This is a genomic window from Marinibacterium sp. SX1, assembly GCF_050389775.1.
Classification (GTDB): Bacteria; Pseudomonadota; Alphaproteobacteria; order Rhodobacterales; family Rhodobacteraceae; genus Marinibacterium.
Map to the genome: position 1 here is coordinate 732784 of NZ_CP177144.1, position 112015 is coordinate 844798.

At 66.4% G+C, this 112015-nt stretch carries 109 protein-coding genes and 1 tRNA gene (2 of these 110 running past the window's edge); 68 read left to right on the forward strand and 42 right to left on the reverse strand.

Features of this window, described 5'->3' with window-relative positions:
* The 9 genes from ACK3BB_RS03370 to ACK3BB_RS03410 form a co-directional block, all read left to right on the forward strand.
* Positions 1–255: the 3' end of an Hsp33 family molecular chaperone HslO gene (locus tag ACK3BB_RS03370; protein ID WP_428927320.1), read on the forward strand. The gene continues 729 nt to the left of window position 1, outside the view; 255 of the gene's 984 nt are visible here — the last part of the coding sequence; the start codon falls outside the window, past its left edge; it ends in the stop codon at positions 253–255.
* Complete coding sequence (locus tag ACK3BB_RS03375; protein WP_428927321.1) at positions 252–851, forward strand: CoA pyrophosphatase; 600 nt, start codon at positions 252–254, stop codon at positions 849–851. Before ACK3BB_RS03370 ends, ACK3BB_RS03375 begins: the two co-directional genes overlap by 4 nt.
* The gene (locus tag ACK3BB_RS03380) at positions 848–2020 is read left to right on the forward strand and encodes a CCA tRNA nucleotidyltransferase (RefSeq protein WP_428927322.1); all 1173 of its coding nucleotides are present in this window, start codon (positions 848–850) and stop codon (positions 2018–2020) included. The genes ACK3BB_RS03375 and ACK3BB_RS03380 overlap by 4 nt, the downstream gene beginning before the upstream one ends.
* Positions 2021–2213: 193 nt before the next feature.
* Positions 2214–4058 carry an ABC transporter ATP-binding protein gene (locus tag ACK3BB_RS03385; RefSeq protein ID WP_428927323.1) on the forward strand — a complete coding sequence of 615 codons (1845 nt, stop codon included), beginning with the start codon at positions 2214–2216 and terminating at the stop codon, positions 4056–4058.
* Complete coding sequence (locus tag ACK3BB_RS03390; protein ID WP_428927324.1) at positions 4055–5938, forward strand: ABC transporter ATP-binding protein; 1884 nt, start codon at positions 4055–4057, stop codon at positions 5936–5938. The genes ACK3BB_RS03385 and ACK3BB_RS03390 overlap by 4 nt, the downstream gene beginning before the upstream one ends.
* A 24-nt stretch (positions 5939–5962) precedes the next feature.
* A complete protein-coding gene (locus ACK3BB_RS03395; RefSeq protein WP_428927325.1) occupies positions 5963–7849 on the forward strand; it encodes an ABC transporter ATP-binding protein in 1887 nt (628 codons plus the stop codon).
* A gap of 69 nt (positions 7850–7918) precedes the next feature.
* Complete coding sequence (locus ACK3BB_RS03400) at positions 7919–9184, forward strand: class I SAM-dependent RNA methyltransferase (protein WP_428927326.1); 1266 nt, start codon at positions 7919–7921, stop codon at positions 9182–9184.
* Complete coding sequence (locus ACK3BB_RS03405; RefSeq protein WP_428927327.1) at positions 9181–9963, forward strand: ion transporter; 783 nt, start codon at positions 9181–9183, stop codon at positions 9961–9963. Before ACK3BB_RS03400 ends, ACK3BB_RS03405 begins: the two co-directional genes overlap by 4 nt.
* Before the next feature lie 64 nt (positions 9964–10027).
* The gene (locus ACK3BB_RS03410) at positions 10028–10522 is read left to right on the forward strand and encodes a L,D-transpeptidase family protein (RefSeq protein ID WP_428927328.1); all 495 of its coding nucleotides are present in this window, start codon (positions 10028–10030) and stop codon (positions 10520–10522) included.
* A 27-nt stretch (positions 10523–10549) separates the two neighbouring features.
* Here ACK3BB_RS03410 and ACK3BB_RS03415 read toward each other — a convergent pair whose 3' ends face one another.
* Positions 10550–11059 carry a CAP domain-containing protein gene (locus tag ACK3BB_RS03415; RefSeq protein WP_428927329.1) on the reverse strand — a complete coding sequence of 170 codons (510 nt, stop codon included), beginning with the start codon at positions 11057–11059 and terminating at the stop codon, positions 10550–10552.
* A 166-nt stretch (positions 11060–11225) separates the two neighbouring features.
* Here ACK3BB_RS03415 and ACK3BB_RS03420 point away from each other — a divergent pair, with 166 nt between their 5' ends.
* The 3 genes from ACK3BB_RS03420 to ACK3BB_RS03430 all read left to right on the forward strand — a co-directional run bounded on the left by ACK3BB_RS03420 (position 11226) and on the right by ACK3BB_RS03430 (position 12652).
* A complete protein-coding gene (locus ACK3BB_RS03420; RefSeq protein WP_428927330.1) occupies positions 11226–11852 on the forward strand; it encodes a L,D-transpeptidase in 627 nt (208 codons plus the stop codon).
* A gap of 140 nt (positions 11853–11992) precedes the next feature.
* Positions 11993–12175 carry a hypothetical protein gene (locus tag ACK3BB_RS03425; protein ID WP_428927331.1) on the forward strand — a complete coding sequence of 61 codons (183 nt, stop codon included), beginning with the start codon at positions 11993–11995 and terminating at the stop codon, positions 12173–12175.
* 294 nt (positions 12176–12469) lie between these two features.
* Entirely contained in the window at positions 12470–12652 is a 183-nt protein-coding gene (locus tag ACK3BB_RS03430) for a hypothetical protein (protein ID WP_428927332.1), read from the forward strand.
* Positions 12653–12773: 121 nt separating this feature from the next.
* Here the strand turns inward: ACK3BB_RS03430 and hemH are convergent, their stop codons facing one another.
* Both hemH and ACK3BB_RS03440 read right to left on the reverse strand, forming a co-directional pair.
* Positions 12774–13841: a ferrochelatase gene (gene hemH / locus ACK3BB_RS03435; RefSeq protein ID WP_428927333.1), complete on the reverse strand. Its 1068-nt coding sequence runs from the start codon at positions 13839–13841 to the stop codon at positions 12774–12776.
* A 57-nt stretch (positions 13842–13898) separates the two neighbouring features.
* The gene (locus ACK3BB_RS03440) at positions 13899–14708 is read right to left on the reverse strand and encodes a methyltransferase domain-containing protein (protein ID WP_428927334.1); all 810 of its coding nucleotides are present in this window, start codon (positions 14706–14708) and stop codon (positions 13899–13901) included.
* Between the two features lie 17 nt (positions 14709–14725).
* Here ACK3BB_RS03440 and ACK3BB_RS03445 point away from each other — a divergent pair, with 17 nt between their 5' ends.
* The 4 genes from ACK3BB_RS03445 to ACK3BB_RS03460 are packed head-to-tail and all read left to right on the forward strand — an operon-like array spanning position 14726 to position 17082.
* Complete coding sequence (locus tag ACK3BB_RS03445) at positions 14726–15502, forward strand: double zinc ribbon domain-containing protein (protein ID WP_428927335.1); 777 nt, start codon at positions 14726–14728, stop codon at positions 15500–15502.
* Positions 15503–15536: 34 nt separating this feature from the next.
* Positions 15537–15794, forward strand: a complete 258-nt coding sequence (gene grxC, locus ACK3BB_RS03450; RefSeq protein WP_428927336.1) for a glutaredoxin 3 — start codon at positions 15537–15539, stop codon at positions 15792–15794.
* Positions 15794–16642: a carbon-nitrogen hydrolase family protein gene (locus ACK3BB_RS03455; protein ID WP_428927337.1), complete on the forward strand. Its 849-nt coding sequence runs from the start codon at positions 15794–15796 to the stop codon at positions 16640–16642. The genes grxC and ACK3BB_RS03455 overlap by 1 nt, the downstream gene beginning before the upstream one ends.
* On the forward strand, positions 16639–17082 hold the full coding sequence (locus tag ACK3BB_RS03460) for a MarR family winged helix-turn-helix transcriptional regulator (protein WP_428927338.1): 444 nt from the start codon (positions 16639–16641) through the stop codon (positions 17080–17082). The genes ACK3BB_RS03455 and ACK3BB_RS03460 overlap by 4 nt, the downstream gene beginning before the upstream one ends.
* A 70-nt stretch (positions 17083–17152) precedes the next feature.
* On the opposite strand, the gene ubiG is transcribed toward ACK3BB_RS03460, so the two are convergent.
* Positions 17153–17899: a bifunctional 2-polyprenyl-6-hydroxyphenol methylase/3-demethylubiquinol 3-O-methyltransferase UbiG gene (gene ubiG, locus ACK3BB_RS03465; protein ID WP_428927339.1), complete on the reverse strand. Its 747-nt coding sequence runs from the start codon at positions 17897–17899 to the stop codon at positions 17153–17155.
* A 49-nt stretch (positions 17900–17948) separates the two neighbouring features.
* On the opposite strand from ubiG, the gene pip reads away from it, so the two are divergent.
* The 6 genes from pip to infB all read left to right on the forward strand — a co-directional run bounded on the left by pip (position 17949) and on the right by infB (position 25484).
* A complete protein-coding gene (pip, locus tag ACK3BB_RS03470; protein ID WP_428927340.1) occupies positions 17949–18926 on the forward strand; it encodes a prolyl aminopeptidase in 978 nt (325 codons plus the stop codon).
* Positions 18923–19708, forward strand: a complete 786-nt coding sequence (locus tag ACK3BB_RS03475; protein WP_428927341.1) for an ABC transporter substrate-binding protein — start codon at positions 18923–18925, stop codon at positions 19706–19708. Before pip ends, ACK3BB_RS03475 begins: the two co-directional genes overlap by 4 nt.
* 318 nt (positions 19709–20026) lie before the next feature.
* Positions 20027–20659, forward strand: coding sequence for a ribosome maturation factor RimP (gene rimP / locus ACK3BB_RS03480; protein ID WP_428927342.1), 633 nt, complete (start codon positions 20027–20029; stop codon positions 20657–20659).
* 1 nt (position 20660) lies between these two features.
* Positions 20661–22322 carry a transcription termination factor NusA gene (gene nusA / locus ACK3BB_RS03485; protein WP_428927343.1) on the forward strand — a complete coding sequence of 554 codons (1662 nt, stop codon included), beginning with the start codon at positions 20661–20663 and terminating at the stop codon, positions 22320–22322.
* Positions 22323–22347: 25 nt separating this feature from the next.
* Complete coding sequence (locus tag ACK3BB_RS03490) at positions 22348–22968, forward strand: RNA-binding protein (RefSeq protein ID WP_428927344.1); 621 nt, start codon at positions 22348–22350, stop codon at positions 22966–22968.
* Positions 22969–22976: 8 nt separating this feature from the next.
* Positions 22977–25484 carry a translation initiation factor IF-2 gene (gene infB, locus ACK3BB_RS03495; RefSeq protein WP_428927345.1) on the forward strand — a complete coding sequence of 836 codons (2508 nt, stop codon included), beginning with the start codon at positions 22977–22979 and terminating at the stop codon, positions 25482–25484.
* A gap of 100 nt (positions 25485–25584) precedes the next feature.
* Here the strand turns inward: infB and ACK3BB_RS03500 are convergent, their stop codons facing one another.
* The 4 genes from ACK3BB_RS03500 to ACK3BB_RS03515 form a co-directional block, all read right to left on the reverse strand.
* Complete coding sequence (locus tag ACK3BB_RS03500; protein ID WP_428927346.1) at positions 25585–25719, reverse strand: hypothetical protein; 135 nt, start codon at positions 25717–25719, stop codon at positions 25585–25587.
* 178 nt (positions 25720–25897) lie between these two features.
* Complete coding sequence (locus ACK3BB_RS03505) at positions 25898–26296, reverse strand: (deoxy)nucleoside triphosphate pyrophosphohydrolase (RefSeq protein ID WP_428927347.1); 399 nt, start codon at positions 26294–26296, stop codon at positions 25898–25900.
* Positions 26293–27519 carry a bifunctional glutamate N-acetyltransferase/amino-acid acetyltransferase ArgJ gene (gene argJ / locus ACK3BB_RS03510; RefSeq protein ID WP_428927348.1) on the reverse strand — a complete coding sequence of 409 codons (1227 nt, stop codon included), beginning with the start codon at positions 27517–27519 and terminating at the stop codon, positions 26293–26295. Before argJ ends, ACK3BB_RS03505 begins: the two co-directional genes overlap by 4 nt.
* A gap of 5 nt (positions 27520–27524) precedes the next feature.
* A complete protein-coding gene (locus ACK3BB_RS03515; RefSeq protein ID WP_428927349.1) occupies positions 27525–28373 on the reverse strand; it encodes a peptidylprolyl isomerase in 849 nt (282 codons plus the stop codon).
* A 180-nt stretch (positions 28374–28553) separates the two neighbouring features.
* On the opposite strand from ACK3BB_RS03515, the gene secA reads away from it, so the two are divergent.
* The 3 genes from secA (at position 28554) to ACK3BB_RS03530 (ending at position 33983) form a co-directional block, all read left to right on the forward strand.
* A complete protein-coding gene (secA, locus tag ACK3BB_RS03520) occupies positions 28554–31298 on the forward strand; it encodes a preprotein translocase subunit SecA (RefSeq protein WP_428927350.1) in 2745 nt (914 codons plus the stop codon).
* A 120-nt stretch (positions 31299–31418) separates the two neighbouring features.
* Entirely contained in the window at positions 31419–32384 is a 966-nt protein-coding gene (locus ACK3BB_RS03525) for a hypothetical protein (RefSeq protein ID WP_428927351.1), read from the forward strand.
* A gap of 21 nt (positions 32385–32405) precedes the next feature.
* Positions 32406–33983 carry a phosphate ABC transporter substrate-binding/OmpA family protein gene (locus tag ACK3BB_RS03530; RefSeq protein WP_428927352.1) on the forward strand — a complete coding sequence of 526 codons (1578 nt, stop codon included), beginning with the start codon at positions 32406–32408 and terminating at the stop codon, positions 33981–33983.
* A gap of 75 nt (positions 33984–34058) precedes the next feature.
* On the opposite strand, the gene radC is transcribed toward ACK3BB_RS03530, so the two are convergent.
* The 3 genes from radC to dnaK form a co-directional block, all read right to left on the reverse strand.
* The gene (gene radC, locus ACK3BB_RS03535; protein ID WP_428927353.1) at positions 34059–34814 is read right to left on the reverse strand and encodes a RadC family protein; all 756 of its coding nucleotides are present in this window, start codon (positions 34812–34814) and stop codon (positions 34059–34061) included.
* A 133-nt stretch (positions 34815–34947) separates the two neighbouring features.
* Complete coding sequence (dnaJ, locus tag ACK3BB_RS03540) at positions 34948–36102, reverse strand: molecular chaperone DnaJ (protein ID WP_428927354.1); 1155 nt, start codon at positions 36100–36102, stop codon at positions 34948–34950.
* 84 nt (positions 36103–36186) lie between these two features.
* Complete coding sequence (gene dnaK, locus ACK3BB_RS03545; protein ID WP_428927355.1) at positions 36187–38106, reverse strand: molecular chaperone DnaK; 1920 nt, start codon at positions 38104–38106, stop codon at positions 36187–36189.
* A 226-nt stretch (positions 38107–38332) separates the two neighbouring features.
* Between dnaK and ACK3BB_RS03550 the strand changes: the two genes are divergently transcribed.
* The gene (locus tag ACK3BB_RS03550) at positions 38333–38941 is read left to right on the forward strand and encodes an alpha-ketoglutarate-dependent dioxygenase AlkB family protein (RefSeq protein WP_428927356.1); all 609 of its coding nucleotides are present in this window, start codon (positions 38333–38335) and stop codon (positions 38939–38941) included.
* Between the two features lie 39 nt (positions 38942–38980).
* Here the strand turns inward: ACK3BB_RS03550 and ACK3BB_RS03555 are convergent, their stop codons facing one another.
* Both ACK3BB_RS03555 and ACK3BB_RS03560 read right to left on the reverse strand, forming a co-directional pair.
* The gene (locus ACK3BB_RS03555) at positions 38981–39589 is read right to left on the reverse strand and encodes a hypothetical protein (RefSeq protein WP_428927357.1); all 609 of its coding nucleotides are present in this window, start codon (positions 39587–39589) and stop codon (positions 38981–38983) included.
* Between the two features lie 11 nt (positions 39590–39600).
* The gene (locus tag ACK3BB_RS03560) at positions 39601–40422 is read right to left on the reverse strand and encodes an ABC transporter permease (RefSeq protein ID WP_428927358.1); all 822 of its coding nucleotides are present in this window, start codon (positions 40420–40422) and stop codon (positions 39601–39603) included.
* 133 nt (positions 40423–40555) lie between these two features.
* On the opposite strand from ACK3BB_RS03560, the gene cysQ reads away from it, so the two are divergent.
* From cysQ to ACK3BB_RS03605, 9 genes are all read left to right on the forward strand, one after another.
* Complete coding sequence (cysQ, locus tag ACK3BB_RS03565; RefSeq protein WP_428927359.1) at positions 40556–41356, forward strand: 3'(2'),5'-bisphosphate nucleotidase CysQ; 801 nt, start codon at positions 40556–40558, stop codon at positions 41354–41356.
* On the forward strand, positions 41353–42153 hold the full coding sequence (locus tag ACK3BB_RS03570) for a 3-deoxy-manno-octulosonate cytidylyltransferase (RefSeq protein ID WP_428927360.1): 801 nt from the start codon (positions 41353–41355) through the stop codon (positions 42151–42153). Before cysQ ends, ACK3BB_RS03570 begins: the two co-directional genes overlap by 4 nt.
* A 13-nt stretch (positions 42154–42166) precedes the next feature.
* A complete protein-coding gene (locus tag ACK3BB_RS03575; RefSeq protein WP_428927361.1) occupies positions 42167–43426 on the forward strand; it encodes a glycosyltransferase family 2 protein in 1260 nt (419 codons plus the stop codon).
* Between the two features lie 102 nt (positions 43427–43528).
* Complete coding sequence (gene galU, locus ACK3BB_RS03580; protein ID WP_428927362.1) at positions 43529–44422, forward strand: UTP--glucose-1-phosphate uridylyltransferase GalU; 894 nt, start codon at positions 43529–43531, stop codon at positions 44420–44422.
* A gap of 12 nt (positions 44423–44434) precedes the next feature.
* On the forward strand, positions 44435–45418 hold the full coding sequence (gene galE / locus ACK3BB_RS03585; protein WP_428927363.1) for a UDP-glucose 4-epimerase GalE: 984 nt from the start codon (positions 44435–44437) through the stop codon (positions 45416–45418).
* A complete protein-coding gene (locus ACK3BB_RS03590; RefSeq protein WP_428927364.1) occupies positions 45378–46634 on the forward strand; it encodes a glycosyltransferase family 4 protein in 1257 nt (418 codons plus the stop codon). The genes galE and ACK3BB_RS03590 overlap by 41 nt, the downstream gene beginning before the upstream one ends.
* A 43-nt stretch (positions 46635–46677) precedes the next feature.
* Complete coding sequence (locus ACK3BB_RS03595) at positions 46678–47688, forward strand: glycosyltransferase family 2 protein (RefSeq protein ID WP_428927365.1); 1011 nt, start codon at positions 46678–46680, stop codon at positions 47686–47688.
* The gene (locus ACK3BB_RS03600) at positions 47685–49382 is read left to right on the forward strand and encodes a beta-1,6-N-acetylglucosaminyltransferase (RefSeq protein ID WP_428927366.1); all 1698 of its coding nucleotides are present in this window, start codon (positions 47685–47687) and stop codon (positions 49380–49382) included. Before ACK3BB_RS03595 ends, ACK3BB_RS03600 begins: the two co-directional genes overlap by 4 nt.
* Before the next feature lie 6 nt (positions 49383–49388).
* Positions 49389–50810 (forward strand): sulfotransferase family 2 domain-containing protein, encoded by a 1422-nt coding sequence (locus ACK3BB_RS03605; RefSeq protein ID WP_428927367.1) that lies wholly within the window; start codon positions 49389–49391, stop codon positions 50808–50810.
* 373 nt (positions 50811–51183) lie between these two features.
* Here ACK3BB_RS03605 and ACK3BB_RS03610 read toward each other — a convergent pair whose 3' ends face one another.
* The 7 genes from ACK3BB_RS03610 to ACK3BB_RS03640 all read right to left on the reverse strand — a co-directional run bounded on the left by ACK3BB_RS03610 (position 51184) and on the right by ACK3BB_RS03640 (position 55991).
* On the reverse strand, positions 51184–51648 hold the full coding sequence (locus ACK3BB_RS03610; RefSeq protein WP_428927368.1) for a PTS sugar transporter subunit IIA: 465 nt from the start codon (positions 51646–51648) through the stop codon (positions 51184–51186).
* A gap of 45 nt (positions 51649–51693) precedes the next feature.
* The gene (hpf, locus tag ACK3BB_RS03615) at positions 51694–52257 is read right to left on the reverse strand and encodes a ribosome hibernation-promoting factor, HPF/YfiA family (RefSeq protein WP_428927369.1); all 564 of its coding nucleotides are present in this window, start codon (positions 52255–52257) and stop codon (positions 51694–51696) included.
* Positions 52258–52560: 303 nt separating this feature from the next.
* Positions 52561–53319 (reverse strand): LPS export ABC transporter ATP-binding protein, encoded by a 759-nt coding sequence (gene lptB / locus ACK3BB_RS03620; RefSeq protein ID WP_428927370.1) that lies wholly within the window; start codon positions 53317–53319, stop codon positions 52561–52563.
* Positions 53319–53804, reverse strand: a complete 486-nt coding sequence (gene lptA, locus ACK3BB_RS03625) for a lipopolysaccharide transport periplasmic protein LptA (protein WP_428928812.1) — start codon at positions 53802–53804, stop codon at positions 53319–53321. Before lptA ends, lptB begins: the two co-directional genes overlap by 1 nt.
* Positions 53805–53810: 6 nt before the next feature.
* Entirely contained in the window at positions 53811–54413 is a 603-nt protein-coding gene (locus tag ACK3BB_RS03630; RefSeq protein WP_428927371.1) for a hypothetical protein, read from the reverse strand.
* A 4-nt stretch (positions 54414–54417) separates the two neighbouring features.
* The gene (locus tag ACK3BB_RS03635; protein ID WP_428927372.1) at positions 54418–55380 is read right to left on the reverse strand and encodes a KpsF/GutQ family sugar-phosphate isomerase; all 963 of its coding nucleotides are present in this window, start codon (positions 55378–55380) and stop codon (positions 54418–54420) included.
* A complete protein-coding gene (locus tag ACK3BB_RS03640) occupies positions 55377–55991 on the reverse strand; it encodes a ribonuclease D (RefSeq protein WP_428927373.1) in 615 nt (204 codons plus the stop codon). Before ACK3BB_RS03640 ends, ACK3BB_RS03635 begins: the two co-directional genes overlap by 4 nt.
* 171 nt (positions 55992–56162) lie before the next feature.
* Between ACK3BB_RS03640 and ACK3BB_RS03645 the strand changes: the two genes are divergently transcribed.
* Both ACK3BB_RS03645 and ACK3BB_RS03650 read left to right on the forward strand, forming a co-directional pair.
* Positions 56163–57896: an acyl-CoA dehydrogenase gene (locus ACK3BB_RS03645; RefSeq protein WP_428927374.1), complete on the forward strand. Its 1734-nt coding sequence runs from the start codon at positions 56163–56165 to the stop codon at positions 57894–57896.
* 164 nt (positions 57897–58060) lie between these two features.
* A complete protein-coding gene (locus ACK3BB_RS03650) occupies positions 58061–58441 on the forward strand; it encodes a response regulator (protein WP_428927375.1) in 381 nt (126 codons plus the stop codon).
* 349 nt (positions 58442–58790) lie between these two features.
* On the opposite strand, the gene ACK3BB_RS03655 is transcribed toward ACK3BB_RS03650, so the two are convergent.
* A complete protein-coding gene (locus ACK3BB_RS03655; RefSeq protein ID WP_428927376.1) occupies positions 58791–59258 on the reverse strand; it encodes a PRC-barrel domain-containing protein in 468 nt (155 codons plus the stop codon).
* 316 nt (positions 59259–59574) lie between these two features.
* Between ACK3BB_RS03655 and ACK3BB_RS03660 the strand changes: the two genes are divergently transcribed.
* From ACK3BB_RS03660 to ACK3BB_RS03670, 3 genes are read left to right on the forward strand one after another with little or no spacing between them, the layout of a single operon-like run.
* Positions 59575–59793, forward strand: a complete 219-nt coding sequence (locus tag ACK3BB_RS03660) for a hypothetical protein (RefSeq protein WP_428927377.1) — start codon at positions 59575–59577, stop codon at positions 59791–59793.
* On the forward strand, positions 59786–60052 hold the full coding sequence (locus ACK3BB_RS03665; RefSeq protein WP_428927378.1) for a Rho termination factor N-terminal domain-containing protein: 267 nt from the start codon (positions 59786–59788) through the stop codon (positions 60050–60052). The genes ACK3BB_RS03660 and ACK3BB_RS03665 overlap by 8 nt, the downstream gene beginning before the upstream one ends.
* A gap of 57 nt (positions 60053–60109) precedes the next feature.
* A complete protein-coding gene (locus ACK3BB_RS03670) occupies positions 60110–60304 on the forward strand; it encodes a PLDc N-terminal domain-containing protein (RefSeq protein ID WP_428927379.1) in 195 nt (64 codons plus the stop codon).
* An 89-nt stretch (positions 60305–60393) separates the two neighbouring features.
* On the opposite strand, the gene ACK3BB_RS03675 is transcribed toward ACK3BB_RS03670, so the two are convergent.
* Positions 60394–61128, reverse strand: coding sequence for a Crp/Fnr family transcriptional regulator (locus tag ACK3BB_RS03675; protein WP_428927380.1), 735 nt, complete (start codon positions 61126–61128; stop codon positions 60394–60396).
* A gap of 79 nt (positions 61129–61207) precedes the next feature.
* Here ACK3BB_RS03675 and ACK3BB_RS03680 point away from each other — a divergent pair, with 79 nt between their 5' ends.
* From ACK3BB_RS03680 to ACK3BB_RS03690, 3 genes are all read left to right on the forward strand, one after another.
* A complete protein-coding gene (locus ACK3BB_RS03680) occupies positions 61208–61612 on the forward strand; it encodes a hypothetical protein (RefSeq protein ID WP_428927381.1) in 405 nt (134 codons plus the stop codon).
* 231 nt (positions 61613–61843) lie between these two features.
* A complete protein-coding gene (locus ACK3BB_RS03685; RefSeq protein WP_428927382.1) occupies positions 61844–62011 on the forward strand; it encodes a DUF1328 domain-containing protein in 168 nt (55 codons plus the stop codon).
* Between the two features lie 231 nt (positions 62012–62242).
* Complete coding sequence (locus tag ACK3BB_RS03690) at positions 62243–62740, forward strand: Dps family protein (protein ID WP_428927383.1); 498 nt, start codon at positions 62243–62245, stop codon at positions 62738–62740.
* A 252-nt stretch (positions 62741–62992) separates the two neighbouring features.
* Here the strand turns inward: ACK3BB_RS03690 and ACK3BB_RS03695 are convergent, their stop codons facing one another.
* Complete coding sequence (locus ACK3BB_RS03695) at positions 62993–63805, reverse strand: response regulator (protein WP_428927384.1); 813 nt, start codon at positions 63803–63805, stop codon at positions 62993–62995.
* 102 nt (positions 63806–63907) lie between these two features.
* Between ACK3BB_RS03695 and ACK3BB_RS03700 the strand changes: the two genes are divergently transcribed.
* The 7 genes from ACK3BB_RS03700 (at position 63908) to ACK3BB_RS03730 (ending at position 69433) form a co-directional block, all read left to right on the forward strand.
* Positions 63908–64108 carry a NepR family anti-sigma factor gene (locus ACK3BB_RS03700; RefSeq protein ID WP_428927385.1) on the forward strand — a complete coding sequence of 67 codons (201 nt, stop codon included), beginning with the start codon at positions 63908–63910 and terminating at the stop codon, positions 64106–64108.
* Positions 64098–64649 carry an RNA polymerase sigma factor gene (locus ACK3BB_RS03705; protein ID WP_428927386.1) on the forward strand — a complete coding sequence of 184 codons (552 nt, stop codon included), beginning with the start codon at positions 64098–64100 and terminating at the stop codon, positions 64647–64649. Before ACK3BB_RS03700 ends, ACK3BB_RS03705 begins: the two co-directional genes overlap by 11 nt.
* Positions 64650–64667: 18 nt before the next feature.
* Positions 64668–66392: a sensor histidine kinase gene (locus ACK3BB_RS03710; RefSeq protein ID WP_428927387.1), complete on the forward strand. Its 1725-nt coding sequence runs from the start codon at positions 64668–64670 to the stop codon at positions 66390–66392.
* A 15-nt stretch (positions 66393–66407) separates the two neighbouring features.
* Complete coding sequence (locus tag ACK3BB_RS03715; protein WP_428927388.1) at positions 66408–67895, forward strand: phospholipase D family protein; 1488 nt, start codon at positions 66408–66410, stop codon at positions 67893–67895.
* 178 nt (positions 67896–68073) lie between these two features.
* On the forward strand, positions 68074–68271 hold the full coding sequence (locus ACK3BB_RS03720; protein ID WP_428927389.1) for a CsbD family protein: 198 nt from the start codon (positions 68074–68076) through the stop codon (positions 68269–68271).
* 4 nt (positions 68272–68275) lie between these two features.
* A complete protein-coding gene (locus ACK3BB_RS03725; RefSeq protein WP_428927390.1) occupies positions 68276–68791 on the forward strand; it encodes a pyridoxamine 5'-phosphate oxidase family protein in 516 nt (171 codons plus the stop codon).
* Positions 68792–69052: 261 nt separating this feature from the next.
* Positions 69053–69433 (forward strand): VOC family protein, encoded by a 381-nt coding sequence (locus ACK3BB_RS03730; RefSeq protein ID WP_428927391.1) that lies wholly within the window; start codon positions 69053–69055, stop codon positions 69431–69433.
* Positions 69434–69483: 50 nt separating this feature from the next.
* Here the strand turns inward: ACK3BB_RS03730 and ACK3BB_RS03735 are convergent, their stop codons facing one another.
* The 6 genes from ACK3BB_RS03735 to ACK3BB_RS03760 form a co-directional block, all read right to left on the reverse strand.
* A complete protein-coding gene (locus tag ACK3BB_RS03735) occupies positions 69484–70206 on the reverse strand; it encodes a gamma-glutamyl-gamma-aminobutyrate hydrolase family protein (RefSeq protein ID WP_428927392.1) in 723 nt (240 codons plus the stop codon).
* Positions 70203–71177, reverse strand: a complete 975-nt coding sequence (locus ACK3BB_RS03740) for an amidoligase family protein (protein ID WP_428927393.1) — start codon at positions 71175–71177, stop codon at positions 70203–70205. The genes ACK3BB_RS03735 and ACK3BB_RS03740 overlap by 4 nt, the downstream gene beginning before the upstream one ends.
* A gap of 96 nt (positions 71178–71273) precedes the next feature.
* Complete coding sequence (locus ACK3BB_RS03745) at positions 71274–73898, reverse strand: HWE histidine kinase domain-containing protein (RefSeq protein ID WP_428927394.1); 2625 nt, start codon at positions 73896–73898, stop codon at positions 71274–71276.
* A 34-nt stretch (positions 73899–73932) separates the two neighbouring features.
* Complete coding sequence (locus tag ACK3BB_RS03750) at positions 73933–74478, reverse strand: hypothetical protein (RefSeq protein WP_428927395.1); 546 nt, start codon at positions 74476–74478, stop codon at positions 73933–73935.
* Between the two features lie 410 nt (positions 74479–74888).
* Positions 74889–75785, reverse strand: coding sequence for an NAD-dependent epimerase/dehydratase family protein (locus tag ACK3BB_RS03755; protein WP_428927396.1), 897 nt, complete (start codon positions 75783–75785; stop codon positions 74889–74891).
* An 81-nt stretch (positions 75786–75866) separates the two neighbouring features.
* Positions 75867–76511 (reverse strand): GntR family transcriptional regulator, encoded by a 645-nt coding sequence (locus ACK3BB_RS03760; protein WP_428927397.1) that lies wholly within the window; start codon positions 76509–76511, stop codon positions 75867–75869.
* A 126-nt stretch (positions 76512–76637) separates the two neighbouring features.
* Here ACK3BB_RS03760 and ACK3BB_RS03765 point away from each other — a divergent pair, with 126 nt between their 5' ends.
* Both ACK3BB_RS03765 and purU read left to right on the forward strand, forming a co-directional pair.
* Positions 76638–77807 (forward strand): AbrB family transcriptional regulator, encoded by a 1170-nt coding sequence (locus tag ACK3BB_RS03765; RefSeq protein ID WP_428927398.1) that lies wholly within the window; start codon positions 76638–76640, stop codon positions 77805–77807.
* 321 nt (positions 77808–78128) lie between these two features.
* Positions 78129–79013: a formyltetrahydrofolate deformylase gene (purU, locus tag ACK3BB_RS03770; RefSeq protein ID WP_428927399.1), complete on the forward strand. Its 885-nt coding sequence runs from the start codon at positions 78129–78131 to the stop codon at positions 79011–79013.
* Positions 79014–79116: 103 nt separating this feature from the next.
* On the opposite strand, the gene ACK3BB_RS03775 is transcribed toward purU, so the two are convergent.
* A complete protein-coding gene (locus ACK3BB_RS03775; protein ID WP_428927400.1) occupies positions 79117–80853 on the reverse strand; it encodes an OmpA family protein in 1737 nt (578 codons plus the stop codon).
* A gap of 207 nt (positions 80854–81060) precedes the next feature.
* Positions 81061–81145, reverse strand: a tRNA-Leu gene (locus ACK3BB_RS03780).
* Between the two features lie 181 nt (positions 81146–81326).
* On the opposite strand from ACK3BB_RS03780, the gene ACK3BB_RS03785 reads away from it, so the two are divergent.
* Positions 81327–82310, forward strand: a complete 984-nt coding sequence (locus ACK3BB_RS03785) for a complex I NDUFA9 subunit family protein (RefSeq protein ID WP_428927401.1) — start codon at positions 81327–81329, stop codon at positions 82308–82310.
* A 54-nt stretch (positions 82311–82364) separates the two neighbouring features.
* Here the strand turns inward: ACK3BB_RS03785 and ACK3BB_RS03790 are convergent, their stop codons facing one another.
* Positions 82365–83168, reverse strand: a complete 804-nt coding sequence (locus ACK3BB_RS03790; protein ID WP_428927402.1) for an undecaprenyl-diphosphate phosphatase — start codon at positions 83166–83168, stop codon at positions 82365–82367.
* A 236-nt stretch (positions 83169–83404) separates the two neighbouring features.
* On the opposite strand from ACK3BB_RS03790, the gene ACK3BB_RS03795 reads away from it, so the two are divergent.
* From ACK3BB_RS03795 to queG, 8 genes are all read left to right on the forward strand, one after another.
* Complete coding sequence (locus ACK3BB_RS03795) at positions 83405–84853, forward strand: NAD(P)-dependent oxidoreductase (RefSeq protein ID WP_428927403.1); 1449 nt, start codon at positions 83405–83407, stop codon at positions 84851–84853.
* A 150-nt stretch (positions 84854–85003) separates the two neighbouring features.
* Positions 85004–85453 carry a GFA family protein gene (locus ACK3BB_RS03800; protein WP_428927404.1) on the forward strand — a complete coding sequence of 150 codons (450 nt, stop codon included), beginning with the start codon at positions 85004–85006 and terminating at the stop codon, positions 85451–85453.
* A gap of 7 nt (positions 85454–85460) precedes the next feature.
* Positions 85461–86273: a hypothetical protein gene (locus ACK3BB_RS03805; protein WP_428927405.1), complete on the forward strand. Its 813-nt coding sequence runs from the start codon at positions 85461–85463 to the stop codon at positions 86271–86273.
* A complete protein-coding gene (locus tag ACK3BB_RS03810; protein WP_428927406.1) occupies positions 86270–87034 on the forward strand; it encodes a hypothetical protein in 765 nt (254 codons plus the stop codon). The genes ACK3BB_RS03805 and ACK3BB_RS03810 overlap by 4 nt, the downstream gene beginning before the upstream one ends.
* Before the next feature lie 15 nt (positions 87035–87049).
* Entirely contained in the window at positions 87050–91582 is a 4533-nt protein-coding gene (gltB, locus tag ACK3BB_RS03815) for a glutamate synthase large subunit (RefSeq protein WP_428927407.1), read from the forward strand.
* A 190-nt stretch (positions 91583–91772) separates the two neighbouring features.
* Positions 91773–92519, forward strand: coding sequence for a monofunctional biosynthetic peptidoglycan transglycosylase (gene mtgA / locus ACK3BB_RS03820; RefSeq protein ID WP_428927408.1), 747 nt, complete (start codon positions 91773–91775; stop codon positions 92517–92519).
* Positions 92520–92574: 55 nt separating this feature from the next.
* Entirely contained in the window at positions 92575–93240 is a 666-nt protein-coding gene (locus tag ACK3BB_RS03825) for a glutathione S-transferase family protein (RefSeq protein WP_428928813.1), read from the forward strand.
* A gap of 134 nt (positions 93241–93374) precedes the next feature.
* Positions 93375–94412: a tRNA epoxyqueuosine(34) reductase QueG gene (gene queG, locus ACK3BB_RS03830; RefSeq protein ID WP_428928814.1), complete on the forward strand. Its 1038-nt coding sequence runs from the start codon at positions 93375–93377 to the stop codon at positions 94410–94412.
* Here queG and msrA read toward each other — a convergent pair whose 3' ends face one another.
* The 6 genes from msrA to ade form a co-directional block, all read right to left on the reverse strand.
* Positions 94413–94925, reverse strand: coding sequence for a peptide-methionine (S)-S-oxide reductase MsrA (gene msrA / locus ACK3BB_RS03835; RefSeq protein WP_428927409.1), 513 nt, complete (start codon positions 94923–94925; stop codon positions 94413–94415).
* A complete protein-coding gene (msrB, locus tag ACK3BB_RS03840; protein ID WP_428927410.1) occupies positions 94925–95371 on the reverse strand; it encodes a peptide-methionine (R)-S-oxide reductase MsrB in 447 nt (148 codons plus the stop codon). The genes msrA and msrB overlap by 1 nt, the downstream gene beginning before the upstream one ends.
* A gap of 212 nt (positions 95372–95583) precedes the next feature.
* Complete coding sequence (locus ACK3BB_RS03845; RefSeq protein WP_428927411.1) at positions 95584–96456, reverse strand: DMT family transporter; 873 nt, start codon at positions 96454–96456, stop codon at positions 95584–95586.
* A 223-nt stretch (positions 96457–96679) separates the two neighbouring features.
* A complete protein-coding gene (locus ACK3BB_RS03850) occupies positions 96680–96976 on the reverse strand; it encodes an HU family DNA-binding protein (RefSeq protein ID WP_428927412.1) in 297 nt (98 codons plus the stop codon).
* 370 nt (positions 96977–97346) lie between these two features.
* The gene (locus tag ACK3BB_RS03855; protein ID WP_428927413.1) at positions 97347–98801 is read right to left on the reverse strand and encodes an AMP nucleosidase; all 1455 of its coding nucleotides are present in this window, start codon (positions 98799–98801) and stop codon (positions 97347–97349) included.
* On the reverse strand, positions 98798–100600 hold the full coding sequence (gene ade, locus ACK3BB_RS03860; RefSeq protein WP_428927414.1) for an adenine deaminase: 1803 nt from the start codon (positions 100598–100600) through the stop codon (positions 98798–98800). Before ade ends, ACK3BB_RS03855 begins: the two co-directional genes overlap by 4 nt.
* A 211-nt stretch (positions 100601–100811) precedes the next feature.
* Between ade and ACK3BB_RS03865 the strand changes: the two genes are divergently transcribed.
* The 5 genes from ACK3BB_RS03865 to ACK3BB_RS03885 all read left to right on the forward strand — a co-directional run bounded on the left by ACK3BB_RS03865 (position 100812) and on the right by ACK3BB_RS03885 (position 106989).
* Complete coding sequence (locus ACK3BB_RS03865; RefSeq protein ID WP_428927415.1) at positions 100812–101954, forward strand: endonuclease/exonuclease/phosphatase family protein; 1143 nt, start codon at positions 100812–100814, stop codon at positions 101952–101954.
* 166 nt (positions 101955–102120) lie between these two features.
* Positions 102121–102876, forward strand: coding sequence for a class II aldolase and adducin N-terminal domain-containing protein (locus ACK3BB_RS03870; RefSeq protein ID WP_428927416.1), 756 nt, complete (start codon positions 102121–102123; stop codon positions 102874–102876).
* A gap of 84 nt (positions 102877–102960) precedes the next feature.
* On the forward strand, positions 102961–104121 hold the full coding sequence (locus ACK3BB_RS03875; RefSeq protein WP_428927417.1) for an acyl-CoA dehydrogenase family protein: 1161 nt from the start codon (positions 102961–102963) through the stop codon (positions 104119–104121).
* A gap of 46 nt (positions 104122–104167) precedes the next feature.
* The gene (locus tag ACK3BB_RS03880) at positions 104168–106207 is read left to right on the forward strand and encodes an acetate--CoA ligase family protein (RefSeq protein ID WP_428927418.1); all 2040 of its coding nucleotides are present in this window, start codon (positions 104168–104170) and stop codon (positions 106205–106207) included.
* The gene (locus tag ACK3BB_RS03885) at positions 106204–106989 is read left to right on the forward strand and encodes a carnitinyl-CoA dehydratase (RefSeq protein ID WP_428927419.1); all 786 of its coding nucleotides are present in this window, start codon (positions 106204–106206) and stop codon (positions 106987–106989) included. The genes ACK3BB_RS03880 and ACK3BB_RS03885 overlap by 4 nt, the downstream gene beginning before the upstream one ends.
* Positions 106990–106992: 3 nt before the next feature.
* On the opposite strand, the gene ACK3BB_RS03890 is transcribed toward ACK3BB_RS03885, so the two are convergent.
* From ACK3BB_RS03890 to ACK3BB_RS03905, 4 genes are all read right to left on the reverse strand, one after another.
* Positions 106993–107337, reverse strand: coding sequence for a glyoxalase superfamily protein (locus ACK3BB_RS03890; RefSeq protein WP_428927420.1), 345 nt, complete (start codon positions 107335–107337; stop codon positions 106993–106995).
* Positions 107338–107380: 43 nt separating this feature from the next.
* Complete coding sequence (locus ACK3BB_RS03895) at positions 107381–108721, reverse strand: hypothetical protein (protein ID WP_428927421.1); 1341 nt, start codon at positions 108719–108721, stop codon at positions 107381–107383.
* A gap of 177 nt (positions 108722–108898) precedes the next feature.
* Positions 108899–109798: a rhodanese-related sulfurtransferase gene (locus tag ACK3BB_RS03900; RefSeq protein WP_428927422.1), complete on the reverse strand. Its 900-nt coding sequence runs from the start codon at positions 109796–109798 to the stop codon at positions 108899–108901.
* A 43-nt stretch (positions 109799–109841) separates the two neighbouring features.
* Positions 109842–110705, reverse strand: a complete 864-nt coding sequence (locus ACK3BB_RS03905) for an aminoglycoside phosphotransferase family protein (RefSeq protein WP_428927423.1) — start codon at positions 110703–110705, stop codon at positions 109842–109844.
* Between the two features lie 146 nt (positions 110706–110851).
* Between ACK3BB_RS03905 and pncA the strand changes: the two genes are divergently transcribed.
* On the forward strand, positions 110852–111442 hold the full coding sequence (gene pncA, locus ACK3BB_RS03910; RefSeq protein WP_428927424.1) for a bifunctional nicotinamidase/pyrazinamidase: 591 nt from the start codon (positions 110852–110854) through the stop codon (positions 111440–111442).
* A gap of 80 nt (positions 111443–111522) precedes the next feature.
* Positions 111523–112015 carry the 5' end (the start) of an ATP-binding protein gene (locus tag ACK3BB_RS03915; protein WP_428927425.1) on the forward strand. Its footprint extends 1778 nt past the window's final position, so the window shows 493 of its 2271 coding nt (coding positions 1–493); the start codon lies at positions 111523–111525; the stop codon falls past the right edge of the window.

Here is a 112015-nt window from a genome sequence, read left to right on the forward strand (position 1 = left end):
GTCACGGCGACCGACCTGCTGGTCCGGCTGTTTCACGAGGAACAGCCCCGGGTCTATGACGCCCAGGCCGTGCGGTTCGGCTGCACCTGTTCGGAAGATCGCGTGCGCCAGTCGCTGTCGATCTATTCGGCCAAGGACATCGAGAAGATGACCACCGAAGATGGCCGGGTGACCGCCGATTGCCAGTTCTGCGGCGCGCATTACGACCTTGATCCCGACACCCTGGGCTTCGAGGCCGGGAAGGACGCGCCGTGAGAGCGCTCGAGGACCGGATCGCCGATGCGCTCGGGCGCGGGGGCGATCCGTCTTCGGATTTCGACCTCAACCCCGAGGTCTCGCTGCCGCCGGGCCGCAAGCTGCGCCCGGCGGGGGTGCTTGTGGGCATCGACATCACCGGTGACGCGCCGCGCGTGCTGCTGACGAAACGCTCGTCGCGGCTGAAACATCATCCCGGCCAGATCGCCTTTCCCGGTGGCAAGCAGGATGACGGTGACGCGGATGTCGTCGATGCCGCCCTGCGCGAGGCCGAGGAAGAGGTCGCCCTGCCGCGCGAGGCCGTGCGCGTGATGGGCACGATGCCGGCGCATGAAACGGTGACCGGCTTCGTGGTGACCCCGGTGGTGGCGCTGATCGAGACGCCGTTTACCATCCGCCCCGAACCCGGCGAGGTCGAAGAGGCCTTTGCCGTGCCTCTGGACCACCTGTTGCAGCCTGACCTTTATTCGATCCAGTCGCGGCGCTGGCGGGGCAACCGGCGGTACTATTTTACCGTGCCATATGGACCCTATTACATCTGGGGCGCCACGGCGCGGATGCTGCGGGCCTTTGCGGAACGGATGCGCGCGGCATGAAACCTCTGGCCGCCGCGTGGATGCAACGCGCCGCGCCGCGTGCCGTCTGCGCGATGCTGGAAGACGCCGGCCACCAGGCGCTGTTCGTCGGAGGCTGTGTGCGCAACACGCTGCTGGGCGCCCATGTGTCCGACCTGGACCTGTCGACCGACGCGCGCCCCGAACGGGTGATCGCCTTGGCCGAAGCGGCCGGGCTGAAGGCCATTCCGACAGGGATCGACCATGGCACGTTAACCGTGGTGGCCGATGGGGAACCCTTTGAAATCACGACCTTTCGTCGCGATGTCGAAACCGATGGCCGGCGCGCGGTCGTGGCCTTTTCCGATGATGTGAACGAAGACGCCCGGCGGCGTGATTTCACGATGAACGCGCTCTATGCCCGGATCGACGGCACGCTGCTGGACCCGCTGGCGGGCCTGTCCGATCTGCGCGCCCGGCGGGTCCGGTTCATCGGCACGGCCGCGCATCGCATCCGCGAGGATTACTTGCGCTCGCTGCGGTTCTTCCGCTTTCATGCCTGGTATGGCGATCCGCAGGCGGGCATGGATCCGGTGGCGCTGGATGCCATTGCCGGCGCGCTGGACGGGCTGGACGGGTTGTCGCGCGAACGGGTCGGGGCCGAGACGATCAAGCTGTTGTCGGCGCCCGATCCGGCCCCGGCGATGGCGGCGATGCGCGCCACGGGCGCGATGATGCGGCTGTTGCCCGGGGCGGATGACCGGGCGCTGGCGCTGCTGGTCCATTTCGAGGATATCCAAGGGGTTGCGCCCGATCCGCTGCGCCGCCTGGCGGTACTGGGCGATGACGACATGGCCGGAACGCTGCGGCTGAGCCGGGCGCAGCGCACCCAGGCCGGGGTCATCCGTGCGGCCGCGACGGGCATGCAGGGCGCGGGCGAACTGGGCTATCGGCTGGGGGTCGACCGGGCGCAGGATGCGATCCTGGCGCGGGCCGCCCTGATGGAACAGCCGCCCGGCGCGGATGACCTGGGCTTGGCGCAGGCTGGTGCGGCGGCGGAATTCCCCCTGGTGGCGCGCGATCTGATGCCCGAACATTCCGGCGCAGCCTTGGGCAAGGCTTTGAAATCGCTTGAACAAACCTGGATCTCATCGGGCTTTTCCCTGACCCGGTCGGCGCTTTTGGACATTTCGCGCGGCCAAGAGGGGTGACAAACATGATTCGATCATGTAATTGCATCCCCATCACCCACGTCGGAGGGATGCGCATGTATCACGGGATCTGGAATTTTAACGGCTGAGGCCGACCGATCCGCGTGATGGTCCGGCCCAGGCTGCGACCGCGCTTCAATACCCCCTTTAAAAATCTGCTCTCTTTATCCGAGCACCGACAGGTACTGCTCTCATGTTCCGTTTTTTCGAGACACTGGTCGACCCATATGTCGACTATGCTGAAACCGACCGTCCCGAGCCCGGGCTCTGGTCCTTTTTCCGCGACTATACCCGCCCGTTCCGCGGGGTTTTCTGGGCCACGGGCATCCTGTCCGTGTTGGTCGCGGCGGTGGAAATCGGCCTGATCGGCTATATGGGCCGCATCGTCGACCTGTTGGGCGGCAGCCCGGCCCAGGTCTGGGCCGATCACGGCACCGAGTTGATCATTGCGGCTCTGTTGATCCTGCTGCTGCGTCCTGCTCTGCATATTGTGGACGTGATGCTGCTGAACAACACGATCTTGCCCCACCTGATGACCCTGGTGCGCTGGCGCGCGCATCGGCAGGTGCTGCGCCAATCGGTTGGATGGTTTGAAAACGACTTTGCCGGTCGTGTGGCCAACCGCATCATGCAGACACCAATGGCCGCCGGAGAGGTCGTGTTCCAGACCTTCGATGCGATCACCTTCTCGCTGGCCTACCTGGTGGGCGCCGGGGTGCTGCTGCTGGCCGCCGATGCCCGGCTGCTGGTGCCGATGGCGCTTTGGTTCGTGGGTTATGCCCTGCTGATGCGCTGGACGCTGAAGCGGGTCGGCCCGGCCAGCCAGGCCTTTTCCGAGGCCCGGTCCGAGCTGACTGGCCGCATCGTGGACAGCTATACCAACATCCATTCGGTCAAGATGTTCGCCCATCACGACCTGGAATTGTCCCACATGAAAGAGGCCAACGACCAGGCGATGCACACCGGCCGGGCCGAGATGCGCGTGTTCACCATGATGGATGTGGTGCTTGTCACCCTGAACGGCGTGCTGATCGTCGGTGTCGTGGGCTGGGCCATTGCGCTTTGGCTGCAGGGCGCGGCTTCGGTCGGGGTGGTTGCGGCGGCCACGGCGCTGACGCTGCGGCTGAACGCCATGACCGGCTGGATCATGTGGGCGCTGACGACGTTCTTCCGCCAGCTCGGCATCGTGAAGGAAGGGCTGGAGACGATCGCCCAGCCCATCGACCTGACCGATGCCAGGACGGCCGAGCCGCTGGAATTTTCCCGCGGACACATCGCGATCAAGGGCGTGTCGCACCATTACGGCAAAGGCGCCGGCGGGCTCGACCAGGTCGACCTGGTGATCGAGCCGGGCCAGAAGGTCGGGCTGATCGGGCGCTCGGGCGCGGGCAAGTCGACACTGGTCAAGCTGTTGCTGCGGTTCTACGACGTGGAAAGCGGCCGGATCGAGATCGACGGCCAGGACATCCGCGACATCACCCAGGAATCGCTGCGCCGGCATATCGGCATGGTGCAGCAGGACAGCGCCTTGCTGCACAGATCGGTGCGCGAAAACATCATGTACGGCCGGCCCGAAGCCACCGAGCTGGAAATGGTCGGTGCGGCGCAGATGGCCGAAGCCCATGATTTCATTGAAGGTCTGACCGACCCCAAGGGCAACATGGGATATGATGCGCAGGTCGGTGAACGGGGCGTGAAACTGTCGGGCGGGCAACGCCAGAGGGTGACGCTGGCCCGGGTCATGCTGAAGGACGCGCCGATCCTGGTGCTGGACGAGGCGACATCGGCGCTGGATTCCGAGGTCGAGGCGGCGATTCAGGAGACGCTCTACGGCATGATGCAGGGCAAGACGGTCATTGCCATCGCGCACCGGCTGTCGACCATCGCCCAGATGGACCGCATCCTGGTCATGGACCAGGGCCGCATCGTCGAGGACGGCACGCATGACGCGCTGCTGGCGCAGGAGGGCATCTATGCGGCCCTCTGGGCGCGGCAATCGGGGGGATTCATCGGAACCGAAGTGGAGGCGGCGGAATGAACGCGCGCATCATCAAGCCGGCCCGCAGTCTTGCCGGCCGCATCCTGAAGACCTTCGAGGACCTGATCGACCCCTTTGCCGATCACCCCGATGCCACGCCGCCGTCGCGGCTGGTGCCCTACATGCTGTCGATGCTCCGGCCCTTCGGCCGCTGGCTGCCGGTCATGGCCACCATGTCGGTGGCCGTGGCCGTGGTCGAGGTGTCGCTGCTGTTCTACACCGGCCGGCTGATCGACCTGATGGCCGACACGGGCATCGCGGATTTCTGGCAATCCAACGGGGTCGAACTGGTCATAGCCACGGCCCTGATCCTGTTCATTCGCCCGCTGGTCATCGGCCTGGCACACCTGTTCCTGGAACAGACGCTGGTGTCCAACAGCCAGGACCTGGTGCGCTGGCGGTCCCACCGGCACATGCTGGGCCAGTCGATGAGCTTCTTCCAGAACGACTTTGCCGGGCGGCTGACCAACCGGGTCATGCAACAGGGCCCGGCGGTCGAAGATTCGTCCTACATGATGTTCGAAGCCGTCTGGTTCGCCCTGGTCTACGTGATCTCGGCCGCCGTGATGATCGCGGCGTTCGACCTGTGGCTGGTCGTGCCGCTGCTGGCCTGGCTGGCGGCCTACGTGACCTATAACATCGCCCTCGCCCGGCGCGTGGCCGTGGCCTCCGAGAAATCGTCGGATGCGCGGTCGATGGTCACCGGGCGGGTTGTCGATGCCTATACCAACATCGAGACGGTCAAGCTGTTTGCCGACGAGAAACAGGAAGAAGGCTATGTGCTGTCGGCCATGCGCCGCCACCGGCTGCGGCTGCAGCGGTTCCTGCGGCTGATGACGGAAATGCACTTCCTGCTCAACATCCTCAACGGCGCGATGATCGTCGGCGTGCTGGGGTTGGCCATGTACCTGTGGTCGATCCAGGCCGTGACCATCGGCGAGGTCGCGGCGGCCTCGGCGCTGGTGATGCGGCTGAACGGCATGTCCGGCTGGATCATGTGGGTGACCATCCGCCTGTTCGAGCATATGGGCGTGATCCGCGAGGGGCTCCGGTCGATCTCGGTGCCCCATGCGCTGACCGACAAGCCGCAGGCGCCGGCGTTGCAGGTGACCCGGGGCGAGATCCGCTTTGACGGGGTGACCCAGCATTACGGCAAGGGCCACGGCGGTCTGGAAGAGCTGAACCTGACCATCCAGCCGGGCGAAAAGGTCGGGCTGGTGGGCCGGTCGGGGGCGGGAAAATCGTCTCTGGTCAACCTGTTGCTGCGGTTCCGCGATCCCGAGGACGGGCGTATCCTGATCGACGGCCAGGACGTGTCGCAGGTGCGCCAGACCTCGTTGCGACAGCAGATCGGCATGGTCACGCAGGACAGTTCGCTGCTGCACCGGTCGATTCGGGCCAACCTGCTGTATGGCCGGCCCGACGCGACCGAGGCGCAGATGATCGACGCGGCGAAACAGGCCGCGGCGCATGAGTTCATCCTTGGGCTGAAGGATCGCAACGGGCGTTCGGGCTATGATGCCCACGTGGGCGAACGGGGTGTGAAACTGTCGGGCGGGCAACGCCAGCGGATCGCCATGGCGCGGGTCATCCTGAAGGATGCGCCGATCCTGGTGCTGGACGAGGCGACAAGCGCGCTGGATTCCGAGGTCGAGGCGCAGATCCAGGAAACTCTCTACAACGTGATGTCCGGGAAGAGCGTCATTGCCATTGCACACAGGCTCTCTACCATTGCCCACATGGACCGGATCATTGTCCTGGACCACGGCCGCATAGCCGAACAGGGCTCGCATAACGAGCTTCTCGCCATGGGCGGCCTCTATGCCGGATTCTGGACGCGTCAATCCGGTGGATTCCTGAACCCCGAGGCGGCCGACTAGGCCGCCCTTTTCGGAGCAACATGCATGAGATGGCCTGAGGGCGAGGTTGCGGAACGCAAGGTCGCCGAGATTCACCCTTTTTATCAACGTCTTGCCGACACGATCGCCCCATTCCGCCAGGCCGATGGCTATCCGCCGCAAAAGCTGTTGCCGTTCATGCGGTGGGCGCTGGAAGGCGCGGGCACGCAGATCTGGCTGGCCATCGCGGCCTCGATTTCGGTTGGGATCACCACCGTCCTGGGCTTTTGGCTGATCGGCTGGGTCATCGACCAGGCCCAGACCGTCGGGCCGGGCTTCCTGGTGTCACATGGCTGGGCGGTGGCGCTGCTGGCCCTGTTCTACCTGGTGGCCTGGCCGCTTTCCATGGCGGCCAACGCGGCGTTCAACTCGGTCACGCTGGGGCCCAACCTGTACGCGCTGACCCTGAACCGGGTGAACCGCTATACGCTGGGCCAGAGCCTGTCGTATTTCGACAATGATTTCGCCGGGCGCATCGCCCAGAAAAGCCAGCAGACCGCCCGCGCGCTGACCGAGGTGGTGACCGAGGGCACCAACATCCTGGGCAACGCCCTGGCCGCGGCCATTTCCGCCGTGCTGCTGCTGGGCGCGGTCGACTGGCGCATGGGGCTGGCGATTGCGGTCTGGATGGTGGCCTATGTCTACCTGGTCAAGAATTTCCTGCCGCGTATCCGCGAGCGGTCCCAGCTGCGGGCGGCGCGCCGGGCGGTGGTGACCGGGCAGATCGTTGATACCATTACCAATATCCGCACGGTCAAGCTGTTCGCCCATGGCGAGGCCGAGGAAACGGCCACCGAATCCGCGCTGTCGGGCTACCGGGATTCGGGTATTGCCTGGGCGTCGACGGTGGTGACCTTCCGGCTGTGGATCTTCACGCTGGCCGGGCTGCTGCCGACGGTGCTGATCATCCTGTCGCTCTGGCTGTGGAGCCGTGGGCTGGCCTCGACGGGCGATATCGCGGCGGCGGGGTTGGTCTCGACGCGGCTGGCCACGATGACCGGCTGGGTCAGCTTTGCCTCGCTGGGGATCTTTACCAATATCGGCGAGATCGAGGACGGCATCCGCACCCTGACCCCGCGCGAGCGGCTGGAGGACGCGCCGGGTGCATCCGAGCTTGTGATCACAAATGCCGGCGTGAATTTCCGTGATGTGGATTTCACCTACGGGCGCAAGGAAGGCGGTGTGCAGGGGCTGAACCTGGCGATTGCCCCGGGCGAGAAGCTGGGCATCGTCGGGGCGTCGGGGGCCGGGAAATCGACGCTCGTGGCGTTGTTGTTAAGGCTTTATGCACCGGAAGGCGGCAAGATCGAGATCGACGGCCAGGACCTGGCCGAGGTGACCCAGGAAAGCCTGCGGCGGCAGATCTCGATGGTTACGCAGGAAACGGCGATGTTCAACCGCTCGGCGCGCGACAATATCCTGTATGGCCGGCCGAATGCCGGCGAGGACGAGATGATCGCAGCGGCGCAAAAGGCCGAGGCGCATGACTTCATCCTGGGCCTGAAGGACCATCGCGGGCGCACGGGATACGACGCGCATCTGGGCGAACGCGGGGTGAAACTGTCGGGCGGGCAACGGCAGCGCATCGCGCTGGCCCGGGCGATCGTCAAGGATGCGCCGATCCTGGTGCTGGACGAGGCGACAAGCGCGCTGGATTCCGAGGTCGAGGCATCGATCCAGACGGCGCTGCACCGGGTGATGGAGGGCAAGACCGTGCTGGCCATTGCCCACCGGCTGTCGACGCTGAGCGAGATGGATCGCATCGTCGTGCTGGACCAGGGCCGCATCGCCGAGACCGGTACCCATGCCGATCTGCTGGCCCAGGGCGGGCTTTATGCCCAGTACTGGACGCGCCAGTCGGGGGGCTTCATTCGGACCGAAGCCGCGGAATAGGGCGGTTGGCGCGTCTGGCCTGCGTTGGTATTGGGATATTTCTAAAGAGAAAGAAGCAGGAGTGCCGCCTTGAGCCAGACCGAGCGCCATCGGATCGAGCGATTGGGTCACCAGGGGGACGGGGTTGCACCCGGCCCGGTCTACGTGGCGCGGGCCTTGCCCGGCGAGCTGGTCGAAGGTCGTCGGGTCGGCGACCGGCTGGAGGACATGCGGATCGTCGAGCCGTCGTCGGACCGGGTGTCGCCGCCCTGCGCCCATTACCGGGGCTGCGGGGGCTGCGCGCTGCAGCATGCATCGGATGAATTCGTCGCCGGCTGGAAGCTGGACGTGGTGCGCCAGGCGCTGAAGGCGCAGGGGTTGGACGCCGAGTTTCGCGATGTGATCACATCGCCGGCCCAGTCGCGCCGGCGGGCGGTGATTGCCGCGCGGCGGACGAAAAAGGGCGCGATGGCCGGGTTTTACGGGCGCGGCTCGGATGTGATCACGGAAATCCCCAACTGCCGCCTGCTGGCGCCCGAGCTGGTCGACGCACTGCCCCTGGCCGAAGAGCTGGCGCGGCTGGGGGCCTCGCGCAAGGGCGCGCTGGCAGTGACCATGACCCGGACGGACAACGGGCTGGACGTGGCGGTGCGCGGGGGCAAGCCGGTGGACACGGCGCTGCGCCAGGATTGCGCCACGCTCGCCGAGGCCCACGGGCTGGCGCGGATCAGCTGGGAAGACGAGGCCCTGGCCATGCGGCTGCCGCCGGCCCAGGTCTTTGGCGGCGTGCCGGTCAGTCCGCCTCCGGGGGCGTTCCTGCAGGCCACCCGCGAGGGTGAGGCCGCGCTCTTGGCCTGTGTCGAGGAGATCACGCGCGGCGCCCGGCGGGTTGCCGACCTGTTCTGCGGCAGCGGCACATTTACCCTGCCGCTGGCGGCCCGGGCCGAGGTGCACGGGGTCGAGGCGGAGCCCGAGATGCTGGCCGCGCTGGACCGGGGCTGGCGCCACGGGCAGGGGCTGCGCCGGGTCACGACCGAGGCGCGCGACCTGTTCCGCCGGCCGCTGATGGCGGACGAATTGTCGCGGTTCGACGCCGTAGTGATCGACCCGCCCCGGGCCGGCGCCCGGGCCCAGACCGAGGCCCTGGCCGATGCACAGGTGCCTGTCATTGCCGCCGTGTCCTGCAACCCGGTCAGCTTCGCCCGCGATGCGGCGGTGCTGGTCGCCGCGGGATACCGCCTGCAATGGGTGCAGGTTGTTGACCAATTCCGCTGGTCCACCCATGTGGAACTTGCCGCAGCCTTCGTGCTGTCGCATGAGACGGGCAGGGCCAGCGAAGGGCAGGGAACGGCATGACACGACGCGAGACGGTAGCAGCCTGGCTCGACCGGCCGGGGACGAGCAATTTCGTCATCGGGGTGATCGTCCTGAACGCCATCGTCCTGGGCCTGGATACCTCGGACGTGGTCAAGGGATCGGTCGGCGGCGTGCTGACCGTGATCGACCGGATGTGCCTGGCCGTGTTCATCGTCGAGATCGGGCTGAAGCTGTTCGCCCACCGGCTGAGTTTTTTCCGCGACGGCTGGAATGTCTTTGATTTCATCATCGTGGGCATCGCCCTGATCCCCGGGGCGCAAAGCCTGTCGGTGCTGCGGGCTCTGCGCATCCTGCGGGTTCTGCGGGTGATTTCGGCCGCGCCGCGGCTGCGCCGGGTGGTCGAGGGCTTTGTCCGCGCGGTGCCGGGCATGGCCAGCGTCTTCATGATGATGGCGATGATCTTCTACATCGGCGCGGTCATGGCCACGAACCTCTTTGCCGACAGTTTCCCCGAATGGTTCGGCACCATGGGCCGGTCGGCCTATTCGCTGTTCCAGATCATGACGCTGGAAAGCTGGTCGATGGGCATCGTGCGGCCGGTCATGGCCAAGTACCAATATGCCTGGGCCTTCTTCGTGCCGTTCATCATCGTCACCAGCTTTGCCGTGGTGAACCTGCTGGTCGGCCTGATCGTCAATTCGATGCAGGACGCCCATGATGCCGAGACCGAAGGCGCAACCGGGGCCTATCGGGACGAGGTGCTGGCCCGCCTGAAGGCCATCGAGGCACGTTTGCCGGCCGAAGACAGTGAAAAGTGACTTCTGCGATCGCGCGGAACCGTGTATTTTGCCGCCCGAGGTAAAACACAGGTTTCAGGCAAAAATGGACCGCAGATTAATGATTGGGACGGCGCTGTCGGCAGTGGCGCTGTCGGCATGCAGCCAGAAATACGGCGCATATAACGGGCCCGAGGTGACATCGATCGTCGTCAACAAGACGGCGCGCAAGATGTACCTGCTGCACGGCACCGAGGTGCTCAAGGATTACAAGGTGGATCTGGGCTTTGCCCCGGACGGGCCGAAGCGGTTTCGCGGCGATGGCAAGACGCCCGAAGGCACCTATCTGATCGACCGCAGGAACCCGCGCAGCTCGTTCTTCCTGTCGCTGGGCATTTCCTATCCCAACCGCCAGGACCGGGCCTTTGCGGCATCCTATGGCAAGGAGCCGGGTGGCGACATCTTCATCCACGGCCAGCCCAACGACACGCGGGCCAAGGGCCGCGACTGGACGGCGGGATGCATCTCGGTCCAGGACAAGGAAATGGCCGAGATCTACGCGATGGTGAATATCGGAACGCTGATCACGCTGCGGGCGTGACAGGGCCGTCGTGAGTTTTGGGCGGCGTCAGCCGCCCAGGATCATCGTCCACCAGATCTTGCCGCTTTTCTCCTGGTACCAGGCAAAGCCCATGTTCACGGCCGTCGGGTCGAGGATCACGTCGCGCGTGCCGGGCTGATCCATCCAGGCGCCCAGGGTCTCGATCTCGGTCTCGTAGGTCTCCGAGATGTTTTCGCCCAGGAAGCGGCCGGTATAGCCGGCGCGGGCCGTCCGGTCGATCGGCGAGGACCCGTCGGACCCGAAATGCCAGGGCCGGTTCTGCACCGACATGTCCCGCGAATGGGTCGCGGCAGCGGCGTTCAGTTGGGCGTTCAGCTGGACCGGGCCGGCGCCCGAAGCCGAGCGCAGCGAATTGACCGAATCAAGCATGCGGAACTGGATCTTGGACGTCTCGCCCGACCTGATCCGATAGACCTTGGTCGGCGAACTGCCCGTCGAGCCATTGTCGTATTCAGGTGCGGTACAGGCGGCAAGGACCAGCATCCCGGCCAGAAGCAGTGAAAAAAGGCGCAGCATGGGCATCCCGGTGATGAATTTCCCCGTTGGACTTAGCGCGTGAAGCGAGCGGTGGCAAATTCACTTAAGCGTCAGACCGCCCCCCGGGCCCGTTTGAATTGCGACTGAGGCATTCCCGCCATAAAATGCATGCACCGTGTGACCAGTTTGCAAAAGGAGCGGGACAATGGCGAAGAAGACCTCTTTCACCATCCCCACCCGGCGCGGCTTCCTGGCTGGCGGCGCGGCGGCGATCGGCGCGCCGGCCCTCGGCCAGGCCAGCGATCCCAGCGCCATCGACCCGGAAACCGCCGCAGTGCTCTACCCGGACCCCGAACCGGAACCGGCGGTGCCGCGCAACATATCCAGTTTCCGGTCCAAGCAATGGCAGCCCTATTTCAGCTCGTTGCGCAACGGCGCGATCCTGGTCGATACCCAGAGCCGCGCGCTGCACTACTGGGGCGAGGGCGAATCGTCCTACCGGCTGTACCCGTCGTCGGTGCCGCTGACCGAAGAGATGACCCGGCGCGGGCGGACATCGGTTATCCAGAAGGTCGAAGGGCCGGGCTGGGCGCCGACGCCGTCGATGAAAAAGCGCAACCCGGAATGGCCCGATTACATCCCGCCGGGGCCGAACAACCCGCTGGGCACCCACGCGCTTTATCTGGGCTGGAAATATTACCGTATCCACGGTACCCACGATACGCGCAAGATCGGACGCAAGTCGTCCAACGGCTGCATCGGGCTCTACAACGAGCATATCTCCGAACTTTTCGGTATGGCAAAAGTCGGCACGCAAGTGTTGCTTATTTGACGACATCCGCCGATGGCGAGGGGACGGCCCGAGACAAGCGTTTGCAATGGCCCATCTTTGCTGCTTAGAAGATCCTACGAGGTAAGTCTTGGGTGCGTCGTCCGTTTACCTTTTGGACGGCGCTTTATCTGGAGGTTAACATGAAGAAACTCGTCATCGCCGCCGCTTTCGCAGCTGCTGCAACGACCGCTTCCGCCGGCAACCTGGAAGAGCCGATCGTCGAAGCACCGGTCATCGTCGAAGAAACCACCGGCTCGTCGGCAGGCATCCTGCTGCCGCTGCTGCTGCTGGTTGTCGTTGCTGCTGCTGTCGCAGCCAGCTAATCGGCGTCCGAGAATTTGGAAGAAGGCGGTGCCTAGCACCGCCTTTTTTCGTTTCTGCCCCCCGGTTTTTGCCCCTGGTCTTGCCGGGGCGTCGGGCGGACAGACCCCTTCGCATGGCATCGTGACCCGAGAATCGATGCATTCCGGCCACACCCGGCGCTGCCATGCAGCACGGGCAGGCAGTCCTTGCATTTCAGGACCTTGCCGGATCGCGGGAACCCCCTAGAATTGTCAAATTGACTGCGCCCGTCCCTTTTCACCGAATCCACCCGGGCGCCGGACCAGGAGATTGTCATGAAGAAACTCATCGTTGCCGCCGCTTTCGCCGCAGCTGCCACCACCGCATCCGCCGGTAACCTGGAAGAGCCCATCGTCGAGGCGCCGGTCATCGTCGAGGAAACCACCGGCTCGTCCGCCGGCATCCTGCTGCCGCTGCTGCTGCTGGTCGTCGTGGCCGCTGCCGTCGCCGCCAGCTGATTGCGCAGATCCCCATGCAAAAGGGCGGCCGCCGGCCTGGCGTGCCGCCCTTTTCATGTTCTGGAGTCTTAACGCCCGTCCCGCGGGGCGGGCGTGATCCGGGGCCGTGCGGCCCCGGAAATTAACCTTCGAGCGGCGCGATCCAGCCGGCCAGGTTGTCGCGGATCACGGCCGACAGGGCGGCGATATGGGCATCGTCGTCATTGAGGCAGGGGATATAGGTAAAGCTCTGCCCGCCGGCATGTTCGAAACTCTCGCGGATCTCTTCGTTGATCTCTTCCAGGGTTTCGATGCAATCGGCCGAAAAGGCCGGGGCACAGACGGCGATATTGGTCGTGCCGGCCTCGGCCAGCCGCGCGACCTCTTCGACGGTATAGGGTTTCAGCCATTCCTCGGGGCCGAATTTCGACTGGAAGGTCGTGATGATCCGGCTGTCGTCCCAGCCCAGCCGTTCCTTCAGCAGCCGCGTCGTCTTCTGGCACTGGCAATGATAGGGATCGCCTTCGGTCAGGTAGCGTTCGGGCAGGCCGTGGTAGGAACAGACCAGCACGTCGGGCGGGGTGTCCAGCGTGGCATACTTGCGCTCGACCGAGCGGGCCAGGGCATCCATATAGAGCGGATTGTCGAAATAGGGCGGCACGGTGCGCGAGGCCGGCTGCCAGGTCTCGGCCATCAGGGCGCGGAAGAACTGGTCGTTGGCGGTGGCTGTCGTGGCCCCGGCATATTGCGGATAAAGCGGGAAGAACAGGATCTTGCGGCAGCCGGCCTCGACCATCGCGCGGACCTTGGATTCGGTCGAGGGATTGCCGTAGCGCATGCAGAAATCGACCATCACCCCGTCGCCGAAGGTCGCGGCCATGCTGTCGCGCAGCTTGGCGACCTGGTCCTTGGTGATGGTCATCAGCGGGCTCTCGTCGGCCTCGTTGTTCCAGATCGACCGATAGGCTTCGCCAGAGGCAAAGGGCCGTTTCGACAGGACGATGAGCTGCAGGATCGGCTGCCATTTCCAGGCCGGGTAGTCGATGACGCGCTTGTCGGACAGGAATTCGCTGAGATAACGGCGCATCGACCAGTAATCGGTGCCGTCCGGCGTGCCGAGGTTGGCCAGCAGGATGCCGATGCGCTCCCGGGGCAGCGCCGGGTGGTCGGGCTTGGCATGGGCGGGGCGGGTCAGGGTCTGGTCGGACATGCGTGGCCTCCTGCGGCGCGTCATTTTCTGGCCGAAATAAATTGCTGACCGGGGGCGTCAATCCGGCAAGGGCGTTTCCGTGGTGTTCAGGGCCTGGGCGAGGCGTTCGGTCGCGGAGCCGGGGCGCAGCGGCCGGGGTTGGCCGGGCCCGGGCGCCCAGCCGGTCAGCGTGATCCATTCGATGGTGGCCGGAAGGCGGCCGTCGGGCGTGGCAAAGGCGTCGGTGTAGAGCGCGGCCGCCCGGGCCAGGACGGTCCTGGGTGTTGCGCTGCGCAGGCGCGCGTCAAGGGCGTTGGTCTCGCCGCTGTTGCGCAAGTCACTGACGAGGTGATCAAAATCGCGGTAGGTCAGGGTCAGCGTGTCGGAATCGGCGACGGGCAGGGCCAGGTCCGCCCGTTGCAGCAGGGCGCCGAGGTCGCGGATATCGGCCATCGGCAGCACCCGGGGCGACAGCCCGCCCAGCAGCTCGGCCTCGGCCCCGGCCAGGGCGCTGCGCAATTCGTGAAAGCTGCGCCCGCCGGGCAGGATGGCCACCAGAAGCCCGTCCGGTTCCAGCGCCCGGCGACACTGGATCAGCTGGCCGACCGGATCGTCGGCCCAGTGCAGGGCCATGGCATGGATGACGCAATCATGGGCCCCGGGCTGCAGGTCGAGCGTGTCGTCATCACCCAGGATCCGGGCGTCGAACCCCTGCCAGACCTCGGGGAACGGCGTGATCACGGCCGGTTTCGTAAAGGTCCTGTTAACCAGGGCGAGGCGATCCTGTGCCTCGTCCCGGGCCAGCCGGTGCAGGAACGGATCACGGGCCCTGGCGCGATGACGGGCAAGGGCCTGGCGGTCGGTCAAACGAGGGCGCGGGGCGGTCATGGTGGTGAGGTAGTCCCATGCAGGCAACATTGCAAACCCTGGCTGAGGCGCTGGCCCGGTCGCCGGTGCGGGCGCTGGCCGGCCGGGCGGTGACGCTGGTCTATCCGCCGCGCTGCCTGGGCTGCGGCGGGCTGGTCGACAGCGACTTTGGGCTGTGCGCCACATGCTGGCGCGACACGCCGTTCATCGGCGGGCTGGTCTGCGACGGCTGCGGCACGCCGTTGCCCGGGCTGGGCGATGGCTGCCGGGTGGATTGTGACAGCTGCCTGGCCCATCCGCGGCCCTGGGACATGGCGCGCGCCGCGCTGATCTACCGCGACCAGGCCCGGCGGCTGGTGCTGGCCCTGAAACATGGCGACCGGACCGATATCGCCCGGCCAGCGGCGGGCTGGATGGCGCGGGCCGGGCGAGACATCCTCCGGCCGGGGATGATCGTGGCGCCGGTGCCGCTGCATTGGACCCGGCTGGCTCGGCGGCGCTATAACCAGTCGGCCCTGCTGGCCGCTCACCTGGCCCGGATCGCGGGGCTTGAGACCTGCCCCGACCTGTTTCGCCGGACAATGCGCACCCCGCTGCTGGAGGGCAAATCGCAGGCCGAGCGGTTCGCGGTGATGCAGGGCGCGATCGACGCGCATCCGCGCCACCGGCATCGGCTGGCAGGACGCGAGGTTCTTGTGGTCGATGACGTCATGACCAGCGGTGCAACCCTTGCCGCCACGACCGAAGCGGCGCATGCTGCAGGCGCAGCACGCGTCTGCGTGATCACACTGGCGCGGGTTGCAAAGGATACCTAGATCCCGTGGCAACACGGGATATAAGGATAGCGACATGAAACCGGTTGAAATCTATACATCTCCGCTTTGCGGATTTTGCCATGCGGCCAAGCGGCTGCTGAATTCCAAGGGCGTGAGCTTTTCCGAGATCGACGTGCTGGCCGAGCCGGACCGCAAGGCCGAAATGGTCCAGCGGGCCAACGGCGGGCGGACCGTACCGCAGATCTTTGTCGGCGAGACCCATGTGGGCGGCTGCGATGATCTCTATGCGCTGGAACGGGCCGGCAAGCTCGACGCGTTGCTGGCGGCCTGATGCGCGTTGCCCTGATCCAGATCACCTCGGGCGATGACCCTGCGGCCAACCTGGCCATGGTGCAGGCGATGTTGCGCGAGGCCCGGGATCGGGGGGCCGAATTTGCCCTGACGCCCGAGGTGACCAATTGCCTGTCGTCCTCGCGCAGCCACCAGCAATCGGTGCTGCAGGGCCAGGACGACGACATCACCCTGGCCGGCCTGCGGGCCGAGGCCGAGGCGCTGGGGCTGTGGCTGCTGATCGGGTCGCTGGGCCTGCAGACCGGGGACCCGGACGGGCGGTTTGCCAACCGGTCGTTCCTGGTCGGGCCGGACGGGGGCATCCGGACGCATTACGACAAGATCCACATGTTCGATGTCGATGTGAGCCCGGAAGAGACCTACCGCGAATCCGCGGGCTATCGGCCGGGCGACCGGGCGGTGGTGACCGAAGTGGCTGGCGTGCCGATGGGCATGGCGATCTGTTACGACGTGCGGTTTCCCCGGCTGTTCAAGGCCCTGGGCGATGCCGGCGCGCGTATCCTGACCGTGCCGGCGGCGTTTTCGCCGGTCACCGGGGCGGCGCATTGGGAGATCCTGCTGCGGGCCCGGGCGATCGAGACGGGCTGTTTCGTGCTGGCCCCGGCGCAGACGGGCACCCATCCGTCATCGACCGGCGGCCGCATCCGGCGCACCCATGGCCATTCGCTGGTCGTGGCGCCCTGGGGCGAGGTGCTGCTGGACGCGGGCACCGAACCGGGGGTGCATGTCGTCGACCTGGACCTGGGCGCGGTGGACGAGGCCCGGCGCAAGGTGCCGTCGCTGGCCAATGCGCGGGCCTTCAGCGCCCCTGTCACCGGTCCGGCATGACGGAAGAAGGCCAGAACCTGGCAGTGGCGCTGTTCAGCGAGGTGTTGACGGCCGAACAGCTGTTGCGCCACCGGCTGAGCCGCAGCCTGCCCAAGGGGATGGAGCTGTCGCATTTCTCGGTGTTGAACCACTTGGCGGTGATTGCCGACGAACGAACCCCGGCGCAGCTGGCGGCAACGTTCCACGTGACGCGCGGGGCAATGACCAACACGTTGGGCAAGCTGGAATGGGCCGGTTACGTGCATATCCGGCCCGATTGGGACGATGCGCGGCGCAAGCTGGTGGCGATCTCGCCGGCCGGGCGGCGGGCGCGGGACCAGGCGATTGCCGACATCACGCCGATGATCCGCCAGATCGTGGGCGACATGGGGGCCGACAAGGTGCGGTCGATCCTGCCGGTCCTGCGCGAATTGCGGCTGCGGCTGGAAGTCCAGGATTAGGGGGCGCTGCCCCCGTCCTCCGTTGGAGGACTCCCCCGGGAATATTTAAGAAGAGAAAGAAGCAGCAAGGTCAGGCCGGGCGCACCGAAGCGGTGACGTAATTGACCGAGAGGTCGCGGTCGGACAGGGACCAGGACCACAGGATCGGGTTGAAGACAAAGCCCTTGCGATCGACCGGATCGAGGCCGGCGCGGGAGAGCAGGTCGAACAATTCGTCGGGGGTGATGAACTTGGACCATTCATGCGTGCCCCTGGGCAACCAGCGCATGATCTGTTCGGCGCCGACGATGGCCATCATGTAGCTCTTGGGATTGCGGTTGATCGTCGAACAGATCTGCAGGCCGCCGGGTTTCAGCAGGTCATGGCAGGCGGTGAGATAGGCCAGCGGGTCGGCGACATGTTCGACGACTTCCATGTTGAGCACGGCGTCGAATTGCTCGCCATCGGCGGCCAGGGCTTCGGCGGTGACATGGCGATAGTCGATGTCGAGCCCGGACTGGCGGGCATGCACGCGGGCCACGGGGATGTTGCCGGCCGCGGCATCGGCGCCGACGACGGTGGCACCCAGCCGGGCCATCGGTTCCGACAGCAGCCCGCCGCCGCAGCCGATATCAAGCAGGCGCAGGCCGGCGAAGGGCGCAGGCGCGGCGAGATCACGGCCGAACTGGGCGGCGATTTGCGTGGTGATGTAGTCCAGCCGGCAGGGGTTGAGCATGTGCAGCGGCCGGAACTTGCCACGGGGGTCCCACCATTCGGCGGCCATGGCTTCGAACTTGGCGATCTCGGCGGGGTCGACGGTGCTGTCCGAGGCTTGCATTCCTCACTCCATATGGTCTTGTTGGGTCAGGGTCTATATAAGGCGAACGATGGACAAATCCGCCGATCAGAAGCGCGCTGTGCAATATCTTTATCCGCCGATCGACCCGTTCGACCAGCGCATGATGGATGTCGGCGACGGACACCAGATCTATGTTGAGCAATGCGGCAATCCGACCGGCATTCCGGTCGTGGTGTTGCATGGCGGGCCGGGGGGCGGCTGTTCGCCGGCGATGCGGCGGTATTTCGATCCGCGGGTGTTTCGCGTGGTGCTGTTCGACCAGCGCGGCTGTGGCCGGTCGCGGCCCCATGCGGCGGTCAGCCACAACACGACCTGGCACCTTGTGGCGGATATCGAGCGTATCCGCGAGGCGCTGGACATCGATCGCTGGGTGGTCTTTGGCGGCAGCTGGGGGGCGACGCTGTCGCTGATCTATGCCCAGGCCCATCCCGAGGCGGCGCGGTTCCTGGTGCTGCGGGGGGTCTTCCTGATGACCCAGGCCGAGCTCGACTGGTTCTACGGCGGCGGGGCGGGCAAGTTCTGGCCCGAGACATGGGCCCGGTTTGTCGATCCAATCCCCGAAGACGAGCGGGACAACATGATCGCGGCCTATCACAAGCGCCTGTTTTCCGGCGACCTGGCCGTTGAAACACGGTACGGCAGGGCGTGGTCGGCCTGGGAGAACGCGCTGGCGACGATCCATTCGTCGGGCATGTCGGGGGAAAGCCCGGGCGATTACGCACGGGCCTTCGCGCGGCTGGAGAACCATTATTTCATGAACGCCGGGTTCCTCGACTTCGACGGCCAGATCCTGGCGCATATGGACCGGATCGCCGATGTGCCGGGGGTGATCGTGCAGGGGCGTTACGACATGATCTGCCCGCCGGTCTCGGCCCATGCGCTGGCGCAGGCCTGGCCGGCGGCCGAGCTGCGCATGGTGCGCAATGCCGGCCATGCGCTGAGCGAGCCGGGGATCAGCGCCGAGCTGGTGCGGGTCACCGACATGATCGCCGAGGCCGAGGCATGAGCCGGCTGGACCGGCGCGCGCTGTTTGCCTCTGGTGCGGCGGCGGCGCTGCTGGCGGCGTCGGGCCTGTCGGCCGAGACCCTGCCCCGGCGGGGCGGGCGGCTGCGCATTGCGGCGGCCGATGGTCCGGGTGTTGCGGCGGTGGCGCGCGGGGCGGTGTTCGAGACGCTGACCGAGGTTGCGCCGGACGGGCTGTTGCGGGGCGAGTTGGCGACCGGGTGGCACGGCAGCGCCGATGCGCGCCACTGGCGGGTCGACCTGCGCGACGGCGCGGTATTTCACGACGGGCGACCTCTGACGGCCGATGACGTGCTGGCGACGCTGATGTCGGCGGCCAGCCCGGTGGCCGGGATGATCGCGGCGGGCCGGGCCGAGGGCCACGGGCTGCAGCTGGAATTGGCCGCGGGCGATCCGCAATTTCCTTATCGTCTGTCCGATCCGGCCCTGGCCGTCGCGCCGGGCGGCGAGATGCCGGGATCAATGGAAGACTGGGTGGGCTCCGGGCTGTACCGGGTGGTGACGGCGCGGGACGGGCGGCAGTACCTGGGCCGGCGGGTCGATGCCCATTGGAAGGATGGCCAGGCGGGCTGGGTCGATGCGGTCGAGGTCGTGGCGATCACCGATGCAAGGGTGCGTGGCGAGGCATTGCGCGACGGATTCGTCGACGTGGCCGAGGCCGAGGACGGCCTGGCTGCCGGTGATCACGTCGGCGAGCCGCGGATCGTCTCGGCGCGCGGGCGCCTTGACGACGGGCGGATCGCCGAGCGGTGGTGGATCGCCTGATGGGGGCGCTGCCCCCGTCCTCGTGAACGAGGACTCCCCCGGGAATACTTGGAAAGAGAAAGAAGCAGGAATGCCGCGCCCTTGCCGGCCGATTGCAGGGCTGGGGACGGGGCGCCGACCTGCTGCTTCTTTCTCTTCTCAAATATCCGGCCGCCGCTCTCCATCCATGCGCCCCGCCGGGGCAGGGCGAATTGGGGTTGCGAAAACCGCCTGCCGGGCGTATATGCCTTTTCAACAGCGGCGCGTCGGGCATCTGGGCCTGAGGTACCATCGGGATGATCGACGGGCCGTGCGCCCGTTTTTTTCGTTCTGGACAGCATGACCAACACACTGATCGCCAAAGCCGCCATAGACCGCCGCCTGGCCGAGATCATCTCTCCGGTGATCGAGGACCTGGGCTACGAGCTGGTGCGCATCCGGCTGATGTCCGGCAAGACGACCACCCTGCAGATCATGGCCGACAAGGCAGACGGGGGCATCGAGGTCGACGATTGCGCCGAGATTTCCAATGCCGTGAGCGCCGTGATGGATGTCGAGGATCCGATCCTGGATGCCTACACGCTCGAAGTCTCCAGCCCGGGCATCGACCGGCCGCTCACCCGGCTCAAGGATTTCGACATGTTCGAGGGCTATGAAGCCAAGGTGGAAACCACCGAGCTGATCGACGGTCGGCGGCGCTTCAAGGGCGTGCTGGCCGGGGTCGAGGGCGACGAGGTGCTGATCAACCTGGCCGAAGGTGGCGAAGAGGTGACCATCGGCCTGCAGTTCGACTGGCTCAGCGATGCCAAGCTGGTGCTGACCGACGAGCTGATCAAGGAAATGCTGCGCCAGCGCAAGGCGGCCGGTGTTCTGAACGAAGACGCCTTTGACGAGATAGAGACCGAAGGGTCCGACGAAACATCAACCGAGACCGCAGACGGGACCTCAAACGAGACCGAGGAGAAGACCTGAGATGGCCATCACATCCGCAAACCAGCTGGAGCTGTTGCAGACCGCCGAGGCGGTGGCCCGCGAGAAGATGATCGACCCCGGCCTGGTGGTCGAGGCAATGGAAGAATCCCTCGCCCGCGCCGCCAAGAGCCGTTACGGCGCCGAGATGGACATCCGGGTCTCGATCGACCGCCGGACCGGCAAGGCCACCTTTACCCGGGTCCGCACCGTGGTCGAGGATGAAGAGGTCGAGAACTACCAGGCCGAGATGACCGTCGAGCAAGCCAAGCAGTACATGGCTGATCCAGAAGTCGGCCAGCAGTACATCGAGGAAGTGCCCCCGGTCGAACTGGGCCGGATCGCCGCGCAGAGCGCCAAGCAGGTCATCCTGCAGAAGGTGCGCGAAGCCGAGCGTGACCGCCAGTACGAGGAATTCAAGGACCGCGCCGGGACCATCATCAACGGCCTGGTCAAGCGCGAGGAATACGGCAACGTCATCGTCGACGTGGGTGCCGGCGAGGCGATCCTGCGCCGCAACGAGAAGATCGGCCGCGAAAGCTATCGCCCGAGCGACCGCATCCGGGTGTTCATCAAGGATGTCCGCCGCGAACCGCGCGGCCCGCAGATCTTCCTCAGCCGCACCGCGCCGGAATTCATGGCCGAGCTGTTCAAGATGGAAGTGCCGGAAATCTACGACGGCATCATCGAGATCAAGGCCGTGGCCCGCGACCCGGGCAGCCGGGCCAAGATCGCCGTGATTTCCTATGACAGCTCGATCGACCCGGTCGGCGCCTGCGTCGGTATGCGCGGTAGCCGCGTGCAGGCCGTGGTGAACGAGCTTCAGGGCGAGAAGATCGACATCATCCCGTGGAACGAGGACCAGGCGACCTTCCTGGTCAACGCGCTGCAGCCGGCCGAAGTGTCGAAAGTGGTGTTCGACGAGGAAGCCGGCAAGATCGAGGTGGTCGTGCCGGAAGAACAGCTGAGCCTGGCCATCGGCCGGCGCGGCCAGAACGTGCGCCTGGCCAGCCAGCTGACCAATCTCGACATCGACATCATGACCGAGGCCGAGGAATCCGCCCGGCGCCAGAAGGAATTCGAGGAACGCACCCAGCTTTTCGTCGAAACCCTGGACCTGGACGAGTTCTTTGCCCAGCTGCTGGTGTCCGAAGGCTTTACCAACCTCGAAGAGGTGGCCTATGTCGAGCTGGACGAGCTGCTGGTCATCGACGGGGTCGACGAGGACACCGCCGAGGAGCTGCAGGCCCGGGCCCGCGACTTCCTCGAAGCCCAGGCCAAGAAGGCCCTGGAAAACGCCCGTGCGCTGGGTGTCGAGGACAGCCTGGTTGAATTCGACGGCCTGACACCCCAAATGATCGAGGCACTGGCCAAGGACGGGGTGAAAACCCTCGAAGATTTCGCGACCTGCGCGGATTGGGAACTGGCCGGCGGCTGGACCACCGAGAACGGCGAACGCGTGAAGGACGACGGCATCCTCGAGCCCTTCGACGTCAGCCTGGAAGAGGCGCAGCATCTGGTGATGACCGCGCGCATCGTCCTGGGTTGGGTCGATCCGGCCGAACTGGAAGCCGCTGACGACGACGAGACGGACCAGGAAGGGGCCGACGAGACAGACGCCGAAGAGGGCGACGACCAGCCCGCAGCTCCGGAGGCCGGGGCCTGATCTCAGGCCCCGTGGGGTAACGGACATGGGTCGCGGCGGCGTCTCCAAGGATCGGTCGGACGGTCCGGAACGGAAGTGCATAGCCACGGGCGAGGCGCAGCCGAAAGGCGGCCTCGTGCGTTTCGTGCTTGGTCCGGATGCCATGGTGTGGCCGGACGTGATGGAAAAGCTGCCCGGGCGTGGTGCCTGGGTTGCGGCAAACCGGGCGGCGATCGACCTGGCGGTGAAGAAGAAACTCTTTGCCCGGGCGTTCAAGGCACCGGTCCAGGTGCCGCCCGACCTGGCCGACCAGGTCGAGGCGCAACTGCTCCGCCGGCTGATCGAACTGATCAGCCTTGCGCGCAAGTCGGGCGCGGCGGTCGCCGGCTATGAAAAGGTGAAGGACTGGCTTGCCAAGGAAGAGGCCCGCGTGCTGATCCAGGCCAGCGACGGGTCCGAGCGCGGCAAGACCAAGCTGAGCACACCGCATTTTGGAACTTACGTCGGATGGCTGTCCTCGGATGAACTGGGACAGGCCTTCGGACGTCAAAGCGTGATACACGCGGCGGTCGCCTCTGGTGGACTCAGCCAACGTGTTGTAGAGGAGGCGCATCGTCTGAAAGGCATGCGCATGACGGACGGCGATACGCGCCGTCGGGAAGGATAATGAGCTTAATGAGCGATACTGACGGCAAGAAGACCTTGGGTGTACGTGGTGGCGGGTCCCGTCCGGGGAACGTGAAGCAGAGCTTCAGCCACGGGCGCACCAAGAATGTCGTGGTGGAGACCAAGCGCAAACGCGTTGTCGTCCCCAAGCCCGGACAGGGCAAGGGGGGCGCGGGCGGTTCGCCGTCCGGGGATCCGTCTCGCCGTCCTGCCGGTATCTCCGACGCGGAAATGGCGCGCCGGCTGAAGGCCGTGCAGGCCGCCAAGGCGCGTGAGGCCGACGAGGTCGCCGCCCGCGAAGCCGAGGAAAAGGCGCGCGCCGAAGAGCGCGAGCGCCGCCGGGCCGAGGCCGAACAGAAAGAGCGTGAACAGCGCGAGGCCGAGGAACGCGCCAAGGCCAAGGCCGAAGAAGAAGAGCGCAAGCGCCGCGAGGAAGCCGAGGCTGCCAAGCGCGCGGCCGCCGAAGCCGCGGCAGCGGCTGCGAAACCTGCGGAAAATCAAGCGGATGCCCGTGGTGCCGCGCCCAAGCAGGCGCCGGCAGGCGACGCCGGTCCGCGCAAGCAGGACCGCGAGCGCGAGCAGCGCCAGACCCGTGGCAAGGGCCGCGACGACAACCGGCGTTCGGGCAAGCTGACCCTGAACCAGGCGCTTTCGGGCGGCGAAGGCGGCCGCCAGCGGTCGATGGCCGCAATGAAGCGCAAGCAGGAACGCGCCCGCCAGAAGGCCATGGGCGGCCCGGTCGAACGGGAAAAGGTGGTCCGCGAGGTCCAGCTGCCCGAGGCGATCGTCGTGTCGGAACTGGCCAACCGGATGGCCGAACGTGTCGGTGAAGTGGTCAAGTCGCTCATGCAGATGGGCATGATGGTCACCCAGAACCAGACGATCGACGCCGACACCGCCGAGCTGATCATCGAGGAATTCGGCCACAAGGTGGTCCGCGTTTCCGATGCCGATGTCGAACAGGTGATCGAACAGGCCGCGGACAAGGACGAAGATCTTCAGCCGCGCCCGCCGGTCATCACCATCATGGGTCACGTCGACCACGGCAAGACGTCGCTTCTGGATGCGATTCGCGATGCCAAGGTCGTGGCCGGCGAAGCCGGGGGAATCACCCAGCATATCGGCGCCTACCAGGTGAAGACCGACAGCGGCTCGCTGCTGACCTTCCTCGACACGCCGGGCCACGCGGCCTTTACCTCGATGCGTTCGCGCGGGGCCCAGGTGACGGACATCGTCGTTCTGGTGGTTGCGGCCGATGACGCCGTGATGCCCCAGACGATCGAGGCCATCAACCACGCCAAGGCGGCCGAAGTGCCGATGATCGTGGCGATCAACAAGTGCGACAAGCCGGCCGCCAACCCGCAGAAAGTGCGGACCGACCTGCTGCAGCACGAAGTGATCGTCGAGGCGATGTCGGGCGATGTGCAGGATGTCGAAGTGTCGGCGCTGACCGGCAAGGGCCTGGACGAGCTGCTCGAAGCGATCGCGCTTCAGGCCGAGGTCCTGGAACTGCAGGCCAACCCGAACCGTCCCGCACAGGGCGCGGTGATCGAGGCCAAGCTCGACGTGGGTCGCGGCCCGGTTGCCACCGTTCTGGTCCAGACCGGCACGCTGAAGCAGGGCGACATCTTTGTCGTCGGCGAACAGTACGGCAAGGTCCGCGCCATGGAGAACGACCAGGGCAAGCGCGTCAAGGAAGCCGGTCCGTCGGTTCCCGTCGAGGTGCTGGGCCTGAACGGCACGCCCGAAGCCGGTGACGTGCTGAACGTGGTCGAAACCGAGGCCCAGGCCCGCGAGATCGCCGAGTACCGCAGCGAGAAAGCCAAGGAAAAACGCGCCGCCGCCGGTGCCGCGACGACCCTGGAACAGCTGCTGGCCAAGGCCAAGGAAGACGAGAACGTCTCCGAGCTGCCGATCCTGGTGAAAGCCGACGTGCAGGGTTCTGCCGAGGCGATCGTCCAGGCGATGGAGAAGATCGGCAACGACGAGGTCCGCGTGCGGGTCCTGCACTATGGTGTGGGCGCCATCACGGAAACGGATGTCGGCCTGGCCGAGGCCTCGGGCGCGCCGATCATGGGCTTCAACGTCCGGGCCAACGCGCCCGCCCGTAACAGCGCCAACCAGAAGGGCGTCGAGATCCGGTATTATTCGGTGATCTACGACCTGGTGGATGACGTCAAAGCGGCGGCAAGCGGCCTGCTGTCCAACGAGATCCGCGAGAACTTCATCGGCTATGCCGAGATCAAGGAAGTCTTCAAGGTTTCGAACGTCGGCAAGGTTGCAGGCTGCCTGGTCACCGAGGGCGTTGCCCGCCGGTCGGCCGGCGTGCGCCTGCTGCGCGACAACGTCGTGATCCACGAAGGCACCCTGAAGACGCTCAAGCGCTTCAAGGACGAGGTCGCCGAGGTCCAGTCGGGCCAGGAATGCGGTATGGCCTTCGAGAATTACGACGATATCCGGCCTGCGGATGTCATCGAGATCTTTGAACGCGAAGAGGTCACGCGGACGCTCGACTAAGCGTGATCCTCTTGATCTGAAACGAAAAAGAGCGCGGGAGAAATCCCGCGCTCTTTTGTTTCATGATGTCAGTGCTGTCTTGCGTTGGGTACGGTGTTCGTCAGGCGGCCTGGCCGACCGGACGCCCGGCATAAACCGTCTGGCCGACTTTCACGGCAATCCGGCCATCCGGGTAGGTGCGGACAAAGGTCCCCTGAACGGAAACACAGGTCCCAACTGTGATCGTACGAAGCATGTCTCGTCCCCTTGTGTTTACAGACCCTTCATACACCGGAAATCGTTTACGAAACATTCACAAACTGCATGCCTTTTCGCAGAAATTTTGTTGTTTCGCGGATATTTTCAGCAGACAGCGTTTCGAATACGGAAGTTTCTCCGACTTCGGAACTATTGACGCAACGTATCCGAACGCGTCAGAGCCAGTCGCGCAGGATTGGAATCAGCGGAATGTCGGCTGCGGGCATCGGATAATCGCGCAGCGAATCACCCCGAACCCATTTCAGAGCCTGATTCTCGCGTCCCTGGACGATGCCGTCCCACTTGCGGCAGGCATATAGGGGCATCAACAGGTGGAAATCGTCGTAGCTGTGGCTGGCAAAGGTCAGCGGCGCCAGGCACGATGCCCAGGTGTCGATGCCCAGCTCTTCGTGCAACTCGCGGATCAGCGCCGCTTCGGGGGTTTCACCGGGCTCGACCTTGCCGCCGGGAAACTCCCAGAGCCCCGCCATGGCCTTGCCCTCGGGCCGTTGGGCGAGCAGGACCCGCCCATCGGCATCGATCAGCGCAACGGCTGAAACAAGAACGGTCTTCACGACCGGTAATCCGCGTTGATGTCGATATAGGCGTGGGTCAGATCGCAGGTCCAGATCGTTGCCTGACCGTCGCCCAACCCAAGATCTACCGTCACGACAAGGTTCTGCCCCTTCATGTAGGCGGCGGCATCGTCCTCGCGGTAGTCCGGGTTCACCCAGCCATCGCTGGCGACAAGGATGTCACCGAACCGGATGCTGAGCCGGTCGCGATCTGCCGCGGCGCCGGACTTGCCGATCGCCATGACGATGCGCCCCCAGTTGGGATCCTCGCCGGCGATGGCCGTCTTGACCAGCGGCGAGTTGGCCATCGCAAGACCATGGGTCCGGGCATCTTGATCGTTCGCCGCGCCGGTGACACGAAATTCGACGAATTTCGTTGCACCTTCGCCGTCGCGCACAACCTGATGCGCCAGGTCCAGCATCACGCCATGCAGGGCGTCCTCAAAGGCCTGTTCCCCGTCGACGGAGACACCAGACGCGCCGGTCGCAGCCAGAATCAGCGAATCCGAGGTCGAGGTATCGCTGTCGACGGTGATGCAGTTGAACGTCCGGTCGGTCAGCCCCGACAGCATCTGCTGCAACGCCGGCTGGGCAATGCGCGCGTCGGTGAAGATGTAGACCAGCATGGTCGCCATGTCGGGCGCGATCATGCCCGATCCCTTGGCAAAGCCCGCAATCCGCACGGTTTTTCCGCCGATCTCGACCTCTGCCGAGGCCCCTTTTGGGAAGGTGTCGGTGGTCATGATCGCGCGGGCGGCGGTCTCGGCGGCGTCCGGGGACAGCGCGCCGACAAGGTCGCCCAGCTTGGCGATGATCCGGTCGTGGGGCAATTTTTCCCCGATCACACCGGTCGACGCGGTGAATACCCGCGCCTGGGGCACACCTGTTGCAGCCGCCACGGCGGCGGTGATTTCTGCAACGGAATCAAGGCCGTTCTTGCCGGTAAAGGCATTGGCATTGCCCGAGTTCACCAGGATCGCCGCGCCGTCCGGGCTGTCACCACCCAGCTTGGCCTGGCAATCCAGCACCGGCGCGGCGCGGGTGGCCGAACGGGTGAACACCCCGGCCACGGCGCTGCCCGGCGCCAGCGTGGCCAGCATCACGTCGGTGCGGTTCTTGTAACGGACCCCGGCGGAGACGGCGGCGAAAGACACGCCGCCGATGACCGGAAGGTCGGGAAAGCTGGCCGGCGCCAGCGGGGACACGGGCAGGGCGCCGACCATCCGGGTCAGTCCAGCGCGTCGAGTTGCTGCAGCGCGGCCGGGTCGACACCCGACAGGTCGGGGCGCTCGATCTCGGCCGCATCGGTCAGCGATTTGACGTGCTCTTCGATGGCCTGGCCTTCCAGCTCGCTGACGATCTGGCCGCGCACTTCGTCCAGGGTCGGTGCCTCGGCGATGCGGGTTTCGTTCAGCTTGATGACGTGCCAGCCGAACTGCGTCTGCACCGGCTCGGAGATCTCGCCAGCCTCCAGTGCGGTCACGGCCGTTTCGAAATCGGGGACCATCTGACCGGCCTGGAACCAGCCCAGCTCACCGCCCGACGGGCCCGAGGGACCGGTCGAGCTGGTTTTGGCGACTTCGGCAAAATCTGCCCCGTCTTCAAGCACTTCGCGGATCGCCTTGGCCTCGGCTTCGGTCTCGACCAGGATGTGCGAGGCGTTCCATTCGCGCTCGCCCTCGGCATTGGCATATTGCGCGTCATAGGCGGCCTGGACGGCCTCGTCGCTGGTCACGCCTTCGAGCATGCCGGCGATTTCCGACGCGGCCAGCAGCGCGCGTTCCTCGTTTTGCAGCGACAGGGTCACGCTGGCCGGCGGGGTGCCATCGAAATGCTGGGCCAGGGCTTCCTGCTGGATCAGCTGTTCCAGGATGCCGTCGAACAGCTGGGCGACGGGGATCTGCTGATATTGCTGGGGCAGGTTGGCATACAGGATCATCATGTGACCCAGCGTGATCTCCTTGCCGTTCACCACGGCGACCACGGTTTCCGGCGAGGTCGCGTCTTCGGCTTGCAGGGGGCCGAACGGCAGAGTGGCAAGGGCCAGCGCCGGCAAGAGCTTCAGAGCGTTTCGCATAAGGTAAATTCCATGTTTCTGGCCGCGATGGGGCGCGGCGTTGACACTGTTTCGCCTGCCCCTTACATCGCCTTGTGGCCCGCAAGCAGGTCAGATCGGATTTCCGACACATCTACGGGCTGCGGTCTGGGCCGACAAGTGGCTGCCGGCCACGAATATGTCAGATCAGCGGGAGAGCGCATGCTTGGGATCGGAACACTCGCCAAAAAGGTCTTCGGGACCCATAACGACCGGAAGGTCAAGGCGACGCGCCCGCTGATCGAAAAGATCAACGCCCTTGAACCCGAATTCGAGACACTCGACGACGCCGGGCTGCAGGCCAAGACGGCCGAGCTGAAGGAGCGGCATGCCCAGGGCGAAAGCCTGGACGACCTGCTGCCCGAAGCCTTTGCCAACGTGCGCGAAGGGGCCAAGCGGGCGCTGGGGCTCAGGGCCTATGATGTCCAGCTGATGGGCGGGATCTTTCTGCACCAGGGCAACATCGCCGAGATGAAGACCGGCGAGGGCAAGACCCTGGTGGCGACCTTCGCGGCCTATCTCAACGCGCTGGCCGGCAAGGGCGTTCATGTCGTGACGGTCAACGACTACCTGGCCAAGCGTGACGCCGAATGGATGGGCAAGGTCTATGAGCTGCTGGGCCTGTCGGCCGGCGTGATCTTTCCCGACATGGGGCCTGAGAACCGGTTCGCGGCCTACCAGGCCGACATCGTCTTCGGCACCAACAACGAATTCGGCTTTGATTACCTGCGCGACAACATGAAGTCGGACCTGGCGCAAATCTTCCAGAAGCAGCATTTCTTCGCCATCGTCGACGAGGTGGACTCGATCCTGATCGACGAGGCCCGGACCCCGCTGATCATCTCGGGCCCGGCCCAGGACCGGTCCGAGCTGTACCGCAACATCGACGCGGTTGTGCCCTCGCTGACCGATGCGCATTACGAGCTGGACGAGAAACAGCGCAACGTGACGTTCACCGAGGACGGCAACGAGTTCATCGAGGAACAATTGCAGGTGCGCGGGCTGCTGGAAGAGGGTCACACGCTTTACGATCCCGAAAGCACGACCGTGGTTCACCACCTGAACCAGGCGCTGCGGGCGCACAAGCTGTTCCAGAAGGACAAGGATTACATCGTCCGCGACGGCCAGGTCGTGCTGATCGACGAATTCACCGGCCGCATGATGCATGGCCGCCGCCTGTCCGAGGGCCTGCACCAGGCGCTTGAGGCCAAGGAGGGCGTGAAAATCATGCCCGAGAACGTCACGCTGGCCAGCGTGACCCTGCAGAACTATTTCCGGCTGTACGACAAGCTGTCGGGCATGACCGGCACGGCGGCAACCGAAGCCGAGGAATTTGCCGAGATCTACGGCCTGGGCGTGGTCGAAGTGCCGACCAACAAGCCGATTGCCCGGGTCGACGAAGATGACCAGGTCTATCGCTCGGCGGCCGAGAAATACGGGGCGATGATCGAAGAGATCAAGCTGGCCCATGGCAAGGGTCAGCCGATCCTGGTGGGCACGACGTCGATCGAAAAGTCGGAAATGCTGAGCCAGATGCTGACCAAGGAAGGCATCAAGCACAACGTCCTGAACGCCCGGCACCACGAACAGGAAGCCCAGATCGTGGCCGAGGCCGGCCACCTGGGCGCGGTGACCATCGCGACCAACATGGCCGGGCGGGGCACCGACATCCAGCTGGGCGGCAATGTCGAGATGAAGGTCCTGGCCGCGCTGGCCGAGAACCCCGATGCCGATCCCCACGCCCTGCGCGAGGCCGAAGAGGCCCGCCATGCCGACGAGAAACGCAAGGTGATGGAGGCCGGCGGCCTGTATGTCATCGCGTCGGAACGCCACGAAAGCCGGCGCATCGACAACCAGCTGCGCGGCCGCTCGGGCCGTCAGGGCGACCCGGGGCGCACGTCGTTCTACCTGTCGCTCGAAGACGACCTGATGCGCATCTTCGGCTCCGATCGCCTGGACAAGGTGCTCAAGACCCTGGGCCTGCAGGAAGGCGAGGCCATCGTGCATCCTTGGGTGAACAAGTCGCTGGAACGCGCCCAGGCCAAGGTCGAGGGCCGCAACTTCGACATGCGCAAGCAGCTGCTGAAGTTCGACGACGTGATGAACGACCAGCGCAAGGTGATCTTTTCGCAGCGCCACGAGATCATGGCGACCAAGGATCTGAACGAGATCACGACCGACATGCGCCACCAGGTGATCGACGACCTGGTCGAGATCCACATGCCGCCGAAATCCTATGCTGACCAATGGGATAACGAAGGCCTCTATGCCGCGGTGATCGAAAAGCTGGGCATTGACGTGCCGGTGATCGAATGGGCCGAAGAGGATGGCGTCGACGACGAGGAAATCCGCGAGCGGCTGGAAAAGGCGACCGACGAGCACATGGCCAAGAAGGCCGCGGCTTTCGGTCCCGAGACCATGCGCAACATCGAAAAGCAGGTCCTGCTGCAGACGATCGACCAGAAATGGCGCGAACACCTGCTGACGCTGGAACACCTGCGCTCGGTCATCGGCTTCCGGGGCTATGCCAACCGCGATCCGCTGAACGAATACAAGAACGAGAGCTTCCAGCTGTTCGAAGGCATGCTGGACAGCCTGCGCGAGGCGGTGACGACCCAGCTGGCCCATGTCCGGCCCATGTCCGAAGAGGAAATGGCCCAGATCCGTGCCCAGATGGCCGCCGACCAGCCGGAAATGCTGCGCGCGGCCCGCGAGCAGATGGGCCAGGCCAGCGCGCCCGAACCCGCCGGCGCCGCGGCTGCCGAGGCCGGGACCGAAACAGCCGAAGCCCCGGCCCCCGGTTTCGTCGAGGACGATCCCAGCACCTGGGGCACCCCGGGCCGCAACGAGAAATGCCCCTGTGGCAGCGGAAAGAAGTTCAAGCATTGCCACGGGCGCCTGTCCTGAGCCCGGCCTGAGGCCCGGCATCGCCGCAATGCTGCCAGAATGACTCCCGCCCGGGGCCACAACTTGGCCCCGATCCGGCGCCATCTTTCCCTGCGAAGGACGATCCGGAAGGAGGCCAGCATGATGACATATCCCAGCAAGACCTCCGGGCTTGTGGCCGGGACCATTGCCTGCGCCCTTGCCATCGGCTGGGGCACGCAGACCTTTGTCGCCCGCACCCAGGCCGCCGCGCCAACCCATGGCGCCCCGGTTGTCACCGCCTCGATGCTGGGCGTGCCCGCCGCGGCCATTGCCGGCCACACGGTCGACCATGACACGCCTGTTCCCGCGCCGGCCGCCGAGACGGTCACCCGCAGCGAAGCCGACCTTCTCGACACCGACCTGCTGCCCGCCGGCCCGGTCGACCAGCTGGCCCGGCTGCCCGAATGTGACATCACCGCCCTTGCCGTGCCCGCGCCCCGGGCGTCTGTCACGCTGACGGTCGATGCGCCCTGCTATCCCGGCGCGCGGCTGTCGTTGCATCATACCGGGCTGATGTTCAGCGCCCTGACCGACGATGCCGGCCACCTGTCGGTCACCGTGCCGGCCCTGCGCGATCACGCCGTTTTCATCCTGTCCTTTGATCATGGGCCGGGCACGGTTGTCTCCGCCGATGTGCCCGATGTCGGCCATTGGAGCCGCGTCGCCCTGCAATGGCAGGGCCCCACCGGCTTCGAGATCCACGCGCTGGAACTGGGCGCGGGCTATGGCGACACCGGCCATGTCTGGGCCGGCGCGCCGGGCAACCCGATGACGGGCAGTTTCCTTGAGCGGCTGGGCGATGGCGCCGGGCCCGATGCCCGCGTGGCCGAGGTCTATTCCTTCCCGCGCGGGTCGGGCCTGAACGGCCTCGTCGCTCTGAGTGTCGAGGCCGAAGTCACCGCCGAGACCTGCGCCCGCGCGCTGACGGCCGAGGTTCTGGAACGTCGCGACGCCAGTACGCTGACCAGCCGTGACCTGGATCTGACAATGCCCAATTGCGCGGCCATCGGTGACTTTCTTGTGTTGAATAATCTGGTCGATGACCTGAAAATCGCGGCCAATTGAGCGGCGATCAGGACTTCAATCATGACATGGGCACGTGCGGCGTTCTGCGCCGCATTTTTTCTGGCGTTGGCGGGGGGCTCGCCCGCATCCAGCCAGGACATCACCCTGCGGTCGCCCGACGGGGCGGTGGAAATCAGCGGCATGCTGCTGGGCTTCGACGGTGAATTCTACCGCGTCGACACCAAGTTCGGCGAGCTGACCGTCGACGGCTCGGGGGTGATCTGCGACGGCCCGGCCTGCCCCAACATCGATACCTACGTGGCCGAAGTGCTGTTTTCCGGCGCGTCGTCGATGACCGAGGTGCTGTTGCCCGCGCTGGTCGAAGGCTTTGCCCGCCGCCAGCAGATGGAGGCCCGGCGGATCCAGCTGGACGAAACGCATTTCCTCTACGAGCTGGTCCGCGAAGGGGTCGAACGCCCGGCGGCGCGGTTCGAATTCCATGTCACCACGACCGACGAAGGCTTTGCCGACCTGCTGGCCAACGAGGCCGACGTTGTGCTGGCCAGCCGCGAGATCCGCCCCGAGGAACGCCAGCGCGCGATGGAAAGCGGCATCGGCGACCTGACCGAACCCAACCGCAGCCGGGTCCTGGCGCTGGATGCGCTGGTGCCGGTTGTTACGCTGACCCACCCCCTGCGCGAGATCTCGACAACCGACCTGGCCCGCCTGCTGTCCGGCGAGATCACCAATTGGGCGCTGCTGGGCGGCCCCGACGCCCCGGTCACGCTGCACCTGCCCGCGGCCGGATCGGGCCTGTCCCAGGCCGCCGAAGACCGCCTGCTGCGCCCCCTGGGCGCGCAGCCCGACGCGGATGGGCCGGGGGCCGATATCCGCCGCCATTCCCGGTCGGGTGACGTGGCCCGCGCCGTGGGTGACGATCCCTTCGGCATTGGCTTCACCGGTTTCGCCGAGATCGCCCCGGCCCGGGCGCTGACGCTCACCGGCAGCTGCGGTTTTTCCCTTTCGGCCACGCGGCGCACCATCAAAACCGAAGATTACCCCCTCACCGCGCCGCTCTTCCTCTACCTGCCAGCCCGGCGCCTGCCCCGGATGGCCCGCGATTTCCTGGCCTATACCCGCAGCGACCCGGCCCAGATCGTCATCCGCCGTTCGGGCTTTGTCGACCAGGCACCCGAGGAAATCCCGATCAACGATCAGGGCGATCGCTTTGCCAATGCCCTTCTGGCCGCCGGCCCGGAAATCGCCCTGCCCGAGCTGCGCGCTATGACCCAGGCTTTGGCCCCGCTGGCCCGCCTGACAACCTCTTTCCGCTTCGAACCCGGTTCTGCCCGGCTCGATGCCCAATCCCGCTCGAATGTCGCCCAGCTGGCGGGCGCCATCGCCACGGGCACCTATGACACCCGCCGCCTGCTGTTCGCGGGCTTCTCCGATGGCCAGGGCCCGGCTGCCGACAACCTGCGCATCGCCGAGGCTCGCGCCGGCGCCGTCCGGGATGCCGTGTTGGCCGCCGTCGAGCCTGGCCTGGCCGATCGCGTCGATATCGGTGTCGCCGCCTTCGGAGAGGCCCTGCCCATGGCCTGCGACGACAGCGACTGGGGCCGCGGTGTCAACCGCCGGGTCGAAATCTGGGTGCGCTGACAGCCCTCCCGCTTCTTTCTCTTTCCAAGTATTCCCGGGGGAGTCCTCCACCGGAGGACGGGGGCAGCGCCCCCATCACAGGTATCCTTCGGCGCGAAAGCTGATTTCCCGCGACTTGCCGATCACCAGGTGATCGTGCAGCGTCAGCCCCAGTGCCTGGCAGGCCGCGTCGATCCGCGCGGTCATGTCGAAATCGGCCTGGCTGGGCGTCGGATCGCCCGACGGATGGTTGTGCACCAGGATCAGCGCCGAGGCGTTCACCTCCAGCGCGCGCTTGGCCACTTCGCGCGGATAGACCGGCACGTGATCCACCGTGCCCCTGGCCTGTTCCTCGTCGGCAATCAGGATGTTCTTGCGATCCAGGTACAGCACGCGGAACTGTTCGGTCTCGCGGTGCGACATGGTCGTGTGGCAATAATCCAAAAGCGCGTCCCAGCCGGAAATCGCGTGCCGTCGCAACACCTTGGACCGCGCCAGCCGGTGTGCGGCCGCTTCGATCAGCTTGAGCTCGCCGATCACCGCCTCGCCCACGCCCTTGATGTCGGCCAGGCGTTCGGGCGGTGCGCTGAGCACGCCGTTGAAATCGCCGAACCGGTCCAGAAGTGCCCGGGCCAGCGGCTTGGTGTCCTTGCGGGGCAGGGCGCGGAAAAGCACCAGTTCCAACAGCTCGTAATCCGGCATCGCCGCCGCGCCGCCTTCGCGGAAGCGTTGGCGCAGCCGGTCACGATGGCCCTGGATATACGAGGGCAACCGCGCGCCGGGAGCCAGCACCGGTGCAGGTTCGCCATCGAAGAGCGGCAGGGGGGATTCGGAAAAGGCATCGCCGGTCATGGCCCGAGACTAGGCCGTCGTTGGTTAGCGAAGCGTTAAGGAGAGGCATCAAGAGTGCCATCAAAAAGGCCGGGCCAGACGTGCCGGCCCGGCCCTGAACCGGAAGCGCAGACCCCGCGAGGGGCCGCAGGCATCAGCCTTTCATCGAATCCCAGAAGGATTTCACCGACGAAAAGAAATTCTTCATCGCCGGGTTGTTATCCTCGCTCAGCTCATCGAATTCCTGCAGCAGCTCTTTCTGCCGGCTGGTCAGGTTGACCGGGGTTTCCACGGCCAGTTCGATGAACATGTCGCCGGACCCGCCGCCGCGCAGGGCGGGCATGCCCTTGCCCCGCAGGCGCATCTGGCGGCCCGACTGGCTGCCGGCCGGGATCTGCACGCGGCCGCGGCCGCCGTCGATCGTCGGCACTTCGATCGACCCGCCAAGGGCCGCCTTGGCCATGCTCATCGGCACCTTGCAATAGAGGTTGGTGCCATCGCGTTCGAACAGCTCGTGGCGCGTGACCTCGATGAAGATATAGAGATCGCCCGGAGGTCCACCGCGCAGCCCGGCTTCGCCTTCGCCGGCCAGGCGAATGCGCGTGCCGGTCTCGACACCGGCCGGAATGTTGACCGACAGCGCCCGATCCTTTTCGACCCGACCAGCCCCGCCACAGGAGCGGCAGGGGTTCTTGATGATCTGGCCCATGCCGGAACAGGTCGGACAGGTGCGTTCGACGGTAAAGAAACCCTGCTGGGCCCGCACCTTGCCCATGCCCGAACAGGTCGGGCAGGACACCGGCTCGGCACCGCCTTCGGCACCGGTGCCGTTGCAGGTCGAACAAGCCACGGCCGTGGGCACGTTGATCGTCTTCTGCAGCCCGCTGAAGGCTTCTTCGAGGGAAATCCGCAGGTTATAGCGCAGATCGGACCCGCGCGAGGCCCGGCGGCCACCGCCGCCGCCCCGCTGGCCACCCATGAAATCGCCGAACAGGTCGTCGAAGACATCGGAAAAGGCGCTTTGGAAATCGGCGCCGCCGCCCATGCCACCGGCGCCCGGGCGCGGGCCGCCGCCCATGCCACCTTCGAAGGCGGCGTGGCCAAAGCGGTCATAGGCCGCCTTCTTGTCGGCGTCCTTCAGGATCTCGTAAGCCTCGTTGGCTTCCTTGAACTGGCTTTCGGCGTCGGGGTTGTCGGCGTTGCGGTCGGGGTGAAGTTCCTTGGCCTTCTTGCGATAGGCCTTCTTGATTTCGTCCGCAGACGCGGTACGGGACACCCCGAGCACATCGTAGAAATCGCGTTTCGACATCTGGTTGTCCTCTTGAGGCGGTCGCCTGAACGATGAGGGCCGGCCCGGATCCCGGACCGGCCCCAAAGTGTTCAGGCCTGGCCGTTACGCACGCTTGTCGTCGTCCAGGTCTTCGAACTCCGCGTCGACGATGTCGTCGTCTTCCGCGCGTGCCGTGTCGGCCGGTTCGGGCTCTTCGTCGCCGGAGGCCTCGTCCTGGCTGGCCTTGTAGATGGCCTCACCCAGTTTCATGGCCGCGTCGGTGACGTTCTGGATGCCGGCGCGGATCTTGTCCGGGTTGTCGGTTTCCAGCTCGTCCTTGAGCGCCGCGATGGCCAGTTCGATCGCCTCGACGGTCGAGGGATCGACCTTGTCCGAATGCTCTTCCAGCGACTTCTCGGTCGAGTGGATGAGGCTTTCGGCCTGGTTCTTGGCCTCGACCAGGTCCTTGCGGGCCTTGTCGGCTTCGGCGTTTTCCTCGGCGTCGCGCACCATCTTTTCGATGTCGTCGTCCGACAGACCGCCCGAGGCCTGGATCGTGATCTTCTGTTCCTTGCCCGTGCCCTTGTCCTTGGCCGAGACCGACACGATGCCGTTGGCGTCGATGTCGAAGGTCACCTCGATCTGGGGCATGCCGCGCGGCGCGGGCGGGATGTTTTCCAGGTTGAACTGGCCGAGGATCTTGTTGTCGGCCGCCATTTCCCGTTCACCCTGGAAGACCCGGATGGTCACGGCGTTCTGGTTGTCCTCGGCGGTCGAGAAGATCTGGGATTTCTTCGTCGGGATCGTCGTGTTGCGGTCGATCAGGCGGGTGAACACGCCACCCAGCGTCTCGATCCCCAGCGACAGCGGGGTCACGTCGAGCAGGACGACGTCCTTGACGTCACCTTGCAGGACACCGGCCTGGATCGCCGCGCCAAGCGCCACGACCTCGTCGGGGTTGACGCCCTTGTGGGGCTCCTTGCCGAAGAACTTGGTCACTTCCTCGACGACCTTGGGCATGCGGGTCATGCCGCCGACCAGGACAACCTCGTCGACGTCCGCCGCCGAGATGCCGGCGTCTTTCAGCGCCGCGGCGCAGGGCTTCATCGAGGCCTTGATGAGATCGCTCACCAAGCTTTCCAGCTTGGCGCGCGTCAGCTTCATCACCAGGTGCAGCGGCTGGCCGCCCTTGGGGTCCATCGAGATGAACGGCTGGTTGATCTCGGTCTGCGACGAGCTCGACAGCTCGATCTTGGCCTTTTCGGCAGCCTCTTTCAGACGCTGCAGGGCCATCTTGTCCTGGGTCAGGTCGACGCCGTTCTCTTTCTTGAACTCGTCGGCCAGGTAATTGACGATCCGCATGTCGAAATCTTCACCGCCCAGGAACGTGTCCCCGTTGGTCGATTTCACTTCGAACAGGCCGTCGTCGATTTCCAGGATGGTCACGTCGAAGGTACCACCGCCAAGGTCGTAAACCGCGATGGTCTGGCTGTTTTCCTTGTCCAGGCCATAAGCGAGGGCGGCGGCCGTCGGTTCGTTGATGATCCGCAGCACTTCCAGCCCGGCGATCTTGCCGGCGTCCTTCGTGGCCTGACGCTGGGCGTCGTTGAAATAGGCAGGAACGGTGATGACGGCTTGCGTCACGTCCTCGCCGAGGTAGCTCTCGGCGGTTTCCTTCATCTTGCCCAGGATGAAGGCGGAAATCTGGCTGGGCGAGTATTTCTCACCCTTGGATTCGACCCAGGCATCCCCGTTGCCGCCGTCGATGACGTTGTACGGCAGGTTCTTCTTGTCCTTGGCCAGGTGCGCGTCGTCCGAACGACGACCGATCAGGCGCTTGACACCGAAGATGGTGTTTTCGGGGTTGGTCACCGCCTGGCGCTTGGCCGGCTGGCCGACAAGGCGTTCATCGTCGGTGAAGGCGACGATCGACGGGGTCGTGCGGGCCCCTTCCGAGTTCTCGATCACGCGGGGTTGCGCACCGTCCATGATGGCGACGCAGCTGTTGGTCGTCCCGAGGTCGATACCGATGACTTTCGACATATTTGATCCCTCTCATACAAAGGCGATTTCACGAGACCCGGACCCGTTACGGCATCAAGGCCCCGACTGTGTGGCGCTTCGGTCACAGGACCTCGGCGCGTCCCGGCGTATATAGGGATGGCATCAAATGCCTGCAAGCGCGTGAACGGCTTGCATTCCGCCTTTCTTCTGCGGTTTGCCTTTCGGTAACACATGCGCGGAAGACGAAGGCAGAACGGAGGCTTTCATGGGCAACGCACCGGTGGAATTGCGCGGTTTCCGCATCTGGAAGGGCTACCTGGACGGGCCGGCGCAGGCCGGGCTGGTGGCCGCCCTGCGCCCCGTGCTGAAGGCCGCGCCGCTGTTCCGGCCGGTCACGCCGCGTGGCCAGGCGATGTCGGTGCGGATGACCTCGGCCGGCGAGCTGGGCTGGGTGACCGACCGCAAGGGTTATCGCTACGAGGCGCTGCACCCGTCCGGCACAAGCTGGCCGGCGATCCCCGACGCGGTGCTGGCGATCTGGGCCGGGGTGACCGGGCTGGAGCGGATGCCGGATTCCTGCCTGATCAACTATTACGGGGCCGATGCGCGGATGAGCCTGCACCAGGACAAGGACGAAGAGGATTATTCCTGGCCGGTGGTGTCGGTGTCGCTGGGCGATGACGGGCTGTTCCGCATCGGCAACACCACGCGGGGCGGCAAGACGGATTCGATCTGGCTGGGCTCTGGCGACGTGGTGGTCATGGGCGGTGACGCGCGGCTGACCTATCACGGCATCGACCGCATCCGCTTTGGCTCGTCGCGGCTGTTGCCCAAGGGCGGGCGGATCAACCTGACGCTGCGGGTGGCCAGTTAGACACGCTGGCCGGCCGGTAGAGAGGCCGGTGGAACCGTGTCAGGGCACCAGCGAGCAGCAGCCCCGGACGATGTCGGATTGATCGACGACCAGGTTGATCTGGAGCCCATACAGCCGGTCGGACATGCCGTCGCTGCAGATTTCGGCCTGCAACAGCGCGGCGTGGACCGGCCCGAGATCGAGGAAATAGCGATCGGTTTCCTTGGCGCTGACGCGGATGCGCCCGGCGGGCAGGGTGAGATCGTCTTCGCCCATGCGCGACAGCCGGGCGTCCTGCATCTGGGTGACGTCGAGCGACCAGAACGGTTCGGTGCCGCTGCACCGCATGTCCGGCGCGAACAGCAGCCGGTCGCCGGCCTTGCCGTATTCGGATGCCGGGCGGGGGCGCAATTGCCCGGTGCGCGCCCAGCCCGTGCGCTCGGCCAGGGGTACCTGCAGCCAGTCGCCGGTTTCGGTCACGGCGATGACCTCGACCCCGGGGGCATTGCCATCGAGATGGCCGATGACCGCTGCCGTCGCTCCTGGCTCGGCATGGATCTCGACCCCGTCGGCCCGTGCCTCGGGGGCCAGGTCGTAGATGCGGGGAAAGGCGGGGTCGGCCCCGGCCGTCCCGGCCACAAGCGCGGCGACGGATGCGACGGCCTTCACTGACATTGCTCTCATCGACGGGCGTTCCAGCTCATCGACGCCTGTTTGCGTGTATAGAATTCGCCCATCATCCCGATCACGACCAGTACCAACCCGACGATCAGAGGGTATTCCCAATTCGAATAGCGGGGGAAGTAGTTCTTGAAGGCAAAGCCGCGCGACTGGTCGATGATGTGGAACAGCGGGTTCCAGTCGAACATGGCCAGCATGAAGCCCGGCATCGTGTTGGCCACGAACATCTTGCCCGAGGCGATCATGTTGGCCCGCTGGTAGATCTGGCTGAAGATGCTGACGAAGGTCGGGAACCAGGGCTTGATCGACAGCAGCACGAGGCCAAGCGCCACGCCGGTGAACCAGGCCAGCAGCAGCATGCCGATGCAGCCGATCGGATCGTAGATCTCGATCGGATTGAAGGCCGCGTGGTAGATGTAGAGGATGACGAACATCGACAGGATCTGGATGTAAAGCGCCCCCAGCGCCGCCGAGCTGATCGCGATGGCCGTGTTCATCGGCGCGTGTTTCATGATCGCGCTGGCCGGCCCTTCAGAGCCCACGACCGCGCCCAGGGCCTTGACGTGGGTCATGTAGATGAAGATGCCCGTCATGATGTAGACGAGGAAATCGCCGCGGATCTGCGCCGACCGCAGGCCCAGGACCCAGAACATCACGTAGAAGGCCAGGACAAAGACGAACATCTGCAGCATGTTCATCGCGATGGCGATGAAGGCGTTGTTGTGCTGCTTGCGGATCGAACGGACGATCGAATGATAGGTGACTTCGGCCATGCCGAGGGCGATGGCAAAGTTCGACTGGCGCGTGGAGTGCTGAAACAACGGCCCTTTGTCCTGCTCTGATCCGGCAATGCCTTGCCTTTGTGGCACGGAGTCCTTGCCGTTCGGTTTCCGCGCCAGCATAAGGTGCGCGGTAGGCATTTTCAATCGAACCCCGATAGGACGGAGTTTATTCGTGAATTATGACGCACTTGTGCCCGTGATGCGGAAACTGGCGATCGAAGCCGGTGCCAAGATCATGGAAATTTATGACGCAGACGATTTCGACGTGAAGGTCAAATCGGACGACAGCCCGGTCACCGAAGCCGACGAGAAGGCCGATGCGCTGATTTCGGCCGGCCTGAAGGCGGCCTTCCCCGACATCATGCTGGTGACCGAGGAGCAATCCGACAGCCACAAGGCCAAGGGTGATACCTTTCTCATCGTCGACCCGCTGGACGGCACCAAGGAATTCATCAACCGCCGCGGCGATTTCACCGTGAACATCGCGCTGGTCGAGGCCGGCATCCCGACCCGGGGCGTGGTCTATGCCCCGGCGCGCAACCGCATGTTCTTTACCCGGGCCGACGGCCAGTCGGTCGAGGAAACCGGCGCGTTCGATCCCGAAACGCTGGGTGAAACCAAGGACATCAACGTGTCGAACCCCGACAATGACGCGCTGATGGTCGTGGCCTCGAAATCGCACCGCGACCAGGCCACCGACGATTACATCGGCAAATATGGCGTCAAGGACATGACCTCGGCCGGGTCGTCGCTGAAGTTCTGCCTGATCGCCACCGGCGAGGCCGACCTGTATCCGCGCCTGGGCCGCACCATGGAATGGGACACCGCGGCCGGTCATGCCGTGCTGAACGGTGCCGGCGGCCAGGTCGTGCGCTTCGACGACCTGACCCCGCTGGTCTATGGCAAGGACGATTTTGCCAACCCGTTCTTCATCGCCTACGCGCCGGGCGTGGACCTGAAGCCCACCGCATGAGCGTCCTGGTCGTCATCCCGGCCCGCTTCGCCTCGACCCGCTACCCCGGCAAGCCGCTTGTCGAGCTGACCGGCGCGGGTGGCGTGGCGAAAAGCCTGGTGCAACGCACGTGGGAGGCGGCGCAATCCGTCTCCGGCGTGGACCGGGTTGTCGTGGCCACCGATGACGACCGCATCCGCGATGCGGCCGAAACCTTCGGGGCCGAGGTTGTCATGACCTCGCCCCAATGCGCCAATGGCACCGAGCGCTGCGCCGAGACTCTGGCCAGCCTGGGCGGTGCGGCCGAGATCGTCGTCAACCTGCAGGGGGATGCGCCGCTGACCCCGCCCTGGTTCATCGAGGACCTGGTCACCGGCCTGCGCGCCGCGCCCGAGGCCGGTGTGGCCACGCCGGTGCTGCGCTGCGACGGGGCGACGCTGAATGCCCTGCTGGCCGACCGCAAGGCCGGCCGCGTCGGCGGCACCACGGCGGTCTTCGGGTCGGGCAACATGGGGCTCTACTTCTCCAAGGAAGTCATTCCCTATACCAACGAGACCTTCGCTCCCGATGCCGACACCCCGGTGTTTCACCATGTCGGAGTCTATGCCTACCGGCCCGACGCCCTGGCGGCCTATGGCACCTGGCCTGTCGGCCCGCTGGAACAGCTCGAAGGGCTGGAACAGCTGCGGTTCCTGGAAAACGGGCACCGGGTGCTGTGCGTCGAGGTCGACGCCCGGGGGCGCAGCTTCTGGGAGCTGAACAATCCCGAGGACGTGCCGAGGATCGAGGCCATGATGTCCGAGATGGGCATGCCATGAGGACCCGCCCGGCATGACCGAACCGACCGTCAGTGTCGTCATCGTCAGCCGGGACCGGCCCGAAGCCCTCGCCCGTTGCCTTCGCGGCGTGGCCCAGCAGCATTACACCAATTTCGAAGTGGTCATCGTGGCCGACCGGGCCGGCATGGCCCGGCTCTGGGCCATGCCCGAGGCCATCCATGCCAAGCAGGTGCGCTATGACGAGGCCAACATCGCCGTGGCCCGCAACCTGGGCATCATCGAAGCCTCGGGCGAGGTCGTGGCCTTCATCGACGATGATGCCGTGCCCGAGCCGTCCTGGCTGAGCCAACTGAGCCTGCCTTTCCTGTCCGACCATGTCACCGCCGCCGGGGGCTATGTGCTGGGGCGCAACGGGATTTCCTGGCAATGGCGGGCCCAGTCCGTCGATGTCACCGGCCAGGCCGACGACATCCGCGTCGATCCCGGGCGGGTCACCCTGCTGACGCCCACGGCCGAGCGGGGGATCAAGACCCAGGGCACCAACATGGCCCTGCGCCGGTCCTGGCTGGCCCGGCACGGCGGGTTCGATCCCGGGTTCCGCTATTTCCTGGACGAGACCGACATCAACCTGCGCCTGGCCGAAAGCGGCAACCTGACGGCCGTTGTGCCGGGGGCCGTGGTGCATCATGGCTTTGCGGCCAATGCCGTGCGCGACGCCGACAGGGTGCCCCGCGACCTGTTCGAGATCGGCGCCAGCTGGGCCGTGTTCCTGGACAAGCATTGCCCGCCCGAACGCCGCGCCCGCGCGCTGGCCCGGGCCCGCCAGGACGAACGGCTGCGCGCCCTGCGCCACATGGTGGCCGGCACGCTGGAACCGCGCGACGTGCGGCGGCTGATGAAGGGCTTTGACGCCGGGGTCGAGGACGGCCGCGCCCGGGGCCATCGCCGCATGGTGCCCCTGCCCGAACCCGATCTGCCCTTCCGGCCCTATCCGGCCCGGCCCGATGCGCCGTCGCTGGTGGTGGCCGGCCGGCCCTGGCAGGGCCGCGACCGCCGGGCCGAAGCGCTGTTCCAGCGGCAGGCCGGGCGAATCGTCACCGAGATCATCCTGTCGCCCTCGGCCTGGCGGCACCGTGTCAGCTTTGGCCCCGATGGTATCTGGCACCAGCGCGGCGGGCTGTTCGGCAAGTCCGATCGCAGCGATTCGCCGATTCGGGCCTGGCGATTCAAAAGGCGTATCGCCCGGGAAATTGAACGTGTACGTAGCGTAAGGCTCATTGAGAGGGAACTTGCCGACCAATTCAGAAGTTAGATTAATTGAACAGAAGTTCCACGCAGGCTCTGGCATTGTGTTATGCAGGCGTGGGATGCACACTTATTTTTGAAACGCCCAACGTGTTGAGGTTTTTGAAACATGCGCAAACGAGTGACCAAGGCGATCTTCCCCGTTGCAGGAATGGGGACACGCTTCCTGCCGGCGACCAAGTCGGTGCCGAAGGAGATCATGACGCTGGTCGACCGTCCCCTGGTGCAATATGCCATCGACGAGGCCCGCGCGGCCGGGATCAAGGAATTCATCTTTGTGACCTCGCGCGGCAAGGGTGCGCTCGAGGATTATTTCGACCATTCGCCGATCCTGGAGCAGGAGCTGCGCAAGAAGGGCAAGGATGACCTTCTCGAAGCGCTCAAGGCCACCAACATGGACAGCGGGGCGATTGCCTATATCCGCCAGCACAAGGCCCTGGGCCTGGGCCATGCCGTGTGGTGCGCTCGCCGGCTGATCGGCAACGAGCCCTTTGCCGTCATGCTGCCCGACGACGTGATCGCGGCCGAGACGCCCTGCCTTCAGCAGATGGTCGAGGCCTATGAACAGACCGGCGGCAACATGGTCGCGGCGATGGAAGTGCCGCCCGAAAAGACCAAGGCCTATGGCGTGCTCGATGTCGAAGAGGACATGGGCCACATGGTCAAGGTCAAGGCCATGGTCGAAAAGCCGGAGCCGGCCGAAGCGCCGTCGAATCTGGCGGTCATCGGGCGTTACATCCTGGAGCCGTCGGTTCTGCGCACGCTGAACAACATGCGCACCGGCGCCGGCGGCGAGATCCAGCTGACCGATGCCATCGCGGCGGATATCGGTTCGGAAAACGGCGTCTATGGCTATCGCTTCCGCGGCCAGCGGTTCGATTGCGGGTCCAAGGCCGGCTTCCTGCAGGCCACCGTGGCCTTTGGCCTGGCCCGCGAAGACCTGCGCGACGATCTGCACCGGTTCCTGACCGAGATCACCCAGGTCGACAAGGCCGCCGAATAAGGACGGCCACCGGTGCGCCATGTACTTGTGACCGGCGGTGCGGGCTATATCGGCTCGCACGCCTGCAAGGCCCTGAAGGCGGCGGGTTACGTGCCCGTCGTCTTTGACAATTTTGCGACCGGCTGGCGCCAGGCGGTCAAGTTCGGGCCCGTCGAGGAAGGCGATCTGCTGGATCGCGGGCGGATCGACGACGTGCTGGCGCGGTGGCAGCCCGTGGCCGTGATGCATTTCGCGGCGCTCAGCCTGGTCGGCGAGGCGATGAAACTGCCCGGCAAGTATTGGCGCAACAATGTCGTGGGCTCGCTGAACCTGATCGAGGCGGCCTGCGCGGCCGGGGTGAAGCATTTCGTCTTTTCCTCGACCTGCGCGACCTATGGCGAACATGACAACGTGGTGCTGGACGAAACCACGCCGCAGGAGCCTTTGAACGCCTATGGCGCGTCGAAACGCGCGATCGAGGACATGTTGCGGGATTTCCAGGCCTCGGACGGGCTGGACCACGTGATCTTTCGCTATTTCAACGTGGCCGGGGCCGACCCCGACGGCGAGGTGGGCGAGTTTCACCGGCCCGAGACGCATCTGATTCCGCTGATGCTGGATGCGATCGACGGCAAGCGCGACGGGCTGACGGTGTTCGGCACCGATTACGACACGCCCGACGGCACCTGCATCCGCGATTACGTCCATGTCTGCGACCTGGTCGATGCCCATGTGCTGGGGCTGAAGTGGCTGGAAGAGGGCAAGGGCAGCCGGGTGTTCAACCTGGGCACCGGCAGCGGGTTTTCCGTGCGCGAGGTGATCGACCAGTCGCGCAGCGTGACCAACCGCGAAGTGCCCTATACCGAGGGTCCGCGCCGGGCCGGGGATGCGACCAAGCTGGTGTCGGGATCGTCCCGGGCCGGAGAAGAGCTGGGCTGGAGCCCGGAGCGGTCGAAGATGCAGACGATGATCGCCGATGCCTGGAGATGGCACCAAACTGGCCATTACGACGAATAACCCGGTGCCCGGGCGGCTGCTGGACCTGACGCGGAGCCTGCGACGGGCCGGCCGTCAGCCCACCGGGGTCGACCGGGTGGAGCTGGCCTATCTCGATCATCTGCTGGAGCGGGACGCGCCGCTGTTCGGGCTGGTCAGGACCGGGGCGGGTTACCTGCTGTTGGACGAAGAGGGGCTGCGGGCGGCGCAGTCGCGGCTGCATGGGGCGGAACCCTGGGGTCGGGCGGATGTGCTGTCGTCGCTGTTCCGCAAACGGCCCGAGATGGTGCGCCGGGCGGAAAGCGATCTGCGCCGGCTGGCGGTCGGGCGCTGCCGGCGGGCCATGCTCGCCACGCTCTTGCAAGCGCATCTCGCCCCGGGCACGCCTTACCTCAACACCGGCCATTCCGGGCTGAACGGCGCGGCGCTGGCGGCGATCCGGCAGGGCACGCAGGGGCGTATCGCCGTGCTGATCCACGACACGATCCCGTTGGACCACCCTGAATACCAGCGCCCCGGCACGGCGGGTACCTTTCGACGCAAGCTGGAGGCCGCGGGCGCCCATGCCGACCTGCTGATCTGCAATTCCCATTTCACCGAAACCCGGGTGCGGGCCCACCTGGACGCGCCGCCCGACATCCTCGTGGCGCCGCTTGGCGTCACCCCGGCGCGACCCGATCCCGCTGCGCTGCCCCCGGGGTTGCCGCCCGCCCGGCCGTTTTTCGTGGCGCTGGGCACGATCGAGCCACGCAAGGGCCATGATCTGTTGCTGGACACCTGGGCCGCGCTGGCCCGCGACCGGCCGGCCGACGAGATGCCCGGCCTGGTGATCTGCGGCAGCCGGGGGTGGAACAACGAGGCGGTCTTTGCCCGGCTGGACGCCCTGCCCGATGACGGGGTGATCCGCGAATGTCCCGGCCTGTCCGACGGGGCCGTGGCCGCGCTGTTGCAGGCCAGCTGCGGGTTGCTCTTTCCCAGCCGGGCCGAGGGGTTTGGCCTGCCGCCGCTGGAAGCCGCCATGTTGGGGGTGCCCGTGGTCGCCGCGCCGCTCCCGGTCTACGAAGAGACGCTGAACGACATTCGCGTTTACCTTGTGGAAACCGAAAGCTATCTATGGAGGAACATTGTCGACCGCCTGGTAACAGCGGATCGGGGAAACGACGAGGCAGGGATGACGTCCGGGTTCGATGCCATGGGGTGGTCGGACCATTTCGACGTGGTGTGCAAGAACGTCTGAAGCGCCGTGGCGCTTGGGCGATCAACTGAGATGAGGCGAAACCTTGGGCGCCTGGCAGTCCTACAAGCTTCGCGTGAAGCGACAACGCTGGCGCGGCCGCGCCTGGCGCAAGCATCGCGAGCTGAAGGCCGTGGCCGATCGCACCGCGCAGATCCGGTCCAGCGACCTGCTGCTGTTCTCGACCCAGCGCAACGAGCGCATCCGCCTGCCTTATTTCCTGGATTACTACCGCAACATGGGGATCGCGCATTTCCTCATCGTCGACAATGACAGCACCGATGGCGCGCTGGATTACCTGGCCGACCAGCCCGACGTGTCGGTCTGGCACAGCACGGCCAGCTACAAGCGCGCGCGCTTCGGGGTCGACTGGCTGAACTGGCTTCAGATGCAGCACGGCCATGGCCATTGGTGCCTGGTCGTCGATCCCGACGAATTCCTGATCTATCCGTTCTGCGACACCCGGCCGTTGCGCGCGCTGACCGACTGGCTGGATGCCAGCTCGATCCGGTCGTTCTCGGCCATGCTGCTGGACATGTATCCCAAGGGCCGGCTGGACGATCAGCCCTACCGCGCGGGCCAGGACCCGATGGAGATCGCCGCCTGGTTCGACAGCGGGAACTACTCGCTGAAGCGCAATTTCGAATACGGCAACCTGTGGATCCAGGGCGGGCCGCGCCGGCGGGTGTTCTTTCCCGATGAGCCCCATCGCGCCCCGGCGCTGAACAAGATTCCGCTGGTCAAGTGGGACCGCAAGTATGCCTATGTCAGCTCGACCCACATGCTGCTGCCCCGAGGGCTGAACCAGGTCTACGACGAATGGGGCGGTGAAAAGGCCAGCGGCATCCTGCTGCACGCCAAGTTCCTCGACACGTTCAACGCCAAGGCCCGCGAAGAGCTGGACCGCAAGCAGCATTACGCGGCCTCGGTCGAATACAAGGCCTATGCCAGCCGGCTGCGCGACGATCCCGAGCTGTGGTGCACCTGGTCGGAGAAATACATCAACTGGCGCCAGCTCGAGATCCTGGGCCTGATGTCCAAGGGCAACTGGGCATGAGCGTCGGGATCGTCATGCTGGTGCACACCGCCCTGCACCGGGCGGAACAGGTCGCCCGGCATTGGACCGCGGCGGGCTGTCCGGTGGTGCTGCATGTCGATTCCAACGTCTCGCGCAAGACCTACCGGCGCTTTCGCGCGGCCCTGGCCGATGACCGGCGGGTGCGGTTCTGCCGCCGGCACCGCTGTGAATGGGGCACCTGGGGCATCGTCGCGGCCTCGCAATCGGGGGCCGAGATGATGCTCGCCGAATTCCCCGACGTGCGCCATGTCTACCTGGCCTCGGGGTCGTGCCTGCCGCTGCGCCCGGTGCAGGAGCTGATCGAATATCTCGAAGCCCGGCCGCGCACCGATTTCATCGAAAGCGCCACCACGGCCGATGTGCCCTGGACGGTGGGCGGGCTGGACGAGGAACGCTTTACCCTGCGCTTCCCCTTCTCGTGGAAGAAGAACCGCCTGCTGTTCGACCTGTCGGTCGACCTGCAACGCCGGTTCAACCTGCGCCGCAAGACCCCGGCCGGGCTGGTGCCGCACATGGGCAGCCAGTGGTGGTGCCTGACCCGCCAGACCCTGTCGGCCATCCTCGAAGATCCCGACCGGCCGGTCTTTGATGCCTATTTCAAGCGGGTCTGGATTCCCGACGAAAGCTATTACCAGACCCTGGTGCGGCAATATTCGACCAATATCGAAAGCCGGTCGCTGACCCTGTCCAAGTTCGATTTCCAGGGCAAGCCGCATATCTTCTACGACGATCACCTGCAGCTGCTGCGCCGGTCCGATTGTTTTGTCGCGCGCAAGATCTGGCCCTATGCCGACCGGCTCTACAAGGCCTTCCTGACGGACAGTTCCATGGCCATGAACCGGACCGAACCGAACCCGGGCAAGATCGACCGCATCTTTGCCAAGGCCGTCGAAAGGCGGACGCGCGGGCGGCCGGGGCTTTACATGCAAAGCCGGTTTCCGAACGAGGATTGGGAAAACGGGCTGACCTCCTCGCAATATTCGGTGTTCGAGGGCTTTACCGAGCTGTTCGAGGATTTCGAGCCCTGGCTGGCCAAGATCACCGGCGCGCGGGTGCATGGCCACCTGTTCGCCCCCGGCCGGGCCGAGTTTTCCGGCGGGGCGCATCTGATCAACGGGGCGCTGTCGGACAATGCCCGCAGCCGCGACGACGATCCCAAGGCGTTCTTTACCTCTCTGATCTGGAACACCCGGGGTGAGCGGCAATGTTTCCAGTTCGGCCCGGGCGACAACCAGGCCATCGAATGGACCCTGGCCAAGGACCCCAACGCCCAGATCTCGGTGATCTCGGGGGCCTGGGCGGTGCCGCTGTTCCGGTCCAACCAGAATTTCTCGGCCCTGCGCAGCCAGGCCGCGGCGTTGCAAAAGATCGAGGCCGCGCATCTCAAGGTTCTGCGCTCGACCTGGACCAAGGCGCGGGTGCGGGTCTGGACCATGGCCGAGTTCATCGAAAGCCCGATGGAGCCCCTGCAGACCATCATCGACGAGATCGGCACGGTCAGCCCGCGCCGTCTGGCCGAGGCGCCGCGCATGGCCGATCTTGAAGGCTTTGGCCGCTTCCTGCAAAACCTCAAGAACCAGGGGATGCATCCGTACCTGATGGGTGATTTCCCGGTCGAGAGTGAGGTCAAGCATGCACCGAAACCGCCGCGCAAACCCTACCTGGTGCAGTAACCGGCGATGAGCTTCGATTACTTCGTCGTCTTCGCCGAGATGCGCACCGGCTCGAATTTCCTCGAGACCAATCTCAATGCCTTTGACGGGCTGCATTGCCTGGGCGAGCTGTTCAATCCGCATTTCATCGGCTACCCGAACCGCACCGAGATGCTGGGGTTTACCCAGCAGATGCGCGACGGCGATCCGATGAAGCTGCTCCGGGCGTTGCGCCAGCATGACGGGCTGGCCGGGTTCCGCTGTTTCCACGATCACGACGACCGGGTGATCGACAAGGCCCTCAAGGACCCGCGCTGCGCCAAGATCGTGCTGACGCGCAACCCGCTGGACAGCTATGTCAGCTGGAAGATCGCGCAGGAAACCGGCCAGTGGAAGCTGACCAACGTGACCCGGCGCAAGGATGCGCGGGTGCGGTTCGACGGGGCCGAGTTCGACGCCCATGTCGAGGCGCTGCAGGCGTTCCAGCTGCGGCTGATGCGGGGCCTGCAGACCAGCGGCCAGACGGCGTTCTACGTGGCCTACGAGGATCTGCGCGACCTCGACGTGATGAACGGGCTGGCGGCCTGGCTGGGCACGGATGCCCGGCTGGAGGCGCTGGACACCAGCCTGAAGCCGCAGAACCCCGAGCCGATCGGCGACAAGGTGGCCAACCCGGCCGAGATGGAACAGGCGCTGGCCGGGCTGGACCGGTTCAACCTGACCCGGACGCCGAATTTCGAACCCCGGCGCGGGGCGGCCACGCCGTCTTATGTCGGTGCCGCGCGGACGCCGCTGCTGTTCCTGCCCATGCGCGGCGCGCCCGAGGACGAGGTCATCGACTGGCTGGCCGCGCTGGACGGGGTCGACCGCGATGCGCTGGCCCTGCGGATGAGCCAGAAAGACCTGCGCAAGTGGAAGCGCCAGAACCGGGGCCACCGCAGCTTTACCGTGCTGCGCCACCCGGTGGCCCGGGCCCATGCGGCCTTTTGCCGGCGCATCCTGAACGCCGGGCCGGGCAGCTACCTGCAGATCCGCGACACGCTGCGCCGGGTGCACAAGGTCTCGGTCCCGCGCGAGGGTCCGGGCGCCGATTGGAGCCGGGCCGCACATCGCCGGGCCTTTGCCGAGTTCCTGGATTTCCTGCGGGCCAACCTGAACGGCCAGACGGCGGTGCGCGTCGATGCGGCCTGGTGCAGCCAGGCGCAGGCGTTGCAGGGTTTCGGGGATTTCGTGCCGCCCGACCATGTCTTCCGCGAGGAGGAATGGCGGGCCGAGGTCACGGCGCTGGCCGCGTCACTGGGCGCGGGTGATGTGCCGGTGCCGGGCGCCACGGCGCCGGACACGCCGCATGCGCTGGTCGACATCTACGACGACGAGATCGAAGAGATGGCGCGCAAGATCTACCAGCGGGATTACATGATGTTCGGCTGGGGGCCCTGGCGCGACTGATCCGCGGGGCGGGTTGGCGCGGATGGGCCAGCGGGGCTGACCGTCGCGAAATGACCGGCGGTGCTGATCAACCCGGGCTGATGCGCGGGGCGGATCGGTTCGGGTTGGTCTACGGGACCGGCCGTCGCGAAATGACCGGCAGGCTGATCGACACGGGCTGATCCGCGGGGCGGATTGGCACGGATGGGCCGGCGGGATGGACCGTCACGCACTGACCGGTAGGGGCTTATCGGCACGGATGAACCAACGGGACTGACCGTCATGCACATACCGGCGGGGCGGGCTGGTCTTGCCGGGCCCGGCGGATCGGCGGCACCGTCTGACCTCGTCGCGGAGGCTGATCCTGACCCGGCGTGTTTGGTGGGAATGCGGCTCAGGCCGCCTGCATCGACCGGCCTTCGGTCAGGATGGCATGCAGCGTCGGCGCGTCGTGATTGGCGCGCAGCTTGGAACACAGCGTCTGGTCCCGCAGGGTGCGCGAGACCAGGGCCAGGGCCTTGAGATGTTCGACCCCGGCGTCTTCGGGGGCGAAGAGGGCAAAGGCGATATCCACCGCCTGGCGGTCGATCGCACCAAAGTCGATGGGCTTTTCCAACAGGAGGAAGACGCCCTTGACGCCGGTCACGCCGGACACCCGGCAATGGGGCAGGGCCACACCGTGGCCCACGCCCGTCGGACCGAGGCTTTCCCGTTCCATGAGGGCTTCGACGGTCTGGCCCGCGTTCAGCCCGTAGGCTGAATGGGCCAGGTCGCCGATATCCTGAAAGAGGCGTTTCTTGCTCGAGACCGATGCAAGAACCTTCACAGCCTCGGCGTCGAGGATTTTCGAAAGATCCATGTTCTCTGCTCCGGCCCGCCTCCACCCCGGCGGGGTTACCTTTTGTTACGGGTCGATCCAGCCGATGTTGCCGTCGTCCCGTCTGTAAACCACGTTCAGCCCGTCCTTGCCTTCGTTCCTGAACACAAGGACCGGGGCCCCTGCCAACTCCATCTGCATCACGGCTTCGCCGACGGACAAAGACGGTATCTTTGTCTCCATCTCGGCGACGATGATTGGCTGGAGCGTTTCAGGCTCGGCTTCTTCGGCCATTTCTTCCGAGGCGAGGATATAAGAGGACGCCCCGAAGAGTTCAACCGGTTCCGCGCGGTCGCGATGGTGATCCTTCAGCCGCCGCTTGTAGCGCCGAAGCTGCTTGTCCATCTTCTCGCAGCAGCCGTCGAAAGCCGCGTAGATCTCGGTCGCATGGGCCTTGGCCTGCGCGGTCAGCCCGGTCGACAGATGCACCGTGCATTCGCAGACATATTCATGGGCCGACCGCGAGAACACCACGTTTGCATCCGTCGGTCGCTGTGCGTACTTGGCGACGACGCTGCCCAATTCCCCTTCGACATGGGCGCTTAGCGCCGCCCCGACGTCGATCTGGTGTCCGCTGATCTGGTATTGCATGAGCTCTCCTCGTGGCAACTCACCCGCGAACCGGCAACACGCCGGGCGCACCGATTCGGTCTATCGGGTGAAGGTGAAAAGCCGGCCCGCCATCGAGACGTCACGGTTACCGCAATACCGGGCTGTTGCCAGCGGGATGGCGTTTGCGGGGAATGCGTCGCGATGAAGTCGTGCCATGACGCCCATTGAGAACCGCCTTGAGGCCCCTGTCAATGAAAAGACGCGGGGCGATGCGGCAAAGTCATGCCAAACCTGTGCCAAATACCGCTTGCCATCCGGAATAGTAAGATTGCGCGAAAAGGGTCAGGAAATGCGAAAATTTTCGCCCAGGTAGACCCGGCGGACATTTTCGTTCTCGACCACGTCGCGGGGTGTTCCCGACATGAGCACGCGGCCATCATGAAGGATATAGGCACGTTCGACGATTTCCAAAGTCTCGCGCACGTTGTGGTCGGTGATCAGCACGCCGATGCCCCGGGTCTTGAGATCGGCGACAAGGTGCCGGATGTCGCCGACCGAGATCGGGTCGACCCCGGCAAAGGGTTCGTCCAGCAGCAGGTACTTGGGGTTGGCGGCCAGGCAACGGGCGATTTCCACCCGCCGGCGTTCGCCGCCCGACAGGGCCAGGGCGGGCGCCCGGCGCAGGTGTTCGATCGAGAAATCAGACAGCAGTTCCTCGAGCCGCTCGCGGCGGGAATGCTGATCGCCCTCGACGGTTTCCAGCACGGCCGAGATGTTGTCTTCGACCGAAAGGCCGCGAAAGATCGACATTTCCTGGGGCAGGTAGCCGATGCCCAGCCGGGCGCGGCGGTACATCGGCAGGGTGGTGACATCCTGGCCGTCGATGGTGACCGATCCGGCCTCGGGATAGACCAGCCCGGCCACGGCATAGAAGGTTGTCGTCTTGCCCGATCCGTTGGGCCCCAGCAGGGCCACGACCTCGCCGCGGTCGAGGTGCATCGAGAAGTCGCGGATGACCGTCTTCTTGCGGTAGGACTTGCGCAGGTGCTCGACGCGCAGCCCGCCCGAGCCGGGGGTCACGTCCAGGTCGGGGCCGTCCATCACTCGTCTTCCGGGATCAGGATCGTGCGCACGCGGCCGGTCATGCGGGCGGTGCCGGCGGCCAGGTCGACATTCAGCCGCTCGCCGCTCAGGGCGTTCTGGCCCTGGGTCAGCAGCACGTCGCCGGTCATGACGATGATGCCCGAATCGATGGTGTAATCGGCCTTTTCGGCCTCGGCCGCATCGGGGCCGTTGACCAGCACGACATCACCTGTGGCGACCAGCCGTTCGATGCCCGACCGGTCCTGTTTATAGACGACGAGCACCTCGGTGGCCGACAGGCGCATGACGCCCTGGCCGACCACGACATTGCCCGTGAAGACGGCGGTGCCATCGGCCTGGTCGACATCCAGCGCATCGGCGGTCACCTCGACCGGTTGCGAAGTGTCGGCCTGCAGGCCGCCAAAGGCCAGGTTGGTTCCCTGGGCCGCCGCCGCCTGTGCAAGCAGGCCGGCCGTCAGGGCGAGACATGTAAGTCGCGGCAGCAAGGCTCACCTCTTGGTTGACTGCGGATCGTATAGCAGCTTGACGCCATTGAGAAACACCAAATGCGTGGCCTCGGCGTCATTGTCCGGCGCCATCACGCGCATGGCGCCTGCATCCAGGTCACCCAGCGGGCCGCTGCCCGTCACCTGGCCCGGCGCGGTGGCATCGATGCGCTTGACCGCGGTTTCCAGCCGGTCGGTCACCAGGCGATAGCCGGTGTCGGTCGTGATGGTCACCCGGCCGCGGAATTCGGCGATGTCGCGGGGCAGGTTGATCCAGCCGCTTTCGGCCTCCAGCGTGATCGCCCCGCCCCGGGCCAGCCGGATCTGGCCCTTGAGGTTCTGCGCCGCCGCGGGGTCGTCGCCGGTGCCCGGCACGGCCTTGGCCGCCGACAGGAACACCTCGTCACCGCGTTCGGTGGTGCCGGCAAAGCGCGGCTCGGTGATCTGCTGGTCGCGGATGCGCTCGGCGATCTCGGCGTCGGAAAAGGGGATCGTGGCGTTGGGATCGGCGCTTTGCGACAGCAGGAAGAGGGTCGACAGGATGGCCAGCGCGGCCAGCGGCAGGACCACCTTGAGGAATGCCACCCGCCGCGAATAGCTGTCCATCGGCTCAGCCCAGCCCCGCGCGCAGGCAATCGTGCAGGCGGATCAGCCCTTCGGCCCGGCGGCTGCCCTCGGGCACGACGAACAGGCAGGTGATGCGGCCGGTCATCCGGGCCACGGCCTCTTCGGCCATGGCGCCGGGCGGGATGCTGCGGGGATCGCGGGTCATGACGTCGCGGGCCACGCAGGTCAGCAGCCCGTCCATGTGGCGGCGCAGGTCGCCATCGGTGATGATGCCCGTCAGGTTGCCATCGGCATCGGTCACGCCGGTCACGCCGAATTCCTTGCGCGTCATCTCGATCAGCACGTCGGGCATGGCCGTGTCCTCGGCCACCAGCGGCAGGGCCGCGCCGGTGTGCATCAGGTCGCGCACGGTCGACAGCCGGGCGCCCAGCTTGCCGCCGGGATGAAAGTTGCGGAACGCATCCGGCCCGAAATCGCGGTGCTGCATCAGGGCCACGGCCAGGGCATCGCCCATGGCCAGGGTCAGCGTGGTCGAAATCGTCGGCACCATGCCAAAGCCGCAGGCCTCGCCCATGGCCGGGATGACAAGATGCCCGTCGGCGGCCTTCATCAGCGTGCTGTCCAGCCGGCTGGACAGGCCGATCAGCGGAATGCCGAACCGCCGGGTATAGGCCAGCAGGTTGGCCAGTTCGGGCGCTTCGCCGGAATTCGAGATGGCCAGCACGACGTCGCCCTTGGCCACCATGCCCAGGTCGCCATGCGAGGCTTCGGCCGGGTGGACAAAATGCGCCGGTGTGCCGGTCGAGGCCAGGGTCGCGGCGATCTTGCGCCCGATATGGCCCGACTTGCCGATGCCCGACACGATGATCCGCCCGCTGGCCTGCAGCATCATCTGCACGGCCTCGGCAAACCGCCCGTCAAGGCCGGCGGCCAGGGCGTCCAGCGCCTTGGCCTCGTCCTGCACGACCTGCCGGGCAGTGGCCAGGAACTGCTCTGCCTCGGTCATGAGTGGGCGAAGATGTCGGTTTCGGGCCAGCCGGCCAGGTCCAGCCGGGCGCGCATCGGCAGGAAATCGAAACAGGCCTGGGCCATCTCCGTGCGCCCTTCGCGGGCCAGCATGTCGTCGAACCTGTCGCGCAGGCGGTGCAGGTAGAGCACGTCAGAGGCGGCATAGTCCAGCTGGGCGGGGGTCAGCGTCTCGGCGCCCCAGTCGCTGGATTGCTGCTGCTTGGAAATGTCGACGCCCAGCAGCTCGGAACACAGGTTCTTCAGCCCGTGGCGGTCGGTATAGGTGCGCACCAGCCGGCTGGCGATCTTGGTGCAATAGACCGGGGCCGCCAGGGCGCCAAAGGTGTGATACATCGCGGCGATGTCGAACCGGCCGAAATGGAACAGCTTGAGCACGTCGGGGTCTTCGAGCACGCGCGCCAGGTTGGGCGCCTCGGTCTGGCCCTTCTCGACCTGGACGATATGGGTGTTGCCGTCGCCGCCCGACATCTGGATGACGCAGAGCCGGTCGCGATGGGGGTTCAGGCCCATGGTCTCGCAATCGATGGCCACCACGGGCCCCATGTCCAGCCCGTCGGGCAGGTCGTTCTTGTAAAGGGTGTTGGCCAAGGCAGCTCTCCGCGCGGTTTGAGCCGAGATAGGCCTTCCGGCCGGCGAACTCAACATCCCGGGCCATGACCGCACCCCCGCCGGGCGATGCTACGCTGGGTTACGGGGGCTCTGCGCTGTTGCGGAACGGTGTTTCGCATGTAAGCTGCCGGCGAGGAAGAGGAGGACGAGATGCGCGCATATGACCGCGAGGATCTGCTGTTTCAGCTGTTCGACGTCGCCCGGGTGGACCGGATCATCGAGGGCACCGAGCTGGACCGCGAAACGGTGCTGGGCATCCTGGACACGGCCGACCAGATCGCGGCCGACCATTACCTGCCCCATGCCCACGAGATCGACGAGAACGAGCCGCAATTCGTCGACGGCCGGGCGATCCTGCCCGACGTGGTGAAACCGGCGGTCGATGCCTTTGTCGACGGCGGCTTCCTGGCCGGGCCCTTCGATCCGGCCCATGGCGGGCTGGGCCTGCCCGAGATCGTGCACCAGGCCGCGTCCTTTGTCTTTTCGGCGTCCAATATCTCGATCAAGGGTTATGCCATGCTGACGATCGGGGCGGGGCGGCTGATCCAGTCCTTCGGCACCGACGCGCAAAAGACGCGCTACCTGGAACCGATGGTCGCCGGACGGTTCTTTGGCACGATGTGCCTGAGCGAGCCGCAGGCCGGGTCGTCGCTGTCGGACATCACCACGCGGGCCGAGCCGATGGAGGACGGGCAGTACCGGATCAGCGGGCGCAAGATGTGGATTTCGGCGGGCGAGCACGAGCTGAGCGAGAACATCGTGCACATGGTCCTGGCCAAGATCCCGGGCGGGCCGCCGGGGGTCAAGGGCATCTCGCTGTTCATCGTGCCCAAGATCCGGCTGGACGGGGTGCGCAACGATGTCACGCTGGCCGGGTTGAACCACAAGATGGGCTATCGCGGCACGACCAATTGCGCGCTGAACTTCGGCGAGGCCGGCGATTGCATCGGTGAACTGGTCGGCGCGCCGCACCAGGGGCTGCGCTACATGTTCCAGATGATGAACGAGGCGCGGGTCAGCGTGGGCATGGGCGCCACGGCGCTGGGGCAGGCGGGCTACCAGGCCTCGCTGGCCTATGCCCGCGAGCGGCCGCAGGGCCGGTCGCCCACGGCCAAGGATCCGGCCAGCCCGCAGGTGCCGCTGACCGATCATGCCGACATCCGTCGGCTGCTGCTGGCCCAGAAGGCGGCGGTCGAACCGGCCCTGGCGCTGGCGCTCTATTGCGCGGGGCTGGTCGACCGGCACCGGGCCGGGGACGACGGGGCGCTGGTGCTGCTCGACGTGCTGACCCCGGTGGCCAAGTCCTGGCCGTCGGAATTCTGCCTTGAGGCCAACAAGCACGCGATCCAGGTGCTGGGCGGGGCGGGCTATACCCGCGATTACCCGGTCGAGCGCCATTATCGCGACAACCGGCTGAACCCGATCCACGAAGGCACCCATGGCATCCAGGGCATGGACCTGCTGGGCCGCAAGGTGCTGATGGACAACGGGGCCGGATTTGCTGCCCTGACCGCAGCGATCCGCGCGGATATCGCGGCGGGCGACCATCCGCTCGGCCCGGGACTGGGCCGGGCTGTCGACCGGCTGGAAGAGGTCACGCGGTCTTTGGCCGGCGCGGTCCGGGCCGATCCCGAGCGCGGGTTGGCCAATGCCACGCTCTACCTCGATTTCGCCGGCCATGTGGTGATGGGCTGGATGTGGCTGCGCATCGCCCGGGCCGCCGATGCCCGTGCGGCGCGCGAGGGGGACAGCGATTTTCTCAAGGGCAAGCAACAGGCTGCGCGGTATTTCCACGCCCGCGAGCTGGTGCGCACCGAAGGCTGGGCGCGCACGCTGATCGACAACGAGGCCTCGGCATTCGACATGCAGACCGCTTGGTTCTGACCGACCCGGCCGACGCCCGTGGCCCCGGGGCCACGGGGGTGTTGCGCAGGGGCCATGCTGCTCTGCCGTGGGTGGTATGCAGGTTTTTAGATGTTTGACGGCATCGCGCTTTGGTGTAGTGATTGTGAAAGTGCGCACGTTAAGGTTGATCGGAATCACCTAAGATGCATGCCAAGAAGAAGATCCTGCTGGTCGAAGATGACGGGTTCACCCGGTTCATGATGCAGGAAATCCGCGATACGCTGGGGGTCGAGGTGGATATCTCGGCCAGCATCCAGGACGGGCTGACGCGCTACAGCTCGGACCCCGATGCCTATGGCGTGGTGCTGATGGATGTCACGCTGCCCGACGATGTGGGGCTGGAAGCCAGCCAGCGCATCCGTGGCCTGCCGGGCGCAACCGGCCAATCGGCCCCGGTCATTGCCGTGGTGGGCGACGAACGCCAGGTCGATGCCGGCGTGCTCAGCCGCTACGGCATCGCCGGTCACCTGCGCAAGCCGCTGACCCCGGGCGAATTGATGGCGCTCGTCGACCAGTATTGCTGAACCCGTGCCTCCGGGCGGGATGACGGTGCTTGTCCGCCAGCATTGCCGGGATTGTGTAGCAGGACGTTGGCGACATATGACGCTTGTCGGCCTGCAATGCTGAGGCCGCGCTGCCGGGCGGAAGCGCCTTGATGTACCCTGTTGATCCGCATTTCGCAGACCGGGTTGCCGGGCACGTGCAAGGCGATGGTGCTGCCCACCAATAGTTCCGGGTCCGCGATGGCAGGAGGCAGTGAATTCTTGGCGCTACTCGACACGAATGTTGTGACGTCCTGCCAGGAACACGTGCGTCAAACAAAGCAAAAGGGGCGCCCGAAGGCGCCCCTGATCGTCGGATATGGTCTATGGCTTACGATTCGTAGGCCGGCAGACCTTTCAGCCCGTCCTCGGTGACGTTGGCATAGATGCGCAGGCTGCCGTCTTCCATGTTCTCGGTCAGCATCAGCGTGTCATAGCTGACGACGACGTCCTTTTCACCGATGCCCAGGTAGCCGCCGACGCCCACGATGGCCGCCACGATCTCGCCCTGGGGCGTCACCACGAGGTTGTCGACCTCGCCGACCCATTCCTTGTTGGCGTCATAGACCCGCAGGCCCACCACGTCGGATGCGGCAACGGTGCCGGCGTCAATCTTCTTGTAGCCCTCGGGCTCGGATTTCAGCAGGTCCAGGTTGGTCACGCTGAAGTCCCACTTCTCGTCCATGATGATGGGATCTTCCACGTCGTTCGCGCCGGCCTGGCTGGCTGCCGTCGAGGCCGCGAAGGACGGGGCGGCGATGGCAAGGGCGAGGGTCGAGGCGGTCAAAATGCGAAGCATGGGAAACTCCTTCCATTGGATCGTCATTGTCTTTCGTCCGGCCCGTCCGGCGATGTGTACCGCCGTTCGGGCCATGTGAGGGGACAACCGCCGCCTGCCGCGGATCGTTCCGAAAATTCCTTTTGAAACAATGGGCCGGGGGTTTGCGTTTCCCTCGGTTGTGCCGGCTGCGTGGGGCCGGGCGCGCCTACGCGCGGGCGCGCGAAGAGGTCAGGCAAGGGGCAGGCCATGGGCAAGCAAAGGGCGTTTTTCAAGGGAACCGGCGGCCTCGATCGGCGTTGTGATGACAACGGGACAGCAAGAAGGAAACAATCCGATGCCGTCAGCGACATCGACAGGGAACCGCCACTGCCTTGACCTGCGCGCCGCCGTTCTGCTGGGCGCCATCGCCCTGGCCGGCATGCTTGGCGAAAGCGGCATGGACTGGCGGAAATGCAGCGCCGGAGCCGACGACCTGATCTCGGCCTGTGCGCTTGAGGTCGATGTCCTGCCGAACCTGGTGCGCACCGCCTATGCGGAGAGTGGAAATGGCTGAGAAAGACTTTGGTCCGTCGATCAAGGACCCCGACACCTACGAGGCCCTGCGCGACAAGGGCTATGGCAAGGCCAAGGCTGCGGCGATCGCCAATGCCCAAGCCAATGACAACATGGAGCCGTCCAAGAAAGGTGGCAAGGCGCCGCCCTACGAGGACTGGACCAAGTCCGAGCTCTACGAGCGGGCGCGCGAGCTGGATATCGACGACCGCTCCGGCATGAACAAGGACGATCTCATCGCGGCATTGCGCAGCCAATAGCCGCCTGCAACCGCGCGGCCCGGCCGCGCAATCCCCCCGATCCAAAGGAGAAATGACATGGGTTTGGAAATCACCGGTATTGGCGGTCTTATCCTGCTGATCCTCGACATCTGGGCAATCGTGTCCATCATCGGTTCGGCCAGCTCGACCGGGTCCAAGGTGCTGTGGTGCCTCCTGGTGCTGTTGCTGCCGCTGGTGGGCTTCATCATCTGGCTCATCGCCGGTCCGCGGTCGCGCACGGCGCATGTCTGACCCGGCACGGTGCGGGGGCCACGGCCCCTGCCCACAACGAAACGCCCGGCCATCGTGCCGGGCGTTTTCGTGTCTGAAGGGGCTGTCTGTCAGATCAGCGGCCGCGCCGGGTTGATCTCGTCGTCGATCTCGATGTCGCACAGGCTGGCCAGCTTGGCCGGGTCGCGCACCGACAGCCAGCCGTCGGACCAGTCGAGCACGCCTCCGCTGCGCAGGCGGGCCAGGGTCTTGTTGGTATGAACGAGCGACAGGCCGAGCGCATCGGCCAGATCCTGCTGGCGATAGGGCAGGGGCACGCGGCCGTTGCGGCGCAGACCCACGGCGCCCAGCCGGTGGTCGAACCGGTGCAGGGCCCAGGCGATCTTGGCCTGGGCATCCATCTGGCCCATGGCCGTCAGGGCCTCGCCCAGCAGGTGTTCCTCGTTGGCGGCCAGGTGGGTCAGGTCGAAGGCCAGGTCGGGCTGCGACTTGAACAGGGTCCACAGGTCGGAGCGGTTGAAGACGCACAGCCGCATCTCGGTCGTGGCTTCGACCGAATGGCGCATGACATCCATCACGCCCGATTGCAGCCCGACGAAATCGCCGGGCAGGACAAAGCCCACGACCTGCCGATCGCCATCGCGCGTTGTCTTGTAGCGGATGCCCATGCCCGACAGGGCGGTGAACAGCTGCGACGAAGACGCCTGTTCGGTCAGGATCTCGGTGCCCGGCTGGGCGACCAGTTCACCGGTCTTGAACTTCATCATGAAGCCCAGGGTCGTCTTGGTCATCGGGTGGAACAGGTCGAACCGGCGAAGCGGGCAATTGGTGCAATCGGTCGTCAATCGTGTCGTCCTATGTCGCAGTTTAATGCCCCGGCCCGGGCATTCGTGGCATCAGCCGGAAAACCCCACGGAGAATCACATGGAAGATGCGGGCGCCGGCACCGACATCGGGACCTTGATCATCGTCGACAACTTCGTTGAGGCGGATGATCTGATAGACGCGTTCGAACGTCGCCTGATGGGCCCCGTCCTGCATCTGCGCACGGTCGATACCGCCCGGGCGATGCTGGCCGAAGCCGGTCACAGGCCGCAGCTGGTGGTCATCGGCGTGGCGCCAGACGCGGCCACGACTGCGGCGCTGATCGCCGAGCAATGCCGCGCGGGCGGCCGTGTCCTGGTGCTGAACGGCCCGCCGCCGGCCGTGGCCACCCCGGGGGTTGTCCATCTCAGCCGGCCGTGGACGGAAAGCGACCTGACCGGTGCGATCCGGCAGCTGACGGGCGAGGACAGGCCCGGTCGGGATGGCGGCTGGCATCTGGGGTGAACTCCTCGGTTCAGCCTGAATAAGGCCGGGCGCGCCGTTGCGGTGCCTCTCCCGGCCGTGCCGGGGTGGCATCGGACAGGGGGCGCCGAACGGTGCCCGGCTGCGTCGCGCCTGTGCGCGGTTCCCCCTGACAACGTCACCACGGGCACAAAAGTTCCCGGCCAAATTTCCGGAACCGCCGGGCCCGCAGCCACGTTCTTTCCCCAGTGATCGATGTGAAAGGATGTAACGATGCTGTATTGGGCACTGATCTTCTTTGTTGTCGCGCTGATTGCCGGCCTGTTCGGGTTCGGTGGTATCGCGGCGGCATCCTCGGGGATTGCACAGGTTCTGTTCGTGCTGTTCCTTGTTCTGTTCCTGGCCACGCTGGTTGTGCGCCTGGTGCGCGGCACCTGGTAACGCGGCCGGGCCGGCGGGGGCGCAGAGGCGCCGTGCCGGCCACGACCACAACGCCGACGGGCGGTCCGACAGCGGGCCGCCCGTCTGCGTTCGGGGGCCGGATTTCATCGGCGGATCCTGTCGGCCTGTCCGTGCCGGATGATGGGCGCGCGGCGGGAAATCCCACCGATCTTGGAACCCGATCCGGGGCCATGCGTTTGTTATTCAATAGGAAATCAAAGGAGATGACCGATGAAAGATGGACTGAAAGTTGTGCCTTCCGCCAGCGAAGTTTCGACCGGCGTGCGTGACACCGACGCCATCGCCCAGGGCCTTTCCGGGGTTCTGGCGGACACCTACCGACTGGTGTTCAAGACCCACGCCTATCACTGGAACGTCGAAGGCCCGCTGTTCTATTCGATCCACAAGCTGACCGAAGACCAGTACGAGAACATGTTCAAAGCCGCCGACGAGCTGGCCGAACGCATCCGCGCGCTGGGCCAGCTGGCTCCGGCAGCCATGGCCGAGATCGTCCAGAAATCGAAGATCGAGGACCGGGGCGTCGACCTGACCGCTGCCGAGATGGTCGAGGACCTGGCCGCCGATCACGAACGCATCGCCCATAGGCTGCACGCGCTGGTCACGCTGGTCGACGGCCGCCGCGACCCGGTGACCGAAGACCTGGCAACCGAGCGCAGCGCCTTCCACGAAAGCGCCGCCTGGATGTTGCGCGCGATCGCGAAATCCTGACGCGACACGTTATTCCGTTGTCCCGTAGGCACCTCTGCCTGCCACCTGCCCCGCTGTTGCAGCGGGGCTTTTTTCGTGGCCGGAGGGAGGCTGGTCATTGGGGACATTGGGCCGCCCGCGGCAGGCGGGCAAGAGCGTTGGCGTGGGAAGCCGCGCGTGGCCCCAACACCGCCAACCGTCGGGCACGAAAAAAGGGGGGCCGCGAACCCCCCCCAAATCGTCACCATGAAAAAGACGTTTGAACCTTGGGCCTCAGGCCTTGAGCGTTTCCGTCGAGGCAAAGAACATCGCCTGGCTGACGGCCGAACGGACCTGGTCTTCGCTGTAGGGCTTGGAAATCAGGAACGCCGGTTCCGGCCCCTCGCCGGTCAGCAGCCGTTCGGGATAGGCGGTGATGAAGATCACCGGGCAATCCGCGCCATGCTTGGCCAGGATGCGGTTGACCGCGTCGATGCCGCTGGAATTGTCGGCCAGGTGGATGTCCGACAGGATCAGGTCGGGCTTTTCGCGATCCGCCAGGGCAATCGCCGCGTCTTCGGTGCGGGCAACGCCGGTGATCTGGTGGCCCATCTCGCTGACGATGGCTTCAAGGTCGATGGCGATGATGGCCTCGTCCTCGATGATCATCACGCGGCCGGACACCGATTTCGACATCTCGGTATAGGCGATGTCGACCAGTTCCTTGGCTTCGGTCTCGCTCACCGACAGGATGGCGGCCAGCTCTTCGAACGAGAATTCCTCGATCGTGTGCAGCAGCAGCGCCTCGCGCGTGTCGTTGGTCAACCCGGCCAGGTGCGCCTGGGCCCGGGCAGCCAGCCCGGTTTCGCCTTCGCTCAGCGCCGCGCCGCTGGTCGACCAGATGGTGTGAAAGACCTGGAAAAGTGCTGCCTTTGCCGGCAGGTCGCGTTGATAGACCTCGGGATCGGCCAGGATCGCTTCCAGGGTTGCCATGGCATATTTGTCACCGCGGTCCTGGGCCCCGGTCAATGCACGGGCATAGCGGCGCAGGTAGGGAAGGTTGTTCCCGACCTGAGCGGCAAGATCTCCGTTAGAGGCAGATGTCATCCTGTGTGTCTCACTTTTTTTGGACTATCTACGGAACCAAACCACGAAACCCGCGTTTCGTTCCCGTTGCGGAGATAAAAATATGGTTGAGCGCAGATAGACATGACTGAAAAAGATCGCGCATCGAAGTTGGAGCAGATGATCGACGCCAATCTCAAGCGGGCGTTCGATGATGTGCTGAACGAAGATATACCGGATCGGTTCACCAACCTCCTGGCCGAGCTGCGCGCGGCCGATACGCCGGAGAGCGGCGAAACGGACACCCAGGCCCAGAAGGTCGGAGGCGCGCGGAATGGCGGCTAATCCACGTGACGAGATCGTGGAGCACATCAAGTCGCTCCGTGCCTTTGCCTTCAGTCTGACCCGGAACGGGGCCCTTGCCGATGACATGGTGCAGGATGCGCTGGTCAAGGCCTGGAGCAACATCGACAGCTTCGAGGCCGGCACCAACATGCGCGCCTGGCTGTTCACGATCCTGCGCAACACCTATTATTCGCACCACCGCAAGCGCCAGCGCGAAGTCGAGGATGCCGATGGCAGCCACGCCGAGAGCCTGTCGCAGAAACCCGACCACGATGGCCGCCTGCAGATGCGCGATTTCAACACGGCCTTCGCCACGCTGAAGGAAGAGCACCGCGAGGCGCTGGTGCTGGTCGGGGCCAGCGGGTTTTCCTATGAAGAAGCCGCAGAGATGTGCGGCGTCAAGGTCGGCACGATCAAGAGCCGGGTCAACCGGGCGCGGGCGCGCCTGTCCGAACTGATGCACCTGGAAGAAGACGAAGGGCTGGATCTGACCGATTCCGTGACCGCGGGTATCGTGTCTTCTCCCAACCGCGCCGCCTGAATACCGGAGCCGCCGTGAATGAAGAGACTGCTGGCGCCAGCACGCAGCCTGACCGGGCAGCTGGTTGTTTTGCTGACGCTGGCGCTTCTGCCGCTGGGGTTGATCTCGGTCTACCAGACACGGGCCGTGGTGTCCGAGGCAGAGCGGCTGAACCAGGCCGCCCTGCTGGCCGAGACCGAGGCCGCCGCCGCCGCTGAACGTGAGCTGATCCGAGAAGCCCTGGGCGCCGCCCAGGGCATGTCGGCCTTGGGGATGGAGCGGTTGCAGAACGAATGCGACGAGCTCCTGGCCGAGTTCGTGCGCTTTCACCCCCGGTTTGCCTATGCCGGTTTCGCCGATCCCGACGGCCAGGTGACCTGTGCCTCGCGGGCCTCGGGCATCAACATTGCCGAAAGCGATACGTTCAAGCGGATCACCGACAGCGATGGCCCCCACATGGAGCTTGTCGCCCAGGGCCGGGTGACGGGCATTCCGGTGGTTGTCGTGGCGGAGCCGGTGCGCCGCGATGGCGGTGTCGAGGGCTATGTCATGATCTCGATCCCCTCGCGCATCGCCGACGCCCTGCTGAACGAAGACGATTCCGCCGTCGACCGCGGGCTGCACCTGGCCGCGATCAATGCCGATGGCCACGTGATCTCGGCCACCGGCGGGGCGGAAACGGCCGAGGCCCACATGCCGACCGGCGTGCTGCCCATCGGGCTGTTCGACCGCATCGGCGACACCTTCCATGCCTGGACCAATGACGGCGAACGCCGGGTCTTTGCCATTTCCCAGATCGTGCCCGGATCGGCCGCCATCGTTGGCAGCTGGCCGGCCGAGCTGGCCGCCACCGACCATGCCATCTGGCGCGCCCGCCTGTCGGTGGTCTTTCCGCTGCTGATGTGGCTGGCCGGCATGGGCGTGGCCTTTTTCGGCATCCAGCGCCTGGTGATCCGCCATGTCCAGGCCCTGGCCTCGGCCATGCGCCAGCACGCGCTGGGGCGGTTGTCGAAGGGCCGGATCGAGCTGGACAGCCCGCCCGAAGAGCTGAAATCGGCGGAAACGGCGTTCAACCGGATGATCCTGCTGCTGGCCCAGGCCGAGGCCAAGCAGGAACAGGACCTGCGCGACAAGGAAGTGCTGCTGCGCGAGGTCCATCACCGGGTCAAGAACAACCTGCAGCTCATCGCGTCGATCATGAACATGCAGTCGCGGATGACCCATTCACGCGAGGCCAAGCGCATCCTGCGTGACCTGCAACGCCGGGTCCGCGGCCTGGCCACGCTGCACCGCTCGCTCTACACCGGGCCGGAAACCACCACCATCGACGCGGCCGAACTGATCCGCACGATGCTCAACGACCTGGCCCCGGCCAGCCCCGACGTCGCCCTGACCATCAACACCCGGCTGGACGAGGTTCACCTCTTCCCCGACCAGGCCGTGCCGCTGTCGATGCTGTTCTCCGAGGCGATGACCAATGCCATCAAATATGCCGGCCGTCCCGAGGATGGCCCGGCCCGGATCAGCGTCGTGCTCGAAGCCCGAGAGAACGGCGTGATCTTCTTCTGCCTGGAAAATACCCTGGGTCAGAGGTTGATGCCGGAAGCCGATTTCGACAATGAAGTCGGGGGGTTGGGCACAAGACTCATGCGAGCGTTCATCAGCCAGCTAGAGGGTCGCGCGGAACAAGATCAGGACGAGCGGACTTACCGCTACATGGTGACGTTCAAGCGGGCCGATTTCACGGGTGACGCGGCGGCATAGGGCGGGCGAGTGATGATGCGAGACAGGATCACGGCGGATTTCGAGGTGTTGATCACGGCCGAAGAGGCCTGGCCCGCGTTGGAACGGGCGGTGATGGAGGCCGAACACGACATCATCGCGGGGTTCCGCATCTTCGACATGCGCACCCGCCTGCGCAGCCCCGGCGCCCGGGCCATCGGCGAGACCTGGTTCGACCTTCTGGCCGACGCGCTGCGCCGGGGCGTGCGCATCCGGCTGGTGGTGTCGGATTTCGACCCGGTGATCGCCACCGAGCTGCACGAGCTGTCCTGCCAGACCAAGCGCCAGGCCGGCGCCCTGTGGGAAATCGCCCGGCCCGAACCCGGGCAGCTGCAGGTGATTTCCGATCTGCACGCGGCCGAGGCGGGCATGTTGCCCTGGCTGGCCCTGCTGCCGGTGACCGTCCTCAAATGGCGCGAGCGCCTGCGTCAGATCCGGGGCATGCGCCGCAAGTTCCAGGCCGTGCGGCTGGATCCCGACCGCCTGCCGGGGCTCTTCCCGGTCAGCCATCACCAGAAGCTTGCCGTCATCGACGACCAGGTGCTCTATATCGGCGGGCTCGACATGAACGAGCGGCGCTGGGACACCGTCGATCACGACCGCCGGGCCGACCAGACCTGGTCGGATGTCCAGATCCTGACCCGCGGCCCCGAGGCCCAGCAGGCCCGGTTGCACATGGACGAGATGCTCGACGTGACCGGCGGCGTGACCGAACCGACGCCGCTGCCCGACATCCGGCGGACCATGTCGGCGCCCCGGCGCGTGCAATTCCCCTTTCTGTCGCCGCGCACGGTGCTGAACGAGATCGAGACCGATCACCTGAAGGCCTTCGAACGGGCGCGCCACCTGATCCATATCGAAACCCAGTTCCTGCGCTCGTCGGTCATTGCCGACGGGCTGGCCCGCGCCGCCCGGGCCAATCCCGACCTTGGCCTGATCGTCATCCTGCCGGCCCTGCCCGACAACGTGGCCTTTGACGGCTCGACGGCGATGGATGCGCGGTTCGGCATGGCCCGCCAGGCCGAGGCGATCGCCCGCGTGCAGGACGCCTTTGGCGAGCGCGCGACCTTTGCCAGCCCGGTCCAGCCGCGCTTTGCCTCGCGCGATTCAACCCAGGTGCTGGCCGGATCGCCGGTGATCTACGTGCACAACAAGGTGCTGGTCGTCGACGACGATTTCGCCCTCGTCGGCTCGGCCAACCTGAACGGCCGGTCGATGCATTGGGACACCGAGGCCGCCCTGCGCATCACCGCCCGCGAACGGGTCGCCGCCCTGCGCGCCGGGCTGTTCCGGCATTGGTGGCAAAAGATCCTGCCCGAAGAGGCCTGGCTGCCCGACACGTTGCAGCCCTGGTGGCACCGCGAGATCGCGCGCAACGGCGTGCGCCAGCCCGAGAACCGCAGCGGTTTCCTGGTGCCCCATGCGCCCGATTCCATGGCCGAACTGCGGACCGACCTGCCCGGCGTGACCGAAGACCTGGTCTGACCGCAAAATTTTTCACGGCCCCGCCCGGGGCGGTGGAACAACCGGTCGCCCCAAGAGTTTATTATTCAGAAGCAAGGAGATAGCGGAAAATACCCGCTGTCTCCACCCGACCGCCGTCTGCCATGGCATGGGCCGTGGCGACATTATCGTCCGACGCAAACCCAAAAGGAGTGACGTCATGAACAGCGACCAGATTCAAGGCAAATGGACCGAAATCAAGGGCAAGCTGCGCGAGGCCTATGGTGACCTGACCGACGACGAACTGGAACAGGCCAAGGGCGACCGCGAGCAGATCGAGGGCCAGATCCAGCAGAAATACGGCAAGACCAAGGAAGAGGCCCGCAAGACCGTCGACGAGATCCTGGCCAAGGTCTGAGCCCATGGACCGGACTCACGACGAGACGGCCGAGGCCAAGGCCCGGCTCTGGGACAAGCTCGAGGACAGCCGGACCGGCATGCTCTGGGTCGCGGATGCACACCAGCATCCCCAGCCGATGACGCATTTCGCCGATCCCGAGGCCGAGAGCCTGTGGTTCATCACCTCGTCCGACACCGATCTCGTGGCCGCCATTGGCCACGGGGCCGAGGCCCGGTTCACCGTGCAATCCCCGGGCGATGGCTTTCACGCCAGCCTCACCGGGTCGCTGGTGAGCTATGACAGCGCCGAAAAGCTCGACGAATTGTGGAGCTTTGCGGCGGCGGCCTGGTTCGAAAAGGGCCGTGACGATCCCAAGGTGACGCTGCTGCGGTTCTCGCCGCGCGAAGCGTCGGTCTGGATGTCTGAGGGCAACCCGGTGGTTGTCGGGGTCAAGATGATGCGTGCGGCGATGTCCGAGGGCGAAAGCCACCCCGATGTGGGCGAACATCACGTGCTGTACCTGAACCTGGCGGCCTGAACCGGCCCGCACCGAAATGCAAAGGCCGGTCCCTTCGGGGCCGGCCTTTTGCCGGTTACGTGGGGGGCGCGAGCCGGGCGCCTGCAGCGGGGGCAAGTCGACCCTGGCCCAAACATGGCTGCATCACTCGCAGCCCCTTGAATTACCGGCCATTCCCGCGTCTATTCGCTATCAGGCACCGCCCTGTCCCGTGCTCACCCCTCGTTGCCGCCGACACCGCTCGGGCGCCGTTGGGGCGCATGACCAACAAGGGAGTGTCCGATGACATCACCCACCTCCACCCCCGCACTTGTCCTGGGCCGCGTCGCCCCGACCCTGCCGGTGCGCGACATCGTCCGGGCCTGCCAGGCCTATCGCGCGGCTTTCGGCTTCGAGACGGTCTTTGAAAACGGTGATCCCGTGGGCTTTGCGATCCTCAGGAAGGACGCGGCCGAGCTGCACCTGACCTTGCAGAAAGACACCCGGCCGGTCGCCTTCAACCGCGCCCATATCCTGGTGTCGGATGCCGACGAGGCCTGCCGCCGCTGCGTCGCCCAGGGGTTTCGCATCATCAAGTCGGTTCAGGACAAGGAGTACGGCCTGCGCGCCTTTGTCTTTGCCGACCTCGACGGCAACCGGATCGACGTCGGCCAGGTAATCTAGGGCCGTGATCTAGCGCCGCCGAGCCGCCCCGTGGGGGGCGGCCGAGGGCGTCACGCCGGGCCCAGGGCGTCTTCGCGTACGGCGGCGGCCTGGTTGCGGGCTTCGGCCCGGGCCCGGGCGGCCACCACCAGCGCGCGAAAGATCGCCCGTTGCCGGCGGGCATAGAACAGGTGCTCGGGGTGCCATTGCACGCCGATGGCAAAGGGATCGCGGATGCGCTCGACGGCCTGGATCATGCCGTTCTCGTCGCGCGCCGACACCCGCAGCCCGTCGCCCAGCCGGTTGACGGCCTGGCTGTGCAGCGCGTTCACATCCATGTCCGCCTGGCCTGCGATGCGGGCCAGGTGGGTGTCGTCCAGCACGTCGATGCGCCGGCGCGGCAGGATGGTGCGGATCTCGCTCTCGCGGCCGAAGGTCTGCCAGGCGTCCTGGTCCAGCGTGCCGCCAAGCGCCACGTTCAGCATCTGCGCGCCCCGGCAGATGCCCAGGATCGGGATGTTGCGGGCCAGCGCCTCTTCGGCCAGCCGCCGTTCCAGCGCATCGCGCGCCGGGTCGAGGCGCACGCCGATGACCGGTGCGCCGCCGTATAGCTCGGGGGAAATGTCGTCACCGCCACCGATGATCACGCCGTCCACGGCGTCGATATCGGCCGGCCGACCGGCACCCCAGCGCCGGCCTCGGCCGCCGGCGATGCGGATGTTCAGGTCGACAAGCGGAAAGATGCGCCAGCCGGACCGGCGCGAGGTGGTCACTCCGATGATCGGCCGGGTCATGCGGCGGTCTTCTGCCCGTCGTCGCCCAGGCGCATGGCCACGTGTTCCGCCCATTGCCGGCGCGGTTCGCGGCGCAGCACGCCGGTGGCATAGCGGAAGGCCTGCCAATCGTCGCAGAGCGACCACAGCAGGGCGCTGTCGCGGGCCACGGTTTCGACCTGCATCCAGCTGTCCCAGGGCACACGCAGCGACCAGTCGGATTCGTCGATGCGGCAATCGGGCAGGCGGTAGTGGAACGCCGGGCGGGCCGAAACCGGGCCCGCCGAGGGCACCACCACGTCGAACCGCTCGGGATCGAGGTGCCGGAACAGCGGCATCAGGTCCAGCCCGTGGTTCCGGGTCTGGGTGTGGTCGGTATAGATGCCGAACAGCTCGTCCAGCGAGGCATCCGGCGCGCTGACCAGCGCATCGACCAGGCTGGGCGGCCAGGGCGAGACAAAGGGCAGGAACCGCCGCGTCGGATCGACCGGGTTGGCCATGTGCAGCCAGTCTTCCAGCAGCCCATAGGCCAGGATGGTGCGCGCGGTCATCAGCGGATCCTCGGGGGTTTCCGGGTTGAGATGCACGCCAAAGCCAAAGAACAGCCCGTCGCGCGATCCCTGGGCCCCGGCCCGGCGCAGCGCGTCGCGCAGCCCGTCCAGCACCGGCAGGTCGGCGGTGGTCAGCGGCGGGGTGATCAGCTCGACCGGCACGACACGCCGGGCCAGGTCCAGCCCCATCTCGATCAGCGGCCGCGCCCCGGCCTTGCGCAGGGCGGTGTCCAGCTCGACCTTCATGGTCCCCAGCGCACTGCCCTCGATCTCGAAGGCCCGGTGGCCCGCTTCGCGCAGGTCTCCGCCCAGCGTCTCGGCGATCAGCCGGGCGGCGTCGTCTTCGGTCAGGCCCGAGAATTCGATCTCGATGCCGCAGCGCCGTTCGGGACCGTCACCGGCCGGAAGCGGCGGATAGCTGTGGGTTCGCTGCTGTGTCATATGCGGGCAACGCGCCCGGCGGCGGCCGGGTTCCCGCCGTCGCGCCCGCCGGGGATGGCCGGGGTGGCGTTTTACCGCCGCCCCGTGGCGCCGATGTCACGCCCCGCCGGGGCCGTCGTCGGGGTCGCCAAGCAGTTTGCCGGCCGCGTCCAGCTCGGCCAGCAGGGCGCGGATGTGGTCGACATCATAGGGTTTGCGCAGCACCGGGGCCGGCGGGTAATCGGCCAGCAGGTCGGCGTTTTCCCCGTATCCCGTGGCCATGGCAAAGGGGATGCCCCGTGCTGCGCAGGCCTCGGCCACGGGCAGCGAGCTGTCCTCGCCCAGGTTGACGTCGATCAGGGCAAAGCGGATCGGCCGCCGGTCCAGGATCTCGATCGCCTCGACCACCGACGGCGCGCTGTGCACGGCGCTGGCCCCCAGCAGGCCCAGCCCGTCCGACGCATCCAGCGCGATGATCAGGTTGTCCTCGACGACCAGCGCCTCGCCGGCCAGGGTCACCTCGGCCACCGGGCGGGTGGTCTCGGGGCCGGGGGTTTCGGGCGGTGTCACCTCGGCCCGCTGCACGGCCGTGGCCGGCAGGCGGAAATGGGCGCGCAGCCCGCCCACCCGGAAATCGACCGAGGCCTCGCCCTTCAGCTCGAAGGGCACCGAACGTTCGATGATTGTCGTGCCAAAGCCCCGGCGCTTGGGCGGCTTGACCGGCGGGCCGCCGCGCTCGCGCCAGTCCAGCACCGCCGCGCCGTCGCGGTCCAGCGTGACCTTCAGCTCGACCCGCCCGGTGCTGTCGCTCAGCGCGCCGTACTTGGCCGAATTGGTCATCAGCTCGTGGATGACCAGCGCCATGGTCGTGAAGGCCTGGGGCGACAGGTCGATGGCATCGCCGGTCTGGCGCACCCGGTCGGCCTGGCCCGACAGGTAGGCCCGGGCCTCGGTTTCGACGAGGTGGGCCAGCGGCACCCAGGCCCAGGACTTGCGCGTCAGCTGGTCATGGGCCCGGGCCAGCGAATGGATCCGCGCGTTCAGCACGTCGGAATAGGCCTCGATCGTCGTGGCATCGCCCCGGCCCTGGCTGACCAGCCCCTGGATCAGGTTCAGGATGTTGCGCACCCGGTGGTTCAGCTCGGCGATCAGCAGCTCCTGCTGTTCCTGCGACCGTTTCCGCGCCAGGTTGGCCTCGTCGCTCAGCTTGAGCACGATTTCCAGCAGTGTCACCCGCAGCGCCTCGGCCGCCCGGCGTTCGCTCAGCCGCCAGGGCGCGGAAGAGCCGCGCACGACCTCCTGCCAGGCCTCGAAGCTCTTGCGCGGGGTCAGGCGCAGGCCGTTCGGCCCCGGTTCGGCCGGTTTCAGCGGATCGCCGGCCCAGCTGACCGACCGGGCGATCTCGCGGCGGAACAGCACGATGTAGTCGCGCGGCTGGCGCGAGATCGGCAGGGCCAGGAGCCCGGCCGCCCGTTCGACAAAGCCGTCGCCGGCCGGATAGCGTTCGGTGATCCGGTCGGTAGCAAAGACGGAACTGACCTGGGTGGTGTTGAGGAACCGGGCCAGGCCCATGAATTCCTCTTCGGTCGGGGCCGATCCCATGGCCCGGTAGCGGCCGTGGGAATAGACCGCCAGCCCGTCGAATTCGACGACCTCCTCGACGGCCCGGGCGATGGTGTCGAGATTGTCCAGGACGTCGGGCGTGCTGGTCATCTGGGACAGCAGCCGGTCATGCATCTCGCGGGCCAGGTCCATCTCGGCCAGCTCGGTGTTCATTTCCATCTGCGTCAGCTCGTAGCTGAACAGCTGGGCAAAGAGCTCGGCCGCCGAGCGGGTCTGGTAATCGACGTAATGCGGCGCGTCGTGGTGGCAGGCCAGCAGGCCCCACAGCTTGCCCTTGCTCAGGATCGACACCGACATCGACGCGCCGACGCCCATGTTGCGCAGGTATTCCAGGTGGATGGGCGACACCGCCCGGGTGGCCGACAGCGACAGGTCGAGCGGATCGCCCGACGGTCCCAGCGCGGGCAGGACGGGCACCGTCTCGCCGTTGACGTCGGCAATGATGCGCAACAGGTTGCGGGCATAAAGCGCCCGGGCCTGGCGGGGAATGTCGCTGCCCGGAAAGCGCAGGCCCAGGTAGGGCGTCTGGCCGGGGTCGAGCGCCTCGGCGATGACCGTGCCGGTGTCGTCCTCGTTGAAGCGATAGACCATCACCCGGCGGAATTCGGTCAGCGCCTTCAGGCCCCGGGCGGCCTCGCGGGCCATGCGGTCGATGTCGTCATGGCGCTGGATGCGGCCGATCAGGGCGCGGACCATCTCGTTGTCGTCGCCGTGGCGATCGGTCCGGGGCGCGCTGCGTTCGAATTCAAAGATATACAGCCGGCCGCTGCGATGGATCGACACGTCATGGGCCACGCCATCGCCGGCGACATCCAGCCCGAACAGCCGGGCCACGGCGTCGTCGTGGGTCAGCATCTGGAGCCGCGAGCGCAGGTCGTGCACGGTGCGGGGCGGCATCAGGTCGATCATCGACTGGCCGATGATATCGTCCGGGCCCCGGCCCAGCAGGTCGCCGATATTGGCCGAGGCATGGGCCACGATCCAATCCGCCGACACGGCCATCAGCATGCCGAAGGGCTGGACCTGTCCGATGATGTGAATGGGCTCGCGGTCGCAATTGGTAAGATCGACCGCCTGTGCGCCGGCGCTGGTCCGGTCGGTATCCGTGTGAGAGCTCATTGTCGTGTGTCGGCCAAGGGGTATCCGTGAGAGGTCAGAAGTAAGCGCCTTCGATGAATAGACCGAAGATCAGCCGGCTGTCATCAATTGCGCGATCTGCCGTGGCGCCGGTTGCGGGCATGCCGCCGGCCTGGTCGCAAAACCGCTTCCAGGCATCGATTTCGGGCTCTGTGCCAAAGGTCTGCGTGGCGCGCCGGACCAGCGGATCGGTGGCCGAGGCCCATTGGCGCTGTTGTATCCGCGCGCCCAGGCGCGAGCCGTAGACGACGTAGTCGATGGCCAGGGCCGACAGGCTGTCGCGCAGGGGCGCGGCCCGGGGCAGGGGAAGCCGGCCCAGAACGGCCAGGTCGGTGCGCATGCGCCGCGACAGGTCGGCGGCCACCCGGGCGCTGGCGGCCTGGGTGCCGGCCAGCGCCGCAAAGCCCCGTTCGTTGACCTGCAGGAACCGGCCCAGCCCGTCGGCCCGGCGCAGGTCATAGGTGTCGAGCATCGCGTCGAGGGACTTGTGCGCCTCTGCCGTATCCTGGCGCAGGCGGTCCCTGAGGGAGGCGGGCGCGGCGTTCATGTCGTCGGGCGTCAAGCGTGTCTCCGGGGAACGGCGGCCGGTTGGCCAGTTGTGGGGCATGCCATGCACACGGCAATGTGAAGATTGTAATCTGTGACACAGACCGGTCCAGAGCGGCGGCGAAATTCCGCCCGGAAACCGTGGCATCTCAGGCACGTTTCCCGCCACTTAAGGCCCTGTTAACCAAAAGAAAGGGCCAAGATGGATGGAGGGGTGGAAATGATATACCATCTTTCGCCCCAAAGGTCTTCTGGCGCGTTCTTTCATAGGGTTGGGCCGGTCGGTCGACGCCGAATGGCGTCACCCCGGCGCGGCTATTGCAAGCCCGACCATTGCGACCCGCCCCGTGCCGCCCCGCCTCGTGGCGACCCGCCCCGAGGGTGAACCCGGGCCGGCCGGCGGCCGCCCCAGATGCGCCGGTGTGATCAGCTTGGCGATGGCGCGACGTATGTCCGCCAATCGTGCTCCTCTTGGAAACCCAGCATCTCGCGGATCTTGCGGTTGGAAAACAGCGCCTCGTGTTCGCCCAGCTCGCGGGTGACGGGCACGCCGGGAAAGAACCGGGCCAGGATCTCGGTATTGGGAATGTCGACCGAATTGGTGTCGTTGCCCGCGTTGAACACCTGGAACCCCAGCCCGTCGGTAGCCAGGCAGCGATCGACGATCTGGCCCAGGTCGCGGGCGTCGATATAGCAAAACAGGTTGCGCCGGCGCACGCCGGGATCGGCAAAGAAGCCCGGGAAGAGATCGTATTCGTCGGGTTCGATCACGTTGCCGATGCGCAGGGCATAGATGTCGGCCCCCGAGCGGCGCTGGAAGCTGCGGGCGGTGACCTCGTTGACGACCTTGGACAGGCCGTAGCTGTCCATCGGGTTGACGTCGTACGCCTCGTCGACGGGCAGGTAATCGGGGTCGACCGTGCCATCGGCGAAACAGACGCCATAGGTCGTTTCCGACGAGGCGATGACAACCTTGCGGATGCCCAGTTTCACCGCCGCCTCGATCACGTTGTAGGTGCCGATCGTGTTGACGCGATAGGTCTCCTGGTCGGGAGCGATCAGGATGCGCGGGATCGCCGCGAAATGCACCACGGCATCGAAACGCGGCACGCCGGTGCCCGGCTCAAGCTCGTCGAAATCGGCATAGCTGGTGAGGACGTTGAACATCGACCCGCTGTCGGTGATGTCGGCCGTCAGGTTGTCGATGCCCGGCTCGTCCAGCGGGGTCAGATCGACATTCACGACCCGGTGGCCCCGGTCGCGCAGGTAACGGCAGACGTGGCGGCCGGCCTTGCCGGACCCGCCTGTGAACAGGATGCGCATGTGTTCCTCCCTTGCCCGGGTGCGCCCCGGGCCGTTGCGCCGGCAAGGTGACGGGGCCGGGCGGCGGGCGCAAGGGGGCGGTCAGGGATTGGCGCGGAACTGGCGCAGGCGGGCGCGGTGGCCGGCTTCGATATGGGCGCGCATGGCGGTTTCGGCGGTGCTGCCGTCGCGGGCGCGCAGGGCGTCGATGACCCGGTCGTGTTCGGCGATGGCCTCGGCGGCCCGGGCGGCTTCTTCCATCGTCGAGGGCCCGAGGATCAGCAGCGTCTTGTAGACCGCCTCGACCGCCCGGACGAGGTATCGGTTGCGCGCGGCTTCCAGCAGCACGGCATGGAACTGGCGGTTGGCCTCCTGCAGGGGGATCACATCGGCCTGCACGCGGCGCATCTCGTCGTTGATCGCCTCCAGCTCGGCCAGCTCGATGTCGGACGCCGCCCGGGCAGCGAACCGCGCGGCGGTGCCTTCGAGCACGGCGCGCATCTCGTAAAGCTCGCTGACCTCGCGGTAATCCAGCTTGCGCATCGTCGCGCCGACGCGCGGCACATGGGTGACCAGCCCGTCGGATTCCAGCTGGCGGATGGCCTCGCGCACGGGCGTGCGCGACAGGCCCAGCCGGTTGGCCAGGTCGGTTTCGGTCAGCCGGTCGCCGGGCCGGACATGGCCGGCCTTGATGTCCTCGATCAGCCGGGCATAGGCCTCGCGCCCCTGGCCGCTGGTCTCTGTCATGCGCCTGCCCCCATTGTGCAGTCCCCCTCTTTCCATTTGGTATACATTTGGATACAGACGTATTCAAGCATTCCCGCGTTGTCCCTCTTCTGATTCCGGTGCGACGATTCCCATGACACTCTTCCCATGCTGACCAACCTGTCTCCCAATATCCGCCGTGGCCTGACAATCGCGCTGGCCGCTCTTGGCGTCTGCCTGTTCAAGGCGCTGTCGCTGCCCCTGCCGTTCCTCTTCGGCCCGATGTTCGCCTGTCTTGTCGCCGCCCTGGCCGGGGTGCCCCTGAAGGGGCTGGGCCAGGTCGGCGTGGCCTTTCGCACCATCCTGGGCGTGGCCGTCGGCGCGTCGATCACGCCCGATGTCATCGCCCGGCTGCCCCAGATGGCCCTGTCGGTCTCGCTGATCCCGGTCTACATCGCCGTCATCGCACTGGTCGGCGTGCCCTTCTTCCGCAAGGTCTATCGCTTTGACTGGCCGACCTCGTGGTACGCGGCCATGCCCGGCGGGCTGCAGGACATGGTGATCTTTGGCACCGAGGCCGGGGGCAACATGCGCGCCCTGTCGCTGATCCATGCCACCCGGGTGCTGATCATCGTGACCGTTGCGCCGGTCATCCTGACCCGGGGGTTCGGCGTGTCGCTGACCAATCCCATCGGCGCCCCGATCGCCAGCCTGCCGCTGTCGGAAATGGCCCTGATGGCCGTGGCCGCGATCGTCGGCTGGAAGGGTGGCGAGCGGATCGGGCTGTTCGGCGCGTCGATCCTGGGCCCGATGATCGTGACGGCCGTGCTGTCGCTGGCCGGCCTGATCCATGCCCGGCCGCCGGCCGAGGCCATTGTTGCCGCGCAATTCGTCATCGGCATGGGCATCGGCGTGGGCTATGTGGGCGTGACCCTGGTCGAGCTGCGCCGGGTGGTCAGCGCCGGGGTGCTCTTTGTGCTGCTGCTGGCCGTGCTGGCCTTTGTCTTTACCGAGATCGTCGTGCAGCTGGGCCTGGCCCATCCGGTCGAAGGTTTCCTGGCCTTCGCGCCGGGCGGGCAGGCCGAGATGACCGTGCTGTCGATCATCGCCGGGGCCGACTTGGGCTTTGTCATCGTGCACCATCTCACGCGGATCCTGCTGGTCATCACCGGCGCACCGCTGGCCGCCCGGCTGATGCGGGTGAAGGACGGCGGGCCGGATGGCGGATCGGACGGGGGACCAGACGGGGGGCCAGACGGGGGCGGGACCGGCAAGGATGCCGGTGCGGACCCGGGCCGCAGGAATGGCAAGGATGGCGGCGGAGGCGGGAGCGGCTAGACCAGCACGGACAATGGCCGCGGCCGGAGCGGCCAAAGCGCCAAGGACGACGGCCGGAACCGGGGAGGCCAGAGCGGCAAGGATGGCGCCCCGACGCGCCAGGATACCAACGGGAACCGGGGCGGCCCCTGACCGGCCCGCATCCACCATCCGCGTCATCCGGTGCCCGATGATGGAGCCCCGACCCGCAGCGGAACGCCCCCGCGCCGGAGAATGCCCCTGACAGGTCGCATCCGAAATTGACCGCCCTGCCGGTCCCATAGAGGAGTGTTGCGGAACTGCGCCGCGGCGCAGCATAGAGGCATCTCAGGGAAACCCCACATGACGACCTTCGTTCTTACCGTCCAGTGCCCGTCGAAACGCGGCATCGTTGCCGCCATCTCGGGATTCCTGGCCGACCAGGGCTGCAACATCACCGATGCCGCCCAGTTCGACGACACCGAGACCGGCCGGTTCTTCACGCGCATCACCTGCACGCCCGAAACCGGGGCCACGCTGGACGGCCTGCGCGCGGGTTTTGCCCCCACGGCCGAGGCCTTTGACATGGAATGGGGTATCCATGATGCGGCCGAGCGGATGAAGGTCCTGGTCATGGTGTCGAACTTCGGCCATTGCCTGAACGACCTGCTGTACCGCTGGCGCATCGGCGCGCTGCCGGTCGACATCGTCGGCGTAGTGTCGAACCACCTGACCTACCAGAAGCTGGTCGTGAACCACGACATCCCTTTCCACCAGATCGCCGTGACCAAGGAAAACAAGCCCGAGGCCGAAGCCCGGCTGTTGCAGGTCGTCGAGGATTCGGGCGCCGAACTGGTCGTCCTGGCGCGCTACATGCAGATCCTCAGCGACGGGCTGTGCCAGAAGATGTCGGGGCGGATCATCAACATACACCATTCCTTCCTGCCGTCCTTCAAGGGCGCAAACCCCTACAAGCAGGCCTATGAACGGGGGGTCAAGCTGATCGGGGCCACGGCGCATTACGTCACCGCCGACCTCGACGAAGGGCCGATCATCGAACAGGACACCGTGCGCGTGACCCATGCCCAGAGCGCGTCGGACTACGTTTCGCTGGGCCGCGATGTCGAGGCCCAGGTGCTGGCCCGGGCGGTGCATGCCCATATCCACCGGCGCTGTTTCCTCAATGACGACAAGACGGTGGTCTTTCCGGCCAGCCCCGGATCCTACGCCTCGGAACGGATGGGCTGAGCCTGATCCCTGTTCCGGTCGCCGGGCATGGGATGCATGGCGCAAGGCACGAAAAGGGCCGGTCCCCGCACGGGGCCGGCCCTTTCCCGTCATGCGGGCCGGGTCAGTAGAGCAGCCCGGTGATGTTGCGCACCGCGGCCCGGCGGTTGGCGCGTTCGTCGGTCAGCACGGCGACCTTCAGATCGGTCTCGCCATAGCCCTGGGTGATCAGGTTCTGCGGCGGCACGGCAAAATACTGGGTCAGCGCCAGGGCCACCGTTTCGGCCCGGCGGTCCGACAGGGCCAGGTTGTAGACCGCGCTGCCCACGGCATCGGTATGGCCTTCGATCAGGAACACCGTGTCGGGCTCCTTCTCGATGATCTCGCGCATCGACAGGCCCAGCTCGCTCAGCGCCTCGGCCTGGCTGGGCTGGATCGCCGCCGAGCCGGTGGCAAAGGTCACGGCGTCAAGTTCGACCTCGGGGGCCAGCCCGCGCACCTGCTTGTAGTCGCGCACCTGCTGCAGCGAGAACTTGCGGTTCACGTCGCGGGCCATCGCCTGTTGCAGCGCGGCTTCCAGTGCCTGCTGGTCCGACAGCGACGGGCCGTCCTGGCGGGCGGCCGTGGCCTCGGGCAGGCTGTCGAAATCGATCGGGTCGGCTTGCTGCGTGTCGTCGAACAGCACGACTTCCTCGCCATCGGACGCACGGATCATGCTGCGCCGCAGGACGGTGCCGTCGGCCGCGCGCACGGTGATGATCTGGCTGCCGTCCTCGTAGCTGATCGTCTCGCGGGTCGAGCCGTCCTGGTAGGTCTGGCTGGACACCTGGGCCCCGGGCTGGGCCAGCAGCTCGTCGTCGTTCTTGAGCACCTTCAGCTCGCCGTCGCGCTCGACGACCACGCGGTCGCCGGTGTTGGACACGACCTCGTCGCCATTGTTCAGCACGGTGCCGACAACCGCCGCGCCCAGGCCCAGCAGAAGGGCCTTTTCAAAGGTCGACAGCCCGTCGTCGTCTTCGGTCGCGGTGGGGGCGGTGTCGTTGACGGCCGTGTCGAAATCCTGGTCGGCCCGGCGCACGTCGCCTTCGGTCACGGTGCGGGTCTGGGCCTCGGCGGCCTCGGCCCGGGCGTCCTCGCGGGTGGCGGCGATGGCGGCCCGGCGTTCGGCCCGCACCTCGGCCAGCCGCTGGCGCTGTTCCTCGGTCATGCGCTGCTGGCCGGCCTCGCCGACAGGCGCGTCGGCGGGCACCGTGTCGGCGGCCTGCTGTTGCGGAGACGGGTTGGCCTGGGGTGCCGGGCTGGTTTCGGGAGCCTCGGCGGTCGGCTGGTCGTTCGGCTGGTCATCCGGCGCCGTGGGCGCGGCGGCCTGGCCGGCCGGCTCTGCGGCCGGAGCGGCGGGGGCGTCCGGCACGTCCGGGGTCTGGGCCTGCTGGGATTTGGCCTGGTTGGCGGGGGTATCGGGCGTTTCAGGGCTCACCGGCGCCGCGGCCTGACCCTCGGGCACCTCGTCCATCGCCCGGCCATCGGCCGTGGCCAGGGCCATGATCTCGTCCTGCACGGCCTGCGGCGCGCCGTCATAGGCGGCCTGCAACTGATCGCCGCCGCGTTCGATGCCCCGGCGGATGGCCGCAGCCGAGCAGGTCTGCACGTCGTCGGGCGCGGCCTGGATGCCCGAGGCCGGCGCGGTGATCAGCGACATCAGCTCGGCCGACAGCATGTTGGGATTGTCGGCAACCGCGCCGGTCGGCGCGACGCAGGGGAAGGGGCGGCCGCTTTCCTGGGCCAGAATCGGGGCAGGGGCGGCCAGCGCCAGGCACAGGGCCATCGTGGCTGTGGACGAGGTCAGGGCTCGGATGGTCATCGGGTCCTCCATCGGTCTTCGATTTCCCGTGCCCATCGCGGACACCGGTTCCCCGATAAACCCCCTGCCCCCCGTGCGGGTTCCGCCGCCCGGTCGCGCGCATCGGCGGATCGCCGCAGGGGCGCCCATGGTCAACCCATTGCCGGAAAAGGGAAAAGGCGCCGCGAACCCGAAGTTCGCGGCGCCTTTTTCACAGCTCAGAGAGCTTGGTGCCCAGGAGAGGACTCGAACCTCCACGACCGAAGTCACTGGTACCTGAAACCAGCGCGTCTACCAATTCCGCCACCTGGGCAGGTAACGTGAGACGTGCGTTTAAGGATGCTTGCGGGGGGTGTCAAACGGATTCGCAAAGGTTTTTTGAATAAGTTGACATCGAAGGTCCCGGACGCCCCGGGGGCGAGGCGAATTGCGCCTTGTTCACAAGGGCGGGCGGCGCTAATTCCAAGGGAAGTGCAGACAAAGGAGTTTCCCCCATGTCTAAGCTCGTCACGATTTTCGGCGGTTCGGGCTTTGTCGGACGCTATATCGCCCGGCGGATGGCCAAGGCCGGCTGGCGCGTGCGTGTCGCGACCCGCCGCCCGAACGAGGCACTCTTCGTCAAGCCATACGGCGCGGTCGGACAGGTGGAGCCGGTCTTCTGCAACATCCGCGACGACGATTCGGTGGCCGCCGTGCTGACCGGGGCCGATGCGGTGGTCAATTGCGTGGGCGTCCTGGTCGAAACCGGCAAGAACAGCTTTGAGGCCGTGCAGGCCGAGGGCGCGGGCCGAATCGCCCGGCTGGCCGCGCAGCAGGGCATCACCGCGATGGTCCATGTCTCGGCCATCGGCGCCGATGCCGACAGCGACAGCGCCTATGCCCGCACCAAGGCCGCCGGCGAAGCCGCCGTGACCGAACACATGCCCGATGCGGTGATCCTGCGCCCGTCGATCATCTTTGGCCCCGAGGACCAGTTCTTCAACCGCTTCGCGCAGATGACGCGCATGGGGCCGGTTCTGCCGCTGGTCGGTGCCGACACGAAATTCCAGCCGGTCTATGTCGACAACGTTGCCGAGGCCGCCGAAAAGGCGCTGACCGGGTCGGTTTCGGGCGGGATCTACGAACTGGGCGGGCCGGACGCGATGAGCTTCCGCGCGCTGATGGACGACATGCTGGCCATCATCCGCCGCCGGCGCATCGTGGTCGACATGCCGGGCTTTGCCGCGCGGCTGATGGCCTCGGGCCTGTCGCTGGCCGAAACGCTGTCGCTGGGGCTGTTCACCAATACCGTGCTGACCCGCGACCAGGTGGCCAACCTGGGCCATGACAACGTCGTGTCGGGCGATCATCCCGGCCTGGCCGAGCTGGGCGTCGACCCGGTGGCGATGGAGGCCGTTCTGCCCGATTACCTGTGGCGCTTCCGCCCGTCGGGCCAATATGCCGAGATCAAGGAATCGGCCCGCGACCTGCGGGCCTGATCGCCGGCTGTCCGGTTCGGGGCCTCGTTCGGGGCCCCGACACTATATACCTACTCACGTATAGGCGTAGACCAGCAGCGCCACGCCCAGGATCACGCGATAGATGACATAGGGCGTAAAGCTGATCCGGCGGGTCAGGCGCATCATGGCGGCCAGAGCCAGCAGAGCGGCGACAAAGGCCAGCCCGGCGGCCAGCGCCGCATCCTGCGCGCCCGACCAGTCGCCGGCCTCGACCACGTCGAGACCCAGCAGCGCGCCCGAGGCCAGGATCGTGGGGATCGACATCAGCATGGCCACCCGCGCGGCCTCTTCCCGGGTATAGCCCAGCAGCCGCCCGCCGGTGATCGTGATGCCCGACCGCGAGGTGCCGGGGATCAGCGCCACGGCCTGCCACAAGCCCATGGTGATCGCATCGCGAAAGCGCCAGTCGACGATCGTCTTGGCCTCGGCGCCTTTCTGGTCGGCCCAGTAGAGCACCAGCCCGAAGATCAGCATCGTCCAGCCGATCACCGCCACCGAGCGCAGCGCCTGGTCCAGCCCGGTGGCATGCAGGATGAACCCCACGGCCATCACCGGCCCGGTCGAGGCGATCAGCCCCATGGCCAGCCGGGCGCCCAGGGTGTCGACCTTGCCACGCAGCAGCCGGCCCAGCCCGGCAAAGGCCAGGGCCACGTCCTTGCGAAAGTAGAGCACCACGGCAAACAGCGTGCCGACATGGACGGAAACGTCGATCATCTGGCCCTGGTCCTGCATCCCGGTCAGGCCGGGCAGCAGAATCAGGTGGCCGGAAGACGAGATGGGCAGGAACTCGGTCAGGCCCTGGATCACGGCGATCAGGACGAGGTGCAGCAAGGGCATCGGCGATTGGATCCTGTGCAAGATGTCGTCTTCGGTGTATAAGATGCTACCGAGGAAAGAAATTCGGTAAATAGGTCCGGTATGAGACCTAAAAACGACAGGGCGAGACCCAGATTCTACTCGCCATCCGCATTTTACCCCCATATAGGTCACAACTGCTGACTTTTCTTCGTGCGCGACTTCGCCTAAAGAGGCCAAGCTATTGCACCTAGGGATCAACCAAGGGACGTGTCTTCATGGCCAAGCAGCCGATGCTCAAATTCGTCAAGATCGAACGGGACATGCCCGAGAAGCGCACCGCGGATGCGCGCAAGGCGGATTTCCGCGAGATCTATGCAGAGTATGCCGATGCCAAGGCCAAGGAACAGGCCAGCCGCTGCAGCCAGTGCGGCGTGCCCTATTGCCAGTCGCATTGCCCGTTGCACAACAACATCCCCGACTGGCTGCGCCTGACCGCCGAAGGCCGCCTGCAGGAGGCCTATGGCATCAGCCAGGCCACCAACACCTTCCCCGAGATCTGCGGCCGGATCTGCCCGCAGGACCGCCTGTGCGAAGGCAATTGCGTGATCGAGCAATCGGGCCACGGCACCGTGACCATCGGGTCGGTCGAGAAATACATCACCGACACGGCCTGGGAAGAAGGCTGGGTCGAAGAGATCGTGCCGGTGACCAGCCGCGAGGAACGGGTGGCCGTGATCGGCGCCGGGCCGGGCGGGCTGGCGGCGGCGGACGTTCTGCTCCGGGCGGGCTGCAAGGTCACGGTCTATGACCGATATGACCGGTCCGGCGGGCTGCTGACCTACGGCATCCCGGGCTTCAAGCTGGAAAAGGACATCGTCCTGCGCCGGGTCGAACAACTGGCCCGCGCCGGGGTCGAGTTCGTCAACAATTGCGATGTCGATGCCGACATCTTCGCCACGATCCGGGCCGAGAACGACGCGGTGATCATTGCCACCGGCGTCTACAAGTCGCGCGACCTCGACCTTCAGGGCTCCGAGGCCGGGGGCATCGTCAAGGCGATCGATTACCTGACCTGTTCCAACCGCGTGGGCTTTGGCGACACGGTGCCCGAATACGACAGCGGCGAGCTGAACGCGGCCGGCAAGAAGGTCGTGGTCATCGGCGGCGGTGACACGGCGATGGATTGCGTGCGCACGGCGATCCGCCAGGGCGCGGAAAGCGTCAAGTGCCTGTACCGCCGGGACCGGGCCAACATGCCCGGCTCGCAGCGCGAGACCCAGAACGCCGAGGAAGAAGGCGTGGTCTTTGAATGGCTCAGCGCGCCCAAGGGCTTTGTCAGCGCCCCGGGCGAAGGCGGCGCGCGGGTGACCGGCGTGCAGGTGCAGAAGATGCGCCTGGGCGCGCCGGACGCGACCGGCCGGCAATCGCCCGAGGTCATCGAGGGCGCCGATTACGTCGAAGAGGCCGACCTGGTGGTCAAGGCCCTGGGCTTCGAGCCCGAGGACCTGCCGACGCTGTGGGACCAGCCCGAGCTGGCCGTGACCCGCTGGGGCACGATCAAGGCGGCCTTCACCAGCGGCGAGACCGAATTGCCGGGCGTCTACGCGGTGGGGGACATCGTGCGCGGTGCCTCGCTGGTGGTCTGGGCGATCCGCGATGGGCGGGATTGCGCCGCCGCGGTGCTGGAAGGCTTTGACAGCCGGGCGGCTGTCGCGGCCCAATAAGGGCTGGTGCCGCGGCCCCGGCCCGGCATGACTTTAATCAGGGCCGCATGACCGGCCCGACCCCCCCGAGGAAGCCCGGCACGGGCCGGCCCCGGGCCGGTGGTCGGGACCGGCCCGCGCGGCGGTTTTCGGAAAGCAAGGCAGGGCGTGATGGCCGAGACACGTGACAGGACGGGAGGATGCAGCTGCGGCGCGGTGCGCTTCGCGGCCCGCGACGTGCCGCTGGCTTTCGGCATCTGCCATTGCGAGACCTGCCGGCGCTGGACCGGCTCGGCCCTGCTGGGCGTGACCGTGCCCGAGGCCAACGTGACCTGGCAGGGCGCCGACCGGATCGCCCGGCGGCAAAGCTCGTCCTTCGCGGAACGGGGATGGTGCCGCGACTGCGGATCGCCGCTGTTCTTCCGGTTCACGGGCAACGGCGCGCCGGTTGGCGGCATCGAGCTGCCCATCGGGCTGCTGGACGACACCGAGGGCATGTTCGCCCACAACGAGATCTTCATCGATCACAAGCCGGCGGCCTTCGGCTTTGCCGAAAACGATCGCCAGGTGCTGACCCGGGCGGAATGTGCGGCCAGGTTTCCGCTGCTGGACAAGGGGTAGGCCCATCATGACGGCAACAACGCCCCGCATCCCTCCGCAGAACCCGTCGCTGGTGCGCCCGGCCCATGTGCTGGCCGAAACGCTGGTCGATGACGACACGCTGACGATCAGCCATTATCCCGGCCAGTCGGACCGGGTGGTCGTGACGTTCAACAGCGCCGGATTCAGCCTTTGGCGCGACCAGCCGGACGAGTTCATCGGCCTGGCCCGGGGCAACCGGCGCAACCACGTCATTGCCGTGACCGACCGCCGGCGCAGCTGGTATTCGACGCCGGGCCTGCAGAAACGCATCACGTCCACGCTGAAGACCCATATCGCCGGGCTGAACGTGGCACGGATCACCACGCTGGGTTCGTCGATGGGCGGCCATGGCGCGCTGCTCTTCGCCGAGCGGATCGGGGCCGAAACGGCCATTGCCTTCGTGCCGCAATTCACCATGCATTCGCGCATCAAGGAACCGCGCTGGACCGAGATGCGCGGCAGCCTGGTCGACGAGAACCTCGGCACGCTGCGGCCCCGGCTGACGGGGGCGACGCGGGCCTATTGCCTGTTCGGCGCCCGCGACAAGCTGGACCTCAAGCACCTGCGCTGGATCAGCCGCAACTGCACGGTGACCAGCTTCCTGCTGGACGGGTTCACCCATGAACTGCCGCGCGAACTCAAGGGCCGGCACATCCTGGAAGGCGTCGTCGGCGCGCTTCTCGATGAAGACATGCCATGGCTCGACGCGCTGCTGGGCCCGATGCTGGTGGACGATCCCCGGGCCGGTCCCGACGGTGCAGGTCAGCGCAGCGGGCCCGGGGGAGGGGCAGCCACGTGAGCGGACAGCAGAACACCCAACGCCAGCCAGAGCCGCAGCCGGTCGACCAGGTCGACGTCACCGTCATCCGCGACGATGCCGACCTGCGCATCAACCATTTCCAGGGCGACAGCGACGTGGCCGTCGTGGCCTTTACCGGCATCGGCCATGGCATGGGCGCCATCCAGCAGGACGAATTCGTCGGCACGGCCATCGGGGCCGAGCGCAACCACGTGATCTCGGTGATCGACCGCGACCGCAGCTGGTATTCCGCCCCCGACATCCAGAAGCGCATCCTGTCGACCCTGCTGGACCTCAAGGCCCGGCTGGGCGTTGCGCGGATGGTCTGCCTGGGCAATTCCATGGGCGGCTACGGCGCGCTGCTCTTCGCCGAGAGGCTGGGCGCCGACACGGCCATCGCCTTCGTGCCGCAATACACCATGCGGCTGGATTTCGGCGAACGCCGCTGGGGCGAATTCCGCCCGGCCATGCACGAGGACAACCTCGATACGCTGGGCCCGCACCTGACCGGGCGGACCCGGGCCTTTGCGGTCTTTGGCGCCGAGGACCTGCGCGACCGCATGCATGTCACGCGCATCCGCGACAATTGCATCGCCCGCGTCCACCTGGTGGCCGGCAGCGACCACAACAATCTTACCGTCTTTCTCAAGCGCCAGGGCGTCCTTGCCCCGCTGATCGCCGCGATGATCGCGGGGGACCACGGGCAGGTGGCCCGTCTCCTGGCGCCGTTTTCCGTCAACCCGGGCCAAGGTCCGACCTGAAAAGGAGCTACTGTCATGTCTGAAGCAATGGACAACTGGGCGGAAGCCGAACGCAACAAGCGCAAGTGGCTGGCCGAACACGGGATGTATTCCGAGACCGAGGAAAAGGCCAATTGCGGCGTCGGTCTCGTGGTGTCGATCGACGGCCAGAAGAGCCGCAAGGTGGTCGAGGCCGGGATCAACGCGCTCAAGGCGATCTGGCACCGGGGGGCCGTCGATGCCGATGGCAAGACCGGCGACGGGGCGGGCATCCATGTCCAGATCCCGGTGCCCTTCTTCCATGACCAGATCAAGCGCACGGGCCACAACCCGCGCCAGGACGAGCTGATGGCCGTGGGCCAGGTCTTTCTGCCGCGCACCGATTTCGGTGCCCAGGAACGCTGCCGGACCATCGTCGAGACCGAGGTCCTGCGGAAGGGCTATTACATCTACGGCTGGCGCCACGTGCCGGTCGACGTGTCGGTGCTGGGCGACAAGGCCAACGCGACGCGGCCCGAGATCGAGCAGATCATCATCTCGAATTCCAAGGGCGTGGATGAAGAGCGTTTCGAACGCGAGCTTTACGTCATCCGCCGGCGGATCGAGAAGGCCGCGGCGGCCGAAGGCATCCACGGGCTCTACCTGGCGTCGCTGTCCTGCCGGTCGATCATCTACAAGGGCATGATGCTGGCCGAGCAGGTGGCCGAATTCTATCCCGACCTGAAGGACGAGCGTTTTGAATCGGCCTTCGCGATCTATCACCAGCGCTATTCGACCAACACCTTCCCCGAATGGTGGCTGGCCCAGCCGTTCCGCATGCTCGCCCATAACGGCGAGATCAACACGCTGAAGGGCAACATCAACTGGATGAAGAGCCACGAGATCCGCATGGCCTCGGCGGCCTTCGGCGAGATGGCCGAGGACATCAAGCCGATCATCGCCGGCGGCTCGTCGGATTCGGCAGCCCTGGATGCGGTGTTCGAAGTGCTGGTCCGGGCCGGCCGGTCCGCGCCGATGGCCAAGACCATGCTGGTGCCTGAAAGCTGGTCCAAGCAGGCGGTCGAACTGCCGCAGGCCTGGCGCGACATGTATTCCTATTGCAACTCGGTGATGGAACCCTGGGACGGCCCGGCCGCCCTGGCCATGACCGACGGCCGCTGGGTCTGTGCCGGGCTGGACCGCAACGGCCTGCGCCCGATGCGCTATGTCGTGACCGGTGACGGCATGGTCATCGCCGGCTCCGAGGTGGGCATGGTGCCGACCAACGAGGCGACGGTGGTCGAGAAGGGCGCGCTTGGCCCCGGCCAGCTGCTGGCCATCGACATGGTCGAGGGCAAGCTGTTCCACGACACCGACATCAAGAACAAGCTGGCGGCCAGCCAGCCCTTTGGCGATTGGGTCGGCAAGATCACCGATACCGACGAGGTGCTCGACAAGGCCGACGAGACCCCGCTGTTCGAAGGCGCCGAGCTGCGCAAGCGGCAGATCGCGTCGGGCTACAGCATCGAGGAAATCGAACAGATCCTCATGCCGATGGCCGAGGACGGCAAGGAAAGCCTGGCGTCGATGGGCGACGACACGCCGTCGGCCGTGCTGTCCAAGCAATACCGCCCGCTCAGCCATTTCTTCCGCCAGAACTTCAGCCAGGTGACCAACCCGCCGATCGACAGCCTGCGCGAATTCCGCGTGATGAGCCTGAAGACCCGGTTCGGCAACCTCAAGAACGTGCTGGATGAGGACAGCTCCCAGACCGAGATCATCGTTCTGGAAAGCCCCTTTGTCGGCAACGGCCAGTGGGACCAGCTGACCGAGCAGTTCAACGCGCCGCTGGTCGAGATTGACTGTACCTTTGCCCCGGGCGCCCGCGCCCTGAACGAAGGCCTGGCCCGCATCCGGTCCGAAGCCGAGGATGCCGTGCGCTCGGGCGCCGGCCACCTGGTGCTGACCGACCAGCATTCGGGCGAAGGCCGCGTGGCCATGCCGATGATCCTGGCCACCAGCGCGGTGCATTCGCACCTGACGCGCCAGGGCCTGCGGACCTTCTGTTCGCTCAACGTGCGCTCGGCCGAATGTGTCGATCCGCATTACTTCGCCGTGCTGATCGGCTGCGGCGCGACCATCGTCAACGCCTACCTGGCCGAAGACACGCTGGCCGACCGGATCGGTCGCGGCCTGTTCGACGGCACGCTGAACGAGGCGGTCGCGGCCTATCGCGAAGCCATCGACCAGGGCCTGCTCAAGATCATGGCCAAGATGGGCATCTCGGTGATCTCGTCCTATCGCGGCGGCCTGAACTTCGAAGCCGTGGGGCTGAGCCGCGCCATGTGCGCCGAGTATTTCCCGGGCATGACCAGCCGGATTTCCGGCATCGGGGTCAGCGGCATCCAGCGCAAGGCCGAAGAGATCCACGCCAAGGGCTGGACCAGCGGTCTGGACGTGCTGCCCATCGGCGGTTTCTACAAGGCGCGGAAATCGGGTGAGACCCACGCCTGGGAAGCCTCGTCGATGCACATGCTGCAGATGGCCTGCAACACCTCGTCCTTCGAGATCTGGAAGCAGTATTCGAAGAAGATGCAGTCCAACCCGCCGATCCACCTGCGCGACCTGCTGGACTTCAAGCCCCTGGGCGAGCCGATCCCGCTGGAAGAGGTCGAAAGCATCACCGCGATCCGCAAGCGGTTCGTGACGCCGGGCATGTCGCTGGGCGCGCTCAGCCCGGAGGCGCACAAGACGCTCAACGTCGCCATGAACCGCATCGGCGCGAAATCCGACAGCGGCGAAGGCGGCGAGGATCCGGCACATTTCGTCCCCGAGCCCAACGGAGACAACCCGTCCGCCAAGATCAAGCAGGTGGCCTCGGGGCGCTTTGGCGTGACCGCCGAGTACCTCAACCATTGCGAAGAGCTTGAGATCAAGGTGGCCCAGGGCGCCAAGCCCGGCGAGGGCGGCCAGCTGCCGGGCATGAAGGTCACCGACCTGATCGCGCGTCTGCGGCATTCGACCAAGGGCGTGACCCTGATCTCGCCGCCGCCGCACCACGACATCTACTCGATCGAAGACCTTGCCCAGCTGATCTATGACCTCAAGCAGATCAACCCGCGCTGCAAGGTGACGGTCAAGCTGGTGGCGTCTTCGGGCGTCGGCACGATTGCCGCCGGGGTGGCCAAGGCCAAGGCGGACATCATCCTGATCTCGGGCCATAACGGTGGCACCGGGGCGTCGCCCGCGACGTCCATCAAGTACGCCGGCCTGCCATGGGAAATGGGCCTGACCGAAGCGCACCAAGTGCTGTCGATGAACCACCTGCGCAGCCGCGTCACGCTGCGCACGGATGGCGGTCTGCGGACCGGGCGTGACATCGTCATGGCCGCGATGCTGGGCGCCGAGGAATACGGTATCGGCACCGCTGCCCTGATCGCCATGGGCTGCATCATGGTCCGCCAGTGCCAGTCGAACACCTGCCCGGTGGGCGTCTGCACCCAGGACCCGGCCCTGCGCGACAAGTTCACCGGCAATGCGGACAAGGTGGTGAACCTGATCACCTTCTACGCCCAGGAAGTGCGGGAAATCCTCGCGCAGCTTGGCGCGCGGTCGCTCGACGAGGTGATCGGCCGGGCCGACCTGCTCAACCAGGTCAGCCGTGGTTCGGCGCACCTGGACGACCTGGACCTGAACCCGCTGCTGATCACCGTCGATGGCGCGGACAAGATCGTCTATGACCGCAACAAGCCGCGCAACGCGGTGCCGGACACGCTGGACGCCCAGATCGTGCACGATGCCGCGCGGTTCCTGGAAGAAGGCGAGAAGATGCAGCTGTCCTATGCCGTGCAGAACACGCACCGCACCGTGGGCACCCGCACCTCCAGCCACATTGTCCAGAACTTCGGCATGCGCAACGCGTTCCAGCCGGACCACCTGCATGTGAAACTGCAGGGTAGCGCCGGCCAGTCGCTGGGGGCCTTCGCGGCTCCGGGGCTCAAGATCGAGGTCTCGGGCGATGCCAACGACTATGTCGGCAAGGGCTTGTCGGGCGGTTTGATCGTCGTGCGCCCGCCGCAGGTCTCGCCGCTGAAGGCGGACGAGAACACCATCGTCGGCAACACCGTGCTTTACGGCGCGACGGACGGCTACCTGTTTGCCGCCGGCCGGGCCGGGGAGCGGTTCGCGGTGCGGAACTCGGGCGCCAAGGTGGTGATCGAGGGCTGCGGGTCGAACGGTTGTGAATACATGACCGGGGGCGTGGCCGTGATCCTGGGAGACATCGGGCCGAACTTTGGCGCGGGCATGACCGGGGGCATGGCCTATCTCTACGATCCCGAGGGCAAGGCCGAGACCATGATGAACATGGATACGCTGGTGACCTGCCCGGTGACCGTCGAGCATTGGGAAGCCGAGCTGCACGAGCTGATCACCGGCCATGCGACCGAGACCTTCTCGCGCAAGGCCAAGGACATCCTGCAGCATTGGGAGGTCGAGAAGGGCAATTTCCTTCAGGTCTGTCCGAAGGAAATGCTGGCCCACCTGGCGGCACCGCTGACCATCGAGGACAAGGCGGTTCCGGCCGAGTGATCGCATCCCGGGCGCGGAGACCCCGCGCCCGGCCGATCCGGCCCGGGGTCGATTTTCGGATCGGTCGCGGGTCTGTCCGGGACGGAGTGAAAAATTTGACGCCCGCGGGGTCCTTGCCGGCCGCGCGGGCGTTTCGCATCCGCGGCAAACAGGATAGTCTGGCCGCCCCGGGGCAAAGAGCGGATCAGGCGTGGCGAAGAAGGCCTCAAAGAGCAGCAAGACGGGCAAGCAGGGCAAGACCGGACGCGCCGGGCGGGCGCGGCTGCGGCCGGGCTACTGGGTCTATCGCATCCTGCTGCGCGTGCTGGCGGGCTTTGTCGGGCTGGCGACGCTGCTGGTGTTTCTCTACGTCTTCGTGAACCCGCCGGTGACCTACACGATGTGGGAGGAATACGGCCGTTACGGGCCGCTGGAACGCGATTGGGTGCCGCTGGAGGACATTGCCCCGGTGATGGCGCGGTCGGCGGTGGCAGCCGAGGATGCCAATTTCTGCCTGCACTGGGGATTCGATGTCGAGGCGCTGAAGGCCGCGATGGAAGGCGGCGGGCGGCGCGGCGGATCGACGATCAGCCAGCAGGTGGCCAAGAACGTGTTCCTCTGGCAGGGCCGGTCCTGGCTGCGCAAGGCGATGGAAGCGATGATCACCCCGATGATCGAAGCGGTCTGGTCCAAGCGGCGAATCCTCGAGGTCTATCTGAACGTGGCCGAAACCGGCCCGGGCATCTTCGGGGTCGAGGCCGCGGCCCGGCATTATTTCGACGTGTCGGCTGCCGACCTGTCGGCCGAGCAGGCCGGGCGCATCGCCGCCGTGCTGCCTGCCCCGCGCACGCGCGACCCCGCCGCGCTGTCGCCCTCGCTGCGGCGCCGGGCGGCATCCATCACCGACGGCGCGGCCACGATTGCAGCGGATGGCCGCGCGGATTGTTTCGAGGATTGAATTCCGCCACCGCTGGGCGTTACAACCGCTGCATTCCCTCATGACGAAGACCCCTATGGCCCGTCTCTTCCACGTCCCCCTGTCGCCCTTTTGCCGCAAGGTCCGCCTGTCGCTCGCCGAGAAGAAGATCGAGGTCGAGCTTGTCGAGGAGCGGTACTGGGAAAAGGATGCCGATTTCATGCGGCGCAACCCGGCCGCCAAGGTCCCCGTGCTGCGGCTGGACAACAAGCTGATGGCCGAAAGCGCGGCGATCTGCGAATATCTCGAAGAGACCCGGCCCGACCCGGCGCTGCTGCCCAAGGATCCCGACGGGCGTTATGAAGTCCGCCGGCTGGTGGGCTGGTTCGACGACAAGTTCCACAACGAGGTGACGTCGAAACTGCTTTACGAGCGGGTCAACAAGAAGGTCATGGGCCAGGGCTTTCCCGACAGCCGCAACGTCAAGGACGGGGCCAAGGCGATCAAGTATCACCTGGATTACATGGGCTGGCTGCTGGATCACCGGCGCTGGCTGGCCGGCGACGTGATGACCCTGGCCGATTTCGCCGCCGCGGCGCATCTGTCGGCGCTGGATTACATCTCGGATGTCGACTGGAACCGGTCGGCCGTGGTCAAGGACTGGTACGCCAAGATCAAGTCGCGCCCGGCCTTCCGGTCGATCCTGGCCGACCAGATCCCGGGATTCCCGCCACCGCCCCATTACGCCGACCTGGATTTCTGACCGGGGGTCTGACCGGGTTCTGCCGGGCCGGAAGGTGCGCCGGATGGCCGCCGACGGAGGGTATTTTTACCAAGAAGAAGACAGGGGCGCGGCTTGGGCTTCGGGCCGGGGGCGTGTAATCAGCCGTCATGGACATGGATGCGCTCAAGGACCGGTTGAAGGCCCAGGCCCTGGACGAGGGATTCGTGGCCATGCGCATCTGCCGGCCGGATGCGGTGCCCGAGGTGGCCGGGCGGCTGCGGGCCTTTCTTGACGCGGGATACCACGGGCAGATGGGCTGGATGGCCGACCGGGTGCATTGGCGGGGCGATCCGGCGGCACTGTGGCCCGAGGCGCGGTCGGTTGTCATGCTGGCCGAAAGCTATGCCCCCGAGGACGATCCGCTGCCCCTGCTGGAACAGCGCGGGCGGGGGGTGATCTCGGCCTATGCGCGGGGGCGGGATTACCACGACATCGTCAAGAAACGCCTCAAGCGGGTGGGGCGCTGGCTGATCGACGTGGCCGCCCGGGCGGATCACCCGGCGCAGATCAAGGTCTTTGTCGATACCGCCCCGGTGCCGGAAAAGGCCCTGGGCCAGGCCGCCGGCCTGGGCTGGCAGGGCAAGCATACCAACCTGGTCAGCCGCGACTGGGGCAATTGGTGTTTCCTGGGCGCGATCTTTACCACGCTGGACCTGCCCGCCGATGCCGCCGAGCGCGACCATTGCGGGCAATGCCGCCGCTGCCTCGACATCTGCCCGACAGGAGCCTTTCCGGCGCCCTACCGGCTGGATGCGCGGCGCTGCATTTCCTACCTGACCATCGAACACAAAGGCCCGGTGGACGAAGAGCTGCGGCCGCTTCTGGGCAACCGGATCTATGGCTGTGACGATTGCCTGGCGGTCTGTCCCTGGAACAAGTTCGCCAAGGAGGCCTCGGACCTGCGCTATGACGGCCAGGCCACGGCCCCGCTGGGCGAGCTGGCCGCGCTGGACGATGCCGGGTTCCGCGCGCGGTTCTCGGGTTCGCCGATCAAGCGCATCGGGCGTGACCGTTTCGTGCGCAACGTGCTTTATGCCATCGGCAATTCCGGCACGCCGGGCTTTCTGCCCGTGGCCCGCGCCCTGGCCGCCGACCCGGATGACACCGTGGCCGACGCCGCCCGCTGGGCCGTCACGCGCCTGGGTGGCTGATCACTCGGCCGCCTTGCGCCGGGGCAGGACCCAGTCTGGCCGCGGGAAATGGCAGGTATAGCCGTTGGGAAAGCGCCTGAGGTAATCCTGGTGCTCGGGCTCGGCTTCCCAGAACTCGCCGACCGGCGCGACTTCGGTCACCACGCGGCCGGGCCAGATGCCCGATTGGTTGACGTCGGCGATCGTGTCCAGGGCGGTCTGGCGCTGGTCCTCGGATTCGAAGTAGATCGCCGAGCGATAGCTCAGCCCGATGTCGTTGCCCTGGCGGTTCATCGTCGTGGGATCGTGGATCTGGAAGAAGAATTCCAGCAGGTCGCGATAGGAAATCACGTCGGGGTCGAACCAGATCTCGATGCCCTCTGCATGGGTGCCGTGGTCGCGGTAGGTCGCGTTGGCCACGTCGCCCCCGGTATAGCCCACGCGGGTCTTGTCGACGCCCGGCAGCTTGCGGATCAGGTCCTGCATGCCCCAGAAACACCCGCCGGCCAATACGGCGCGTTCACGCTTCGTCATCAAATGTCCTCCACGAATTCCAGGAACTCACCATAGCCCTTTTCGACCATTTCGTCACGATGGACGAATCGCAGGGCGGCCGAGTTGATGCAATAGCGCAGGCCGCCCCGGTCGCGCGGCCCGTCGGGAAAGACATGGCCCAGGTGGCTGTCGCCGTGTTTCGACCGCACCTCGGTGCGCACCATGCCATGCGACCGGTCGACCAGCTCGACCACGTGGTCGGATACGATCGGCTTGACGAAACTGGGCCAGCCGCAGCCCGATTCATACTTGGTCGACGACGCAAACAGCGGCTCGCCCGACACCACGTCGACATAGATGCCCGGCTCCTTGTTCGCCAGGTACTTGCCCGTGCCCGGCCGCTCGGTGCCGCTTTGCTGCGTGACAAAGAACTCCTCTTCGCTCAGCCCGGCCAGGGCCTCTTCGGTCTTTGCGTAGCGTGTCATGAAAGGCTCCTTTCGAGCTGCTCGTCTCAGAATGTGGCGCGGATTGCGCCGGTTCCAAGCCCCGGCGGCAAAATCGGCCGGCCCTGTCGCGGACAAGTCAACTCCGGCAGATCAGCCTGGGGCAAACGGGGGCCACCCCCTGCTGCTTCTTTCTCTTCTCAAGTATTCCCGGGGGAGTCCTCGTTCACGAGGACGGGGGCAGCGCCCCCTCTCTACCCGGTCCGGTCCTGGCGCGCGATCTGGACGGCCAGGATGCCGGCGGTGATGATCGCCACGCCGACCATGTCCATCACGCTCAGGCTCTCGCCCAACAGCAGCGCCGCGATGCCCACCCCGAAGACCGGGTTGAGGAAATGGAAGGTCGCCGCCCGGATCGCCCCGATCCGGTCCAGCAACATCACCCAGACAAGGGTCGCCAGCAGCCCGGGCACCAGCGTCGTGTAGAGGAAGGCCGCCAGCAGCGGCCAGCTCGGCTCGACCCGGGGCGTTTCCACCACGCCGGCCACGGCCAGCAGGATCGCCGCCCCGATCAGCATCTGCAGCCCGACGATCATCATGAAATTCCCGCCCGAGGTCGCCCCCCGGATCGCCAGGGTCGCAAAGGTCAGGGCCAGCACGCCGACCAGGCACAGCATCACCCCCAGCGGATCGGCCCCGCCCGAGATCCGCGCGCCCATGATCAGCGCCACCCCGGCCGTCCCGGCAATCAGCCCGATCACCCCCAGCGGGCCCAGCCGCTCGCCAAAGATCAGCCAGCTGGCCAGCGCCACCAGCAGCGGCATGGCCGAGGCGATGATCGCGGCCATCGAGGCTTCGACCCATTGCATGGCGACAAAGTTCAGCCCCAGGTACAGCGCGTTCTGGCAGATGCCGAAAAGGATTGTCGCCCGCCATTGCGCCCGGGTCAGCGACCAGCTCTGGCCCATCGCCCGGGCGATGATCACCCCCAGCAGGCCGGACACCAGGAACCGGGCCGCCAGTGAAAACAGCGGCGAGGCATCGGCCACGATGATCCGGGCCGAGGTAAAGGCGGATGACCACATCAGGGCAAAGGCCAGGCCCATTGCCAGCGCGCGCAGATCCATGGATGACACTCCCCGGCCGTTCTCGCGCCGACCGTCCCGCAAATGCCCGCCGGCCGCAAGGCGGCGCGGGGCGAATTCCGGCTCCCGGGCTGTCGTGATCCCGCCCGCTGGCCACGATGTGGACAGCCGCGCGGATGCCGGGCCGCAGCCCGCGGGATCGCCTGGCCGGAAAAGAAAAAGGGCCGTCGCATGACGGCCCCGGTGGATGGCGATCGCCCTGGCCTCAGGCCTCGGCGTTCACGCTGTCCTTGAGCGCTTTGGCAATGGTCATCTTGACGACCTTGTCGGCTTCCTTGGTAAAGGTCTCGCCGGTTGCCGGGTTGCGCACTTCGCGCTCGGGGCGCTCGCGGCAATAGATCTTGCCGACGCCGGGCAGGGTCACTGCACCGCCGGCCGAAACCTCGCGGGTGATGATGCCGATGATGGCTTCCAGCGCGCCGGTTGCGGCTTTCTTGTCGGTGCCCATTTCCTCGGCCAGAGCGGCCACGAGCTGGGTCTTGGTCATGGGTTTGTTGGCCATGTTCTGTGCTCTCCTATTTCTGCCCGATTTATGGGGCCTCAATGCAGGAATGTAACGTGATCTTGTGGGATCACACAACGTTTGGGGGTCCGAAAGATGCACAGAAGTCGCACTTTTCAGTTGTTTTGAGCGATTCCCCGCGCGTTTCGCCCGGGTTGCCCGCCTTTCGGACCGGCGTTGCGGGGCTAGAGCGGCCCGGCGGCGCGGTCAAGGGGGTCTGCGCATCGCGATAGCGGCCATGCACCAGGGGTCAGACACACCGCCCGGGCCTTGATAACAAGGCCGGAGAACCGGTCTTGACAGCCCGGCCGCCGGTGACGCGACGGCAGCAACGGCCGGGCGTCCTCTGCGCCCGGCCCGCCCGGTGGGATCAGAGAAAGGCGGTTTCGTCGAAGGACCGCAGTTTCCGGCTGTGCAGCCGCTCCAGCGGCATGGTCCGCAGGGTCTCCATCGCCTTGATGCCGATGGCCAGGTGCCGGCTGACCTGGCTGCGATAGAAATCCGATGCCATGCCGGGCAGCTTCAGCTCGCCGTGCAGGGGCTTGTCGGACACGCAGAGCAGCGTGCCATAGGGCACCCGGAACCGATAGCCGTTGGCCGCGATCGTCGCGCTTTCCATGTCCAGCGCGATGGCCCGCGATTGCGACAGGCGCTGCACCGGGCCGGACTGGTCGCGCAGTTCCCAGTTGCGGTTGTCGATCGTGGCCACCGTGCCCGTCCGCATGATGCGCTTGAGGTCATATCCCTGCAGCTCGGTCACGTCCTCGACGGCCTGTTCCAGCGCCACCTGGATCTCGGCCAGCGCCGGGATCGGCACCCAGACCGGCAGGTCGTCGTCCAGCACGTGGTCTTCGCGCAGGTAGCCATGGGCCAGCACGAAATCTCCCAGCGCCTGGGTATGGCGCAGCCCGGCGCAATGGCCGACCATCAGCCAGGCATGGGGCCGCAGCACGGCGATATGGTCGGTCGCCGTCTTGGCGTTCGACGGGCCGACGCCGATATTGACCAGCGTGATGCCGTTGCCGTCCGGCCGCTTGAGGTGGAACGACGGCATCTGGGGGGTCTTGTCGGCCGGGGCCAGCACGTCGTCGGGCCCGGTGATCTCGGCATTCCCGGTCGAGACAAAGCTGGTGTAGCCGCTGTTCGGATCGGCCAGCGCGGCCCGGGCAAAGGCCTCGAACTCGCTGACGTAGAACTGGTAGTTGGTGAACAAAACGTGGTTCTGGAAATGCTCGGGGTCGGTCGCCGTGTAATGGCTGAGCCGGGCCAGCGAGTAATCCACGCGCTGCGCCGTGAAGGGCGCCAGCGGGCCGGTGCCATCGGGCGAGACATAGGTGCCGTTGACGATATCGTCGTTGGTTGTCGTCAGGTCGGGCACGTCGAAATAATCGCGCAGCACGAAATTCACCGCGCCTTCCTGGGGCACGGTCAGCCCGCCGACGGCGAAATGCACCGGGATCGGCGTGTCGGACGCGCCGATGGTCACCGGCTGGCCGTGGTTCTCGATCAGCAGGCGGATCTGCTGGGTCAGGTAGCTGCGAAAGAGATCGGGCCGGGTGATCGTCGCGGCATAGGTGCCGGGCGTGTAGACATGGCCAAAGCTCAGCCGGGTATCGACCCGGGCATGGCTGGACGTGGTCAGCCGCACCTCGGGGTAATAGGCGCGCATCCGCATCTCGGGCGCCTGGCCGGACATGGCGGCCTTGAACCCGTCGGTCAGAAAGGCGGTGGCGGCGTTGTACAGCTCTTCCAGCCGGTCGACGGCGGCTTCGGCCGTGTCAAAGGCTTCGGGGCCGGGGATCTTGGGGGTGGTCAGCTGGGTCATGCAAGCGGCTCGAACAACGGGATTTTCTGGAAGCTGCGGACATCGACCAGGCCAAGGTCGGAAATGCGCAGCTCGGGGATGACAACCAGCGCCAGCAGCGAATGCTGCATGTAGGCGTTGTTGAGCGTGCAGCCGCAGCGGGTCATCGCCTCGACGATCTGCTGGGCCTTGGCGGCGACCTCGGTGGCCGGCGCGTCGGACATCAGCCCGGCGATGGGCAGTTCGACCAGCGCCAGTTCCTCGCCCTCGCGAAAGATCGTCACGCCGCCGCCGACCTCGGCCAGCCGGTTGGCGGCCAGGGCCATCTGGTCGCGGTCGGTGCCGACGACGATCATGTGGTGGCTGTCATGGGCAACGGTCGAGGCCATGGCCATCCGGCCAGTATAGCCAAAGCCCGAGACAAAGGCGTTGGTCACGCCGCCGGTCGCCTGGTGACGTTCGACCAGCGCGATCTGGCAAACCGTGCCCTCGGCCTCGACCAGCCCGCCCTGCACCGGCAGATCGGCCTTGAGCGCCTTGGTCGGGGCCTGGTTTTCCACCACGCCGATGACATTGGCCCGCACGGCATTGGCGCCTTCGGGCGCGGCGATCTCGAAATCCCTTGCCGCCAGATCATGGCCCAGCCGCACGGTCTGCCGCGCGCTGTCGGGCCAGTCGTAATGCGGGCAATCGACCAGGCATTCGCCGTCCCTGGCCACGACCTGACCACGGGCGATGACCAGCTCGATCGGCAGGTCGGTCAGGTCCGAGGTCAGGATGACATCGGCCCGGCGCCCCGGGGTCAGCGAGCCGATCTCGCGTTCCAGCCCGAAATGCGTGGCCGTGTTCAGCGTGGCCATCTGCAGGGCCACAAGCGGGTCGCAGCCGCAGGCGATGGCATGGCGCACGACGCGGTTCATGTGACCGTCGTTCACCAGCGTGCCCGAATGGCAATCGTCGGTGCACAGGATGAACCCGCGCGGATCGAGCCCCTTTTCGGTGACCGCCGTGATCTGCGCCTCGACATCGTACCAGGCCGAGCCCAGCCGCAGCATCGAGCGCATGCCCTGGCGGACCCGGGCGATGGCGTCTTCCTCGCGGGTGCCTTCGTGGTCGTCGGCCGGCCCGCCGGCGACATAGGCCGCGAAATCGTCACCCAGGTCGGGCGAGGCATAATGCCCGCCCACTGTCTTGCCGGCGCGCTGGGTCGCGGCGATCTCGGCCAGCATCTTGGGATCGGCGGCGGCAACACCGGGAAAGTTCATCATCTCGCCCAGGCCCACGATGCCCGGCCAGGTCATCGCCTCGGCCACGTCCTCGGGGGTGATTTCAAAGCCCGTGGTTTCCAGTCCCGGCGCCGAGGGCGCGCAGGACGGCATCTGGGTGAACACGTTGACCGGCTGCATGATCGCCTCGTCATGCATCATGCGCACGCCCTCGATGCCCAGCACATTGGCGATTTCATGCGGGTCGTGGAACATCGACGTGGTGCCATGGGGGATCACCGCCCGGGCGAATTCGGCGGGCGTCAGCATGCCGCTTTCGATATGCATATGCGCATCGCAAAGCCCGGGGATCATGTAACGCCCCTCGGCCTCGATCACCTGCGTGTCGGGCCCGATCCGCGCGCCGGCATCCGGCACGACACAGGCAATGCGGCCATGGGCGATGACGATGTCGTGGCCGGGCAGGGTTTCGCGGGTGTGGACGTTCACCCAGGTGCCGCCCCGGATGACCATCTCGGCAGGCGCCCGTCCGGCGGCTACGGCAACAAGAAGGGGGGCAACGGCGGGCCAGTCGGGAAAGCTTTGGTGTTCCATGGTCTGATTTTGTGGATCGGCGCGGAAGGTGCAAGCGGTTTTCGGGCCGGGATAGGGGCACCGGGTCACAGGGGTATGACGCGCGATGCACCGGGTTGCCCGGCGGTTCTGCGAATCTCCGGGCCGTGTTATCCCTGCGTCGAGTATCGCTGCCCCTGTATCGCTGCCCGATTGTCGCCCCCGCGGGCCCCTCTTGCGGAAAGGCCGTTCCATGAAAATCGCCGCCTACAATGTCGAGAACCTGTTCGACCGGGCCAAGGTCTTCAACGACGACACCGACGCCCATCGCGAGGTGCTGGACCTGCATGCCGAGATCAACTCCCTGTTCGAACAGCCGGTCTATTCGGCGGCCGACAAGGCCCGGATGCTGGTCATCTTCGAGGCGCTGGGCATCCTGAACGACAATGACGGGCCCTTCGTGCGCCTGCGCAAGATCCGTGGCCAGGTCATCACCCGCCCGCGCGACCGCTCCGCCCCGCGGCGCATCGTGGCCGACGGGCGCGACGACTGGATCGGCTGGGTCGAGCTCAAGACCGAAACGGTGGACGAGGTCGCCATGCTGCTGACCGCCCGGACCATTTTCGACGTGGGGGCCGATGTGCTCTGCATGGTCGAGGCCGAAAGCCGCCCGGTGCTGAAGCTGTTCCAGGAACGGATGGCCGACAAGCTGGCCCTGCCCGAAACCTATCGCCACGTGATGCTTGTCGACGGCAACGACACCCGGGGGATCGATGTCGGGCTGGCTACGCGCGACGGCTTCCCGATCGGGCGGGTGCGCAGCCATTGCGACGATCTCAAGCCCGATGGCCACCCGATCTTCAGCCGCGATTGCCCGGAATACGAGATCACCACGCCGTCGGGTGAAACGGTGATGGTGCTGTGCAACCATTTCAAGAGCAAGTTCGGTGGCAATTCGCCCGCCTCCCGGGCCAAGCGCGAGGCACAGTCGCTGGCCGTGCGGGGCTATTACGAACGTCTGATCGGCGAGGGGCAGGCCAATGTCGTGGTGCTGGGCGATCTCAACGACACGCCTGACAGCCCCGAGCTGGCGCCGCTGCTGACCGGAACCGACCTGCGCGACGTGTCGGACCACCCGGCCTTTGCCGAGGTGGATTTCCAGGCCGGCAACGGCCAGCGGGGCATCGGCACCTACGGGCTGGGCAATGACGATGACAAGATCGACTACCTGCTGCTGTCGCCGGCGCTGTTCGACCGGGTGCGCGGTGGCGGGATCTTTCGCAAGGGCGCCTGGCCCGGGTCGCGGCCGCCCCGCTGGGAGGTCTATCCCGAGTTGACCGAACGCCATCACGCGGCGTCGGATCATCACCTGATCTGGGCCGATATCGACATCTGAGGCGCCGGTCCGGCGGGGCGGCGACCCACGACCTGTTTGCAAACCGGCGCCGCGCCCGGCAGGCTGGGGCCACGGGGCCGGACGACCCCGGCCAAGCCACGCCCCAACCGACCCCCACCAGCGCCAGTGCCGCCCCGTCGACATGGCCCGGATCAGGAGAACCCCGATGAGCGTCACCGAACTTCGCCCGAACCTGGAACATTGGCAGGAACGCGTCGACCTGGCCGCGGCCTTTCAATGGACCGTGCGGCTGGACATGCACGAAGCCGTGGCCAACCATTTCTCGCTGGCGGTCAACGAGGATGGCACGAAATTCCTGATGAATCCCAATCAGATGCATTTCGCGCGGATCACGGCCAGCTCGCTTCTGGAAATCGATGCCAACGACCCGTCGACGATGGAAGGCCCCAATGCTCCCGATCCGACGGCCTGGGGCCTGCATGGCACGCTGCACCGGCTGTGCCCGCATGCCCGCTGCGCGATGCATGTGCATTCGATCCATGCCACGGTGCTGGCCTCGCTGGCCGACAGCCGGCTGCTGCCGATCGACCAGAACTCGGCCATGTTCTTCAACCGCCAGGCCATCGACGAGAATTACGGCGGGCTGGCCTTCGAGGAAGAGGCAAAGCGCTGCGCCGAGCTGCTGAGCGATCCCAAGAAGACCGTGCTGATCATGGGCAATCACGGCATCATGGTCATTGGCCAGACCGTGGCCGAGACCTTCAACCGGATGTATTATTTCGAACGCGCGGCCGAGACCTATATCCGCGCGCTGCAGACCGGCCAGCCGCTGCGCGTGTTGTCCGACGAGGTGGCCGAAAAGACCGCCGCCGAGATCGAGACCTATCCCCAGCAGGCCGACCGCCACCTGGCCGAGGTCAAGTTGCTGCTGGATGCCGAAGGGTCGAATTACGCCGCGTGAACGGCGCAAACCGACAAGAAAACACAGGTGGACCCGGCCTCACTGGCCGGGCCGGCCCCGCGGGGCACAGAAGACGGGACAGGCATGCAATACGGGCTGAATGAAGAGCAGGAGATGATCGTCTCCACCGTGCGGCGATTCGTGGAAACCGAGATCTATCCGCATGAAGACCTGGTCGAGCGCACCGGCGAAGTGCCGGCCGAGATCGCCGCCGAGATCAAGCGCAAGACGCTGGAGCTGGGCTTTTATGCCTGCAATTTTCCCGAAAGCGTGGGCTGCGCCGGGCTGAGCCACCTGGATTTCGCTCTGGTCGAGCGCGAGCTGGGGCGCGGGTCGATGGCGCTGAACCATTTCTTCGGACGACCGCAGAACATCCTGATGGCCTGCGAAGGCGAGCAGGTCGAGCGCTACCTGATGCCGGCGGTGCGGGGCGAGCGGATGGATGCGCTGGCCATGACCGAGCCGGGGGCCGGATCGGACGTGCGGGGCATGAAATGTGCCGCGGTGCGCGACGGCGGTGACTGGGTGGTCAACGGGACCAAGCATTTCATTTCCGGGGCCGACCACGCCGATTTCATCATCGTCTTCATTGCCACCGGCGAAGACCAGACGCCGAAGGGGCCGAAAAAGCGGATCACGGCCTTCCTCGTCGATCGCAGCACGCCGGGGTTCACGATCCGGGATGGTTACAAGTCGGTCAGCCATCGCGGCTACAAGAACATGATCCTCGATTTCGACGATTGCCGGCTGCCCGATGCCCAGGTGCTGGGCGAGGTCGACGGCGGGTTCGACGTTATGAACACCTGGCTTTATGCCACGCGGATCACCGTGGCGACCATGTCGGTCGGCCGGGCGCGGCGGGTGTTCGACTATGCGCTGGGCTATGCTGCCGAGCGCGAGCAGTTCGGCCAGCCGATCGGCAAGTTCCAGGGCGTGTCGTTCCAGATCGCCGACATGATCACCGAGATCGACGCCGCCGACCTGATGACGCTGGCGGCGGCCGACCGGCTGGACAAGGGGCTGCCGGCCAACCGCGAGATTGCCTCGGCCAAGGTCTTCGCCTCGGAGATGCTGGGGCGGGTGACCGATGCGGCGATCCAGATCCACGGGGGCATGGGGCTGATGGACGATTACCCGCTGGAACGGTTCTGGCGCGATGCCCGGGTCGAACGGATCTGGGACGGGACCAGCGAGATCCAGCGCCACATCATCTCGCGCGAGTTGCTCCGGGCGTTGGGCGCGTGAGGCGGGCGTTGGTGTGGGGTATTTGGGCCAAGAAGAAGACAGGGGCATGGCGCTGACCGGCGGCGGGCTCGCCCGGTTGCTGGCGCCGCGGCGGATCGCGGTGGTCGGCGGCGGGGCCTGGGCGGCATCGGTGCAGGGCGCGGCCGAGCGGGTCGGCTATGCGGGCGAGATCACCTTTGTGCATCCCCGGGGCAAGGGCCCGGCGGGCGCGCGGGTGGTGAGAGCGCTGAGCGACCTGGACGCGGCGCCCGATGCGGTGTTCCTGGCGATCAACCGGCATGCGACGATCGAGGCCGTGGCCGAGCTGCGCGCCATGGGGGCGGGCGGGGCGATCTGTTTCGCCAGCGGGTTCACCGAAGCGCTGGCCGAGGATGCCGCGGGCGCCGATCTGCAGGCGCGGCTGGTCGGGGCCGCCGGCGAGATGCCGATCCTGGGGCCGAATTGTTACGGTTTCATCAATGCGCTGGATGGCGCCGCGATCTGGCCCGACCAGCATGGCATGGCCCCGGTGGACCGGGGCGTGGCGGTGCTGACGCAAAGTTCGAACATCGCGATCAACCTGACGATGCAGCAGCGCGGCCTGCCGCTGGCGATGATGGTGACCTGCGGGAACATGGCGCAGCAGAGCCAGGCGCGGATCGCGCTGGGGCTGCTGGAGGATCCGCGGATCACCGCGCTGGGTCTGCATGTCGAGGGGTTCGGCGACGTGGCCGAATGGGAGGCCCTGGCCGAACGGGCGCGGGCCCGGAACGTGCCCATCGTCGTGCTGAAGGTCGGCCGGTCGGACCAGGCGCGGGCGGCAACCGTGTCGCATACTGCGTCGCTGGCCGGCAGCGCGGCCGGGGCCGGGGCCTTGCTGGACCGGCTGGGGATGGTGCGGATCGACGACCTGGCGTCCTTTGTCGAGACGTTGAAGCTGTTGCATGTGACCGGCCCGCTGGCCGAGCGCAGCCTGGGCGCGATCAGCTGTTCCGGGGGCGAGGCCAGCCTGGTAGCCGACATGGGTGCCGCCCGGGGGCTGGTCTTTCCGCCCCTGGCAGAGGCCCAGACCGAGGAATTGCGCGCGGCCTTGGGGCCCATGGTCGCCCTGGCCAACCCGTTGGATTACCACACCTATATCTGGCGTGACGTGCCCGCGATGACCCGGGCCTGGGCCGGGCTGGCCATGGGCAGCCAGGCGATGACCCTGTCGGTCGTCGACTACCCGGTTACCGATGCCGGCGATTGGACCTGTGCGACCGAGGCTGCCCTGGCCGTGCGCCGCCAGACCGGTCGGCCCTTTGGCGTGGTGGCCAGCCTGCCCGAGCTGATGCCGGCGGAGGTGGCCCGGCGGCTGATGGCCGGCGGGGTGGTGCCCTTCAACGGGCTGGCCGAGGCGCTGAACGCCGTGGCCGCGGCCAGCCTGCGGGCCGAATTGCCCCTGCCGCCTGTGCTGCCGGCCCCGGCCCTGGCCGGCGGGCGATTGTTGGACGAGGTGGCGGCCAAGGCCCGGCTGGCCCGGGGCGGGGTGCATGTGCCGCGCCACGTGGTGGTTGATGCTGCCGGGCCGGTGGCGCTGAACGGCATGGCCGGGCCCTTTGCGGTCAAGGGCCTGGGCCTGGCCCACAAATCCGACAGCGGTGCCGTGCGCCTGGGTGTGGCGGCCGGCGATGTGGGCGAGGTGGCCGCCGGTATCGGCACGCCCCGCGTGCTGGTCGAGCAGATGGTGCGCGGCGGCACGGTCGAGCTGCTGGTCGGGGTGGTGCGCGACCCGGCGCATGGCTTCGTGCTGACCCTGGGCGCCGGCGGGGTGATGACCGAAATCCTGCGCGATTGCGTGTCACTGCTGGTGCCAAGCCCGCCCGACCTGGTGCTCGAGGCGCTGCAGCGGCTGCGGTGCTGGCCGATGATCGACGGCTATCGCGGGCGCGAACCGGTTGACCTGGACGCGCTGCTGGATGCGGTGGAGGCGGTGCAGAACCTGGTTGCGGCCGAGGCACATCGCCTGCAGGAACTGGAAATCAACCCGCTGATCTGCGGCCCCGGCGGGGCGGTGGCGGCGGATGCTCTGATCCGCTTCGGCGGCGGGAAGGAAGACGGAGAATGACGGATACACCCTTGAAAACACGGCGGGATGGCGGCGTGCTGGAGGTCGTGCTCGACCGGCCCAAGGCCAATGCGATCGACCTGCAGACCAGCCGGCAGATGGGCGAGGTCTTTCGCGATTTCCGCGACGATCCCGACCTGCGCGTGGCCATTGTGACCGGCGGCGGCAAGAAGTTCTTCTGCGCCGGCTGGGACCTGAAAGGCGCGGCCGACGGCGATGCGGTGGATGGCGATTACGGGGTCGGCGGCTTTGGCGGGCTGCAGGAATTGCGCGGGCTGAACAAGCCGGTCATCGCGGCAGTCAACGGCATCTGTTGCGGCGGCGGGTTCGAACTGGCCCTGTCGGCCGACATCATCCTGGCCGCCGATCACGCGCGTTTTGCCTTCCCCGAGATCCGGTCGGGCACCGTTGCCGATGCCGGCACGATCAAGCTGCCCAAGCGCATTCCCTATCACGTGGCGATGGAAATCCTGCTGACCGGCCGCTGGTTCGAGGTCGACGAGGCCAAGCATTGGGGCATCGTCAACGAAATCCTGCCGGGCGAGACCCTGTTGGAGCGGGCCTGGGAGGTGGCGCGGCTGCTCGAAAGCGGGCCGCCGCTGGTCTATGCGGCGATCAAGGAGATCGTGCGCGAGGCCGAGGATTCCAAGTTCCAGGACATGATGAACCGGATCACCAAGCGTCAGCTGGCCAGTGTCGACATCCTTTACGACAGCGAGGACCAGCTGGAAGGCGCCCGGGCCTTTGCCGAAAAGCGCGATCCGGTCTGGAAAGGGCGCTAAGCCTTACAGGTCGTGGTGAAAATGGAAGATGTGCCCATGCAGGTCGCGCAGTGTGAATTGGCGCAGGCCCCAGGGCATGTCGGCGATGGGGCTGATGATCTCGGCGCCACGGGCGGTCAGCTCGGCATGGGCGGCGTCGACATCTTCGGTGAAGATCCAGAAGGTGCCGGGATGGATGTCACCATCCGTCTCGGCCAGGAACAGGGCGCATTGCCCGTGTGACACGGCGCCGATGCGCCCGACCTCGTGGTGCCAGCCGATGTTGAAACCCAGTCGGTCACGGTAATACTCCTGGGCCGCCTGGACCGAACGGACGGGCAGGGCGGGGGTCGGCTGATCGATCTTCATCGCGGGCGCCGTTTCGCACGGGCCCGGCAGGCTGCATCGGCCATCAGGGTTTCAGGGCCTTCAGCGAGAACCATTCCATCGATCCGCCGCTGCCCGCGCCCTTGGCTTCGGGGCGCATGGCGCCGTTCCAGTTGGTGTTCTTCAGCTCTTGCCCGAACCGCACGCTTTGCACGAACCAATTGTCCGGCTCGGCCCAACCCGGGCCGAAGACGGCGGCGACCCCGGCGTCGGTCGATCCGTCCTGGCCGGCCCGGTAGGCCACGCCGCGCAGCATCGACACGAATTGCGGCCAGCTGATCGTCGCGCGGAAGCGCTGATCGGTGAAGGGCGCGTCGCTGGTCGGCGCGCCCAGCGTGGTCCACAGCCGGGCGACATGCGGCTCGGGGCCGAGGTCATGGGCGATGCGCACCTGGGTTTCGCTGCCCTTGGCGCCGAACTGGCCGGAATAATAATGCTGGCCGGTTGCGCCCTGCTTGGGGTCGATCGACACCCGGTCGGGGCAGCCGACCCCGTCGCGGGCAACGCTGGCATGGTTGCAGAAGGTCCGCATGCCGATGTTCAGCACGCCATCGTCGCGCAGGTTCGGCGTGCCGTTCGAATTGCGGATCAAGAAGCGGAAGATCTGCACGACGCCGGACATGCCGTTGTTATCGAACATGGCATAGGTCTGGTCGGTCGTGACCTGCAGCTTGTGCCCCTCGCGGCAGGCTTGGTCGCGGCAGGTGCCGGCGCCGTGGAACGGGCGCATCCAGTCCTTCGGCTTGAGGTAGACCGAACGGAAATTGATGTAGATCCCCTGCACATCGGCATTGGCGGTGTGGGGCGAGACCTGCATGAAGGCCTGCGTCCCGCCTTCGCCGGTGCCCGACCGCAGGTACAGCCCGATCCCCCCGGCATCCTCGGCCTGCGACAGGGCCACGAAGGCATCCCCGCGCATGCCCGTCGACGGGCACATGGGCATGAACACCTGGTCGGTATCCAGCCCCGTCCTTTGTTTCGCGAAATCAGGTGGATAATCGACCTGGACCGAGCCGCCGCCGGTCGAACAGCGGGCCGCGTCGCGGTTGTCGCAAAGCTGGATCCGGCGGTTCTGCTGCTGGCAGGGGTAGTTCGGATCGGGCTGGGCGCGGAAGGCCGCCCAGAGCCCCGGATCGCGATCGCGCGGCCGGCCGGTGCCCCACATGATATGGTCGAATTCGGTCATCATGCGCGGCGAGGAATAGATCTCGTCACGGGTCGACACGAAATTGTCCGGCTGCTGCGCCTGCGACGGTCCGCCGGACAGCCACAGCAGGGCCAGAGACAAAAGAAACAGGACAGCCCCCGACACCCACCCGGCCAGGCGGGCGGCAGGACCATTCGGGAATCGCAGGGCGGGGGCCATGGCCGGTCTCCTTTGCGCGAGCATTGCACACCAAGGGTTAAGCGCTTGTGAAGCCTCGGCCAAGCCCGCCCTGTCCGCGCGGCGCAACACAGGCCGGTTCGTGCCGGCGGTTGCCTGCACGCATTTTGTGATCACAAAATCGAGCCTGCCCAAGCGCCCGGCATCAAAGGGAAAACCCTAGCCCAGGTGAGTGTCACCCCGGCTTCGGGCCAGGCGGATCTGTTTCTGGCGCTCGCGGAACCGGGCCTTGTCCTCGGCCGAGGTCTCGTCGATGCAATGATGGCAGGACACGCCGGCCTCGTATTCCGGCCGTTCGCGATCTTCGGCCAGGATCGGCCGGCGGCACCCGTGGCACAGGTCGTGCGGCCCCTGTTCCAGCCCGTGCCCGACGCTGACCCGGTTGTCGAAAACGAAACATTCCCCCTGCCAGGTGCTGTCCTCGGCGGGCATGTCTTCGAGGTAACGCAGGATGCCGCCCTTGAGGTGATAGACCTCGTTCACCCCCTGGTTCAGCAGGTAATTCGTTGATTTCTCGCACCGAATCCCGCCCGTGCAGAACATCGCGATGCGCTTGCCGCGATAGGCGTCCTTGTTGGCCTGCCACCAGGCCGGGAATTCGCCGAAGGACCGGGTGCCGGGATCGACGGCCCCTTCGAAGGTGCCGATGGCCACCTCGTAATCGTTGCGCGTGTCGATCACCACCGTGTCGGGATCGCGCACCAGCGCGTTCCACTCGGCCGGCTCGACGTAATGGCCGACGCGGGCCTGCGGATCGACATCCGGCTGGCCCATGGTCACGATTTCCTTCTTCAGCCGGACCTTCATGCGCCCGAAGGGCGGCGTGTCGGCCGTGGCTTCCTTCCATTCCAGCCCGTCACAGCCCGGCAGGGCGCGGATATGGGCCAGAACGGCATCGAGCCCGGCGCGCGGCCCGGCAATGGTGCCGTTGATGCCCTCGCGCGCCAGCAACAGCGTGCCCTTCACCTGGCCGGCCTCGCAGAGCGCCAGCAGCGGCGGTTTCAGCGCGGCGGGGTCGTCGAATCGGGTGAAATGGTAAAGCGCGGCGATCGTGTGCATGGCCGGGGCATAAACCCGGGCGGCCCCCGCGTTCAAGAGCGGGTCACGCGTCGCCCAGCACGGCCTCCAGCGTCCGGGCGCTGATCCGCGACAAGGTCGGGTGGTTCTCGCCGTAATAGGCCAGCGCCACGACCCCGGAATACAGCGCCCAGCCCCGGCCGCGGCGGATCATGTCGCGGTCGGCCCCGGCGGCCTGCAGAAAGGCATCGCGGGCGGCGCCTTCGAAGAGCGACCAGGCCGGGATCAGGTCGACGGCCGGATCGCCCCGGGCCATCAGGCCGAAATCGATCACCCCGGTCAGCCGGCCGGCATTGCCCAGCAGGTTGCCGGCGGACAGGTCGCCATGCAGCCACAGCGGCGCGCCCGACCAGGGCGGGGCGGCCATGGCATCGGCCCAGAGCCCCGACAGGTCGGCCAGCGGCCAGGACCGGGCCAGGTCGCCGATGCAGCGCCGGGTGGTGCCGTCGATCGTGGCCAGCGGCACACCCCGGTTGTGATTGGCCGACCCGGCGATCGGCCCGCCGGTGCCCGGCAGGTTGCGCAGCGCCCGGGCAAAGGCGCCCAGGCTGTCGGCCGCGGCCAGGGCGTTGGTCGGCGGGCGGGTGGCCAGGGTCTCGCCGGGCTGCCATTTCAGCACCATCCAGGGATGCGGATAGGCCGGGTCGGGCTCGCCCAGGGCCAGCGGCTCGGGCACGGCGAGGGGCAGGCCGCGCAGGGCCGGCAGCCAATCCCATTCGCGGCGCAGCAGGGTGACGGCCGACGGCCGCCGGGGCAGGCGCAGGATCTTGTCGCTGCCCAGCCGGAACATCCAGTTGTCGGTGCCCGTCGCCGCAAGCGGGCGCACCGGCTGGCCGGCCCATTCGGGCATGCCCCGGTCGACCAGCTCCTTGGCCAGTGACGTGCTCACCCTGATTTCATCACCGTGCATGACGCTCTCCTTGGCAGACCCGCTACCCTGTCTGGCCGCATTTGGCGAGAGCCACCATGCCGCTTGACCGGCGCAAGCCCGCCGCCTAGGCCGGACGGGCAGGCCCTGAACACGGAGGAAGCGCCATGCATGCCCTTGTGGTGATCGACGTCCAGAACGATTTCTGCCCGGGTGGCGCCCTGGCCGTGGCCGGCGGCGATGCCATCGTGCCGCGCATCAACGCCATGATGGTCGATTTCGACGCGGTGATCCTGACCCAGGACTGGCATCCGGCCGACCATTCGTCCTTTGCGCCCAGCCATCCCGGCCGCACGCCTTTCGACGTGATCGACATGCCCTATGGCCCGCAGGTCCTGTGGCCGGCCCATTGCATCCAGGGCAGCCCGGGCGCGGACTTTCACCCCGGGCTCGACCAATCGGCCGACCTGATCATCCGCAAGGGCTTTCGCCGGGGGATCGACAGCTATTCGGCCTTTTTCGAAAACGACCATGCCACGCCCACCGGGCTGGACGGCTACCTGCGCAGCCGGGGCATCACGGCGCTGACCATGGTGGGGCTGGCCCTGGACTTCTGTGTCAATTTCTCGGCCGTCGATGCCGCGGGGCTGGGCTATGACGTGACCGTCGTGCAAGAGGCCACGCGGGCCATCGATCTCGACGGGTCGCTGACTGCCGCGCGTGCAGGCATGACACAGGCCGGTGTCACATTGGCCTGATCCGGCCCGGCAACGTTGCGTCATCCCGCCCGGCTCTTCTAAGCTGGTGTCAATTCGGACGACACGGCAAAGGACCGGCAATGACCGACACCAGAGCCACCCGGACCGGGGACGTCCAGATCAACGACGTCACGGACCGATTCCAACCCGACCAGCTGCTGCAACGCTATGCGCGCGGTCGGGTCCGGCATTTTTTCCAGCGCCAGGTCCTGACCGGTCTGGGCAGCCTGACCCTTTGGCTGGTCGACGGGCCGGTCACCGGCCTGCTGGCCCTGGGCCTGGCCCTGCTGGGCGAGGCCGTGGATTGCCTGTTCCTGCGGGGTCTGCCCGACCGGCTGCGCCGCGGCGCGTCGGTCGAAGGTCAGCACCGCATCAGCACGCTGACCGCCCTGTTCCAGGCCCTGACCATCGCCGGCTGCGTGTCGCTGGCCTGGTTCGGCGATGCCGGGGCGCTGTCGCTGCTCTATCCGGCGGCCTTCCTGGCCGGTGCGGTGATCAATGCCGGCATGGTCCTGCCCTATCACCGTGCGGCGGGCATCGCCCGGATGGCCGTCTATGCCGCCACGGCCGCGG

What these genes read in the sequence shown, in the direction of transcription:
- ACK3BB_RS03380 (WP_428927322.1), top strand. Translation starts at nt 848, where the DNA reads ATGAAACCTCTGGCCGCCGCGTGGATGCAACGCGCCGCGCCGCGTGCC.
- ACK3BB_RS03385 (WP_428927323.1), top strand. Translation starts at nt 2,214, where the DNA reads ATGTTCCGTTTTTTCGAGACACTGGTCGACCCATATGTCGACTATGCT.
- ACK3BB_RS03390 (WP_428927324.1), top strand. Translation starts at nt 4,055, where the DNA reads ATGAACGCGCGCATCATCAAGCCGGCCCGCAGTCTTGCCGGCCGCATC.
- ACK3BB_RS03395 (WP_428927325.1), top strand. Translation starts at nt 5,963, where the DNA reads ATGAGATGGCCTGAGGGCGAGGTTGCGGAACGCAAGGTCGCCGAGATT.
- ACK3BB_RS03405 (WP_428927327.1), top strand. Translation starts at nt 9,181, where the DNA reads ATGACACGACGCGAGACGGTAGCAGCCTGGCTCGACCGGCCGGGGACG.
- ACK3BB_RS03410 (WP_428927328.1), top strand. Translation starts at nt 10,028, where the DNA reads ATGGACCGCAGATTAATGATTGGGACGGCGCTGTCGGCAGTGGCGCTG.
- ACK3BB_RS03415 (WP_428927329.1), bottom strand. Translation starts at nt 11,059, where the DNA reads ATGCTGCGCCTTTTTTCACTGCTTCTGGCCGGGATGCTGGTCCTTGCC.
- ACK3BB_RS03420 (WP_428927330.1), top strand. Translation starts at nt 11,226, where the DNA reads ATGGCGAAGAAGACCTCTTTCACCATCCCCACCCGGCGCGGCTTCCTG.
- ACK3BB_RS03425 (WP_428927331.1), top strand. Translation starts at nt 11,993, where the DNA reads ATGAAGAAACTCGTCATCGCCGCCGCTTTCGCAGCTGCTGCAACGACC.
- ACK3BB_RS03430 (WP_428927332.1), top strand. Translation starts at nt 12,470, where the DNA reads ATGAAGAAACTCATCGTTGCCGCCGCTTTCGCCGCAGCTGCCACCACC.
- hemH (WP_428927333.1), bottom strand. Translation starts at nt 13,841, where the DNA reads ATGTCCGACCAGACCCTGACCCGCCCCGCCCATGCCAAGCCCGACCAC.
- ACK3BB_RS03440 (WP_428927334.1), bottom strand. Translation starts at nt 14,708, where the DNA reads ATGACCGCCCCGCGCCCTCGTTTGACCGACCGCCAGGCCCTTGCCCGT.
- ACK3BB_RS03445 (WP_428927335.1), top strand. Translation starts at nt 14,726, where the DNA reads ATGCAGGCAACATTGCAAACCCTGGCTGAGGCGCTGGCCCGGTCGCCG.
- grxC (WP_428927336.1), top strand. Translation starts at nt 15,537, where the DNA reads ATGAAACCGGTTGAAATCTATACATCTCCGCTTTGCGGATTTTGCCAT.
- ACK3BB_RS03455 (WP_428927337.1), top strand. Translation starts at nt 15,794, where the DNA reads ATGCGCGTTGCCCTGATCCAGATCACCTCGGGCGATGACCCTGCGGCC.
- ACK3BB_RS03460 (WP_428927338.1), top strand. Translation starts at nt 16,639, where the DNA reads ATGACGGAAGAAGGCCAGAACCTGGCAGTGGCGCTGTTCAGCGAGGTG.
- ubiG (WP_428927339.1), bottom strand. Translation starts at nt 17,899, where the DNA reads ATGCAAGCCTCGGACAGCACCGTCGACCCCGCCGAGATCGCCAAGTTC.
- pip (WP_428927340.1), top strand. Translation starts at nt 17,949, where the DNA reads ATGGACAAATCCGCCGATCAGAAGCGCGCTGTGCAATATCTTTATCCG.
- ACK3BB_RS03475 (WP_428927341.1), top strand. Translation starts at nt 18,923, where the DNA reads ATGAGCCGGCTGGACCGGCGCGCGCTGTTTGCCTCTGGTGCGGCGGCG.
- rimP (WP_428927342.1), top strand. Translation starts at nt 20,027, where the DNA reads ATGACCAACACACTGATCGCCAAAGCCGCCATAGACCGCCGCCTGGCC.
- nusA (WP_428927343.1), top strand. Translation starts at nt 20,661, where the DNA reads ATGGCCATCACATCCGCAAACCAGCTGGAGCTGTTGCAGACCGCCGAG.
- ACK3BB_RS03490 (WP_428927344.1), top strand. Translation starts at nt 22,348, where the DNA reads ATGGGTCGCGGCGGCGTCTCCAAGGATCGGTCGGACGGTCCGGAACGG.
- infB (WP_428927345.1), top strand. Translation starts at nt 22,977, where the DNA reads ATGAGCGATACTGACGGCAAGAAGACCTTGGGTGTACGTGGTGGCGGG.
- ACK3BB_RS03500 (WP_428927346.1), bottom strand. Translation starts at nt 25,719, where the DNA reads ATGCTTCGTACGATCACAGTTGGGACCTGTGTTTCCGTTCAGGGGACC.
- argJ (WP_428927348.1), bottom strand. Translation starts at nt 27,519, where the DNA reads ATGGTCGGCGCCCTGCCCGTGTCCCCGCTGGCGCCGGCCAGCTTTCCC.
- ACK3BB_RS03515 (WP_428927349.1), bottom strand. Translation starts at nt 28,373, where the DNA reads ATGCGAAACGCTCTGAAGCTCTTGCCGGCGCTGGCCCTTGCCACTCTG.
- secA (WP_428927350.1), top strand. Translation starts at nt 28,554, where the DNA reads ATGCTTGGGATCGGAACACTCGCCAAAAAGGTCTTCGGGACCCATAAC.
- ACK3BB_RS03525 (WP_428927351.1), top strand. Translation starts at nt 31,419, where the DNA reads ATGATGACATATCCCAGCAAGACCTCCGGGCTTGTGGCCGGGACCATT.
- ACK3BB_RS03530 (WP_428927352.1), top strand. Translation starts at nt 32,406, where the DNA reads ATGACATGGGCACGTGCGGCGTTCTGCGCCGCATTTTTTCTGGCGTTG.
- radC (WP_428927353.1), bottom strand. Translation starts at nt 34,814, where the DNA reads ATGACCGGCGATGCCTTTTCCGAATCCCCCCTGCCGCTCTTCGATGGC.
- dnaJ (WP_428927354.1), bottom strand. Translation starts at nt 36,102, where the DNA reads ATGTCGAAACGCGATTTCTACGATGTGCTCGGGGTGTCCCGTACCGCG.
- dnaK (WP_428927355.1), bottom strand. Translation starts at nt 38,106, where the DNA reads ATGTCGAAAGTCATCGGTATCGACCTCGGGACGACCAACAGCTGCGTC.
- ACK3BB_RS03550 (WP_428927356.1), top strand. Translation starts at nt 38,333, where the DNA reads ATGGGCAACGCACCGGTGGAATTGCGCGGTTTCCGCATCTGGAAGGGC.
- ACK3BB_RS03570 (WP_428927360.1), top strand. Translation starts at nt 41,353, where the DNA reads ATGAGCGTCCTGGTCGTCATCCCGGCCCGCTTCGCCTCGACCCGCTAC.
- ACK3BB_RS03575 (WP_428927361.1), top strand. Translation starts at nt 42,167, where the DNA reads ATGACCGAACCGACCGTCAGTGTCGTCATCGTCAGCCGGGACCGGCCC.
- galU (WP_428927362.1), top strand. Translation starts at nt 43,529, where the DNA reads ATGCGCAAACGAGTGACCAAGGCGATCTTCCCCGTTGCAGGAATGGGG.
- ACK3BB_RS03590 (WP_428927364.1), top strand. Translation starts at nt 45,378, where the DNA reads ATGCCTGGAGATGGCACCAAACTGGCCATTACGACGAATAACCCGGTG.
- ACK3BB_RS03600 (WP_428927366.1), top strand. Translation starts at nt 47,685, where the DNA reads ATGAGCGTCGGGATCGTCATGCTGGTGCACACCGCCCTGCACCGGGCG.
- ACK3BB_RS03605 (WP_428927367.1), top strand. Translation starts at nt 49,389, where the DNA reads ATGAGCTTCGATTACTTCGTCGTCTTCGCCGAGATGCGCACCGGCTCG.
- ACK3BB_RS03610 (WP_428927368.1), bottom strand. Translation starts at nt 51,648, where the DNA reads ATGGATCTTTCGAAAATCCTCGACGCCGAGGCTGTGAAGGTTCTTGCA.
- hpf (WP_428927369.1), bottom strand. Translation starts at nt 52,257, where the DNA reads ATGCAATACCAGATCAGCGGACACCAGATCGACGTCGGGGCGGCGCTA.
- lptB (WP_428927370.1), bottom strand. Translation starts at nt 53,319, where the DNA reads ATGGACGGCCCCGACCTGGACGTGACCCCCGGCTCGGGCGGGCTGCGC.
- ACK3BB_RS03630 (WP_428927371.1), bottom strand. Translation starts at nt 54,413, where the DNA reads ATGGACAGCTATTCGCGGCGGGTGGCATTCCTCAAGGTGGTCCTGCCG.
- ACK3BB_RS03635 (WP_428927372.1), bottom strand. Translation starts at nt 55,380, where the DNA reads ATGACCGAGGCAGAGCAGTTCCTGGCCACTGCCCGGCAGGTCGTGCAG.
- ACK3BB_RS03645 (WP_428927374.1), top strand. Translation starts at nt 56,163, where the DNA reads ATGCGCGCATATGACCGCGAGGATCTGCTGTTTCAGCTGTTCGACGTC.
- ACK3BB_RS03650 (WP_428927375.1), top strand. Translation starts at nt 58,061, where the DNA reads ATGCATGCCAAGAAGAAGATCCTGCTGGTCGAAGATGACGGGTTCACC.
- ACK3BB_RS03655 (WP_428927376.1), bottom strand. Translation starts at nt 59,258, where the DNA reads ATGCTTCGCATTTTGACCGCCTCGACCCTCGCCCTTGCCATCGCCGCC.
- ACK3BB_RS03660 (WP_428927377.1), top strand. Translation starts at nt 59,575, where the DNA reads ATGCCGTCAGCGACATCGACAGGGAACCGCCACTGCCTTGACCTGCGC.
- ACK3BB_RS03665 (WP_428927378.1), top strand. Translation starts at nt 59,786, where the DNA reads ATGGCTGAGAAAGACTTTGGTCCGTCGATCAAGGACCCCGACACCTAC.
- ACK3BB_RS03670 (WP_428927379.1), top strand. Translation starts at nt 60,110, where the DNA reads ATGGGTTTGGAAATCACCGGTATTGGCGGTCTTATCCTGCTGATCCTC.
- ACK3BB_RS03680 (WP_428927381.1), top strand. Translation starts at nt 61,208, where the DNA reads ATGGAAGATGCGGGCGCCGGCACCGACATCGGGACCTTGATCATCGTC.
- ACK3BB_RS03685 (WP_428927382.1), top strand. Translation starts at nt 61,844, where the DNA reads ATGCTGTATTGGGCACTGATCTTCTTTGTTGTCGCGCTGATTGCCGGC.
- ACK3BB_RS03690 (WP_428927383.1), top strand. Translation starts at nt 62,243, where the DNA reads ATGAAAGATGGACTGAAAGTTGTGCCTTCCGCCAGCGAAGTTTCGACC.
- ACK3BB_RS03695 (WP_428927384.1), bottom strand. Translation starts at nt 63,805, where the DNA reads ATGACATCTGCCTCTAACGGAGATCTTGCCGCTCAGGTCGGGAACAAC.
- ACK3BB_RS03700 (WP_428927385.1), top strand. Translation starts at nt 63,908, where the DNA reads ATGACTGAAAAAGATCGCGCATCGAAGTTGGAGCAGATGATCGACGCC.
- ACK3BB_RS03705 (WP_428927386.1), top strand. Translation starts at nt 64,098, where the DNA reads ATGGCGGCTAATCCACGTGACGAGATCGTGGAGCACATCAAGTCGCTC.
- ACK3BB_RS03710 (WP_428927387.1), top strand. Translation starts at nt 64,668, where the DNA reads ATGAAGAGACTGCTGGCGCCAGCACGCAGCCTGACCGGGCAGCTGGTT.
- ACK3BB_RS03715 (WP_428927388.1), top strand. Translation starts at nt 66,408, where the DNA reads ATGCGAGACAGGATCACGGCGGATTTCGAGGTGTTGATCACGGCCGAA.
- ACK3BB_RS03720 (WP_428927389.1), top strand. Translation starts at nt 68,074, where the DNA reads ATGAACAGCGACCAGATTCAAGGCAAATGGACCGAAATCAAGGGCAAG.
- ACK3BB_RS03725 (WP_428927390.1), top strand. Translation starts at nt 68,276, where the DNA reads ATGGACCGGACTCACGACGAGACGGCCGAGGCCAAGGCCCGGCTCTGG.
- ACK3BB_RS03730 (WP_428927391.1), top strand. Translation starts at nt 69,053, where the DNA reads ATGACATCACCCACCTCCACCCCCGCACTTGTCCTGGGCCGCGTCGCC.
- ACK3BB_RS03735 (WP_428927392.1), bottom strand. Translation starts at nt 70,206, where the DNA reads ATGACCCGGCCGATCATCGGAGTGACCACCTCGCGCCGGTCCGGCTGG.
- ACK3BB_RS03740 (WP_428927393.1), bottom strand. Translation starts at nt 71,177, where the DNA reads ATGACACAGCAGCGAACCCACAGCTATCCGCCGCTTCCGGCCGGTGAC.
- ACK3BB_RS03745 (WP_428927394.1), bottom strand. Translation starts at nt 73,898, where the DNA reads ATGAGCTCTCACACGGATACCGACCGGACCAGCGCCGGCGCACAGGCG.
- ACK3BB_RS03755 (WP_428927396.1), bottom strand. Translation starts at nt 75,785, where the DNA reads ATGCGCATCCTGTTCACAGGCGGGTCCGGCAAGGCCGGCCGCCACGTC.
- ACK3BB_RS03760 (WP_428927397.1), bottom strand. Translation starts at nt 76,511, where the DNA reads ATGACAGAGACCAGCGGCCAGGGGCGCGAGGCCTATGCCCGGCTGATC.
- ACK3BB_RS03765 (WP_428927398.1), top strand. Translation starts at nt 76,638, where the DNA reads ATGCTGACCAACCTGTCTCCCAATATCCGCCGTGGCCTGACAATCGCG.
- purU (WP_428927399.1), top strand. Translation starts at nt 78,129, where the DNA reads ATGACGACCTTCGTTCTTACCGTCCAGTGCCCGTCGAAACGCGGCATC.
- ACK3BB_RS03775 (WP_428927400.1), bottom strand. Translation starts at nt 80,853, where the DNA reads ATGACCATCCGAGCCCTGACCTCGTCCACAGCCACGATGGCCCTGTGC.
- ACK3BB_RS03785 (WP_428927401.1), top strand. Translation starts at nt 81,327, where the DNA reads ATGTCTAAGCTCGTCACGATTTTCGGCGGTTCGGGCTTTGTCGGACGC.
- ACK3BB_RS03790 (WP_428927402.1), bottom strand. Translation starts at nt 83,168, where the DNA reads ATGCCCTTGCTGCACCTCGTCCTGATCGCCGTGATCCAGGGCCTGACC.
- ACK3BB_RS03795 (WP_428927403.1), top strand. Translation starts at nt 83,405, where the DNA reads ATGGCCAAGCAGCCGATGCTCAAATTCGTCAAGATCGAACGGGACATG.
- ACK3BB_RS03800 (WP_428927404.1), top strand. Translation starts at nt 85,004, where the DNA reads ATGGCCGAGACACGTGACAGGACGGGAGGATGCAGCTGCGGCGCGGTG.
- ACK3BB_RS03805 (WP_428927405.1), top strand. Translation starts at nt 85,461, where the DNA reads ATGACGGCAACAACGCCCCGCATCCCTCCGCAGAACCCGTCGCTGGTG.
- gltB (WP_428927407.1), top strand. Translation starts at nt 87,050, where the DNA reads ATGTCTGAAGCAATGGACAACTGGGCGGAAGCCGAACGCAACAAGCGC.
- ACK3BB_RS03825 (WP_428928813.1), top strand. Translation starts at nt 92,575, where the DNA reads ATGGCCCGTCTCTTCCACGTCCCCCTGTCGCCCTTTTGCCGCAAGGTC.
- queG (WP_428928814.1), top strand. Translation starts at nt 93,375, where the DNA reads ATGGATGCGCTCAAGGACCGGTTGAAGGCCCAGGCCCTGGACGAGGGA.
- msrA (WP_428927409.1), bottom strand. Translation starts at nt 94,925, where the DNA reads ATGACGAAGCGTGAACGCGCCGTATTGGCCGGCGGGTGTTTCTGGGGC.
- msrB (WP_428927410.1), bottom strand. Translation starts at nt 95,371, where the DNA reads ATGACACGCTACGCAAAGACCGAAGAGGCCCTGGCCGGGCTGAGCGAA.
- ACK3BB_RS03845 (WP_428927411.1), bottom strand. Translation starts at nt 96,456, where the DNA reads ATGGATCTGCGCGCGCTGGCAATGGGCCTGGCCTTTGCCCTGATGTGG.
- ACK3BB_RS03850 (WP_428927412.1), bottom strand. Translation starts at nt 96,976, where the DNA reads ATGGCCAACAAACCCATGACCAAGACCCAGCTCGTGGCCGCTCTGGCC.
- ACK3BB_RS03855 (WP_428927413.1), bottom strand. Translation starts at nt 98,801, where the DNA reads ATGACCCAGCTGACCACCCCCAAGATCCCCGGCCCCGAAGCCTTTGAC.
- ade (WP_428927414.1), bottom strand. Translation starts at nt 100,600, where the DNA reads ATGGAACACCAAAGCTTTCCCGACTGGCCCGCCGTTGCCCCCCTTCTT.
- ACK3BB_RS03865 (WP_428927415.1), top strand. Translation starts at nt 100,812, where the DNA reads ATGAAAATCGCCGCCTACAATGTCGAGAACCTGTTCGACCGGGCCAAG.
- ACK3BB_RS03870 (WP_428927416.1), top strand. Translation starts at nt 102,121, where the DNA reads ATGAGCGTCACCGAACTTCGCCCGAACCTGGAACATTGGCAGGAACGC.
- ACK3BB_RS03875 (WP_428927417.1), top strand. Translation starts at nt 102,961, where the DNA reads ATGCAATACGGGCTGAATGAAGAGCAGGAGATGATCGTCTCCACCGTG.
- ACK3BB_RS03880 (WP_428927418.1), top strand. Translation starts at nt 104,168, where the DNA reads ATGGCGCTGACCGGCGGCGGGCTCGCCCGGTTGCTGGCGCCGCGGCGG.
- ACK3BB_RS03885 (WP_428927419.1), top strand. Translation starts at nt 106,204, where the DNA reads ATGACGGATACACCCTTGAAAACACGGCGGGATGGCGGCGTGCTGGAG.
- ACK3BB_RS03890 (WP_428927420.1), bottom strand. Translation starts at nt 107,337, where the DNA reads ATGAAGATCGATCAGCCGACCCCCGCCCTGCCCGTCCGTTCGGTCCAG.
- ACK3BB_RS03895 (WP_428927421.1), bottom strand. Translation starts at nt 108,721, where the DNA reads ATGGCCCCCGCCCTGCGATTCCCGAATGGTCCTGCCGCCCGCCTGGCC.
- ACK3BB_RS03900 (WP_428927422.1), bottom strand. Translation starts at nt 109,798, where the DNA reads ATGCACACGATCGCCGCGCTTTACCATTTCACCCGATTCGACGACCCC.
- pncA (WP_428927424.1), top strand. Translation starts at nt 110,852, where the DNA reads ATGCATGCCCTTGTGGTGATCGACGTCCAGAACGATTTCTGCCCGGGT.